At 55.5% G+C, this 113095-nt stretch carries 118 protein-coding genes, 1 pseudogene and 1 riboswitch (2 of these 120 only partly in view); of the genes and pseudogenes, 69 read left to right on the top strand and 50 right to left on the bottom strand.

Annotated elements, in window-relative coordinates:
* The 3 genes in view from DS901_RS16310 to DS901_RS16300 are tightly spaced (at most 15 nt apart) and all read left to right on the top strand, a layout consistent with a single transcriptional unit that may run on beyond the window.
* A protein-coding gene (locus tag DS901_RS16310) for a beta-mannosidase (RefSeq protein WP_258546759.1) crosses the window boundary here: on the top strand, nt 1–1076 show its 3' end. Its footprint begins 1297 nt before the window's first position; 1076 of the gene's 2373 nt are visible here — the last part of the coding sequence; the start codon falls outside the window, past its left edge; it ends in the stop codon at nt 1074–1076.
* Between the two features lie 15 nt (nt 1077–1091).
* Nucleotides 1092–1838, top strand: a complete 747-nt coding sequence (locus DS901_RS16305; protein WP_113777948.1) for a sugar phosphate isomerase/epimerase family protein — start codon at nt 1092–1094, stop codon at nt 1836–1838.
* 11 nt (nt 1839–1849) lie between these two features.
* Nucleotides 1850–2971: a Gfo/Idh/MocA family protein gene (locus tag DS901_RS16300; RefSeq protein WP_113777947.1), complete on the top strand. Its 1122-nt coding sequence runs from the start codon at nt 1850–1852 to the stop codon at nt 2969–2971.
* 39 nt (nt 2972–3010) lie between these two features.
* Here the strand turns inward: DS901_RS16300 and DS901_RS18835 are convergent, their stop codons facing one another.
* From DS901_RS18835 to DS901_RS16290, 3 genes are all read right to left on the bottom strand, one after another.
* The gene (locus tag DS901_RS18835; RefSeq protein WP_181820899.1) at nt 3011–3187 is read right to left on the bottom strand and encodes a hypothetical protein; all 177 of its coding nucleotides are present in this window, start codon (nt 3185–3187) and stop codon (nt 3011–3013) included.
* 34 nt (nt 3188–3221) lie between these two features.
* The gene (gene rlmN / locus DS901_RS16295) at nt 3222–4400 is read right to left on the bottom strand and encodes a 23S rRNA (adenine(2503)-C(2))-methyltransferase RlmN (protein ID WP_113777946.1); all 1179 of its coding nucleotides are present in this window, start codon (nt 4398–4400) and stop codon (nt 3222–3224) included.
* 108 nt (nt 4401–4508) lie between these two features.
* The gene (locus DS901_RS16290; protein ID WP_113777945.1) at nt 4509–5039 is read right to left on the bottom strand and encodes an invasion associated locus B family protein; all 531 of its coding nucleotides are present in this window, start codon (nt 5037–5039) and stop codon (nt 4509–4511) included.
* A gap of 197 nt (nt 5040–5236) precedes the next feature.
* Between DS901_RS16290 and DS901_RS16285 the strand changes: the two genes are divergently transcribed.
* Complete coding sequence (locus DS901_RS16285; protein WP_113778081.1) at nt 5237–6229, top strand: asparaginase; 993 nt, start codon at nt 5237–5239, stop codon at nt 6227–6229.
* Nucleotides 6230–6301: 72 nt separating this feature from the next.
* Entirely contained in the window at nt 6302–7090 is a 789-nt protein-coding gene (locus DS901_RS16280; RefSeq protein ID WP_113777944.1) for an exodeoxyribonuclease III, read from the top strand.
* A gap of 44 nt (nt 7091–7134) precedes the next feature.
* Here the strand turns inward: DS901_RS16280 and DS901_RS16275 are convergent, their stop codons facing one another.
* Nucleotides 7135–8064, bottom strand: coding sequence for a type IV pili methyl-accepting chemotaxis transducer N-terminal domain-containing protein (locus DS901_RS16275; RefSeq protein WP_113777943.1), 930 nt, complete (start codon nt 8062–8064; stop codon nt 7135–7137).
* Between the two features lie 60 nt (nt 8065–8124).
* A complete protein-coding gene (locus DS901_RS16270) occupies nt 8125–9054 on the bottom strand; it encodes a type IV pili methyl-accepting chemotaxis transducer N-terminal domain-containing protein (protein WP_113777942.1) in 930 nt (309 codons plus the stop codon).
* Between the two features lie 390 nt (nt 9055–9444).
* Between DS901_RS16270 and rsfS the strand changes: the two genes are divergently transcribed.
* The 7 genes from rsfS to DS901_RS16235 all read left to right on the top strand — a co-directional run bounded on the left by rsfS (nt 9445) and on the right by DS901_RS16235 (nt 16077).
* On the top strand, nt 9445–9801 hold the full coding sequence (gene rsfS, locus DS901_RS16265; RefSeq protein ID WP_404932354.1) for a ribosome silencing factor: 357 nt from the start codon (nt 9445–9447) through the stop codon (nt 9799–9801).
* Complete coding sequence (gene rlmH / locus DS901_RS16260) at nt 9801–10271, top strand: 23S rRNA (pseudouridine(1915)-N(3))-methyltransferase RlmH (protein ID WP_113778080.1); 471 nt, start codon at nt 9801–9803, stop codon at nt 10269–10271. Before rsfS ends, rlmH begins: the two co-directional genes overlap by 1 nt.
* A 120-nt stretch (nt 10272–10391) precedes the next feature.
* Complete coding sequence (locus DS901_RS16255; RefSeq protein ID WP_113777940.1) at nt 10392–10661, top strand: hypothetical protein; 270 nt, start codon at nt 10392–10394, stop codon at nt 10659–10661.
* Between the two features lie 169 nt (nt 10662–10830).
* Nucleotides 10831–12345, top strand: a complete 1515-nt coding sequence (gene gpmI, locus DS901_RS16250) for a 2,3-bisphosphoglycerate-independent phosphoglycerate mutase (RefSeq protein WP_113777939.1) — start codon at nt 10831–10833, stop codon at nt 12343–12345.
* Nucleotides 12342–13418, top strand: coding sequence for a murein hydrolase activator EnvC family protein (locus DS901_RS16245; RefSeq protein WP_113777938.1), 1077 nt, complete (start codon nt 12342–12344; stop codon nt 13416–13418). The genes gpmI and DS901_RS16245 overlap by 4 nt, the downstream gene beginning before the upstream one ends.
* Before the next feature lie 14 nt (nt 13419–13432).
* Complete coding sequence (locus tag DS901_RS16240; RefSeq protein ID WP_113777937.1) at nt 13433–14773, top strand: S41 family peptidase; 1341 nt, start codon at nt 13433–13435, stop codon at nt 14771–14773.
* A gap of 140 nt (nt 14774–14913) precedes the next feature.
* The gene (locus tag DS901_RS16235) at nt 14914–16077 is read left to right on the top strand and encodes an aminotransferase-like domain-containing protein (protein ID WP_220150246.1); all 1164 of its coding nucleotides are present in this window, start codon (nt 14914–14916) and stop codon (nt 16075–16077) included.
* On the opposite strand, the gene DS901_RS16230 is transcribed toward DS901_RS16235, so the two are convergent.
* The 3 genes from DS901_RS16230 to DS901_RS16220 all read right to left on the bottom strand — a co-directional run bounded on the left by DS901_RS16230 (nt 16074) and on the right by DS901_RS16220 (nt 19684).
* The gene (locus DS901_RS16230) at nt 16074–18518 is read right to left on the bottom strand and encodes a GcvT family protein (protein WP_113777935.1); all 2445 of its coding nucleotides are present in this window, start codon (nt 18516–18518) and stop codon (nt 16074–16076) included. The genes DS901_RS16235 and DS901_RS16230 overlap by 4 nt on opposite strands.
* Nucleotides 18519–18610: 92 nt before the next feature.
* Nucleotides 18611–19168, bottom strand: a complete 558-nt coding sequence (locus DS901_RS16225) for a helix-turn-helix domain-containing protein (protein WP_113777934.1) — start codon at nt 19166–19168, stop codon at nt 18611–18613.
* 60 nt (nt 19169–19228) lie between these two features.
* Nucleotides 19229–19684: a GAF domain-containing protein gene (locus tag DS901_RS16220; RefSeq protein ID WP_113778079.1), complete on the bottom strand. Its 456-nt coding sequence runs from the start codon at nt 19682–19684 to the stop codon at nt 19229–19231.
* A 119-nt stretch (nt 19685–19803) separates the two neighbouring features.
* Here DS901_RS16220 and DS901_RS16215 point away from each other — a divergent pair, with 119 nt between their 5' ends.
* The gene (locus DS901_RS16215; protein ID WP_113777933.1) at nt 19804–21378 is read left to right on the top strand and encodes a gamma-glutamyltransferase family protein; all 1575 of its coding nucleotides are present in this window, start codon (nt 19804–19806) and stop codon (nt 21376–21378) included.
* A gap of 109 nt (nt 21379–21487) precedes the next feature.
* Nucleotides 21488–22384 (top strand): hypothetical protein, encoded by an 897-nt coding sequence (locus DS901_RS16210; protein ID WP_113777932.1) that lies wholly within the window; start codon nt 21488–21490, stop codon nt 22382–22384.
* Here DS901_RS16210 and DS901_RS16205 read toward each other — a convergent pair.
* The 8 genes from DS901_RS16205 to cobN form a co-directional block, all read right to left on the bottom strand.
* Nucleotides 22381–22797, bottom strand: coding sequence for a hypothetical protein (locus DS901_RS16205; RefSeq protein WP_258546758.1), 417 nt, complete (start codon nt 22795–22797; stop codon nt 22381–22383). The two genes, DS901_RS16210 and DS901_RS16205, sit on opposite strands and share 4 nt — an antisense overlap.
* A 68-nt stretch (nt 22798–22865) precedes the next feature.
* Nucleotides 22866–23489 carry a 5,6-dimethylbenzimidazole synthase gene (bluB, locus tag DS901_RS16200; protein ID WP_113778078.1) on the bottom strand — a complete coding sequence of 208 codons (624 nt, stop codon included), beginning with the start codon at nt 23487–23489 and terminating at the stop codon, nt 22866–22868.
* On the bottom strand, nt 23489–23851 hold the full coding sequence (locus DS901_RS16195) for a Lin0512 family protein (RefSeq protein ID WP_113777930.1): 363 nt from the start codon (nt 23849–23851) through the stop codon (nt 23489–23491). The genes bluB and DS901_RS16195 overlap by 1 nt, the downstream gene beginning before the upstream one ends.
* Complete coding sequence (locus DS901_RS16190; RefSeq protein WP_113777929.1) at nt 23848–24192, bottom strand: Lin0512 family protein; 345 nt, start codon at nt 24190–24192, stop codon at nt 23848–23850. Before DS901_RS16190 ends, DS901_RS16195 begins: the two co-directional genes overlap by 4 nt.
* Before the next feature lie 50 nt (nt 24193–24242).
* Nucleotides 24243–24911 carry a YrbL family protein gene (locus DS901_RS16185; RefSeq protein WP_113777928.1) on the bottom strand — a complete coding sequence of 223 codons (669 nt, stop codon included), beginning with the start codon at nt 24909–24911 and terminating at the stop codon, nt 24243–24245.
* A gap of 76 nt (nt 24912–24987) precedes the next feature.
* Nucleotides 24988–25596, bottom strand: a complete 609-nt coding sequence (gene cobO, locus DS901_RS16180; RefSeq protein ID WP_113777927.1) for a cob(I)yrinic acid a,c-diamide adenosyltransferase — start codon at nt 25594–25596, stop codon at nt 24988–24990.
* 74 nt (nt 25597–25670) lie between these two features.
* Entirely contained in the window at nt 25671–26885 is a 1215-nt protein-coding gene (locus tag DS901_RS16175; RefSeq protein ID WP_113777926.1) for a TsoY family (seleno)protein, read from the bottom strand.
* Nucleotides 26886–26968: 83 nt separating this feature from the next.
* Nucleotides 26969–30679, bottom strand: coding sequence for a cobaltochelatase subunit CobN (gene cobN / locus DS901_RS16170; protein WP_113777925.1), 3711 nt, complete (start codon nt 30677–30679; stop codon nt 26969–26971).
* Between the two features lie 47 nt (nt 30680–30726).
* On the opposite strand from cobN, the gene DS901_RS18830 reads away from it, so the two are divergent.
* Nucleotides 30727–30882, top strand: a complete 156-nt coding sequence (locus DS901_RS18830) for a hypothetical protein (protein WP_181820898.1) — start codon at nt 30727–30729, stop codon at nt 30880–30882.
* Between the two features lie 2 nt (nt 30883–30884).
* Here the strand turns inward: DS901_RS18830 and DS901_RS16165 are convergent, their stop codons facing one another.
* The 3 genes from DS901_RS16165 to DS901_RS16155 form a co-directional block, all read right to left on the bottom strand.
* Complete coding sequence (locus DS901_RS16165) at nt 30885–31334, bottom strand: GNAT family N-acetyltransferase (RefSeq protein WP_113777924.1); 450 nt, start codon at nt 31332–31334, stop codon at nt 30885–30887.
* Nucleotides 31331–32404: a cobalamin biosynthesis protein CobW gene (gene cobW, locus DS901_RS16160; RefSeq protein WP_113777923.1), complete on the bottom strand. Its 1074-nt coding sequence runs from the start codon at nt 32402–32404 to the stop codon at nt 31331–31333. The genes DS901_RS16165 and cobW overlap by 4 nt, the downstream gene beginning before the upstream one ends.
* A gap of 80 nt (nt 32405–32484) precedes the next feature.
* Entirely contained in the window at nt 32485–33159 is a 675-nt protein-coding gene (locus tag DS901_RS16155) for an energy-coupling factor ABC transporter permease (RefSeq protein ID WP_113777922.1), read from the bottom strand.
* Between the two features lie 36 nt (nt 33160–33195).
* A riboswitch (cobalamin riboswitch) is annotated at nt 33196–33412 on the bottom strand.
* A gap of 198 nt (nt 33413–33610) precedes the next feature.
* Here DS901_RS16155 and smc point away from each other — a divergent pair.
* Both smc and DS901_RS16145 read left to right on the top strand, forming a co-directional pair.
* The gene (gene smc, locus DS901_RS16150) at nt 33611–37066 is read left to right on the top strand and encodes a chromosome segregation protein SMC (RefSeq protein ID WP_113777921.1); all 3456 of its coding nucleotides are present in this window, start codon (nt 33611–33613) and stop codon (nt 37064–37066) included.
* 101 nt (nt 37067–37167) lie between these two features.
* Entirely contained in the window at nt 37168–37569 is a 402-nt protein-coding gene (locus DS901_RS16145; RefSeq protein WP_113777920.1) for a hypothetical protein, read from the top strand.
* Here DS901_RS16145 and DS901_RS16140 read toward each other — a convergent pair.
* Genes DS901_RS16140 through DS901_RS16110 form a run of 7 tightly spaced genes read right to left on the bottom strand, consistent with a single transcriptional unit; the run spans nt 37563 to nt 43153 of the window.
* Nucleotides 37563–38729 (bottom strand): dipeptidase, encoded by a 1167-nt coding sequence (locus tag DS901_RS16140; protein WP_113777919.1) that lies wholly within the window; start codon nt 38727–38729, stop codon nt 37563–37565. The two genes, DS901_RS16145 and DS901_RS16140, sit on opposite strands and share 7 nt — an antisense overlap.
* Nucleotides 38730–38738: 9 nt before the next feature.
* A complete protein-coding gene (locus tag DS901_RS16135; protein WP_113777918.1) occupies nt 38739–39902 on the bottom strand; it encodes a lytic murein transglycosylase in 1164 nt (387 codons plus the stop codon).
* Between the two features lie 57 nt (nt 39903–39959).
* Nucleotides 39960–40550 carry a DedA family protein gene (locus tag DS901_RS16130; protein ID WP_113777917.1) on the bottom strand — a complete coding sequence of 197 codons (591 nt, stop codon included), beginning with the start codon at nt 40548–40550 and terminating at the stop codon, nt 39960–39962.
* Nucleotides 40543–40908 carry a hypothetical protein gene (locus DS901_RS16125; RefSeq protein WP_113777916.1) on the bottom strand — a complete coding sequence of 122 codons (366 nt, stop codon included), beginning with the start codon at nt 40906–40908 and terminating at the stop codon, nt 40543–40545. The genes DS901_RS16130 and DS901_RS16125 overlap by 8 nt, the downstream gene beginning before the upstream one ends.
* 48 nt (nt 40909–40956) lie before the next feature.
* Nucleotides 40957–41835 (bottom strand): adenosylcobinamide-phosphate synthase CbiB, encoded by an 879-nt coding sequence (gene cbiB / locus DS901_RS16120; protein WP_258546773.1) that lies wholly within the window; start codon nt 41833–41835, stop codon nt 40957–40959.
* A gap of 14 nt (nt 41836–41849) precedes the next feature.
* Nucleotides 41850–42782 carry a threonine-phosphate decarboxylase gene (locus DS901_RS16115; RefSeq protein WP_113777914.1) on the bottom strand — a complete coding sequence of 311 codons (933 nt, stop codon included), beginning with the start codon at nt 42780–42782 and terminating at the stop codon, nt 41850–41852.
* On the bottom strand, nt 42779–43153 hold the full coding sequence (locus DS901_RS16110; RefSeq protein WP_113777913.1) for a DUF1636 family protein: 375 nt from the start codon (nt 43151–43153) through the stop codon (nt 42779–42781). Before DS901_RS16110 ends, DS901_RS16115 begins: the two co-directional genes overlap by 4 nt.
* Nucleotides 43154–43358: 205 nt before the next feature.
* Between DS901_RS16110 and DS901_RS16105 the strand changes: the two genes are divergently transcribed.
* Entirely contained in the window at nt 43359–43739 is a 381-nt protein-coding gene (locus DS901_RS16105) for a response regulator (RefSeq protein ID WP_113778077.1), read from the top strand.
* On the opposite strand, the gene DS901_RS16100 is transcribed toward DS901_RS16105, so the two are convergent.
* The gene (locus DS901_RS16100) at nt 43714–44688 is read right to left on the bottom strand and encodes a glutathione S-transferase family protein (RefSeq protein ID WP_113777912.1); all 975 of its coding nucleotides are present in this window, start codon (nt 44686–44688) and stop codon (nt 43714–43716) included. The two genes, DS901_RS16105 and DS901_RS16100, sit on opposite strands and share 26 nt — an antisense overlap.
* A gap of 101 nt (nt 44689–44789) precedes the next feature.
* Between DS901_RS16100 and DS901_RS16095 the strand changes: the two genes are divergently transcribed.
* From DS901_RS16095 to DS901_RS16050, 10 genes are all read left to right on the top strand, one after another.
* On the top strand, nt 44790–45656 hold the full coding sequence (locus DS901_RS16095; RefSeq protein ID WP_309472536.1) for an HAD-IIB family hydrolase: 867 nt from the start codon (nt 44790–44792) through the stop codon (nt 45654–45656).
* Nucleotides 45649–46869: a glycosyl transferase gene (locus DS901_RS16090; RefSeq protein ID WP_113777911.1), complete on the top strand. Its 1221-nt coding sequence runs from the start codon at nt 45649–45651 to the stop codon at nt 46867–46869. Before DS901_RS16095 ends, DS901_RS16090 begins: the two co-directional genes overlap by 8 nt.
* Nucleotides 46870–47072: 203 nt before the next feature.
* Nucleotides 47073–47288 (top strand): DUF6732 family protein, encoded by a 216-nt coding sequence (locus DS901_RS16085; RefSeq protein WP_113777910.1) that lies wholly within the window; start codon nt 47073–47075, stop codon nt 47286–47288.
* Nucleotides 47285–48529, top strand: coding sequence for a sirohydrochlorin chelatase (locus DS901_RS16080; protein WP_113777909.1), 1245 nt, complete (start codon nt 47285–47287; stop codon nt 48527–48529). Before DS901_RS16085 ends, DS901_RS16080 begins: the two co-directional genes overlap by 4 nt.
* A 2-nt stretch (nt 48530–48531) precedes the next feature.
* Nucleotides 48532–49167: a precorrin-8X methylmutase gene (locus DS901_RS16075; protein ID WP_181820897.1), complete on the top strand. Its 636-nt coding sequence runs from the start codon at nt 48532–48534 to the stop codon at nt 49165–49167.
* Entirely contained in the window at nt 49160–50362 is a 1203-nt protein-coding gene (cbiE, locus tag DS901_RS16070; protein WP_113777907.1) for a precorrin-6y C5,15-methyltransferase (decarboxylating) subunit CbiE, read from the top strand. Before DS901_RS16075 ends, cbiE begins: the two co-directional genes overlap by 8 nt.
* Nucleotides 50359–51060, top strand: coding sequence for a precorrin-2 C(20)-methyltransferase (gene cobI, locus DS901_RS16065; RefSeq protein WP_113777906.1), 702 nt, complete (start codon nt 50359–50361; stop codon nt 51058–51060). The genes cbiE and cobI overlap by 4 nt, the downstream gene beginning before the upstream one ends.
* Entirely contained in the window at nt 51051–52856 is a 1806-nt protein-coding gene (cobJ, locus tag DS901_RS16060) for a precorrin-3B C(17)-methyltransferase (RefSeq protein WP_113777905.1), read from the top strand. The genes cobI and cobJ overlap by 10 nt, the downstream gene beginning before the upstream one ends.
* A gap of 52 nt (nt 52857–52908) precedes the next feature.
* The gene (cobM, locus tag DS901_RS16055) at nt 52909–53676 is read left to right on the top strand and encodes a precorrin-4 C(11)-methyltransferase (protein ID WP_113778075.1); all 768 of its coding nucleotides are present in this window, start codon (nt 52909–52911) and stop codon (nt 53674–53676) included.
* Between the two features lie 83 nt (nt 53677–53759).
* A complete protein-coding gene (locus tag DS901_RS16050; protein ID WP_113777904.1) occupies nt 53760–54107 on the top strand; it encodes a hypothetical protein in 348 nt (115 codons plus the stop codon).
* 9 nt (nt 54108–54116) lie between these two features.
* Here DS901_RS16050 and DS901_RS16045 read toward each other — a convergent pair whose 3' ends face one another.
* A complete protein-coding gene (locus tag DS901_RS16045) occupies nt 54117–55286 on the bottom strand; it encodes a MalY/PatB family protein (protein ID WP_113778074.1) in 1170 nt (389 codons plus the stop codon).
* A 110-nt stretch (nt 55287–55396) separates the two neighbouring features.
* On the opposite strand from DS901_RS16045, the gene def (DS901_RS16040) reads away from it, so the two are divergent.
* The 6 genes from def (DS901_RS16040) (at nt 55397) to DS901_RS16015 (ending at nt 59237) form a co-directional block, all read left to right on the top strand.
* Complete coding sequence (gene def, locus DS901_RS16040) at nt 55397–55918, top strand: peptide deformylase (protein WP_113777903.1); 522 nt, start codon at nt 55397–55399, stop codon at nt 55916–55918.
* 4 nt (nt 55919–55922) lie between these two features.
* Nucleotides 55923–56384 (top strand): peptide deformylase, encoded by a 462-nt coding sequence (gene def / locus DS901_RS16035; RefSeq protein ID WP_113777902.1) that lies wholly within the window; start codon nt 55923–55925, stop codon nt 56382–56384.
* On the top strand, nt 56381–56881 hold the full coding sequence (gene def / locus DS901_RS16030; RefSeq protein WP_113777901.1) for a peptide deformylase: 501 nt from the start codon (nt 56381–56383) through the stop codon (nt 56879–56881). The genes def (DS901_RS16035) and def (DS901_RS16030) overlap by 4 nt, the downstream gene beginning before the upstream one ends.
* A 127-nt stretch (nt 56882–57008) precedes the next feature.
* Nucleotides 57009–57770 (top strand): hypothetical protein, encoded by a 762-nt coding sequence (locus DS901_RS16025; RefSeq protein WP_113777900.1) that lies wholly within the window; start codon nt 57009–57011, stop codon nt 57768–57770.
* A 70-nt stretch (nt 57771–57840) separates the two neighbouring features.
* The gene (gene fmt / locus DS901_RS16020) at nt 57841–58740 is read left to right on the top strand and encodes a methionyl-tRNA formyltransferase (protein WP_113777899.1); all 900 of its coding nucleotides are present in this window, start codon (nt 57841–57843) and stop codon (nt 58738–58740) included.
* A 68-nt stretch (nt 58741–58808) separates the two neighbouring features.
* On the top strand, nt 58809–59237 hold the full coding sequence (locus tag DS901_RS16015; protein ID WP_113777898.1) for a VOC family protein: 429 nt from the start codon (nt 58809–58811) through the stop codon (nt 59235–59237).
* Nucleotides 59238–59298: 61 nt separating this feature from the next.
* Here the strand turns inward: DS901_RS16015 and DS901_RS16010 are convergent, their stop codons facing one another.
* Entirely contained in the window at nt 59299–60462 is a 1164-nt protein-coding gene (locus DS901_RS16010; protein ID WP_258546757.1) for a C4-dicarboxylate ABC transporter substrate-binding protein, read from the bottom strand.
* A 327-nt stretch (nt 60463–60789) separates the two neighbouring features.
* On the opposite strand from DS901_RS16010, the gene DS901_RS16005 reads away from it, so the two are divergent.
* From DS901_RS16005 to DS901_RS15960, 10 genes are all read left to right on the top strand, one after another.
* Complete coding sequence (locus DS901_RS16005; protein ID WP_113777896.1) at nt 60790–61995, top strand: M24 family metallopeptidase; 1206 nt, start codon at nt 60790–60792, stop codon at nt 61993–61995.
* A gap of 244 nt (nt 61996–62239) precedes the next feature.
* A complete protein-coding gene (locus tag DS901_RS16000) occupies nt 62240–63031 on the top strand; it encodes a L,D-transpeptidase (protein WP_258546756.1) in 792 nt (263 codons plus the stop codon).
* A gap of 129 nt (nt 63032–63160) precedes the next feature.
* Nucleotides 63161–64240: a hypothetical protein gene (locus DS901_RS15995; RefSeq protein WP_181820896.1), complete on the top strand. Its 1080-nt coding sequence runs from the start codon at nt 63161–63163 to the stop codon at nt 64238–64240.
* Between the two features lie 3 nt (nt 64241–64243).
* Nucleotides 64244–64579 (top strand): hypothetical protein, encoded by a 336-nt coding sequence (locus DS901_RS15990; RefSeq protein WP_147249955.1) that lies wholly within the window; start codon nt 64244–64246, stop codon nt 64577–64579.
* Nucleotides 64576–65694 (top strand): hypothetical protein, encoded by a 1119-nt coding sequence (locus DS901_RS15985; RefSeq protein WP_113777893.1) that lies wholly within the window; start codon nt 64576–64578, stop codon nt 65692–65694. Before DS901_RS15990 ends, DS901_RS15985 begins: the two co-directional genes overlap by 4 nt.
* A 32-nt stretch (nt 65695–65726) precedes the next feature.
* Nucleotides 65727–67667, top strand: coding sequence for an ATP-binding protein (locus DS901_RS15980; protein WP_113777892.1), 1941 nt, complete (start codon nt 65727–65729; stop codon nt 67665–67667).
* A gap of 15 nt (nt 67668–67682) precedes the next feature.
* The gene (locus DS901_RS15975; RefSeq protein WP_113777891.1) at nt 67683–68027 is read left to right on the top strand and encodes a hypothetical protein; all 345 of its coding nucleotides are present in this window, start codon (nt 67683–67685) and stop codon (nt 68025–68027) included.
* Between the two features lie 13 nt (nt 68028–68040).
* Nucleotides 68041–69390: a DUF6638 family protein gene (locus tag DS901_RS15970; protein WP_113777890.1), complete on the top strand. Its 1350-nt coding sequence runs from the start codon at nt 68041–68043 to the stop codon at nt 69388–69390.
* Nucleotides 69390–69665, top strand: a complete 276-nt coding sequence (locus tag DS901_RS15965; protein WP_113777889.1) for a hypothetical protein — start codon at nt 69390–69392, stop codon at nt 69663–69665. The genes DS901_RS15970 and DS901_RS15965 overlap by 1 nt, the downstream gene beginning before the upstream one ends.
* Before the next feature lie 9 nt (nt 69666–69674).
* The gene (locus DS901_RS15960) at nt 69675–70346 is read left to right on the top strand and encodes a DUF1523 family protein (RefSeq protein ID WP_113777888.1); all 672 of its coding nucleotides are present in this window, start codon (nt 69675–69677) and stop codon (nt 70344–70346) included.
* Between the two features lie 15 nt (nt 70347–70361).
* On the opposite strand, the gene DS901_RS15955 is transcribed toward DS901_RS15960, so the two are convergent.
* The 4 genes from DS901_RS15955 to DS901_RS15940 form a co-directional block, all read right to left on the bottom strand.
* Nucleotides 70362–72677 (bottom strand): aldehyde dehydrogenase family protein, encoded by a 2316-nt coding sequence (locus tag DS901_RS15955; protein ID WP_113777887.1) that lies wholly within the window; start codon nt 72675–72677, stop codon nt 70362–70364.
* Nucleotides 72674–72991, bottom strand: coding sequence for a hypothetical protein (locus DS901_RS15950; RefSeq protein WP_113777886.1), 318 nt, complete (start codon nt 72989–72991; stop codon nt 72674–72676). The genes DS901_RS15955 and DS901_RS15950 overlap by 4 nt, the downstream gene beginning before the upstream one ends.
* A 4-nt stretch (nt 72992–72995) precedes the next feature.
* Nucleotides 72996–74000 carry a deoxyribose-phosphate aldolase gene (gene deoC / locus DS901_RS15945; protein ID WP_113778072.1) on the bottom strand — a complete coding sequence of 335 codons (1005 nt, stop codon included), beginning with the start codon at nt 73998–74000 and terminating at the stop codon, nt 72996–72998.
* Between the two features lie 73 nt (nt 74001–74073).
* Nucleotides 74074–74910: a helix-turn-helix transcriptional regulator gene (locus DS901_RS15940; RefSeq protein ID WP_113777885.1), complete on the bottom strand. Its 837-nt coding sequence runs from the start codon at nt 74908–74910 to the stop codon at nt 74074–74076.
* A 108-nt stretch (nt 74911–75018) separates the two neighbouring features.
* Here DS901_RS15940 and rpe point away from each other — a divergent pair, with 108 nt between their 5' ends.
* From rpe to DS901_RS15925, 3 genes are all read left to right on the top strand, one after another.
* Entirely contained in the window at nt 75019–75702 is a 684-nt protein-coding gene (gene rpe, locus DS901_RS15935) for a ribulose-phosphate 3-epimerase (RefSeq protein WP_113777884.1), read from the top strand.
* Nucleotides 75703–75905: 203 nt separating this feature from the next.
* Nucleotides 75906–76586 (top strand): response regulator transcription factor, encoded by a 681-nt coding sequence (locus DS901_RS15930; protein ID WP_113777883.1) that lies wholly within the window; start codon nt 75906–75908, stop codon nt 76584–76586.
* Nucleotides 76571–77494 carry an ATP-binding protein gene (locus DS901_RS15925; RefSeq protein WP_113777882.1) on the top strand — a complete coding sequence of 308 codons (924 nt, stop codon included), beginning with the start codon at nt 76571–76573 and terminating at the stop codon, nt 77492–77494. The genes DS901_RS15930 and DS901_RS15925 overlap by 16 nt, the downstream gene beginning before the upstream one ends.
* 24 nt (nt 77495–77518) lie before the next feature.
* Here the strand turns inward: DS901_RS15925 and DS901_RS15920 are convergent, their stop codons facing one another.
* Nucleotides 77519–78739 (bottom strand): urate hydroxylase PuuD, encoded by a 1221-nt coding sequence (locus DS901_RS15920; RefSeq protein ID WP_113777881.1) that lies wholly within the window; start codon nt 78737–78739, stop codon nt 77519–77521.
* A gap of 91 nt (nt 78740–78830) precedes the next feature.
* Between DS901_RS15920 and DS901_RS15915 the strand changes: the two genes are divergently transcribed.
* From DS901_RS15915 to DS901_RS15860, 12 genes and pseudogenes are all read left to right on the top strand, one after another.
* Nucleotides 78831–79751, top strand: coding sequence for a LysR family transcriptional regulator (locus tag DS901_RS15915; protein ID WP_113777880.1), 921 nt, complete (start codon nt 78831–78833; stop codon nt 79749–79751).
* A gap of 60 nt (nt 79752–79811) precedes the next feature.
* A complete protein-coding gene (gene puuE, locus DS901_RS15910; RefSeq protein WP_368506479.1) occupies nt 79812–81212 on the top strand; it encodes an allantoinase PuuE in 1401 nt (466 codons plus the stop codon).
* Nucleotides 81209–81688 (top strand): ureidoglycolate lyase, encoded by a 480-nt coding sequence (locus DS901_RS15905; protein WP_113777878.1) that lies wholly within the window; start codon nt 81209–81211, stop codon nt 81686–81688. The genes puuE and DS901_RS15905 overlap by 4 nt, the downstream gene beginning before the upstream one ends.
* A 38-nt stretch (nt 81689–81726) precedes the next feature.
* Nucleotides 81727–83031, top strand: a pseudogene (locus DS901_RS15900) (uracil-xanthine permease family protein).
* A gap of 96 nt (nt 83032–83127) precedes the next feature.
* Nucleotides 83128–83511, top strand: coding sequence for a VOC family protein (locus DS901_RS15895; RefSeq protein WP_113777877.1), 384 nt, complete (start codon nt 83128–83130; stop codon nt 83509–83511).
* A 64-nt stretch (nt 83512–83575) separates the two neighbouring features.
* Complete coding sequence (locus tag DS901_RS15890) at nt 83576–84199, top strand: hypothetical protein (protein ID WP_147249954.1); 624 nt, start codon at nt 83576–83578, stop codon at nt 84197–84199.
* Between the two features lie 106 nt (nt 84200–84305).
* Nucleotides 84306–85127 (top strand): phosphonate ABC transporter ATP-binding protein, encoded by an 822-nt coding sequence (gene phnC, locus DS901_RS15885; RefSeq protein WP_113777875.1) that lies wholly within the window; start codon nt 84306–84308, stop codon nt 85125–85127.
* A gap of 62 nt (nt 85128–85189) precedes the next feature.
* Nucleotides 85190–86095, top strand: coding sequence for a phosphonate ABC transporter substrate-binding protein (gene phnD / locus DS901_RS15880; protein WP_113777874.1), 906 nt, complete (start codon nt 85190–85192; stop codon nt 86093–86095).
* A 73-nt stretch (nt 86096–86168) separates the two neighbouring features.
* Entirely contained in the window at nt 86169–87038 is an 870-nt protein-coding gene (phnE, locus tag DS901_RS15875; protein WP_113777873.1) for a phosphonate ABC transporter, permease protein PhnE, read from the top strand.
* Complete coding sequence (gene phnE / locus DS901_RS15870) at nt 87035–88336, top strand: phosphonate ABC transporter, permease protein PhnE (protein ID WP_113777872.1); 1302 nt, start codon at nt 87035–87037, stop codon at nt 88334–88336. Before phnE (DS901_RS15875) ends, phnE (DS901_RS15870) begins: the two co-directional genes overlap by 4 nt.
* Nucleotides 88333–88977: an SDR family NAD(P)-dependent oxidoreductase gene (locus DS901_RS15865; RefSeq protein ID WP_113777871.1), complete on the top strand. Its 645-nt coding sequence runs from the start codon at nt 88333–88335 to the stop codon at nt 88975–88977. The genes phnE (DS901_RS15870) and DS901_RS15865 overlap by 4 nt, the downstream gene beginning before the upstream one ends.
* A 1-nt stretch (nt 88978) precedes the next feature.
* Nucleotides 88979–89593 carry a chloramphenicol acetyltransferase gene (locus tag DS901_RS15860; protein ID WP_113777870.1) on the top strand — a complete coding sequence of 205 codons (615 nt, stop codon included), beginning with the start codon at nt 88979–88981 and terminating at the stop codon, nt 89591–89593.
* On the opposite strand, the gene DS901_RS15855 is transcribed toward DS901_RS15860, so the two are convergent.
* The gene (locus tag DS901_RS15855; RefSeq protein WP_113777869.1) at nt 89594–90784 is read right to left on the bottom strand and encodes an alpha-D-ribose 1-methylphosphonate 5-triphosphate diphosphatase; all 1191 of its coding nucleotides are present in this window, start codon (nt 90782–90784) and stop codon (nt 89594–89596) included.
* 71 nt (nt 90785–90855) lie between these two features.
* Nucleotides 90856–91566: a phosphonate metabolism transcriptional regulator PhnF gene (phnF, locus tag DS901_RS15850; protein WP_113777868.1), complete on the bottom strand. Its 711-nt coding sequence runs from the start codon at nt 91564–91566 to the stop codon at nt 90856–90858.
* A 105-nt stretch (nt 91567–91671) separates the two neighbouring features.
* On the opposite strand from phnF, the gene phnG reads away from it, so the two are divergent.
* The 7 genes from phnG to phnN all read left to right on the top strand — a co-directional run bounded on the left by phnG (nt 91672) and on the right by phnN (nt 96716).
* Entirely contained in the window at nt 91672–92127 is a 456-nt protein-coding gene (gene phnG / locus DS901_RS15845; RefSeq protein WP_113777867.1) for a phosphonate C-P lyase system protein PhnG, read from the top strand.
* Nucleotides 92127–92687, top strand: a complete 561-nt coding sequence (gene phnH, locus DS901_RS15840; protein ID WP_113777866.1) for a phosphonate C-P lyase system protein PhnH — start codon at nt 92127–92129, stop codon at nt 92685–92687. The genes phnG and phnH overlap by 1 nt, the downstream gene beginning before the upstream one ends.
* The gene (locus tag DS901_RS15835; protein ID WP_113777865.1) at nt 92688–93770 is read left to right on the top strand and encodes a carbon-phosphorus lyase complex subunit PhnI; all 1083 of its coding nucleotides are present in this window, start codon (nt 92688–92690) and stop codon (nt 93768–93770) included.
* 72 nt (nt 93771–93842) lie between these two features.
* On the top strand, nt 93843–94712 hold the full coding sequence (locus tag DS901_RS15830) for an alpha-D-ribose 1-methylphosphonate 5-phosphate C-P-lyase PhnJ (RefSeq protein WP_113777864.1): 870 nt from the start codon (nt 93843–93845) through the stop codon (nt 94710–94712).
* Nucleotides 94709–95479 carry a phosphonate C-P lyase system protein PhnK gene (gene phnK / locus DS901_RS15825; protein WP_113777863.1) on the top strand — a complete coding sequence of 257 codons (771 nt, stop codon included), beginning with the start codon at nt 94709–94711 and terminating at the stop codon, nt 95477–95479. Before DS901_RS15830 ends, phnK begins: the two co-directional genes overlap by 4 nt.
* Before the next feature lie 14 nt (nt 95480–95493).
* Nucleotides 95494–96177, top strand: coding sequence for a phosphonate C-P lyase system protein PhnL (phnL, locus tag DS901_RS15820; RefSeq protein WP_113777862.1), 684 nt, complete (start codon nt 95494–95496; stop codon nt 96175–96177).
* Nucleotides 96174–96716, top strand: a complete 543-nt coding sequence (phnN, locus tag DS901_RS15815) for a phosphonate metabolism protein/1,5-bisphosphokinase (PRPP-forming) PhnN (RefSeq protein ID WP_113777861.1) — start codon at nt 96174–96176, stop codon at nt 96714–96716. The genes phnL and phnN overlap by 4 nt, the downstream gene beginning before the upstream one ends.
* Here phnN and DS901_RS15810 read toward each other — a convergent pair.
* On the bottom strand, nt 96698–97375 hold the full coding sequence (locus tag DS901_RS15810) for a DUF1045 domain-containing protein (RefSeq protein ID WP_113778071.1): 678 nt from the start codon (nt 97373–97375) through the stop codon (nt 96698–96700). The two genes, phnN and DS901_RS15810, sit on opposite strands and share 19 nt — an antisense overlap.
* 34 nt (nt 97376–97409) lie before the next feature.
* Here DS901_RS15810 and DS901_RS15805 point away from each other — a divergent pair, with 34 nt between their 5' ends.
* Nucleotides 97410–98555 carry an alpha-D-ribose 1-methylphosphonate 5-triphosphate diphosphatase gene (locus DS901_RS15805; RefSeq protein ID WP_113777860.1) on the top strand — a complete coding sequence of 382 codons (1146 nt, stop codon included), beginning with the start codon at nt 97410–97412 and terminating at the stop codon, nt 98553–98555.
* A 59-nt stretch (nt 98556–98614) separates the two neighbouring features.
* On the opposite strand, the gene DS901_RS15800 is transcribed toward DS901_RS15805, so the two are convergent.
* Complete coding sequence (locus tag DS901_RS15800; protein ID WP_113778070.1) at nt 98615–98824, bottom strand: cold-shock protein; 210 nt, start codon at nt 98822–98824, stop codon at nt 98615–98617.
* A 244-nt stretch (nt 98825–99068) separates the two neighbouring features.
* On the bottom strand, nt 99069–99275 hold the full coding sequence (locus DS901_RS15795) for a cold-shock protein (protein WP_106357803.1): 207 nt from the start codon (nt 99273–99275) through the stop codon (nt 99069–99071).
* 274 nt (nt 99276–99549) lie between these two features.
* Between DS901_RS15795 and DS901_RS15790 the strand changes: the two genes are divergently transcribed.
* Both DS901_RS15790 and DS901_RS15785 read left to right on the top strand, forming a co-directional pair.
* Nucleotides 99550–99963, top strand: coding sequence for a BrnA antitoxin family protein (locus DS901_RS15790; RefSeq protein WP_113777859.1), 414 nt, complete (start codon nt 99550–99552; stop codon nt 99961–99963).
* Between the two features lie 365 nt (nt 99964–100328).
* Nucleotides 100329–100988 carry a hypothetical protein gene (locus DS901_RS15785; RefSeq protein WP_113777858.1) on the top strand — a complete coding sequence of 220 codons (660 nt, stop codon included), beginning with the start codon at nt 100329–100331 and terminating at the stop codon, nt 100986–100988.
* Between the two features lie 237 nt (nt 100989–101225).
* Here DS901_RS15785 and ettA read toward each other — a convergent pair whose 3' ends face one another.
* The 11 genes from ettA to xdhB form a co-directional block, all read right to left on the bottom strand.
* The gene (gene ettA, locus DS901_RS15780; RefSeq protein WP_113777857.1) at nt 101226–102881 is read right to left on the bottom strand and encodes an energy-dependent translational throttle protein EttA; all 1656 of its coding nucleotides are present in this window, start codon (nt 102879–102881) and stop codon (nt 101226–101228) included.
* A 35-nt stretch (nt 102882–102916) separates the two neighbouring features.
* Nucleotides 102917–103579, bottom strand: a complete 663-nt coding sequence (locus tag DS901_RS15775; protein WP_113777856.1) for a hypothetical protein — start codon at nt 103577–103579, stop codon at nt 102917–102919.
* Between the two features lie 58 nt (nt 103580–103637).
* On the bottom strand, nt 103638–105059 hold the full coding sequence (locus DS901_RS15770; protein ID WP_113777855.1) for a type IV pili methyl-accepting chemotaxis transducer N-terminal domain-containing protein: 1422 nt from the start codon (nt 105057–105059) through the stop codon (nt 103638–103640).
* A gap of 199 nt (nt 105060–105258) precedes the next feature.
* Nucleotides 105259–106851 carry a phosphate ABC transporter substrate-binding/OmpA family protein gene (locus DS901_RS15765; RefSeq protein ID WP_113777854.1) on the bottom strand — a complete coding sequence of 531 codons (1593 nt, stop codon included), beginning with the start codon at nt 106849–106851 and terminating at the stop codon, nt 105259–105261.
* Nucleotides 106852–106979: 128 nt separating this feature from the next.
* Nucleotides 106980–107144, bottom strand: a complete 165-nt coding sequence (locus DS901_RS18825) for a hypothetical protein (RefSeq protein ID WP_181820894.1) — start codon at nt 107142–107144, stop codon at nt 106980–106982.
* A gap of 277 nt (nt 107145–107421) precedes the next feature.
* Nucleotides 107422–108495, bottom strand: coding sequence for a BMP family ABC transporter substrate-binding protein (locus DS901_RS15760; RefSeq protein ID WP_113777853.1), 1074 nt, complete (start codon nt 108493–108495; stop codon nt 107422–107424).
* Nucleotides 108496–108518: 23 nt separating this feature from the next.
* On the bottom strand, nt 108519–109433 hold the full coding sequence (locus DS901_RS15755; RefSeq protein ID WP_113777852.1) for an ABC transporter permease: 915 nt from the start codon (nt 109431–109433) through the stop codon (nt 108519–108521).
* Entirely contained in the window at nt 109433–110512 is a 1080-nt protein-coding gene (locus DS901_RS15750) for an ABC transporter permease (RefSeq protein WP_113777851.1), read from the bottom strand. The genes DS901_RS15755 and DS901_RS15750 overlap by 1 nt, the downstream gene beginning before the upstream one ends.
* Entirely contained in the window at nt 110499–112022 is a 1524-nt protein-coding gene (locus DS901_RS15745; protein ID WP_113777850.1) for an ABC transporter ATP-binding protein, read from the bottom strand. The genes DS901_RS15750 and DS901_RS15745 overlap by 14 nt, the downstream gene beginning before the upstream one ends.
* On the bottom strand, nt 112019–112759 hold the full coding sequence (xdhC, locus tag DS901_RS15740) for a xanthine dehydrogenase accessory protein XdhC (protein ID WP_113777849.1): 741 nt from the start codon (nt 112757–112759) through the stop codon (nt 112019–112021). The genes DS901_RS15745 and xdhC overlap by 4 nt, the downstream gene beginning before the upstream one ends.
* Nucleotides 112756–113095: the 3' portion of a xanthine dehydrogenase molybdopterin binding subunit gene (gene xdhB, locus DS901_RS15735; RefSeq protein WP_113777848.1), read on the bottom strand. The gene runs 1961 nt beyond the window's last position; the window shows 340 of its 2301 coding nt (coding positions 1962–2301); the start codon falls outside the window, past its right edge — the gene reads right to left on this strand; it ends in the stop codon at nt 112756–112758. Before xdhB ends, xdhC begins: the two co-directional genes overlap by 4 nt.

The following is a 113095-nucleotide window of genomic DNA, read 5'->3' as shown; positions in this document are numbered from 1 at the left end:
GGGCGATTGAAACGCAACTGCTTGAAGTCGATCCAACGGCGATCTGGTGGCCGTCTTCGCCGTCTCCGGGGCCTATGAATTTTGGCGATGCGTGGCATGACGATGGATCGGGCGATATGCATTTCTGGTCGGTCTGGCACGAAGGCCGCGACTTTGACCACTACCGCGATGTCGGCCCACGTTTCTGTTCCGAATTCGGATTCCAAAGCTACCCGTCGATGAATGCCGTGCGCAAATTCGCAGGCGTGGCAGATCAAAACATCGCCGCCCCCGTGCTGGAAAGCCATCAAAAGAACGCAGGCGGCAATGCGCGGATCGCAGAAACCATGTTCCGTTATTTCCGTTGGCCGAAGCACTTTGACGATTTTGTTTATATGTCCCAAGTCCAACAGGGCCTTGCGATCAAAACCGCTGTCACCCATTGGCGCAGTCTTAAACCGCGCTGTATGGGCACGTTAATTTGGCAGCTCAATGATACGTGGCCGGTCTGTTCGTGGGCCTCGCTTGATCATGGCGGTGATTGGAAGTTGCTGCACCATATGGCGCGCGAATTCTATGCGCCTGTCTTGGTCACGGCTGTGCCTGTTAATGGGGATTATGTGATCCGTGCGGTCAATGATGCGCCGGCCGCCAGCGATGTATCTGTCACCGTTTCGGCAGTGGACATGACGGGCAAATTGCGTGCGCTGTGCGTGGGTGGCGCATCCGTCGAAACAACAGCAGTGGACGTGCTGACAATCGCGAGCGCAGACCTGAAGCCTGATGAAATGTTGCATTATGCGTGGGAAACCGCGGATGGCGTGGCAGGCAGCGATACATTCGCGCCTAAACCTTACAAAGACTACAATCTGCAGGCACCAAACCTGACCCAACTTGTTTCTGGCAATACACTCACACTTACTGCGCAGACGCTGGCATTGTTCGTCGCGATCGAGGCCGATGTGCCCGGGCGATTTGACGACAATGCCTTCACGCTTTTGCCCGGACAAACAAAGGTTGTGCATTTTGCGCCAGCCAATCCTGCAGACAAACCAAACTTCACGCTGCGCGATCTGCACAGCGCGACATACGCCTGATCGAGGAGAGAAAACATGACCAAGATTTCCTACCAACTCTACTGCTCACGGAACTTTCCACCGTTGGAGGATACACTGCAAATGCTCTCTGAGACCGGGTTCAAAGAGGTCGAAGGTTTCGGGGGCCTTTTTGATGATCTCGATGGGCTAAAGGCGGGGCTTGACGCGACAGGCCTGAAAATGACCAGCAGTCACTTTGGGCTGGATATGGTCGAGGGTAACGCATCAAAAGCGATTGCCATCGCAAAGGAATTGGGGATTCAAGAGGTTATCGTACCTTTTGTGATGCCTGATGATCGCCCGGTGGATGCCGCCGGTTGGGCCGCGTTTGGGACACGTTTGGCCGAGGCTGGTAAGCCGTTTCAAGACGCAGGTCTGGTCTTTGGTTGGCACAATCATGACTTTGAATTTGTGGCGACAGAAACGGGTGAGTTACCGCTTGATCTTATCGCGGCGGCGTCAGACGCATTGATGTTTGAACTCGACCTTGGTTGGGTCGCGCGCGCGAGGCTTGATCCGGTCGCGTGGATTCAGAAATACGCGGGCCGCATCGCGGCGGCGCATATCAAAGACATTGCACGGGCTGGTGAAAACGCAGACGAAGATGGCTGGGCGGATGTTGGCCACGGTACTCAAGATTGGGCCGCGATCCATGCTGCGCTGCAAGAGGCGGGCGTAGATCACTATGTGGTCGAACACGATAACCCCAAAGACCACGCCCGGTTTGCAAGCCGCAGCTTGGCTGCGATCCAGAAATTCTAGGAGGTTCTATCATGACTAAACTTGGTGTTGGCATCATCGGATGCGGTAATATTTCGACCTCTTATCTTAAGCTGGCTCCGCTATTTAAGTCGCTGGATGTTAAGGCGGTCGCGGATATCAACATGGACGCGGCCAAGGCACGGGCCGCTGAATTTGGCGTGCGTGCTGAAACTGTCGCGGATTTGCTTGCGGCGCAGGATATCGATGTGGTCGTGAACCTGACGATCCCTGATGTGCATTTTGCAGTGACGAAACAGATCATCGAAGCAGGCAAACACGCCTATTCCGAAAAACCATTGGTGTTGACCTTGGAAGAAGGCAAAGAACTGCGCGATCTGGCAACGTCAAAAGGCCTACGTATTGGGTCGGCGCCGGACACGTTCCTTGGTGGATCGCATCAATTAGCGCGTGCGCAAATTGATGCCGGTAAAGTCGGGCGTATCATCGGTGGCACATGCCACGTGATGGGGCATGGCATGGAAGCATGGCACCCGAACCCCGACTTTTTCTTTAAGCCAGGCGGTGGCCCGGTTTTGGATATGGGGCCGTATTACATCACCAACCTGATCCAGTTGATCGGGCCGGTGAAATCGGTCACGGCGCTTGCGAAATCAGCCTTTGCGACGCGCACCATCAGCAACGGGGCCCGCAATGGCGAGGTCCTGAAGGTGGAAACACCGACAGATATTCAAGCCTTGCTTGAATTCGAGAACGGTGCCGCCGTGACCCTAAGCGCAAGCTGGGATGTCTGGTCGCATCGCCATGACCACATGGAGCTTTACGGTGAAAACGGGTCTATCTTCCTTCCGGATCCGAACTTTTTTGGTGGTGACGTTGAAATCAGCGGTGAAGACAAAGACATCCACACCGTTGCACCATGGGATCATCCGTTCGGCGTGGTGAACTACGAAGACATCCGCGCGAATTATCGCTGTGCCGGGCTTGCTGATATGGCCACGGCCATCGCCGAAGATCGCCCTCATCGCTGTAATATCGACGTCGCGCTCCATGCGGTTGACGTGATGACCAGCATCTTAAAGGCGGGCGAGGAACGCCGGTTTGTCGATATGACGACCACCTGCGAACGCCCTGCGGCCTTGTCACCTGACGAGGCACGCGCGTTGCTGGCATAAGGATATACGCCTGCGCTATTTTTTGCGCAGGCGCATCGACTAGCTGGATAATTGCGCCGTTTGATGCGCCCGTTCCGTCAGGATCGCCGCGCGCTGGCGTAAATCATTGCGCAGCGCGTCACGAACAATATTTCCAATAACAGTTTCATTGCGACCGGTCATATGTTCGAGCGCATCATGAAGTTCCGGCGGTAAATCGATAACAAGATGTTTCATGCGTTATGCTTAACGAAACAAGATGAAAAATTCGTTAAACGCCGGCTTCTTTTGCGATTTCTGCACGGCTTTTTCGCGCCCGCTCTGTGGCTGATTTTAACTGACCACAAGCAGCCATGATGTCTTCGCCGCGCGGTTTGCGTACGGGCGATGAATAGCCTGCGTTATAGACGATGTCGGAAAACGCACGGATACGGTTATTTGACGACCGTTTATAGGGCGCGCCGGGCCATTCGTTGAATGGGATTAGGTTGATCTTGGCCGGAATGCCTTTGATCAGTTCGACCAGCCGGTGCGCGTCTTCGTCGGAATCATTTACACCATCCAGCATCACATATTCAAATGTGATCCGTTCTGAATTCGACGCTTTGGGATAGACCCGCAGCGCATCGAGCAAATCCGCAATTGGCCAGCGTTTATTAATCGGGACCAGTTTATCGCGCACTTCATCCGTGGTGGCATGGAAAGATACTGCAAGCTGGCAACCGATCTCTTCGGCGGTACGGGCAATTTCGGGAACGACGCCGGATGTTGAAAGGGTAATGCGACGACGGGACAGGGCGATCCCTTCGGGATCAAGCGCGATCTTCATCGCGTCACGTACGTTTTCAAAATTATAGAGCGGCTCACCCATGCCCATCAGAACGATGTTCGACAAAAGACGTGGCGCGGCTTCGTTACGGGCACCTTGTTCGGGCCATTCGCCCAGATCATCGCGCGCCAACATGACTTGGCCAATAATCTCGCCTGCGGTCAGATTACGGACAAGTTTTTGCGTGCCTGTGTGGCAGAACGAACAGGTCAACGTGCAGCCGACTTGGCTGGAAATACACAGGGTTCCACGGTCAGTTTCGGGGATATAGACGACTTCGACTTCGTGGCCACCTGCGATGCGGACCAGATACTTGCGCGTGCCATCCTCAGATATTTGCCGGGTTACGACCTCGGGTAATTGAATGACGAAATTCTCGGCAAGCATCGCGCGATAGTCTTTGGATAGATTGGTCATCTGATCAAAGTCGCGAATGCCCCAGTGGTACAGCCATTGCCATATTTGGCCCGCGCGCATCTTGGCTTGCTTTTCCTTCGTGCCGACGGCGATCAATGCATCACGCAGCGCTGGGCGCGTCAGACCGATCAGGTTCGGTAGACTATCAGGCAGTTTGCGTGGGATCGTCATCACGTCCTGAGTAATAGGGGCCTTGGCGTCCATGGGGTGCTCCGACATTAGGATAAGCGCTGCCTATAAAAGAAACGGGCCGCTTTCACAAGAAAAGCAGCCCGCAGGAAATATACTGTCACCGCAAGGGCAACATATGGGTTAGCCCGCACATTGCGAGGCGGCTTCGTCAACGGCGGCGGTAAAGCCCAGCAAACTAAAAGTGTCTTGGGTCTGCGTGCCGCGGCCGGAACGGCCTGTGACAACCGCATCAGCGCCGCGTTTCATGGCGGCGACAAATTTCGCATCATCTTCGGCGCTGGCGGGCCATGCAAATTCACCTTCGGTAAACATTTCAAGTGTCGTGTCGCCGACTTGCACCGAAACGGTTGACCCACTTGCAAACGGATAACCGCCTGCAAACATCACTTGGCCGGTCACGCTCTCAGATGGGCGGTAGAATACGATCATCTGGATTTCGCCACGGCGCACGGTGACAGGTTGTCCATCACGTGTGTTGTTGGATCCCACCGGCGCAGAAACCGCCCAGCACTCTTTAGGGTCAGCTTCGACGTAGACGGCCCAATCTGTATTGGCCGCAACGCGGTTTTCACTAGAGTCTTGTGCGGTCGCCGTGGTGGCGCAAACCAACGCCGCAACAACGCCAAACACGCGTGCAATATTTAAATTCATTTCGCAGCCTCCAAGCTGTCTTTGCCTCTTGTTGGTCCGCTGTTTCTTGTGCCGCAAAGATGTATCTTTTTGGCTGGTAGGACCTGTCGTTACCCGATAGCGTTAGCTTTAACAAAAAAACCCGCCGAGGGGAAAGCCCCCAAAACGGCAATGCGCGCGCAATCGCGCTTACAGTGACAATCCAAAAAGGCAAAAAAATGGCAAATCCTGTTGATCTGGTTGAAGTTTGGCGCGGTGAGTTGCTTGAATGTGTGCATCAGGGGCATGCGGTGGTTTGCGATGAAGCTGGCGAAATTGTGAACGCTTGGGGGGATCCAAGCGCGCAAATTTTTCCAAGATCGTCGTGTAAGATGATCCAGGCCCTGCCCCTGCTGGAAAGTGGCGCAGGTGCGCATCTGACGCAAGAGCAGCTTGCGCTGTCGTGCGCTTCGCACCAAGGGGCCGCAATTCACACTGATCGGGTCGGCGCGTGGCTGGATGATTTGGGGTTCAGTGATGCTGATTTTCGCTGTGGGCCACAGACGCCCGCCGATAAGGATGCCCGCTACGCGCTGATCCGCGCCCATTCAGAGCCCTGCCAAATCCACAATAATTGTTCGGGTAAACACGCTGGCTTCTTGACGTTGAACAAGCACCTCGGCGGGGGCGCTGATTATGAAAAGGTTGATCACCCTGTGCAACAGGCCGGCAAAGCTGCGTTTGAAGAAACTACCGAAGAAACCAGCCCAACCTATGGCATCGACGGGTGTTCTGCGCCGAATCATGCTTGCACAGTGCACGGGCTTGCACGTGCGATGGCGTTTTTTGCGAGCGCTCATGAACGGTCGGACTTGCGCAGCACGGCCGCAGTGAAATTGCGCGAAGCGATGATGACCTATCCCGAACTGGTCGCGGGTGAAACGCGGGCCTGCACGGACTTGATGCGCGCAATGAATGGGCGCGCTGCGATTAAAACAGGGGCGGACGGCGTGTTTGTGGCGATCATCCCCGAAAAACGGATCGGTGTGGCGTTGAAAATTCGTGACGGGGCGACGCGCGCCAGCGAATGCGTGATCGCGGCGATCTTGGTGTCGCTTGGTGTACTGGATCCCAAACACCCAGCAGCCATTGCGCGGATGACGCCGACACTGAAAAATTGGCGCGGGATCACGGTTGGACGGGTGCAGCCTGTTGCGGCACTTGGGGTCTAGCTCAATAGGGTTGATCACCTCAAGAATGCGCGCCACAAATGGCGTGCAACACTATATTGAAAGCGAAACAGCATGGCCTTTACTTTGGCGACTTGGAACATCAACTCGGTGCGTTTGCGCGAAGACATCGTCGCAAAGCTGATGGGCGAAGAAGCGCCCGACGTACTGTGCTTGCAGGAATGCAAAAGCCCGGTTGATAAGATCCCGTTGGCGCAGTTTCAGGCGCTTGGATATACGCATATGGTTGCGCGTGGCCAAAAGGGTTACAACGGTGTCGCGATTTTTTCCAAAATTCCGATGGTTGAGGCCGGTGCAGAGGATTTTGCCCAGCTTGGCCATGCTCGCCACATTGCAGGACGGCTGGAAAACGGTGTGACGATCCATAACCATTATGTCCCTGCGGGCGGTGACGTCGCGGACCGTGAGGTGAACGAAAAGTTCGGTCAAAAACTGGATTACCTGACGGACATGCGCGACACGTTTAACGCAGCCAAGCCCGAGAAATCTATCCTCGTGGGTGATCTAAACATCGCGCCGCGCGAAGACGATGTTTGGGATCACAAAAAACTATTGAAGGTCGTGAGCCACACGCCGATCGAGGTCGAACATTTCGCCGATGTGATGGCTGCAGGTGACTGGGCCGATGTGACCCGGAACGATATCCCGGATGGTAAGCTGTACAGTTGGTGGTCGTACCGTGCCAAGGATTGGGATGCGGCTGACAAGGGCCGGCGCCTTGATCACATTTGGGCCACGGCTGATATCCAAAATGCCGCGCATTCCAGCCGTGTGATGCGCGATGCGCGTGGATGGGACCGCCCAAGCGACCACGCCCCAGTCTTTGCGACGTTTGATTTGTAAATGAGCGGCCCCGCGTATTAACGGGGCCGTATTTTTCTTCGCGACTAGCGTTTGTGGGTGCGCTCAGCGTATGCTTTATAGTCATCAAGAAGGTGGTCTAGCTCAGCCAGTTCGACTTCGAGGTCATGAAAGACGGCCGCCTTTTGATCGTCGGTCAGTGTGCCGCCATCGATCAACGTCTGTTCGTTGACCTTAATCGTTTCCCAACGCGCGATCAGCTGATCAAGATCATCACGAATTTTGTCGTTTGGCGCTTCTTGAAGACCCGCCGCAGGAAGCCCATACCGCAGCGCGTTCAACGAGTTTTCAAAAACCTCAACAGTCTGTGCAAGATCTTCGCGGGCAGCGTCTGCATGGTAGCCCGCCCAGATTTCGCAGGCATCTTTGGCCATTTTTTGGGTTAGCATGCGTTGGCGACCAGCGATTTCAATCATCATCGCGTCAGCCGCAGTGATCTCATAGGGGTGGCTGTATTGGCCTGTGATATCTGACGCAAGAACGGTTGTAAGCTCTAAAAGTTCAAGGTTGTGGTCATCAATGAGATGCGCGCTTTCCGTATCATGCCCATCAAGCAAAATGGAATCTACCGCGCCGTGGATGGTGTCCCATTCCGCAGCAACATGTGCGATGTCTTCTAACGTGCGGCGGCGGGTTTCTGGATGCAGAATGTGCAGGGTGTCGTCGCCGTCGCGCAGCGCAACGATATATTGATCGAACTGTTGGGTCGCATGTTCAAGCACGTCATGCGCCTCGTCGATGCTGATATCTGTCGACAAAGCACAGGACGCTGCGGCGACTTGTTGGGTGAGCGTCCGTAACTGGCCTGCAACACGAATGCGATCCGCGCCGTCAGATTCAATTTCATATTGTGCCTCGATGAGTGCGGCATCGGCAGCGTCGTCTGCGTGTACGGTAAGGGGGGTTGTGCAAATCGCAACCGTCAGCGTTGTTCCACTGCATAGTCGTCTTAACATGGTCGTACCTTTCAATGAGGTGCTGGTCGCCCACAATCCGCGTGAACGGCCGAGCGTAGATTAGTGGGCGCGTTCAGCGTATTCTTTGTAGTCAAGAAGAAGGTGGTCGAGATCAGCCAACTCAACCTCGAGGTCGTGGAACACTTCGGTCTTTTGCTCCTCGTTCAGCGTTCCGCCATCAACGAGCGTTTGGGCATTGACCTTTATGATGTCCCAACGCGCCAAAAGTTCGTCCAAATCGTTTCGAATTGCGTCGTTCGGGGCGGCTTGGATGCCCGCTTCAGGCAAGCCGAATCTTAACGCATTTAGAGAAGCTTCAAAGATTGTCATCGTTTGCGCGAGGTCTTCTTTGGCTTCTTCGGCGTGATAGCCGGTCCAGACTTCACAAGCGTCTTTTGCCATTTTTTGGGTCAGCATGCGCTGACGTCCCGCGATTTCAATCGTCATCGCGTCTGCGGCGCTGATCTCAAACGGATGCGCGTATTGGCTCGCGATGTCGGACGCCAAGATCGTCGTCAGCTCAAGAAGCTTGAGGTTGTGATCGTCGATGATATGCGCGCTTTCAACATCGTGACCGTCTTCAAGGACGGAATCGATTGCCCCGTGGATAGCGTCCCATTCTTCGCGGACATGATCGATATCTGCGATTGTGAGGCGACGGGTTTCAGGGTGCAAAATGTGCAACCCTTCGTCGCCTTCTTTCAGTGCGACGATATAGCGGTCAAACTGAGCCGTCGCCAGTTCAAGAACGTCATGCGCTTCGTCGACTGCGATATCGGATGTGAGTGCGCAGGACGCAGCCGCAACCTGTTGCGTGAGGGTGCGTAACTGGCCAGCAATATGAATGCGGTCAGCGCCATCTGATTCAACGTCATATTGCACATCAAGAATTTCGGCCTGTCCGGTCGCTTCTTCAGCATTGGCGGTAGCGGCAAAGGAGAGCGCGGCAATAGAGAGTGGAACGATCACACAGCGAGGAGTACGAAACATAATTACTGTCCAGTTAATACTATAGGGTTTACATCACGATTTCTGTCGCAAGACATTGCGCGCAAAGTGGGGCAAAATAGTGAATTTTCTATCCCATTTCTTGCGTTTTGCGCAGGATATCGTGCTAGCGTTGCAAGGTCTTTCGAGGTTGCTGTCTTAAGGTGCGCGAGGCTGTTCTGGTTTACGAGAGATTGCGTTCTGCCATTGCATGTCTTGGACAAATCCGCGACATGGGCGTTCGCCCTGCTGAGTTTTGTTGAAAAATGCGCTGTGCGTTGCTAGTTTTAAAGCATGCCCGGTGCCGGGGCCATGACGGCACATATAAAGGAGGACAATGTTCTGTCTCTTTCCACATCGGCAGCAGATGCTGTCAACGCCGGGGGCCCGTCTATGACTGGGACTAAAACTGCGACCAGCGACGCGCTTTTGGCGGCTGTTCTGCAATCACTGAACGATGATAAAGCCGAAGACGTCGTGCAGATCAATCTGCGCGGTAAATCCGAAATGGGTGACCATATGGTGATCGCCTCTGGGCGCTCGACCCGTCAGGTGATTGCGATGGCTGAAAAGCTGTCTGAGCGGCTCAAGCATGACTTCAACGTGTTTTCAAAGCTCGAAGGTAAAGACAGCGGCGATTGGGTGCTGATCGATACGGGCGATATCATTGTGCATATCTTCCGCCCCGAAGTGCGCGACTTCTATCAGATCGAAAAGATGTGGCAGCCCGGGTCCGCCGCAGCGACCTGATGCGTGTGCATATTTGCGCAGTGGGCCGACTGCGACGCGGCCCAGAGCGCGATCTTTACGACGATTATTTGACCCGGTTCGACCGGACGGGGCGCGCGCTTGCGCTTGGCCCTGCCCAACTGATCGAGGTCGAAGATAAAAAAGGCGGCGGCATGCCTGCCGAGGCCGGATTGCTACAAAAATCCATTCCTTCGGGCGCGTTGATCTGCACGATGGATGAGCGCGGCAAGGTCATGTCATCACCGGATTTTGCAAAGATGCTTGGCGATTGGCGCGACCAAGGCCGCCAAGACGTCGCCTTTGTCATCGGCGGCGCGGATGGCATCGACCCAAGCCTGCGCGCGCGCGCGGATGCATCCTTAAGTTTTGGCAAAATGGTCTGGCCACATATGCTGGTGCGGGTGATGCTCGCCGAACAGCTGTACCGCGCCGCGTCGATCTTGTCGGGCGGGCCGTATCATCGCGCGTGATTTTGCCCGGTGCTATGAATGGCGGTCTAAGTCTACAAAGCGAACAAACGGGTGGCACGAAGTCGTCAATGGAGAGCGTGTCTTATTGCTTCGCGTGTTAGGAACTGCCATCACTTTATCATGACAGGTTCAAATCGAAAAATCGCAATTGGCTATCTTGACGCAGAAGTCGTGGGCGCTGCCGGACTTTTCCTGAAACGTGTAAAAAAAGCTTTAGAAAATGACGCGACTGCGGAGCTTAAATTCAATACATTTGCACTAGTGGTCGACCCTAGCGCGCAGACAGTCACTTTGCATCAAGACTGGTTTGCATGTCAGCCCGAAGTTTTCAACGAGCCGGAACTTATCGAGTTAATCGAAACCGCACGAGAACGAATTCGAAATCACTAGAGGCAGTGCGCTCATAGTAACCTTGGGGCCGATTTTCGCGCTGTCTATTGACGGGCTGTTCCAATCCCATTCCGTTGGGGTATAGTAAAACGGGCCAATTTTCAATTCGTGTTTCGTTCGTCTGCGACCTGCGCTAAACCTGCCGTAACATCAAATCGGAGATTACCCCATGTCTGCACCCAAACCCGTTGTCTTGTGTATTCTTGATGGTTGGGGGCTGCGTGATGATTCAGTTGGGAATGCGCCTAAGCTGGCCGATACCCCCAATTTCGACGCGATCATGCAAGGGCCGCATGCGCAGCTGTTGACGCATGGTCGTGATGCTGGGTTGCCCGGCGGGCAGATGGGCAATTCAGAGGTCGGCCACACGAATATCGGCGCGGGCCGTGTTGTGGCGATGGATTTAGGCCAGATCGAACTGGCGATTGAAGACGGCACATTCGCGCAGGCCGAGGCTTTGCAAGCCTTTATCGCCAAGATGAAAGCATCCGGAGGACGCGCGCATTTGATGGGCGTTGTGTCAGATGGCGGCGTGCATGGCCACGTAGACCATATTATCGCAGCCGCCAAAGCATTAGATGATGCAGGCGTTCCGACGGTGATCCATGCGATTACAGATGGGCGCGATGTGGCGCCATCTTCGGCGACAGAATTCATGCAGGTTTTGCAAGCAGCTTTGCCGAAGGCCGTGCAAATTGCCACGGTCATTGGCCGCTATTTTGCGATGGACCGCGACAATCGCTGGGACCGGGTGCAAACGGCCTATGACGCGATGGTGAACGGGCAGGGCGCGCAGGCGGAAACACCACAAGCGGCGATTGACGCGGCTTACGCGAATGGCAAAACGGATGAGTTTATCCCTGCTACCGTGATCAGTGATTACGCCGGGTTTGCGGCGGGCGACGGGCTGTTTTGTTTGAACTTCCGATCCGACCGGGCGCGCGAAATCTTGGCCGCTATTGCGGATCCGGCATTTGATGCGTTTGACCGGGTACAGCCTGATCTGTGCGCGTTGCTGGGTATGGTCAGCTATTCAGATCGCCATGATGATTGGTTCGAAACCGTATTCCCGAAACGCGATATTCAAAACACACTGGGCGCTTGGGTGGCCAAACACGGCCTGCGTCAGTTCCGGCTGGCCGAAACCGAGAAATATCCGCATGTGACGTTTTTCTTAAATGGTGGGATCGAAGAACCTGCTGCGGGCGAAGACCGCTTTATGCCGAAATCACCCAAGGTTGCGACCTATGATCTGCAACCCGAAATGTCCTCAGGCGAAGTGACTACGGCTTTTGTGAAGGCAATCGGCGACGGCTACGATATGATCGTTACGAACTATGCCAACCCTGATATGGTTGGCCATACAGGTGATCTGGATGCAGGGATCAAGGCATGTGAATCTGTGGATAGCGGTTTGGGGCAGGTGTTGGCTGCACTTAAGGCCGCGGGTGGTGCAATGATCGTGACCGCTGATCACGGCAATTGCGAAACGATGATCGACCCTGAAACAGGCGGTCCGCATACCGCGCATACGCTGAACCCGGTGCCTGTCGCGTTGGTTGGTGGGCCTGAAGGGGCCACATTGCGTGAAGGGCGTTTGGCCGATTTGGCGCCGACGATCCTTGATCTGATGGGGCTAGAGCTGCCACCTGAAATGACCGGACGCACATTGATTCAAAAATGAGGTTCGCGGTATTCCTGATCTGTCTGGCAGCACCTGTGTTCGGCCAATCGGCGGACACGGCCGCGCGCGACGCAATGGCACAATTGCAAGCCGCACAAGCGCGGTTGGAAACTGCAGGAGATGCGCGTGACCAGATTGCGGCCTTGACCCAAACGGTGCAAGCCTATGAGGCTGGGCTGGCCGCCGCGCGTTCTGGACTGCGGCAGCTACAGGCGCAAGAAACCGCGCTGACCGCCGATTTGGACGCACGCCGTGCGGAATTGGGTGTCTTGATCGGGGCCCTTGCCACTATGTCGAAAACGCCGCGGCCTGTGTCGCGTAGCCAACCGCAATCACCCATTGATACGGTGCGCGCTGGGATGTTGGCTGCAGATGTGACGCAATCGCTTAAGGGTGCGGCAGATGATCTGCGGGCCCAGATCGGACAGGTACATGACCTGCGCGTGTTGCGGCAGGAAACCACGGATACGCTCACGGCGGGGATGCAAGGCGCGCAATCTGCACGGTCTTCATTGGGCCATGCGATTTCGGCGCGCACAGACTTACCCATTCGGTTCGAAGATGACCCAGTGCAAACCGCATTACTGATGTCGGGGTCTGAAACGCTTGATGCATTTGCCGATGCGCTTGCGACGCATCTGCCCGATAGTGAGGCCGATCTGACCAAGCAGGGAAACTTGCCTTTACCCGTTTCGGGCATCGTACAACCGCAAAGTGGCGACGACGCAGGCATCTATATTGCGACTGCGCCGCAGGCGTTGGTCACGGCACCTGTTGATGCAACGATCCTTTATGTCGGACCTCTTTTGGGGGATTTGAATGTAATCATTTTAGAACCCGCACCTGATGTTGTATTCATCTTTGCGGGGCTTGAGACGCTTTATGGCAGCGCTGGGCAAATCGTGCCTGCGGGAACGCCGCTTGGGACGATGGGCCGTAATGCGACAGAAGTTAACGGTATTTTGACCGAAAATGTGGGCGATGACGGCGAAGCAGGCGCACTACCCCTTTATCTTGAGGTCAGGGACGGGCAGAGTTCAGTGAGCCCAGATGCATGGTTCGCGCTGGAATAGACATAGGACGTGGAATGAAAAAACTAGTATTAGCCGCCCTTGGGGGCGCTGCCCTTGGTCTGGTCACGACTGTTCAAGTCGCAGGGCCGCTTGTCGCGCAAGATGCTCAAACATCTGGCAGCGTTTACGAACAGCTTGATTTATTTGGCGATATCTTTGAACGGATTCGCACTGATTATGTCCAAGATGTCGACGACAAAGAACTGATCGAAGCAGCGATCAACGGGATGCTGACATCGCTTGACCCGCATTCCAGCTATATGTCTGCCGAAGCTGCTGCCGACATGCGGGTGAGCACGCGTGGCGAATTTGGCGGGCTGGGGATCGAAGTGACCCAAGAAGACGGCTGGGTCAAAGTCGTGTCGCCTATGGATGGCACCCCTGCTGATGCGGCTGGAATGCTGGCCGGTGATTTCATCACGGCCGTTGACGGCGAAAGCGTGATGGGGCTGACCCTGAACGACGCGGTCGATTTGATGCGGGGACCCGTCGGGGCCGAAATCATCATCACTGTCGTACGCGAAGGCGAAGTTGAACCGTTCGACGTTTCGATTATTCGCGATACCATCAAAATGACTGCCGTGCGCAGCCGGACAGAGGGCAAGGCCGTGGTCTTGCGGATCACGACCTTCAACGAACAGACCTACCCAAACCTGAGCGAAGGGATCGAAGAACAGATATCCGAGGCTGGTGGTATCGACAATGTTGACGGATTTATCTTGGATTTGCGCAACAACCCCGGCGGGTTGCTGAACCAAGCGATCTACGTTTCAGACGCGTTTCTGAATGCTGGCGAAATCGTTTCTACGCGCGGACGTGAGACCGAAGACGGTGATCGTTTCAACGCGACAGAAGGCGATTTGGCCCAAGGAAAACCGATTGTGGTCTTGGTGAACGGGGGCTCTGCTTCGGCCTCTGAAATTGTGGCCGGTGCGTTGCAAGATCACCGTCGGGCCATCGTGGTGGGGACCAATTCGTTTGGGAAAGGTTCTGTACAGACCGTGATTCCGCTGAGTAGCGATGGCGCGATGCGTCTGACTACGGCACGCTATTATACACCCTCCGGCCGTTCTATTCAGGCCTTAGGAATTTCCCCTGACATTATCGTCGAACAGCCGCGCCCGCAGCCATCTGACGAGGAAGAGGAAGAAACGCGCAACCAGCGCACCGAGGCATCTTTGCGCGGTGCCTTGGATAACGACAGTCTGACCGAAGACGAAATTCGCCAGATTGAAGAGGACCGCGCGCGCGCCGAAGCCGCCGCGCAGTTGCGTGAAGACGATTATCAAATGGCTTACGCAATCGACATCCTCAAAGGGCTTAGTGCGCTGGGCCCGGTTGTTCAAGCGGACTAAAAAATTGCCTCCCGCGCGTAATACTGCGCGGGAGGTAGGTCAGCTTTGTTGACTTAAATTTTTCTTGTGCCAATATGCCGCTCTGTCACAGGGAGAATCGATATATGTGGGACCAAATATTCGCATCGCGCATGGCACGCATGACGGCGTCGGAAATACGCGAACTGCTTAAATTGTTGGATCAACCAGGTATCATTTCCTTTGCGGGGGGCATTCCTGATCCAAAGCTGTTTCCCACCACTGCGTTCCAAGACGCATTCGCAGATGCGCTTGGTCCAGACATGCAATCCGAGGCGCTACAGTATTCTGCCAGCGAAGGCTATCCGCCGCTGCGCGACTGGATTGCAGAGCAAATGCAAAAACTGGGTATGCCATGCACACGCGACAATATCCTGATCACATCGGGGTCGCAGCAAGCGTTGGATTATCTTGGCAAATTGTTTTTGTCGCCGGGAGATACGGCGCTGGTGACTTGGCCAACCTATTTGGGTGCGCTTGGCGCGTTTAATGCTTATGAACCACAGTATGATAGGCTCAACCTGAACAGCAATCGCCCTGCCACTGACTACGCGCAGCGCGCAGCGGGCCACGGAGGGCGGGTCAAATTTGCCTATGCATCGGTTGATTTTGCGAATCCAACCGGGGAAACCATCGACCGGGCTGGGCGCGAAGCCCTGCTGGATTTGGGTGATGATCTGGACATCGCGTTGATCGAAGACGCGGCTTATCAATCGTTGCGTTATGATGGTGATCCGATCCCTCCTGTGCTTGCGCTTGAGATTGCGCGCAAAGGCGATATCAATGATTGCCGCACGATTTATTGTGGCAGTTTCTCAAAAACATTGGCGCCGGGCTTGCGGGTCGGGTGGGTTTGCGCCGCGCAGCCTGTCATTGCGCAATTGGTGCTGATGAAACAGGCGTCAGATTTGCATTCACCGACGATCAATCAGATCGCGATCAATGGTGTAGCGCGGCAGGTTTTTGATGATCATGTGGTTAAGCTGCGGAATACATATAAAGAACGCCGCGATTGTATGTTAAATGCACTTACGCAGCATATGCCCGAAGGCGTGCGCTGGACCAAACCCGAAGGCGGCATGTTCATTTGGTTGACCCTGCCAGACCATATCGATGGCGCGGCGTTACTTGCCAAATCGCTTGAAACACACCGTGTCGCCTTTGTGCCGGGCCGTGCATTTCACGCCGATGGGTCGGGTGGTAACACTATCCGTCTGAATTTCTCCCTACCAGATGAAGCCACGATAAACGAAGGCATCAAACGGTTGGGCGCTTTGCTGAGTTAAGCCTTCGTGCGTTCGCCCTTGGGGTCGTAGAACGGGCGCAACTGTGCCTCGGCATTGACCCGTGTGCCCATGACGTCAATTTCAAAGGAACTGCCCAGCATCTCTGCGGCGGTTTCGCCCCTGCATGGCACATAGCCCATACCTATTGCGGCCCCTAGATGATGCCCGTATCCGCCCGACGACAGATAGCCGACGGTTTCGCCATCGCGCAGGATTGGTTCATTATGGTAAAGCAGCGGTTCTGGATCGGTCAGTTTGAACTGTACCAAACGGGTCAGTAGCCCGGATTCACGCTTTTGCAGCACCGCGTCACGGCCGATGAAATCCGGCTTGTCTGTCTTCACTGCAAAGCCCAAGCCAGCCTCAAGCACGTGATCCTCGCAGGTGATGTCATGGCCAAAATGCCGAAACCCTTTTTCAAGGCGCGCGGCGTCCATCATATGTAGACCGCAAAGCTTTGCCCCAATATCCTGTCCGGCAGCGTGGAGTGTTTCAAACACATGTGCTGCCATATCCGTTGAAACGTAGACCTCCCAGCCGAGTTCGCCAACATAGGTCACCCGGTGGACCCGTGCGAGCCCCATGCCGATCTCAACTTCTTGGGCGGTGCCAAACGGGTTCGCATCGTTCGAGAAATCGTTGGGCGAAACGGCTTGCAAGAGTTTGCGTGCGTTCGGCCCCATGACTGCGACCACGGCCTCTGATGCTGTGACATCGGTGATTACCGCGCTAAATGCGCCCAAGTTGCGTTGTATCCAAACCTGATCAGCCAGACGCGTCGCCGCTGGGGTGACGACCAGATAGGCGGTTTCTGACAGGCGGGTAACAGTGACGTCGGCTTCGACCCCGCCGGTATGGTTTAGAAATTGCGTATAGGTAATTTTGCCGACCGGGACGTCCATTTGCCCGCCGCAGACATGGTTCAGGAATGCGGTGGCATCGGGGCCTTCGACGCGGATTTTGCCGAATGAAGACATATCGTACATGCCAACATTTGTACGGACCGCAGCGACTTCAGCGGCGACATTGTCAAAGAAGTTCTGCCGTTTCCATGAATATTCATACGCAGGTTCTTGGCCGGGGTTTGCGAACCAATTTGCGCGTTCCCATCCGGCAAGTTCGCCCATGACCGCGCCTTGGTCCAACAGATGTTGGTGCAACGGGCTGCGCCGAACCCCGCGGGCTGTGGCCTTTTGACGGAACGGGTAGTGATCTGCATAAAGCAGCCCCAGCGTTTCTTTAGAGCGTTCAAACAGGTAGGTTTTATTGCCCTGAAACGGCTGCATCCGCGCGATGTCAACGTCGCCTAAATCAAATGGTTTTGCGCCCGTATCCATCCATTGTGCCAGCGCCATACCGGCGCCACCGGCAGATTGGATCCCGATCGAGTTGAAGCCTGCAGCCACCCAAACATTGTCCATCTCTGGCGCTTGGCCAAGATGGTAAGCATCGTCGGGGGTAAAGCTTTCGGGGCCATTAAAGAACGTGTGAATGCCAGCCTCTGCCAAGAGCGGAAGACGGTTTACCGCTGATTCCAAGATCGGCTCAAAGTGATCGAAATCTTCAGGCAGTTGGTCAAATTCGAAATCGTCCGCGATCCCATCCATACCCCATGGTTTCGCATTCGGCTCAAACGCACCTAGCAATATTTTTCCTGCGTCTTCTTTATAGTAGGCGCATTCATCAGGGACGCGCAGAACAGGAAGCTGGGTGAGGTTTGGAATGTTTTCTGTGACGATGTAAAAATGTTCGCAGGCATGCAAAGGCACATTGCTGCCCATCATTTTGCCGACCTCATGCCCCCACATGCCCGCACAGTTGACCACCATATCGCAGGCGATAGAGCCGCTGGCATTAGCCGTTTCCCAATCCACCGATGTGACCTTGCGGCCAGTGCGGTTGACCTTCGTGACTTTGGTGTGTTCAGCGATGGTCGCGCCGTTCATCCGCGCGCCTTTCGCCAGCGCGAGCGCGATATTGCCCGGATCACCTTGCCCATCTAGCGGCAGGTAAACCCCGGCCTTCACATCGTCGATATTCAGGTGGTCGTAACGGTTTTTGACCTCTTCGGGGCTGATTTCTTCAACTTCGACGCCAAAGGCACGTGCCATTGCGGCTTGACGGAAAATCTCTTCACGGCGGGCTTCGGTCAATGCGACGGTAATCGATCCATTGCGTTTGAACCCTGTCGCGACGCCAGTTTCGGTCTCTAGGTTGCCGTAAAGCTCTTGGGAATATTTCGCGAGCTTCGTCATATTCGCCGTCGCGCGCAATTGTGCGATCAGGCCAGCCGCGTGCCATGTGGTGCCTGACGTAAGCTGCTTGCGTTCGAGCAGCAAAATGTCTTTCCAGCCAAGTTTGGCCAAGTGGTAAGCAACAGAACAGCCGATAACGCCGCCGCCGACGATAACAACGCGCGCTGATTTGGGGAGGTGAGACATTGCGGTGACCTTGATGTGAAATTTTATTCAATATTTTCACGAACGGATGATTCGGTCACGCAAAATCGTTTCGGGTTTTGGAAATTGTTAGATCAATAAACCGGAGGCGAGATCACCCAGATCATTTCACAAGGGGTCTTGCCTTGGTTTTCCCAGCGGTACATTTCACCGCGCAGTCGAAAACTATCACCCGCGGACAATGTGTAATGCACATCATTCACCCAAATATTCAGCTGCCCGCTGATGACGTAGCCAATCTCTTGGGTATCGCGCTGCAAAGGGGTCGCTAGCTGTGATCCGGGTTCAAAGCGGGAATGGATCACTTCAAAACTATCGGTAAGGTCGGGTGACAGCAGGCCTTCGGTCAGTCCTTTGGTGCCGTTGCGCATGGGACGCCGCGCGTTTGCACGCACGATGATCCCATCGTCGGCAGGGTCAGCATCGGTTTGGACCAAGCTTGCGAGCGTAGTGTCCAGAATCGTCGCCATCGTGTTTAAGTCGGCGATTGAGGGGACCGAGATGTCACGCTCAACCTGGCTCAGCCATCCGACAGATCTGTCGAGCGCGGCCGCAAGATCAATGAGAGTTATGCCGCGCGCCTTGCGTAATGCGCGCAGATCAGCGCCCAGCGTTTTGGGTGTCGTTTTCATGGGGTTCCCTCAGCGGCAGTCAGGTCGTCATGCTAGCCGCGCGCACGAAAAAGGCAATGTCTAGCTGGTGGCGAATGCTTGCTCTATGATCGCAGTCAATGCTGTCGCGTCTTCTGTATCGAAAGCATCGGGTTGATTGCTGTCGATGTCGAATACCGCGACGAGGTTTTGCGCGCCGTCAAACACCGGAATAACCAATTCCGACCGGGTGCTGCTGGCGCAAGCAATATGATCTGCAAATGCGTCGACATCCGGCACAAGCTGAGTCTGCCCGCTACGGGCTGCCGCCCCGCATACGCCGCGCGCAAAGGGAATTGTCAAACAGCCGTGGCCACCTTGGTAGGGGCCGATCTTTAGCAGCTCTGGCGCGGTGACGCGGTAAAATCCGGTCCAATCAAAACGGGCGTCGCTGTGATGAACTTCGCAGGCGATTGTGGCCATCAATGCGACGTGATCTGTTTCACCTTCTGTCAGAGCGGCAATTGTTTTTGCAAGTAAATCATAATCAACGCGCATCAGTGATATTCCATTGTCCGGGCTTCCACGCGGACCTAGCGCGATGCGCATTATGGGGCAAGACCCGTTGCACATGCCGCAATTCTGCGTAACCTATGCGGGTACATCTAGGGGGAACTATGCGCGATTTTCACTTACCCGGCCGGTCGGCTGTTTATGCGACCAATGGTATGGCTGCGACATCGCACCCATTGGCGGCGAAAGTCGCGATCCAGATGCTTGAAGCCGGGGGAAATGCGGTGGATGCTGCGATTGCTGGCGCCGTATTACTGGGAATCTGTGAACCGCAGATGACAGGGATTGGCGGCGATTGTTTCGTGCTGTTGACACCGCCGGGAGAAGACCGCGTTGTTGCGTTAAACGGATCAGGCCGTGCGCCAGCCGGGATTGACGCTGACGCTTTGCGCGCCAAAGGCCCCGTAGTTGCGCCATACAGTGTCGACGCGGTGACCATCCCCGGTGCGGTGGACGCATTTTGCCGACTGTCCAAAGATTTCGGAAAGCTGGGCCTCAAAGCCGTGCTTGCCCCTGCGATCCATTATGCCGAGAACGGTGTGCCTGTTGCACCACGCGTGGCATTTGATTGGGCGCTTGGGGCCGGAAACCTCTCAGGGCGCGCGCGCGATCAGTTTTTGCTCAACGGCGATGTGCCACAGCCCGGACAGATTTTCCGCGCGCCCGGCCAAGCCAAGGTTTTGCGCGAAATCGCTATGGAAGGCCGCGCTGGTTTTTACGAAGGTGCGGTAGCCGAAGATATGGTCAAGAGCCTGAACGCGCTAGGCGGCACCCATACCTTGGATGATTTCGCGAATGTTGCCTGTGAATACACCGACCCGATTTCTGGGGGTTACGGCGGGTTGGAACTGTGCGAACATCCGCCCAACGGGCAGGGGGCGACAGCGATTTTGTTGCTCAACATTCTGAAACACTTTGACATCGCGCAGATGGACCCATGGGGGGCAGAGCGCGCGCATATCGAGGCCGAAGCGACCAAGCTTGCCTATGACGCGCGCAATCGGTTTATTGCGGATCCCGATCATACCACGCGCACCGATTATATGATGGCACCAGAAACAGCGGAAGCGCTTGCCGCATTGATCGATCCGACTAAGGCGATGCCTGCCGCCGCCCCGCTGACGGAATCTGTGCATAAAGACACGATCTATATCACTGTGGTCGACAAGGACCGCATGTGCGTGTCGCTGATCTATTCGGTGTTCCATTCCTTTGGGTCTGGCATTGCGTCGGATGAATACGGGGTGCTGTTTCAAAACCGCGGTGCGGGGTTCACGCTCGAACAGGGGCACCCCAACGAGGTGGGCGGGGGCAAGCGCCCCATGCACACGATCATTCCGGGGCTACTGAAGAAAGACGGAAAACCCTATATGCCGTTTGGTGTGATGGGCGGTGCCTATCAATCAACAGGGCATGCGCGATTCGTCAGCAACGTCACTGACTTTGGCTTATCCCCGCAAGGGGCGATGGATGCACCACGTTGTTTTGCTGACGGGGGCGCGCTGAATGTTGAAAACGGATACACTGACGCTGTCAAAGCAGAATTACGCGACATGGGGCACAATGTACAAACACCTGAAACCGCGATTGGTGGCTCGCAAGCGATCATGATCCATGACGATGGTGTGCTAGAGGCGGGCAGTGATCCGCGTAAAGATGGCTGTGCATTGGGGTACTAAGCCGACGTCATTGGGTTGAATTGGCCGTACATCGTTATTACTTTATTTGTAAATATCCTGCCTCGTTGGTGGGGCCTTTTTTTTGAATTTATAAAATTTTGGTGATATTATGCTGGTCGCGCGCTCATTCCTTTTTTCGTTTTCGATCTTGTGGCGCTTATGTCTGGTCGCGCCGTTTTTGCTCATTTTGCTGGCGTTTTTCGGCATTGTCGGACTATTTGTGTTGACAATTGCAGCGGCGGTTTCGCCGCTTTTGGCGATCCTGTGTGTCGCGGCCGCTAGCTTTGCGATTTCATCCAGTTTCCCCATTATCGTTGCGTCACGGTTAGGGTTTCAGGCCCGAGGCGAACAATCGAGCTACGGGTATGGGCGTATGTTCATGTACTCCTTGATCTACGGATTAGTCGAGGCATTCATACTGGTGTTGATTATCGGTATTGCGATTGTCGTCGGTGTGGTCGTAACGGGCAGTGGGTTTTCGATGGCGCAGCTGGAAACTTCACTGACGGGCGCAACGGAGCTGTATGTATCAGGTGGGACGTTCGTCATTGTCGGTTTCATACGGGCCGGTATGTTGGTGCCAATGGCGGGGGCGGCCATCGGGCGTGATGGCAATAATCAACCGCATACGCCGTTTTATGATTTCGGGACACGGTGGCGCTCGCTTTGGATGACAAATATGCTTGCGATGATCGTGGGGCCGCTTGCAATTGTCGCATTGGCAATAGTTTGGGTCCAATATGGTGGCTCGGCTGTTGATGATTTTGCCGCCGCTTATGAAAGCGATAACCTTTCGGGGGTCGATATCGGCTGGGAGCTGATCATTTTCTTTGTTGCCGTTTACGCCCTGTCGCTGTGGACCATCAGCTGGCAGGCGGCTGCGGGCGTTTTAGCCTATATGGAAAAGCGCGATGCGCAACACATAGAAGAGGTCGTTCATAGCGACGATGACCGTGCCGCGGCACAGAACCTGTGGAAAGACCGGATGCCACCCGGGCGGCGTTAACCCGCCCTTAGCGACCGCAAAAACAACCCGATCCCGCCGACAAGCAGTACGAGAATGACGATCAGATCAAAGGCACTCATGCGTTCGAGCTGCAGTGTCATATTTGCGATGACGCCAAAGATGAGCGCAATCATCGATCCACCTGCAAGGATCCAGCCGATCCAGTTTTTAGCGTTATAAAACACCATACCGATGCCAAACATAAAAGGGATAAAAACCATTCCCGACGTGATTGGTACGCCGCCAATGCCAAATACACGTGAGCCAAAGCCGAAATTGGGCCGTACCACGATACCGCTAAGCAACAGATAGCCGCCCCCGATGATCATAATCACACCGATCAAGAAGCTGCCGGTTCCACCGTCTGATCCACCTGCGCCGCGCTGTGCCATATCATATACTTTCTGAGCCAAAGTTGACCCGTGTCTAAGCGAGGCTAGCTTTGATTGCTAGCGCAACAGGTTTTGAATTGCGGGAGTGGCTATACTTCTTGCCAATTTGTCGGCGTATTTTTTTGCCAGTCATTGTCATGTAGCAAGGGGGTGTCGGTATCTAAGGTGGCTTTACCAAGGCATAAATATCCGGTCAATTGCCAGTGATCAGGCGCGCCCAACGTCTCCGCAACTGCCACAGGGTCAAGGATCGATACCCAGCCAAGCCCAAGGTTTTCGGCCCGTGCGGCCAGCCACAGCGTGTAGATCGCAGTGACGCTGGAATAGCACAGCATTTCAGGCATGGTTTGACGTCCCAACCCGCGCCCTTCATCAGGTTGGTTTTCGGTAAACACGGCCAGGTGCACGGGCGCGTCGCGCAAACCCGCGAGTTTTAGGCTGGCATATGTTTCGCGCGTGTTTTCATCATAGATCGCACCCGCTTTTTCGTTTTCAGCTTCAAAATTAGCGATGATCTGGTCACGAAGCGCAGGTGTCTTCACCTGTAACACGCGCCACGGACGGGCATTCCCCACAGACGGGGCCAAATCCATCGCTGTGCGAAGCCGGGCCAGCACATCATCAGGGACTGGGTCGGTGCTGAAATGCCGGACGTCGCGCCGCCACAACAGCACATCATGAAGCGCATCGCGGTGGGCTTGGGTCAGCTGCATCAGCCCTGCACCCATTTGCTGGCTTGGCTAGGCAGAAATGCTTCGACGGCGGCGGTCGCGACGACGGCTGTATCGCCGGTTTCAGGATTAGGGACATTCATGCCGCCAAGGACCGCTGTGACAGTCGCGCGCCCACGCGGGAGCTTTGATGTCAGTGCAGCCGCGTCGATCTTGTCAGGGTCTTGTACGCCGACGGTGACTTGCACCCGCATTGCGTCCGTTTCCAGACCAATGCTTTGAAAGATCGGCAATGTAGAATGGCGGATCGCGTCTTCGATCGCGCGCGCCGCCGCCTTTTGATAATCCATCCCGTGCAGGTCGTTGCCCATACCCATTTCGATAATCACACGTTGATCTGTCATGCCGGCACCATATCAAAGCTGACGTTAATCGCGACATTTGCGATCACAGTTGGTTTGCCATCTGGACGCGGAATATCAAGTCCGCCTTTGACGGCCTTGATGGTCGGTTGTCCATAAGGAAATATATCTAACAACGCATCCGTATCTACCCGGTCTGGATGCTGCACGGCGATTTGGACGTCGATCAACATCGCTTCTTTGGGAAAGCCAAACAGTTCAGCCATGTTGATTGAGTTGTGCCAAAGCGCATCTTGCATACCGCGTCGTGCCGCTTGGGTATAGTCTTGTCGGCGCAGGCTCGTGCCCATACCGAATTCAGTTAGCACGCGGTGGATTGGCATTTTGATGGGCCTCTTTGGATCAGTTGCCGCAACCTAGCGCAAGGTGATCCTCAACGCGAGAACCGCAACGTATTTTTATGCCAAGTCAGTTTGGTATTACGGGCAAGCCGTTCGCAACTATCGTTTAGGCCGATCCGATTTGACCATTTCGCCATTGAGCGGACCGGAATGGCGTGGATATCGCCGAAACCGTCAACAAGAACACATTCTTCTTGTCCCGGCCCGTCGCCGTTATCGCGGTGGCCAAAGACAAAATTATTTGGGTTCATATCGCTGGCGCGAATGTCATTGGCAAAGATGCGGGCGATTGTATCGTTCAGCAAATCAATGTCGTGATCCGTAAGCGATTTTGTTTTCGCTTTTGCGCCAAGGGTTTGGCCAAGCGTGCCGTCCGCGTTCAGCACGCTTTCAGTCAGGCAACCGAGACCGACATTTGTGCTGACAAACCCAAACATATGCGACATCGGGGCGCGAAAGTCAGGCTCTGGGTGGCCGAGCATGATCCGTAAATATTCGCTGTATTCTTTTCGAATTTGGCGCAGCCGTGTGCTTGGAAACCAACGATCGACCATGCCGTTGAAATTATTGCGACGCGGCATCTTTGTACTTGGTTTTAGCACTTTGATCAGTTTGGTCCGATCGGTTGGATGAAAATAGACAGCACGCTGCACGCCGCTCGCGACGAGGTTTGTTGGTGAAAGGTTCAGCGCGCTTGTCATACTACCGTTACATAAGCGCTAAACCCTTTGGATCAAGTCAATTTTATGTGCAGCGCGACGCTGATGGCCGTTTGGTTTAGAACTCCACGCCGATTTGCGCCTTAATCCCCGAACGGAACGGGTGTTTGACCAGTTCCATTTCTGTCACCAAATCCGCCAATTCGATCAGGTCTGCGTGGGCATTACGGCCTGTCAGCACGACGTGGGTCATTGGTGGCTTGTGATCACGCAGGAAGGATACAACCTCTTCGGCGCTGACATAATCATAGCGGATTGCGATGTTGATTTCATCCAAGAGCACCATGTGATTGGTTTCGTCCAAGATTAGCTCTTTGGCCTTGGCCCAAGCAGCCTGCGCCATTTCGGTATCGCGTGATTTATCTTGGGTTTCCCAAGTAAACCCTTCGCCCATCGTGTGGAACGCGCAGGTTTCGGTGAATTTTGCGAGGATCAAATCGCGTTCGCCGGTGGACATCCCGCCCTTGATGAACTGCACGACCGCGCATTTCATATCATGTGCGATGCAGCGGAAAATCATGCCAAACGCGGCAGAAGATTTGCCTTTACCCTTGCCCGTGTGCACGATGACCAAACCCTTTTGGTCGGTCTTTGTGGCCATGATTTTGTCGCGGGCGACTTTTTTCTTGGCCATTTTCATCGCGTGGCGGTCGGTGTCTTCGGTCATTGCGGGCTCCTCTTTTGAAAAGACAGTACCCGGATGACGACGGGCGGTACAGAGCGTACCGCCCGGTTTCGATTTTATTCAGCCGGAACCATTGGCCGGCTTTCGGCCCGGCCAAAGTGCCGACGGTTTAGGTATAGTACCAGTCCGACCATCGCGAATTGGAACATCAGTGCTGCCGCACTAAGTACCCAGAAAGCTGCGCCAAACTTTACGATCAAACCAGTAGCGACAAGCCCCTTGTTGATCCAAAAATGCATCATCACAGAGAGCGCAACGCCGGGACAGACCAGCGCGTAAGAGCCCGGTGAATTGCCTTCTCCACGCAAGAACGCGTCAGCGTAACCCTGGCGGCGCATAACAATCAGCCCCATCAATGCAAAGGCAAATTGCACGGCGAGGATTTTTGTCAGCAGTACCAGCGTTTCGGCGTTCGCGATATGCACGTCAAATGTTGTGTGCAGCCCGTGATTTTGGCGCAGCATCATAATGCCAAGCACAGTCAACAACGGTACGACAACCATCAATGTTGGTCCGCTTTCTTTGGCGGTGCCAAAATGCAGCATTGAATTGAACGCGGTGATTGCGGCGATTGCAGCATAAAGTGCTGCAACCGTGCCCATAGCGGTTGAAAGAACAAGGCTTGTCCCGACGGTTAGGGGAACCTGGCTCATCGCCGCGGGTGAAGACAGGCCAACGGCGACCATCGCAAGCGCAAAGGCAGGCAAAAGTTGTGCAAAAGAGTTATGCGCAGTGACGTCAAAAATGCCGCCTTCGGACAAGATACGTCCCAAGAAGCGACCGATCTGCGCCAGCGCTAAGGCGCCGATAGCTGTAAAGGCCAGCAGTGCAATGGGGAACATATACTCAACCGCACCCCATAGGGACGGAACAAAGACGAGGCCCAGGATGAAGCCAACGTTTACGGTCATCGCCAAGGCCAGTGGCATGGCGAGAAGCTGGGTTTCGCCATTTGTTTGGCGCAGCTTTGCGTAGCTTTCGGTCTTTTTGAACTGTGACAGTTGGGACAGGTTCCAGATCAACGATTTGATGTTCAAAAATGCGAAACCCGCAATCCCGGTTACGGCCACGACAATCGCGACCTTCATGCCGACGTCGCCAGCAGACCAAGCGCGCAAGATGTCTTCAAAGACGGGTACGGGTTGGCCGGGGTGCGGCACCCAGAACATCAAGTACATAAAAAACGTGACGGCCAGCCCACCCGCGCCGAGCGAGGCCAGAAAGTAAAGCGGCGAATAGCTGTCCGCCGGACGTGCATTGTGATGTGCCATTTTGAGTCTCCGTATCATACATTTAATATATGGAATGTATTGGAGGTGACTCATGTTGAGATACATGTCAAGTATGAAATGTATTAGGGGGCCTCATCTATAACCGCAGCAATCCGCGCGCGCGCTGAATTGGACTTGGGGTGCCAAAGCTCACGGTCGATGGCCTCTTGCAGCCGCTGCGCAATTTCGCGCAGGGCCGGGGCGTTGGCATCGGCAATAAACATTCGCGTATCGTCATCATTGATGAATGCGTCCTCGACCAGATCAAAATGGTGGTTTTGAACGGCCCCTGTGGTCGCGGCAAAGGCAAACAGATAATCCACTGTGGCCGCGATCTCGAATGCGCCTTTGTAGCCGTGGCGTTTGACCCCGTCGATCCATTTAGGGTTTACTACGCGACTGCGCACAACCCGCCCGATTTCATCATCGAGCGTCCGAATCACAGGGCGTTCTGGGCGCGAATGGTCGTTGTGATAGATCGGGCGGTCGTGCCCTTGCAATGTGCTGATCGCGGCGGCGGCCCCGCCTTCGAATTGATAATAATCGTCACTGTCCAAGATGTCATGTTCGCGGTTGTCTTGGTTTTGAACAGTGGCTTCGACCTGTGATAGCCGCGTTTCAAAGGCGGCACGGTCTTTGCGCCCGTCTTCGCCTGCGCCGTAGGCATAGCTGCCCCATTCGAGATAGGCCTCGGCAAAGTCGGATTTATCGGCCCAGATACGTTCGTCAATCAAAGCCTGTAGCCCAGCCCCATATGCACCGGGTTTTGATCCAAAAACGCGGGCTTGGGTGTCGCCTGCTTTGGTGCGCGCCGCTGCGGGGTTGACGTCGGCGGGCTCATCAAGATTTTGAACGGCCCGCGCAGCGCTGTCGACAAGCGCGATCAATTGCGGGAAGGCGTCGCGAAAAAAACCAGAGATGCGCAACGTGACATCGACACGGGGACGCCCGAGGATGGATTGGGGCAGGATTTCAAACCCTGTGACACGGCGGTTGGCGCTGTCCCATTTGGGTTTTACCCCCATAAGCGCCAAGGCCTGCGCGATATCATCGCCGCCGGTCCGCATATTGGCCGTGCCCCATGCCGTCACAAGTAGGCTGCGTGGCCAATCGCCGTGGTCTTGGAGGTGTTTTTCAATCAACAGGCTTGCAGATTTCCAGCCAAGTGCCCAGGCCGTTGGTGTGGGAACGGCCCGGCTATCGACGCTGTAGAAATTGCGCCCTGTTGGCAGCACATCCAACCGGCCACGGGTTGGCGCACCCGACGGGCCCGGGGCGACGAAGTGCCCCGAGAGGGCGCTGAGGAGCCCCGCCCCTTCGGCGTGCCCACAGGCCTGAATAGTCGGTAAGATCGTGGTGAAGATTTCATCAAGAACGGCCTGTGCCGCTCGCGGGGTGAACCCCGCATCGCCCCACCCGCCGTCCCGCAACCCGCGTTGGCATAATACTTCGAGCCGTTCTACCGTGTCGCCATGTGTCCGCCAGATGTCATCATTGACGAGTGCAGGCGGTCTGATCGTCGCCGGAGCGCCTAAGTCGCAATCAAGCGGGTCGATCCCGAGGCCAAGATCATCGGCAAGCGCGCGCAAGAGTGAGGCGTTCTTGCCTGCCCCATCGCCGCGTGGCACCCGCGCCAGTGCAATCGCAAGATCGCGTTCTTGTTGTCCCGCGGGTGATTGCCCAAAGATGTGCAGCCCATCACGGATCTGCGCTTCTTTGAGCTCGCACAGGTAGGCATCCAGTTTGCCCAGATCACCGTCGCTGTCACCCGTAAACCCAGCATCTTTTGACAGGCCTGTGACTTCGGAAAGTGACAGGATCTCTGTGCGCAGGTGCGTGATGCGGCGCGGATCGACGCCTGCGGCCTCGTAGTATTCATCGACGAGTGCTTCGAGGTCACGCATCGGCCCATAGCTTTCTGCGCGTGTCAGTGGCGGGGTCAGATGGTCGATAATGGCGGCGGAGCTGCGCCGCTTGGCCTGCGTGCCTTCGCCCGGATCGTTGACGATAAACGGGTAGATGTGTGAGGTGGCGCCAAAGACGGCTTCGGGCCAGCAGGTTTCTGATAGGGCCACGGCCTTGCCGGGGAGCCATTCGAGATTTCCGTGTTTCCCCATATGCACGATGGCATCGGCACACCAATGGTGGCGTAGCCAGAAGTAAAAGGCGAGGTAGTTATGTGGCGGCACCAGATCGGGAGAATGGTAGGTTTCGGTTGGGTCGATATTGTACCCCCGCGCCGGTTGTAGCCCAACGACGGCATTGCCATAGCGATGGATTGAAAGGGCAAAGCCCTTTTGCGCCTCCGGCGGGAGTATTTTTCGCGATGTGATGAACGGGTCGTCTGCGGGCTGCCCCCAACGCGATGTGATTTGCTCTTTGATTGCCCAGGGCAGTGCATCAAAATGCTGTTGGTAGGTCTCAAGAGAGAGGAACTCTCCGCCGGTTTTATCGGCTCGGTCAGTTAGCCAATTGGTCGGCCCAGCCATGAGCTGCTCCATCATTGCAGCACTATCGGTCGGTGGCGTGACTTGATGCCCAACAGATTTAAGCAGGTTCAGCACATGTACCGTTGCCGCGGGCGTATCAAGGCCCACCCCATTGGCCAATCGTCCGTCCTTGTTTGGGTAGTTGGCGAGGATCAATGCCGTTTTTTTGTCTGCAGGTTTTGTGCGGCGCAGCTTGGCCCAATTGCGGGCAAGTTGGGTGGTGAAATCAATGCGGTCGCCAACGGCTTGGTAGGTGGCGATCGGGCATTCAGTGGCCTCATCAAAGAAGGCTTTGCCTTTGAAGCTGACTGCGCGCGAGAGGATGCGTCCATCGACTTCGGGTAGGGCGACGTTCATGGCGATGTCGCGAGCAGTTAGCCCGTGCAACCCATCGCGCCATGAGGCTTCGTCCGCGCCAGAAAGGATCACTTGAAAGATGGGTGCATTGTTCGCCAAAAGCGGGTTGGTCGGGCTATCGTCGCCGTCATGCGGGCTACCCACGGCGAAGGCCGTGCAGTTCAGGATAACGTCAGGGGGGTGCGCCGTGAACAGTTGGTCCAATGTGGCGCGGCTGATTGGATCTTTGAGCGAGGCCACGAAGATGGGCAGAGGGTTGAGCCCCGCGCGCATCAAACTACGGGTGAGGCGGTTAATCGGGTTTAAGCCGCCGCCTTGGACCAAGGCGCGGTAAAAGATGATCGGAACGATGGGCGCGCCTGCCGTCCAATCAGCCACCGCTGCGGCGCTATCTGCGATCCCTGCTCCGGGCCAATAGACCCCTGAGCGCAAGAGGGGCGCAGCGGCGGCGGGCTTGTCGGATCCGTTCAGCATCGCGTGGGCATAGCGCAGTAGGTTGCCGCTGTTTTGTGGGCCACCTTCGACGAAATAGGACCATAGCGCGTCGTAATCGGTGTCCGAGACCGTCGAGAGTTCGCGTAGCTCTTGATCGGGTTTATCGTCGCCGGGCAGGGCGACAAAGGGAATACCTGCATCATGCAGACGTGCCGCGTATTGCGTTAGCCCGTATTTCCAATAGCCTACGCCACCTAAAATGCGCGCGATCACGAGCCGTGATTTTGTCGCGCAATCATCTAGATGCATGTCCACAGACATCGGATGTTGCAGGTGCATCATATTGGCCAACCGCAAGCCCGGGGGATTGTCCATCTGTGCGCGCGCTTCGGATAGCGCCGCTAGTTCAGTGTCTGCGGCTGAGATGATCACCACATCGGCAGGGGTTTGGCCAAGATCGACAGGTTCAGATCCGTCAGAGATTGCGCCCGGTGTCGCAGCTAGCAGGTGCATTTACAAAACCCTCGTGTTAGTGCCTGCCCAAACAAGAGGTCAGAACCATGGATTACAAAGCCGCAGGCGCGCCAAAACTGGGCAAAAACGCCCCAAAACACGCAGAGCATAACGCCCATGGATCGCGTAAGAAGCCGTTTGGCGCGCGCAATGATAAGGCCGCTTTGCTGGCTCGGATGAAAAAAGCCGCTGAGAAAAAGTAGCGTCACAGCCGCTTTTCCATGAAGATTGAACTATTGGCGGTCGCGTAGTCGCCAAACGGGCCGCAAACGGCAAAGCCGTGCCGCGCATAGAGCTTGTGTGCGGCGTGCAGCAGGTCGCCCGTTTCAAGCTTAATAACGGGTAGTTTTAGTTCAATCGCTTGGTCTTCTATTTGTCGCATCAACGCGTCAGCAATCCCTTTGCCGCGCGCGTCTGGGTCCACGAACATGGATTTGACCTCGCCATAATCCGGGTAGGCCTTGAGCGCCCCTGTGCCCAAAATCTGATCACCGATCCGGGCGGTAAAAAAGTGAACATCATCTGCAACCAGATCGTCGATTTCGAGATAGTAATTATCTTCGGGCGGAAACAGGGATGCCATCAAGGCGTGGCTTTGCCGGAGCAAAGCCGTCGCCTGTGGGTGATGCGGATCTGTTCGCGCGATGATGATCATGCTTGCAGGGCTGCCGTGATGGCAACTTGGTCCAGACCAGATTCGCCAATGACAACGAGCCGGGTTTCGCGCGGTGCATCCCCAAAAGGTTGATCAAAATAGGTGTCGACGCGTGGGCCAACCGCTTGCAAAGTCTGGCGCATCGGTTTGTCCGCGACTGCGACAAAGCCTTTGAGACGCAAGATGTTATTGGCGCGGATGACATCGGCAACTTGGGCGGCGAATGCGGGTGCATCTGCGATCTCGCCACGTGTGACGATGAAACTTTCGAATTCATCATGGCCGTGGCTGTGTTCATGATCGTGGTGGTGATCATCATCGTGGTCATCGTCATGGTGATGATGATGGTGATGAATTTCATGACGCGCGGAGAGGTCAGATTCCGCACCGATGCCTTGGCCCAACAGAACATCGACGGGCAGGGCACCCATCGCGGCTTTGATCACCTGCACGCCATCCCGGCTTTCGGATTTGAGTTTGCCGGTTAATGTCTCGGCCTCTGTTTCGGACAAAAGGTCAGCCTTGTTGACGACGATCATATCCGCGCAGGCGATTTGATCTTCAAAAAGCTCTGACAATGGGGTTTCGTGGTCGAGATTTTCATCTTGGGCGCGCAGTGCGTCAACGGCGGCAACGTTATGGGCAAACTGGCCATCTTGGACAGCGCGGCCATCAACAACGGTGACAACGCCATCGACTGTCACACGCGTTGAAATATCGGGCCAGTTGAACGCGCGGATCAGCGGTTGTGGCAGTGCCAGCCCAGAGGTTTCAATTACGATATGATCAGGTTTTTCGTCGCGCGCGAGCAGCGCTTCCATTGTTGGGATGAAATCATCGGCGACGGTGCAGCAGATGCAGCCGTTCGAGAGTTCAACGATGTCATCTTCGGTGCAGGTCTCGATGCCACATCCTTTGAGGATGTCGCCATCGACGCCCAAATCGCCAAATTCATTGATAATCAACGCGATGCGTTTGCCTTGGGCATTTTGCAGCATGTGGCGGATCAGGGTGGTTTTACCAGCGCCAAGAAAACCGGTGACAACGGTTGCGGGGATTTTTGCGGGCATCGGGTTGCTCCTGCTCGGGTGTTTCCAAACGGAATGACGGCCCCGGAGGACCGTCATACGATATATTTTGTTGGGCGCGCTTAAGCGGCGTAAAGGCGTGGCGTGACCAGGCCGCTTTTTTCGAGGCTACGCAGGCCTTTTGCACCGGCGAGAACAGCCAGATCGACAAGCGGTTCCAGCAAGACAACGGTCATATACGCGGCGCCAAATGTGCCGACAGCGGCGAGGTTATCTGCGCCGAAACCTTGGCCGTAGAAGGCCCAGAATGCGACCCATGCGACGATCCCACCTTGATACGTCGCAGACATTGCCAGCGCTTGTTTGTAAGTCAGGTCAACATAGGCAGTGCCTTTGGCGATGACGTTTTTGGTCAACACGTGCAGGCCAAACAGTGGCACCAACAGGGTTGTCAGGTTCATACCGTATTGCGGTAGATCGAACGGTGACATCAACGTGCCTTGGATGAGCAGGCCAGCGGCCAAACCAACAGCGGCTGGGGCCGTTCCCAGCATCAGCAATAGGGTTGAACCCATGATCAGGTGAACTTCGGAAACGCCGACAGCCATGTGCGGCAAGATTTCAAAGAAGATGATAACCGCGACAGTGGCGATGGCCGCACGCGCGATCAATGAGACGGCGCCGCGATCACGCAGGCTTTCCCACACGAGCTTCGCAGAATAGGCGGTTGCGCCCGCAGCAGTGGCGTAAGAAAGCGCGAGTTTAGCGCCCGTGACAATTCCAGGTTCGATATGCATAGTTCTATCCTTGTTTTGCCGTCATCCCCGACGGCCGTTACGATATGATGCAAGGCTGGTCTCCTGGCTTGCGGGTCGATGCGTCTTGCTGCCTTCCCGGTTTTTCCCAGTGGCGTCGTAACAAGACACTCTCCGCATACAGTCGCGGGGGCGGCTGTGGCATGGGGCCTCCGGTTCGGATCGGCCTTTCCACATTCCCATTTCATCCCCAGATGCTTGGCATCAACGGGGAACCGTGCCTTTTGTATGTGCGCCGGGGAAACAGGCTGCGTCAAGGCGGAATGCGACATTTGGCGGTTGTTGTGCGTCTCCTGCGGCGTTGCATACCTTCTGTGACGCAATATCTTGTGGATAACTGTGCTGTTTGTCGCACATCCTGCGTCTGTCCCGTTGACAGGTCGCGTGCCCGGCGCACATGGTTTTGATATAAAGGAATCACAGGGATTGCCCCTTGCGCTTTAGTAAACTGCGTCTGAACGGCTTTAAAAGCTTTGTAGACCCCACCGATTTGATCATCGCGGATGGTTTGACGGGTGTTGTGGGGCCAAACGGCTGTGGCAAATCGAACCTGCTTGAGGCGCTGCGCTGGGTCATGGGAGAAAACCGCGCGAAATCCATGCGTGGTAGCGGGATGGAAGACGTAATTTTTGCTGGGGCGTCATCGCGTCCGGCCCGTAATTTTGCCGAAGTGTCCTTGGTCATCGACAATGGTGAACGGCTCGCGCCGGCGTCGTTTAACGATAATGACCAGCTCGAAGTTATTCGCCGGATTACCCGTGATGCGGGCTCTGCCTATAAGGTGGGCGCAAAAGATGTGCGGGCACGCGACGTGCAGATGCTCTTTGCTGACGCATCCACTGGGGCGCATTCACCGGCGCTAGTCCGCCAAGGGATGATTTCAGAGCTGATCAACGCCAAACCCAAGGCCCGCCGCCGGATTTTGGAGGAAGCTGCCGGGATTTCGGGTCTCTATCAGCGCCGCCATGAGGCCGAGCTGAAACTGAAGGGCGCTGAAACAAATCTGACTCGCGTTGATGATGTGATCGAACAATTGGCGGCGCAATTGGGGCAACTGGCCCGACAGGCCCGACAGGCTGCGCGGTACCGCGAAATTGGCGATAATCTGCGCCGCGCCGAAGGCATGCTGCTGTTTCGCCGTTGGAACGAGTCGGATGAGGCGATGCTGGCTGCATCCGCGCAATTGCGCGAACGGACAACTGCGGCGGCCCAAGCTGAAAAAGCCGCCCGCGAGGCAGCTAAATCGCGTGGCGCTTGCGAGGATGCGTTGCCGCCGCTGCGCGAGGAAGAAGCCATCGCCGGTGTTGTGTTGCAGCGTTTACAGGTCCAACGTGACACGCTTAAGGCGCAAGAAGACCGCGCGCTTGAGACGATTGAAACACTGCGCGCCCGGATTGATCAATTGGGCCGCGACATGGAACGCGAAAGCGGGCTGAACAAAGACGCTGGCGAAACCATTGAGCGGCTGGAATGGGAAGCCCGCGAAATCGCCAAGGCAGGTGATGGGCATGATGCGCGCCTGCAAGAGGCGCAAGCCGCCGCCAGTGATGCAGCAAATGTGCTCGAAACACGCGAGACTGATTTATCCCAGCTGACCGAAGATGTCGCACGGCTGGCAGCGCGGCACCAGTCGGCGCAACGGTTGGTCGCAGATAACCGCACGACGATGGAAAAGAACGAGGCCGAAGCCACGCGCGCAAAGGCTGCGATGCAAGAAGCGGCGGATGCTTTGATCAAGGCAGAGGCGGATTTCGCAGCGGCAGGTGACGCCGAAAAAACCGCGGTGCGCGCCGCTGAAGCGGCTGACATCGCCCTAACAGAGGCCGAAGCCGCCCGCGCTGCAACCCAAACCCGCGAAAGCGAAGCACGCGCGATGCGCTCTGCGGCAGAAGGCGAAGCAAACGCGCTGCGTGCCGAAGTCGGCGCATTGGCGAAACTGGTGGAACGAGACACGGCCGAAGGTGGGCATGTGCTGGATCTTTTGCAAGTTCAGGGCGGTTACGAGAAGGCGCTTGGCGCTGCGCTTGCGGATGATTTGCGCGCGCCAGAAATTGAGGCAGAAGCGAAATCTGGTTGGGCGCTCTTGCCCAGCTATGCGGTGCCGCAGCTTTTGCCCGAAGGGGTGAGCGCGCTGACAAACTATGTCAGTGTTCCCGAAGTCTTGGCCCGCCGTATGGCGCAGGTGGGGCTGGTAGATGCCGCCGATGGGCCGCATTTGCAGGCAAACCTGAAACCTGGTCAGCGGTTGGTTTCGGTCGAAGGTGATTTGTGGCGTTGGGATGGGTTCCGCGCGGGGGCCGAAGATGCGCCATCGGCTGCGGCATTACGGTTGCAACAGTTGAACCGTCTTACCGATCTGAAGCGTGATCTGGAAGAAGCATCGGGTACGGCAATGGGCGCGGCGCAAGCGCATGAGACGCTCACTGCGTTGTTGAAACAACAGACAGAGGACGATCAGGCCGCGCGCGCCGCGCGCCGCGATGCAGACCGGATGGTTGCCGATGCAAACCGCGCCGCAAGCCGCGCAGAGGCCGACCGCAACCTGAGCCAAGGCAAGCAAGAAAGCCTTGGCCTTGCTCTGGCCCGGCACGAAGAAGAAGCGCTGAACGCGCGCAAAGCGCTGACCGAGGCCGAAGCGGCGGCGGCGGCCTTGGGCAATTTGGATGATGCGCGCGGGGCGGTCGAAGATGTCAAAATGACTGTCGAAGCTGCGCGGATCACGATGATGTCGCACCGTTCTGCGCATGATGAGGTACGCCGCGAAGGCGAGGCACGGCTGAAACGGTCGCAGCAGATCACCAAAGATGTGAGCGGCTGGAAATACCGGCTGGAGACCGCCAATAAACGCAGCGCTGAATTGGCCGAACGCAAGGCGACATCCGAGACCGAACTTGCCGAAGCAACGACCGCACCCGCAGAAATCGCCGCAAAGCGTTCTGAGCTCGCCGATGCAATTGACGAGGCTGAAACGCGCCGCAAAGCGGCGGCGGATAAGCTGGTGGCAGCGGATACCGCCCTGCGAGACGCGGGCCATCTTGAGCGCGATGCAGAGCGATTGGCGTCTGAGGCCCGCGAAGCGCGTGCGCGCTCAGAGGCACGGGCAGATGCGGCGCGTGAAACCGTGGCTTATGCCGCCGAACGGATCATGGAAGCGCAAGAGGTCACACCCCAAAAGCTGCTTGAGAGCCTTGAAGTTTCAGTCGAAGGCATGCCCGCATCCGACGCCGTCGAGGCGCAGGTGAATGCGTTGAAACGCCAGCGCGATAGTCTGGGGGCTGTGAATTTACGTGCCGAAGAAGACGCCAAAGAGGTGCAGGTTGAGCATGATGAATTGGTCTCTGAAAAGGCGGACCTTGAAGCGGCGATTGCGGCGTTGCGGTCTGGCATTGCAAGCCTGAACAAAGAAGGGCGCGAACGGCTGTTGACGGCGTTTGAACAGGTGAACGACAATTTTGGGCTGCTGTTTACGCATTTGTTCGGCGGGGGTGAGGCCAAGCTGGTACTGGTGGAATCGGATGATCCGCTTGAAGCTGGGCTAGAGATCATGTGCCAGCCTCCTGGCAAAAAGCTGAGCACCCTATCACTGCTATCGGGTGGTGAGCAAACGCTGACTGCGCTTGCGTTGATTTTTGCGGTGTTCCTAGCGAACCCGGCCCCGATTTGTGTGCTTGATGAGGTCGACGCACCATTGGACGATGCCAATGTGACCCGGTTCTGTGACCTACTGGATGAAATGTGTCGCCGCACAGACACGCGGTTTTTGATCATTACGCACCACGCAGTGACCATGAGTAGGATGGACCGGCTGTTTGGTGTCACGATGGGCGAACAGGGTGTGTCGCAACTGGTTTCGGTTGATCTGAAAAAGGCCGCCGCGATGGTTGCCTGATGGCACACAGCGCTGTTGCTGCGCAATGCGCCCCGCCCGCCATCCCACATATACGGAGTTAGATTTTGGTGAAACAGCAAGGGGCAGTCTTTGGCTTTTGGATGCCAGTCATAGACGAGGAATCCGCTGCCTATGCGGTGAAAATGTCTGGCTTGCCGCTCTTTTTAGTAGGGCTTAATACCTTTGCATTGCTTTTCGTCATTGATCAGCACTGGGCGCAGGTGATTGCCGTCGTTTTCGCGGTTTTGTTTGTGTCGCTCGCGTTTCGTATCCGTGCCGCATGCACGGCATGGGCCCCGATTGCCGCGTTCCTAAGTGTGACCTTTTTTCTGTTGCAGGTCATGTGGCGGTTTTTGACTGCCATCTTACTTGGGTTTCATTGGCAGGTTATGCTGGCCGAAGCTGCGCGTTTGATTGTTCCAACACTTGCGGTGATCCTTGCGATGGGGGGCTTGCGCGGGTGGAAATGGCTGCGGCGCAATGGGGTGACACAGCGCTATTGAGGTAGCCGTTCACGCAGCACGCGCACCATATTTCCGCCCATGACTTTGCTAATCTGTGCGTAGCTGAGCCCCGCGTCGATCAATGCTTGGGTCAGGGCTGCAAGTTCAGAGACGTCAAATGTGGTTGCAACAGAGCCGTCAAAATCAGACCCAAGAGATACGTGATCTTCGCCAAGTACTGCGATTGCCGCTGTAATCGCAGTGGCAATGCCTGCGGGGCTGGGGTCGCAGACGGCATTGGCCCAATATCCAATCGCGATCACCCCACCTGTTGCGGCAATGTCTTGCATGAGGTCATTTGGATAGTTGCGTTTGACTGCGCAGACTGAATGGATACCTGTATGGCTGACCACTAGCGGCATATCGGTCATTGCGATCACGTCGCGCACGACTTGCGGAGATGAATGCGAAAGATCTAGGATGAGATCGCGGGCTTCGACTTCGGCGACGACCTGTCGTCCAAAATCAGTCAGCCCGTGATTCCCAACGCCATGCAATGATCCGCCAAGCGCGTTATCAAAAAAGTGTTGCAACGCGATCATGCGGTGCCCGGCGGCCTCGAGCCTGTCGAGGTTGTTCACATTACCGAGCAGCGGATGCGCGCCTTCGATGCCCAACAGACCGCCGACGACCTGTTGTCCATTGGCCCGATCTGCAAGCAGCTGGTCAAGGTCGGCGCGGGTTTTGATAACCCGTAGCTGGCCGTTTGATGCAGCGGCGTAGCGGTGCAGACGTTCTGCCTGATAAAGAGCCCGTTCTAGCAGGCTGTTCCATGTACGGGGCGGCCACATCTGCCCGATGACAAGCGGTGTGATATTGTCGAACGCATCTGCTTCATTGGAATGAATGTTTTGGCCTGCCGGACTTTTGGTGACAGCGGTGAACATTTGAATTGTGACATTCCCATCCAGCAGGCGGGGAAGATCAACCTGACCGCGATCGGCACGATCAAGCAAGCTACGTTTCCATAGCAAGCTATCCGCATGCCAATCGCCAATGATCAGACTGTCATGTAGGTCTTGGGCGCGTGTGGTAATCACATAGGGCGCATGATTGGTGACAGCATTGCGCTCTTTTTCCACGTACCCCGGCGCAAAGGTCAAAAACGCCCCAACCCCAATGATAATCAGCAGGGTTAGGAATTTGACAAATCGGCGCATGGGTTTTCCCTAGAGTTGGTTCAAAAGCTCAAGCGTTGGCCATGCATCCGCAGGCAGGCCAAGCCGTTGTTGTTCTGACTGTACCGCAGCGCGTGTCATTGCGCCAAGGATTCCATCAATGCCGCCAACATCGTGGCCGCGTGCGGATAGTCTTTCTTGCAAGCGCTGCATTTGTGGCCCGGTTAGAGGGTTTGATGGGTTGCCCACGTCATAAACAGAAGCCCCTGAAAGCCGCGTTGCGAAGTAGGCTGCAGTGGTCACATAGACAAAGCTCTTGTTCCACTCAAAATAGACGTCAAAATTTGGATAGGCGAGGAACGCGGGCCCGTCGCGCCCCATTGGCAAAAGCACCGAAGCTTGCAGAGTTGAAGCTTCAAGCGCCCCCTCGCGCGCGGTGATGCCGGCCGCTTCCCAGTCGCTGACCCGCGACTTGTGGTTCAACCCGGTTTGTGACCAATCAAGGTCGTCGGGTACGATGATTTCTTGCAGCCACGGCTCATTGGCACGCCAGCCAAGCGCCGAGAGCACGTTTGCACCGGACATGAGCGCATCAGGCGCCGAGGTCTTGAGCGTCACCACCCCATCACCGTCGCCGTCTATGCCGCGTTCAATAATATCAAGCGGCAGCATTTGCACCTGCCCAATTTCACCCGCCCATGCGCCGGTGGTGTTGGCCGGATCCATCCCGCCACGTTGGTACAATTCAAGCGCGGCTAGCAGTTGCGGGCGGAACAGTTCTGGGCGCCGGCAATCATGCGCGAGTGTTAGCAAAGCGTTGCGGGTGTTGAAGTTCCCTTGGACTTGACCGTAATCGGTCTCAAAGGCCCAAAACGCGAGAAGCACGCCGCGCGGGACGCCAAAACGCGATTCAATTTCAGTGAAAGTGGCATCGTAACGTTCGGAATTGGCGCGGCCGTTGTCGATCCGGTTTTGTGAGATCAAAGAGCGTGAAAAGCTGACGAAGTCTTTTTGAAATACACCTTGGGACCGATCCGCGTTGAGAACGGATTGTTCGATCTGCGCGCCTTGAAAAAAGCTGTCCGCATTGGCAGCAGTGACGCCGTTGGCGATGGTTTCCGACTTAATTTCGGCGATAAAGTTTTCGATTGGCCCACCGCAGGTCTGGGCGGTGGCGGTGCTGGCCATGAGGGACAGGGCGATTGCAAGGCGCATTGGGCATTCTCCTATATGTTGCGCGCAGGTTAGCAGCGCGTAACATAGGTGCAATCGCTATCCTTGTTTCGATTGGCGCAATAGGAAGAAACTTGCCGCAATTACAAGGCTTATCGCGGTGAGTAACCATGCCCAATCGTTGACTAAAGTGGTCAATGCATCAAGGTTTGCTGCAAAGTAGTAGCCCAACATCACATATCCGGTGACCCAGATTGCCTCTCCGAGTGTGTCCCAGATGAGAAATTTCCATGGGTTGAAGCGTGCAGCCCCCGCTGCAAAATTCACCCACGGCCCAAGTGGCGCTGCGGCCCAAGTGCTAAAGAAGACACCGATACTGCCCCAACGGTCAACGATTTGTTGCGCGCGCGCAAAAAGCGCGGCCCGGTTTGGTCGCGAGGTCAGACGCGCATCAAGCCAGCGACCGCCAAGCCGCCCGAGTTGGAACCCAGTCTGATCGCCGCAGATGGCCGCGATATAGGCGACCGTCAATACCTGCCATAAGACCAAATCCCCTGCCGCAGCAAAGGCCCCGCCTGACAACATCACTGCAAAGGTCGGCACTGGTACCGCGAGGCATGAAAAGTAGGCCGATGCCCCAATGACCACGAGCCCCCAAGTCGCGACCAGCCCAAAGAAGAAATCAATCACCTTGGCTGTCCTTGAAATCTTGGATCGCAGCTTCGAGACGGGCGATCAGTTGGGCGGTATCTAGGCCTTGATTCAACGCGATATCTTCAAGGGTGATTTTGTGTCGTGCTACGTCACCGTCCAAGGCAATGACGCCTTCGATCACGTGGCGTGGCACATGTTGTGATAGAACAACATAGCGCGGGGTCATCCAGCCTGCGATGTCTTCGGGCGGGGCATTGTGCCATGCCCGTGATGAATTTGCAGCGCGGACCCCAAAGATCAATATGCCAATGACTGCGATCACAATGATCCCAAGCAGCGCACGCCGTAACAGCTGTTTATGGCGATCGGATATTTTGGGTTTGCGGTCTGGCATATGTGATGGTCCCGAGGAACGGGGTGGATCAAGATCCACCCTACGGTGTTAGAATATCGTTGTTATTGCTGCGCACAAGAGCGCAAGCCCCCATGTTCGCCACAGTACAGTAACCGCGCGGTCGATGTCGCGGGGTGTTAGGTCGCGTGCCCCGTCGCCGTTGACATATGGGAAATCTTGCATCTGCCCCTCATAGCTGCGCGGCCCGCTCAGCGCGATGTTTAATCCATGCGCCATTGCGGCTTCTGGCCAACCGGCGTTGGGGGACCGATGCCGGGGTGCTTCTTGAAAGATCGCGTATGCGTGCGGTCGGTTGGTGACGGCCCAGATCATCAGCGCTGTAAGCCGCGCGGGGATGAGGTTTAACAAATCGTCAAACCGCGCCGCAGCCCAGCCAAATTCGGCATGGCGCGGTGTGCGGTAGCCGATCATACTATCCGCCGTATTGGTAATTTTATAGATCAACAGGCCGGGTAACCCGCCTACTGCGAACCAGAAGGCAGGCGCGATGACCCCGTCTGACAGGTTTTCGGATGCGCTCTCAATTGCTGATCGCGCAACGGCACTTTGGTTCATTTGCGCTGTGTCGCGCCCGACAATCATTGCGACGGCCATGCGCCCATCACCGACGGAAAGCCGAAGCGCGTCGGCCACAGCGCGTACATGTTGGACCAGTGATTTTTGTGCCAAAAGCACGGCGATGATCAGCATGTCGACGATGGCGGTTGGAACCGCTGCGATCCCTTTTCCAAGAAGAAAGGCCGCGATACAAAGAACGGCCATGACGATGGCGCCTTTAGCGCGGCGATTGCCGCCCGCATTAAACGTCTTGTCGCACCACCCAATCACCCGCCCCATCACGATTGCGGGATGCGTGATACGTGACCAAATCACGCGTGGTTCACCCAAAATGGCATCCAAGATCATACCGCCAACAAGGATCAAAACGCGGCTTCCAATTGCGCCCAGCGATTGGGTGCAGGTAACCCAAGGCGCAGCCAATCGGGCGCATAGGGGAATGTGCGTGACCAGACATGATGCTGCGCAAGCTGACGTTGCGCGGCGCGGGCATCTTTGACTTTGTAGAGCCGAAACAGCGTGGTGCCACCCATAACCTCTGCGCCGTTTCGGATCAGTAATTGATCAAGCCTATCTGCATCCCCTGCAAGCCGTGCGCGTGTTTCATCTGCCCACGCGGGGTCTGCAAGTGCTTCGGCCCCAATGGCCAATGCAGGGCCAGAGATTTGCCATGGTCCCAAGAGATCGGTCAGTTTCGCAATAACCGTAGGGTCTCCAATCGCAAAACCGAGCCGTAGTCCAGCTAGGCCCCAAAACTTGCCAAAGCTTTTTAGCACAACAGTGCCGGGGCGGGTTGCCAGATGGATGAGCGTTTTGTCAGGCGCGACATCACCGAAGCTTTCGTCGATGATTGTGATCGGGGCGTTCAAGTCGGTCTCGGGCCATTCGTGCCCATCGGGGTTATTCGGGTGCACCGCGACCATCGCGTCATGCGGCGGATCCATTATCCAACCAGCGGCTTGAAATGCCGCGCCGTGTTCATTGTAGGTGGGGCCAGGGATATGGACGTTCTGACCGCTAAGCGCGTGGGGCAGGGCCGCAATAATCGCCGATGCGCCCGTTGCGCCGATCATCGCGGCGTCTTTTGGAATGTTCCAATAGCTGCGCGCAAGGGCATAGAGCCGCGCAAACGCGGCCTGATCCGGCAATGCCGTCCAAACATCATCTGGAAGCCGCGGAAGCGGATAGGGCACGGGGTTTATTCCGGTTGATAGGTCAAGCCATTCGGCACGTGCCCCGCCATAGGTCGCGATCGCTGCATCAATGCCACCGCCGTGGTCGCGCTTTTTGGTCATTCTGTATCCGGAAGCGGTGGGTGACGGGTCACAAAATGCCCTTTGATTGATTGCGGCCAGTCGCGGTAAGGTACTTGTCCCGTCTCGCTGGCACTATGCGATAGCGCATAAGCGACAATCCCAGAGGCCGCTTCTGCGTTGGGTTCGAATTCACCAAGGGTGTAATTCAGCTTTCCATCTGCCTGGATCGCGATGTTGCACCCACGCTTGCATCCCATCAAACACGAAACTCGCCGGGTTTTAACTTCAGTTAACCCTGTTGCCGTCGCTTCGACCAATGTCGCGAGCAGCTCGCCGTCGGTATGTTCCTGTGCACTGGCGTCCCAGCCGTCGCGCTTGCAGGTGTCGCAGATCGTGATCCAAGTTGTCATTCGTTTTGCCTGTTTGTTGTCGACTGTACTTCAAGCGGAAATTCGCTTGCAGCACAAGGTTTTGTAAAAATGACTGTCTTTTGGTATAGGTTCTTAACAGCTGTTAACCATTCGTTAGGGAATTAAGACGACTTCTCCTCAGGCGCAGCTCAAACTTATTTTGAACACGCTGAAACGACTTAAAAACTTGATGACCGGAGATTTCATGCACGTCCTAATAGCGCAAAGTGATATCAATTTAGGGCGGCTGTGGAAACGGCACCTTGAGCGTCTGCGCGCGCAAGTAACACTGGTACAATCTGGCGACGCTGCGATTTCTGCGTTGGAAGACCAAGTGTTCGACGTGATCGTGCTTGACCTCGTGTTGCGTGAAGGCAGCGCGTTGGCTGTTGCGGATGTCGCAAGCTACCGTCAGCCAAAGGCAAACGTTGTATTCGTGACTAACACGTCCTTCTTTTCAGATGGCTCTATTTTTAACCACAGCCCTAACGCCCGCGCCTTTATCGAAAGCACGACATCGCCCAATGATCTTGCCGCGATCGTTGATCATTATGGCCAACCTAACCCCGGCAATGCGGCGCATTAAAGTCGATCACGGGGTTGATTGGGATAATGCGGTTAGGGTTAATCGTGTCGTGGCTGTAATGATAATGCCGGACGATGTGGTCCATATTGACGGTCGCTGCGACACCGTTCCATTGATATAATTCGCGAGTGAACCCCATCAAATTTGGATAGTCGATGATCCGCTTGCGGTTACATTTAAAGTGCAAATGGTAAACTGCGTCGAAACGGATAAGCGTCGTCCAAAGCCGCCAATCGGCCTCTGTCAGGCGGTCCCCCATCAGATAGCGCTGCGATGAAAGGCGTTGTTCCGCCCACTCTAAACTATCGAAAAGCGGACCAACCGCCGCATCATAGGCCGATTGGGTGGTCGCGAACCCGGCTTTATATACCCCGTTGTTCACCGTGTCATAGATTCGGGCATTCACCATTTGGATGGCATCACGCAGATCGCTGGGCCAATAATCATCCGCGTTGCCGGTAATGTCGTTAAAGGCGCTGTTGAACATGCGGATGATTTCTTCGGATTCGTTCGACACGATTGTACCGCGTTGTTTGTCCCATAAGATTGGCACAGTGACGCGCCCTGAAATGGTTGGGTCTGCCTTTAGGTAAATGTCACGGGCGAAGGGGAAATCGAACAGCGTATCGCCTGTCGCCCCGTTGAAATCAGTGTCAAAGGTCCAGCCGTCCGACAGCATATCGGGATGCACGACAGACACGGATATATGGTCTGTCAGCCCTTTGATTGCGCGAAAGACCATTGTGCGGTGCGCCCATGGACAAGCATGAGAAACATACAGGTGATAGCGCCCGCTTTGTGCCGGAAATCCCGCCGCCCCAGATGGCCCAGCACTGCCGTCACGAGTGATCCAATTGCGAAATGCCGTAGTTGAGCGCACAAATGCGCCACCTGATGCTTTGGTGTCATACCAAGTGTCTTGCCAAACGCCGTCAATCAACTGACCCATTTTAACCGTCCTTATGTTTTCTTGACGTGTTGGTAGTCCAAATCGACGGGCGAACCTATGCTACTGGCGGCGCAATGAGGGTGCGCATATGCACAGGTAAAATGCTGCACTTGCAAAATAACCTTGCGCGCGGGGTTGCATCCCGGCGCGTCAACGATGAAGCTAAAGGCATGAAGGCAGCTACTTCACTGGTCGTTTTTTCCGATCTCGACGGGACATTGTTGGATCATGATACCTATGCATGGTCTGCGGCTGCACCAGCATTGGCCGCGCTTCGCCGGATTAATGCACCGCTGATTTTATCAAGCAGCAAGACAGCGGTCGAGATCGCAAAAATTCAAAGGGATTTGGATATTGTCGGGACGCCTGCGATTGTTGAAAATGGCGCGGGCCTGTTGGGAATGGACCACGCCGCCGATGATTACGCACGCTTGCGCGGAATTTTGAACGGTTTTCCCGCGCAATTGCGCGCCCCATTCGAAGGGTTCGGCGATATGGATGCGGCACGTATTGCGCAGGTCACGGGCCTAAGCCTTGACGGTGCCGCAGACGCAAAATCGCGCGCCTATTCGGAACCGGGCCTTTGGTCTGGTGATAGCGCAAGCCGCACCGCATTTATCACCGCGCTCTCAGATCATGGCGTTTTCGCCCGCGAAGGTGGTCGTTTCTTAACTCTGTCATTCGGTGCGACCAAGGCCGACGGCATGACGCAGGTCATAGACACCTATAAACCGCAGCACACAATCGCGCTGGGCGACGCACCTAATGACATCGAAATGCTGGGTGCTGTCGAATATGGGGTTGTGATCGCCAACCCGTCGCGCGCGCCCTTGCCGCCCTTGCCCGGTGAGCCATCACCACACATCATCCGCACAGAACAGCCCGGCCCCACAGGTTGGAACGCCGCCGTGCTGACCCTTCTTCAACGACTTAACTTAGACTCAGAAAGAGAACTCCCGCATGGTTGATTTTCATCAAAACGGAAACATTGCAACGCTGCACAACCTGCGGACACGCTCCAATGCGGATATGACCTATGCGCTCGAAACATTTGCGCAGACGCGTAAGATGTCTTTGATCTTGCCCTGCCTCTATTCAGAGCTGGAAACAGACGCAATGCCAAACATCTTAGAGGAACTGTCAAAGGTCACCTATCTGCACCGCATCATCATTGGGCTTGATCGTGCGACCGAAGATCAGTTTCGCCATGCAAAAAAATTCTTTGAAGGGTTGAACCAAAATCATGTGGTGATTTGGAACGACAGCCCGCGAATGAAAGCGCTTGAAACGCGGCTCGCGGATCTGGGTCTTGCGCCGACAGAACAGGGAAAGGGTAAGAACGTTTGGGCATCGTTGGGCTATTTGATTGGGTGTCAGGATAGCGCGGTGATGGCGATTCATGACTGCGATATCTTAACCTACACCAATGACATGCTCGCGCGGTTGGTTTACCCGGTCGCGAACCCTACATTTCCTTATCAAGTTGCCAAAGGGTATTATGCCCGCATCGGCAACGATAAACTAAACGGGCGGGTGACACGTCTGTTGGTTAGCCCTTTGTTGATCGCGTTAAAGCGCGTGGTCGGGGATCGCGATTATATCGATTACCTGCGCAGCTTTCGCTATCCTCTGTCGGGTGAATTTGCGATGCGCACGAATATCTTACCTGATTTGCGCATCCCGTCTGATTGGGGTTTGGAAATCGGGGTCTTGTCAGAGGCATGGCGCAACCTCGCGCCGAAAGCGGTCTGCCAAGTCGAAATCGCCGATGCTTATGATCACAAACACCAAGATCTGAGCCCCGAAGATGCGGCCGCCGGTTTGAACCGCATGTCGACGGATATTTGCAAGGCAATCTTCCGCAAACTGGCAGCCGATGGCACGGTTTTCACCGCCAATGTGTTTCGGACGTTGAAAGCGACATACTACCGCAGCGCGCTTGATCTGCTTGAGGCATATTACAATGACGCAGAGATGAACGGTCTGACAATTGATCGCCATGCCGAGGAACGGTCCATCGAATTATTTGCGGAAAACATCATGCGCGCCGGGCAGTTTTTCTTAGAAAACCCGCATGAAACACCGTTTATCCCCACATGGAATCGGGTGCATTCGGCGGACCCAGATTTCTTGCGCGAGATGCAAGATGCGGTTGCGGCAGACACAGCGGAATATTCCTGACGCCGCTCACAGACACCTAAACGCCGCTTATCTGATTGATCCGCCGTGGCGTGGGCCTTATACGACTCTCTAGACGAAGCCCTTTCAGGGCCAGAACGGTTGGAGGCGCCGCGGTTGACCCAAAAAGGGAACCAAAGCACCACGTCGTCAAATCCTGCAATTTTGCGGGACCTCTGGTCATGAACCCATAACGGAGAGATCAGATGCGCCTATTGTTAACGTCAATCCTAGTCATGACCGGCTCTGCCGCAGCGGCACACCCCGGCCATTGGGCCGAAGCTGCTGGCCACGATCATTGGGCGGCAGGCATCGCAATTGGGTTGGCTGGTTTGGCCGCGCTTTGGGGTGCTGCGAAGGGCAAGAAAGAAAAAGAAAACGTCGACGAGGGTGACGAAGAGCCCGACGGCGAAGCCGCATGAAAACCGGTGTGATGATTTGCGGCCACGGGTCGCGCAGCCAATCCGCCGTTGATGAATTCGCGACGCTTGCCGAAAAACTACCTGCCTATCTGCCCGACGATTGGTTGACAGACTACGGCTATCTCGAATTTGCGAACCCGGTGATCCGCGACGGGCTGGACCGTTTGCGCGACGCCGGTTGTGAACAGATCTTGGCGGTTCCCGGTATGCTTTTCGCGGCGATGCACGCGAAAAATGATATCCCCACTGTACTGAATACCTATGCGACCAAACACGGCGTCAAGGTCAGCTATGGTCGTGAATTGGGTGTTGATCCCAAGATGATCGCTGCCGCCGCTGGCCGTATCCAAGAGGCCGTTGATCAGGCCAACGCTGATCATGGTGCATTGCCGCTTGTTGAGACTTGTTTGGTGGTCATTGGGCGCGGTGCGTCTGATCCGGATGCCAATGGTAATGTGTCCAAGGTCGCGCGCATGCTTCAAGAGGGAATGGGTTTTGGCTGGTGCGAAGTCGGCTATTCTGGTGTGACCTTCCCGTTGGTCGAACCTTGCCTGCAACATGTGGCGATGCTGCCGTACAAGCGCGTCATCGTGTTTCCGTATTTCTTATTTTCTGGCATTTTGATCGACCGGATTTACGGGTTCACAGATCAAGTCGCCGCCGAGTATCCGGGAATTGACTTCGTCAAAGCAGGTTACTTGGGTGATCACCCGAAGGTGTTAGAGACCTTTGCAGAACGCATCATGGAGCAAAACAGCGATACGCCGCCGCCAAACTGCGGGATTTGTGGCTATCGTAGTCAGGTGCTGGCGCTCGAAGATGGGAAAACCCACAGCATTGCCGTCGAAGACCGCAGTCACCCCGCCTTTGGTGCCGTGCCGCCGCCGACCTGCGTGTTGTGCAAATACCGGACCCAAGTGCTTGGCTTCGAGGCAGAGGTAGGTGCTGTCCAAGAAAGCCATCATCATCACGTTGAAGGCCAAGGCGCGAATGCACCGGGTTCAAACGTGTCTGATTGCCAAATGTGTGATCTATTCTGCACAGGAATGTGCCGATTAGAGTCTGCGCATGACCATCACCATCATGATCATCACGGCGACGATCATGATCATGACCACGGGCATCATCACGACCATGGACACCACCATCATCATGACCATGATCACCAACACGCGGTTTACCCGCATGCCGATCACCCCCATGGTCCCGAAAGTGCGCGTAAAACGCAGGCGAAAACCTGACCATGCGCCCTTATGAAAAAGACCCCACCGCGATCTACGCGCAAAGCTTTGCGACCGTGCGCGCAGAGGCAAGGTTGGAGCGTTTTGCGCCTGATATGCGCCCTTTAATCACGCGGGTCATTCATGCCTGCGGCATGATCGAGGTCGCGGATCGTTTGGCGTTTTCAGTGGATGCTTATGCGGCCGGTCACGCTGCTTTGCAGGCGGGTGCGCCGATCCTTTGCGATTGCGAAATGGTTGGGGCCGGAATTATCCGTCGCTATCTGCCTGCGGATAATCAGGTCATCGTGACCCTGAATAATGACGGCGTGCCTGGGCATGCTGCGGAAATCGGCAACACCCGATCCGCCGCTGCGGTAGAACTATGGAAAGACCATATTGAAGGCGCAGTTGTGGCGATCGGAAATGCACCAACGGCGCTGTTTCATTTGATGGAACTGCTGGATGCAGGTTGGCCAAAACCAGCTGTGATCCTTGGGTTTCCAGTTGGGTTTGTCGGAGCCGCCGAAAGCAAGGCTGAATTGGCCGCAAACCCACGTGGCTGTGATTTTGTTGCGCTGCGCGGGCGGCGCGGCGGGTCTGCGATTGCATCTGCTGCGGTGAACGCGCTCGCGGCAGGGTTGCCCGAAGATGGCTGATCCTTGGCTGCATATTGTTGGTATCGGCGAAGACGGGTTCGACGGGCTGACCTCGGCCACCCGCGCGGTGGTCGCGGCTGCACAGGTGATTGTCGGCGGAAAACGCCATCATGCGCTTGCTGCGAACAAAAATGCTGAACGGCTTGCGTGGCCTTCGCCTTTTGACGCGATGATAGACACGATAAACGGATTGCGCGGGCGTCGGGTGGTGATCTTGGTCACGGGCGACCCGCTGTGGTTTTCTGTTGGGGCGCGTATTGGCCGGGTGATTGATCCCTCAGAAATCATCTACCACCCGCAATTGTCTGCGTTTCAATTGGCCGCTGCCCGCGTGGGCTGGTCATTGCCTGATGTTGAAACGCTGACCGTCCACGGGCGCCCAGTTGAACAAATGATCGCCTTTATCCAACCCGACGCACGTCTTTTGGTGCTGACCACGGGGGCAGAGACGCCCGCGCAAATCGCCGCGTTCTTGACCGAACGGGGCTTTGGTAAATCACGTATGTCGGTTCTGGCCGCGATGGGCGGTAAGGATGAGGCGCGCTTTGACGGTGTCGCCGAAAACTGGGATCACGACGTGCCTGCGTTCAACACATTGGCCGTTGAATGTATCGCAGCCCCTGATGCTGCACTTTTGCCGCGTGTACCGGGGCTTGCGGATAATTTGTTCCAATCTGACGGCACGATGACCAAACAAGAGGTCCGCGCTGCCACTGTCGCCAAGCTGATGCCAATGCGCGGTGCGCTTTTGTGGGATATCGGTTGCGGCTGCGGGTCCGTGGCGATCGAATGGATGCGCGCGGCGCGCTATGCGCGGGCGATCGGAATTGAACCGCGCGCTGATCGGCGCAGCATGGCGGCAGCGAATGCGCTGGCGCTTGGCGCACCAAAGCTGACGTTGGTTGATGGCACCGTGCCAGAGGCACTGGTTGGACTTGATGCCCCAGATGCGATCTTTATCGGCGGTGGTCTTAGCGTAGAAACCTTCACAGCGGCTTGGGCCGCGCTGCGCCCGCTGGGTCGTTTGGTGGTAAATGCCGTCACGCTTGAAAGCGAAGCAGTGTTGATTGCGCTCCACAAAGAATACGGTGGTGATTTGGTGAAAATAGCAACGCATCGGGCAGAGCCTATCGGGCGGCTGACTGGCTGGCGTCCCGCAATGACCGTCACGCAATGGAGCCTCGTAAAACGATGACAGGGACCTTGTATGGCGTCGGGCTTGGCCCCGGCGCAGCAGATTTGATGACATTGCGCGCCGCGCGGCTGATCGAAAACGCGGGCGTGATTGCATACCCGTCGCTGGCGGGGGGCGATAGTTTTGCCCGTGCAATCGCCGCTGACCTGATCGCACCTGACGCGCAAGAGATCGTCATGGATGTGCCAATGACGGTTGAACGCGCCCCCGCGCAAGCGGCCTATGATCAAGGGGCGGCACAGATCGCGGCTGCACTTGATGCTGGCCATGATGTCGTCTGCCTATGCGAGGGCGACCCGTTTTTTTACGGCTCTTTTATGTACCTTTATGCTCGCCTGTCGAACCGGTATCAGGTCGAAGTCGTGCCGGGCGTGACCTCTATCACCGCATGTGCCGCGCGTGCGGGCATGCCATTGGCTGCGCGCAATGAGCGCCTGACTGTGTTGCCCGGCCCGTTGCCATCTGATGAATTGCGCAGCCGTATCGCGGGCGCCGAAAGTGTCGTGATCATGAAAGTCGGGCGGCATTTGACCAAAATTCGCGATGTGATTGATGATCTTGGGCTGACCGATCATGCCGTTTATGTGGAACGCGCGACATTGCCGCAAGAAATTGTGCTGCCATTGGCACAGGCCCCAGAAAAGGCCCCGTATTTTTCTATGATTTTGCTTACAAAAGGGGCCGATCCATGGCTTTGAAACCTGTCGTTTTAGCCTTATCCCAATCCGGCGAAGCCACCGCGCACCGCGTGGCCGCCGCCATCGGCGCGCAAGTTCACGGGCGCGCGGACCGTGTCGCAAAGGCCGATGCATTTTTCCCGAATGCATTGGATCACGCACGTGATTTATTTGCGGCAGGTGTGCCGATCATTGGCGTCTGCGCGTCTGGCATTTTGATCCGTGCTGTGGCCCCGTTGCTCGCCGATAAAACCACCGAACCAGCTGTCGTTTCCGTGTCGGATGATGGGGGCGTTGTTGTGCCTTTGTTAGGTGGGCACCGCGGCGCAAACCGTTTGGCGCGCCAAATTGCTAATGCTTTGGGCGGCGAGGCTGCTGTAACGACCGCCGGGGATGTCGCGCTTGGCGTGGCGTTGGATGAGCCGCCCGCAGGCTACCGTTTGCATAACCCGCAAGATGCGAAATCTGTGATGACGTCATTGCTTGGCGGTGGTGGTGTGACCTTTACTGACGAAGAGCTGTTTGATGTCACGCTTCCCGAAGGCAGCGATGTCGAAATTCTTGTGACTGAAGCGGCCAGCGCAGGAGGCCCGGCAAAGCTGGTCTATCACCCACAGCGGTTTGCGCTAGGGCTTGGCTGTGCGCGTAATGCGGACCCACAAGAAATGTGGGACCATGTTTTAGGGGCGCTTGACGCGGCAGATGTTGCCCCTGATGCGATTGCCTGTGTGGCGTCGATTGATCTGAAGGCAGATGAGCCCGCGATCATCGAGGTGGCCGCGCGTTTGGGCGTGCCGTTGCGCGTGTTCACAGCGGCAGAGTTAGAGGTTGCAACCCCCCGCCTTGCAAACCCATCTGATGTGGTATTTGCCGAGGTCGGCTGTCACGGCGTATCAGAAGGCGCAGCACTTGTTGCGGCGGGTGATGAGGCCGAACTGTCCGTCGCAAAAAGCAAAACGGCGAACACGACATGCGCCGTTGCGCGGGCGGATGATCCGATTACACAGATGCGCGGTCGCGCGCGTGGCAAACTGTCGATCGTGGGCATCGGGCCGGGGCAGGCAACATGGCGCACACCAGAGGTTTCTAAATTGGTGTCTGATGCTGAAGAGCTGGTCGGATACGGGCTTTATATCGATCTGCTTGGGCCATTAGCGATTGGTAAGGAGCGCTCAGATTTTCCGCTGGGCGGTGAAGAAGACCGCTGCCGTTATGCGCTTGAGCAGGCCGGCAAAGGCAAGAACGTTGCGCTTGTTTGTTCTGGAGATGCTGGGATCTATGCGATGGGCGCATTGGTGTTTGAACTTTTGGACCGCAGCCCCGATCAGATGGGTGTGTCCGACGCGGCCCACCGGGTTGAGGTGCAGTGTTCGCCTGGTGTGAGTGCCTTGCAAGGGGCCGCTGCGCGCGCGGGCGCGCCGCTTGGGCATGATTTTTGTGCGATTTCATTGTCAGATTTGCTGACCCCGCGTGAAGACATCATCAAACGTCTAAATGCTGCGGCCCTGGGCGATTTTGTGATCGCGTTTTATAATCCGGTGTCGATGCGCAGACGTACGTTGCTGGCCGAGGCACGTGACATTCTATTGCAACATCGCCCAGCGGATACCCCCGTTATGCTGGCGTCATCGCTTGGTCGCCCCGAAGAACATGTGCGCTATCGACGGTTGAATCAGTTGCAGGTCGATGAGGTTGATATGTTGACCGTCGTTTTGATCGGATCGTCACATTCCAAGCTGGCGCAGATGGGCACTGGCCCACGTATGTACACCCCGCGTGGTTATGCCCGCAAAATTGATGGTGATCTGGCAGAGTGACGCTTTTTCGCGATTGCGAAATGCGCCCCACCCGCCATCCCAAGGAGACAAAATGACAGTTTATTTTATTGGTGCAGGTCCGGGTGATCCTGAGCTTCTCACGCTTAAGGCCGCGCGGTTAATTGGCGAATGCCCGGTTTGCCTGTATGCGGGGTCTTTGGTCCCTGAGGCCGTTGTTGCTTGTGCACCTGCAGGTGCGCTGGTCATGGATACGGCGCCGATGAATTTGGACGAAACCCATGCGCAGATTGTTGCTGCACATGCCCAAGGGCAAAACGTGGCGCGCGTGCATTCGGGTGATCCGTCGCTTTATGGGGCGATTGCAGAACAGATTCGTCGTCTGAAGGCCGAGAGCATCGACTATCAAATCATTCCGGGCGTGCCCGCATACGCCGCGGCGGCTGCCGCATTGGGCACAGAACTGACTGTCCCAGAAGTCGCCCAATCAATCATCCTGACCCGTATGTCGATGAAATCTACGGGCATGCCTACGGGCGAGACGCTTGAGAATTTCGCGAAAACGGGCGCGACATTGGCGATCCATTTGGGTATCCGGGCCCTGCGTGAGATTGAACGTCAGTTGGCACCTTACTATGGCGAGGATTGCCCCGTTGCTGTGGTCTACCGTGTCGGCTGGCCTGATCAGATGATTATCCGTGGCACATTGATGGATGTGCGTGAGAAAGTGCGCGCCGCAAAGATCACGCGCACTGCGTTGATTATGGTTGGTCGCGCCTTGTCCGATTCGAACGGTTTCCCTGACTCTGCATTGTACGACGCGGCCAAACCGCATGTGCTGCGCCCGAAACGCAAAGTTTGATCGCGCAAAATATCGATTTAATAAATCGTCACTTGATGTTTACTATTCTCTGGGCATGCTAGGCTCAGAGGTGGAGGACGACTATGTACGAGTTTTTGCCCGAGGCAGTGCGCCAAGGTCTTGAGGAAGCACGCAAAGCGGCGTTGAAACGTAAGGATCGCTTGTCGGTTCATGACGGTGACGATACCTACCGTATTCGCCGGTTTTGGGACGGGGGGTTTGCGTTGGATTTGACCGGGTCAGGTCGGCTGCGTGGGCATGTTGATATCTATGACGGCCCAAAACATCTGTACCAATGTCTGGTTGTGTCTTCGGTGGCCGAGGACAATGAACGCGTGTTTGAATTCAAATGGTTGCGACCTGTCACCGATGGGCCAGCAGCAGACTACGTGATGCCGGAATTCGCTCCAGCAGGTCTGCTGGAGCGCTAGTCTTCCTCTCTATTGCAGGTCTTCAAAGGCCTTTTGCATCCGCGCGACAGCTTCCTCGATTTGCGCGCGCGGCGCGCCGATGTTGAAGCGCAAGAAATTGTCGCCACCTTTCCCAAAGCTGGGCCCATGGTTTGCGGCAATCTTGGCAATTTTTTCAACGCGAGTCGTAAATTCTTCGGCGTTCATCCCCGTGTCGGAACAGTTGACCCAAGAAAGGTAGGTCGATTCGAGCGTCATCGAACGCAAACCCGGGATCGCATTGATGCCAGCATCAAAGATTTTACGGTTTTCGTTCAGGTAATCCCGCAGGGCGTCGACCCAAGCGGCACCTTCGGGCGAATAGGCGGCGGTGGCCATGTGCAGGCCAAAGCTGTTGGGTGAGATCCCAAGCGCAGCCATACGGCCCGCGAATTTTTCGCGCAAATCAGGATCGGAAATGATCACATTGCCAGAATGGCTACCTGCGATGTTAAAGGTCTTTGTGGTTGCAGTCATCATCACCAAGCGTTCTGCAATCCCATCAATATGCGGCATTGGAATATGGGTTTGACCTGGCATAGTGAGGTCGTGATGAATTTCATCTGAAACAAGGATGAGATCGTGACGTTTGGCAAATGCGGCGACGCCCTCTAACTCGGTTTTGGTCCAGACGCGCCCGCCGGGATTGTGCGGAGAACATAGGATCAACAAGCGTTCATTGCCCAACATTTGGGCGTCATAGGCGTCGAAATCCATCTCGTAGCGGCCGTCGTTATTGACCAACGCGCATTCAACGACCTGGCGATTAGCAGCATGAATGACGCGGGCAAAGGCATGATAAACGGGGGTAAAAAGGACAACGCCATCGCCGGGCTGCGTAAAGGCGTCGATGCAAAGGCCGGTGCCGTTCACAAGACCATGCGTCGTGAAAATCCAGCTAGGGTCAATCGCCCAGCCGTGACGTTCTTGCATCCACCATTGAATGGCGCTGCGATACTTGCTTTCGTCGCCGAAGTAGCCATAGATTCCGTGATCGACCATGTCTTGTAAGGCCTTTTGGATCGGGTCGGCGGCGCGAAATTCCATGTCAGCAACCCACATCGCAATCCCTTCGTCTGGGGAAACCCCATAGATGCTTTCCATCGCATCCCATTTGACACAATGGGTGTTGCGGCGATCAATGGGCGTGTCGAATGTCATGGGCTTTCCTTTTGCTTTTGATGCAAGTTGGCGCAGATGAACGACCTGTTGCAAGGGCGATATTGTACCCTTTGCTTGCGATACAACGGCAGACAGATTAGATCACCGACATGACAGTTAGAAATATCCTTATTCACCCTGATCCGCGACTCAAGAAGGTGACAGATCCCGTCGCTTCGGTATCCGATGACATTCGGCGATTGGCTGATGACATGTTGGAAACTATGTATGACGCGCCCGGTATCGGTTTGGCCGCGCCGCAGGTCGCCAAGATGCTGCGTATGATCGTGATGGATTGCGAAAAAGAAGAAGATGCGACACCCGCGCCGATGGTTTTGATCAATCCGCAGGTGGTTTGGTCGTCTGATGAACGCAGTGTCTATGACGAAGGCTGCCTGTCGATCCCCGATCAATATGCTGAGGTCGAACGCCCGGCTGAGGTCGAAGTCGAATGGATGTCCCTTGATGGGAAAACCCAACGTGAAAAGTTTGACGGGCTCTGGGCGACATGCGTGCAACATGAGATCGACCATTTGGACGGCAAGCTGTTTATTGATTATCTCAAACCGCTCAAACGCCAGATGATCACCCGTAAGATGCAAAAGCTGAAACGCGAAATGGCGCGGGGCTAGGGTAATGGCCGTGCTAGACCTGCGGTTTTTGGGCGATGAAATCTTATCCGCAACGGCCGCGCCCGTTGCGGATTTTGATGCAGCGCTGGCAAGTCTTGCCGATGATATGTTGGACACGATGTATGCGGCGACTGGGCGAGGATTGGCCGCCCCGCAAGTGGGGATCAGCCAGCGCATATTTGTAACAGATGTGACCTGGAAAGAGACAGAGCCGACCCCGTTGGTGTTCGTGAACCCGCAGATCACGGCGCAATCAGACGAGACCAAGATCGGTCCGGAAGGGTGTCTTTCCATCCCAGATCGTAGTTTTGATGTCCCGCGCCCTGTGTGGATTGACATGAAATGGCAAGATATTGATGGCGCTGAAAACACAGCAAGATTTGATGGCATGCAGGCGATTTGTGCCTGTCACGAGCTGGACCATCTTAACGGCGTGCTGATCACGCAATCGGGGCTAGAAACATGATACACCGCCCTTATGTAGCTTGGCCAAATGTCGCTTTGCGCACGACGGCCCAGCCAGTGACTGAGATCACAGATGAAACCCGTGCGATCTGGGATGAGATGATTTTGGCAATGGACACGATGCCCGGCGTCGGGTTGGCAGCACCACAGCTTGGCATCGGACAAGCGCTGGCTGTCGTCGATGCGTCAGAGACACGCGGGCAGGCCGTGCGCATGGCGAACCCAGAGATATTACATGCGAGCGTCGCGCTGCGAGATCACGAAGAAGGCTCGCCCAATTTACCCGGGGTCTGGGCTAAAATTTCGCGCCCGCGTGCCGTCACAGTGCGGTTCTTGAATGAACATGGCGTGTCTGAAGACCGTGATTTTGTCGGGCTGTGGGCGACCTCTGTACAGCACCAAATCGATCATTTGGCGGGCAAGATGTTTTTTGATCATCTGACAAAGATGAAGCGCGATATGTTGGTAAAGAAGGCGCGCAAACTGAACCGGCAATAGATGGGCGATTTAACTTCAAGATTGAATTCTTAGATCTATTGGTTAACGTGGCGTCAGCGGTGTTTCCGCCTGGCGCGCCCAGAAAGAGCGCGACTCCATTGGAACAGTAGTGTTGGGATTTAATGCGATGCGATTTTTACGTTTATCAGTGGCGGCTGGCCTGTGTGCTGCCAGCCTTAGTGCATGTAGCACCACAACCGGCACACCGGCGGAACAAGAGGTCGGAAGCGTAACAATGCGCACCGGGGATGCTGCGAATTACGAATACATTTACCAGCCGACCTCAGGCTCGCCTGACCGAGTTCTGCGCTTGCTACCAAATGCTGGGTGGTATTATTACCCCGATACGCTTGCTGGTGTTCCCGCTGAGTTCAGCGTGTATTTGCAGTCTTCACAAGGGTATCTGTTGCGCGGCACGGTTGACGGCGGCGAGGTGATCATCGTCGATAATGGTGCCCAATTGACACGCACGGGGACAACCATTTTGCCTGCCGCACTTAACACCGGTGGGGTCACATATGGTGGAACCTACGGTGGCATCGTTGTCGACGGGACAGGTGATATGAGTCCGAGTACGATCTCTGGCATTGTCGAAATTGAGGTTGATTTTCACGATTACGCGGTCTCGGGCTCTATTTCAAACAGGGTATTAGATGAAACGATTGCCGCGAATGATATTACGCTGGACTTAACCGATTTGATCGATGGTGCCTTTGAAGGAACCACGACCGGAGGCGATTTGAATACCGGCGGCTTGGTGGCGAGTGCAGGTACCTATACAGGCCTGATCGTTGGACCAAACGGTGAGCACATCATTGGCGCGGTGACGATAACACATACGGGTGTCGATGGTGTGGTTGAGCAAGGCGGAATGATCCTATCCCAATAAGATCGCTTTGCTATTTGCAGCTGATCATGAAGTGGCGTAGCTCTGGCATAAAGACAGACAGGGCTACGTGATGAAAATTATCTTTATGGGAACGCCGGACTTTTCCGTGCCGGTGCTGGATGCTTTGGTCGCGGCTGGTCATGAAATCGCTGCCGTCTATTGCCAACCTCCGCGCCCAGCGGGGCGCGGGAAAAAGGATCGACCAAGTCCTGTGCAAAACAAGGCAGAGGCACTGGGGCTTGAGGTGCGGTACCCTGTCTCGCTCAAATCTACGGAAGAACAGGCTGCCTTTGCGGCGTTGAACGCTGATATTGCTGTCGTTGTGGCCTACGGGCTAATCCTGCCGCAATCCATCTTGGATGCGCCGGACCGTGGGTGTTTGAATATCCATGCCTCGCTTTTGCCGCGTTGGCGTGGGGCCGCACCGATACATCGTGCGATCATGGCGGGGGACGCGCAGACAGGCGTTTGTATTATGCAGATGGAAGCCGGGTTGGATACCGGCCCCGTCTTGCTTCGCGAAACGATTGATATCGGTACGCACGAAACCACCGGGGCATTGCATGACCGTCTGTCGGAACTGGGGGCTGCGTCAATTGTTGCAGCGCTTGATCAATTGGACCAGCTTACCCCGCAAATTCAACCCGACGAAGGCGTGACCTATGCCGCCAAGATCGACAAGACCGAAGCGCGTGTCGACTGGACAAAACCCGCCGTGGATATTGACCGTTTGATCCGTGGCTTGTCGCCATTTCCCGGCGCGTGGTGTGATGTTGCGGGTGAACGGGTTAAGCTACTCGCCAGCACTTGCTCGGATGGCGATGCTGCCCCTGGTTCTGTTATTAGCGGGTTTACCATTGCTTGCGGGACAGGTGCAGTCACCGTGATCCGCGCCCAACGCCAAGGGAAAAAGCCGATGTCTGCGCAAGACGTGCTGCGGGGTCTTGATTTGGGTGCGCGCTTGGGCTGATCGCCATTTCAAGACTTGGATTGTACTTCGTAATCGATATAGTTTCGCGATGAGCGGGAGGATATCACATGAGTACGCCACCATTTTCACTGGTCGGGATCGACCATGTTGTTTTTATTGTTGATGATATGCCTAAGGCGCTCGCGTTTTATCACGACGTGCTGGGCTGTGTGCCTGGCTATTCCTATCCAGCGATGGGGGTGGAACAGGTCTGGGCAGGTGCCGCGTTGATTGTTTTGTGGGATGTGACGCATCCAGGCGCGTCAAGCGCGGTGCCACCAGTGACCGGAGGCCGCAATGTGGATCATGTGTGTATCGCGACTTCGCCATTTGCCCCGGCTGAAATGCGTGCGCATTTAGCAGCACATGCGGTCACGATTGACCGAGAAGCCCAGCATGGTGGCGCGCGCGGCGTGGGCCATTCATTCTATATATTTGACCCGTTCGGTAATAAGCTTGAGATAAAAGGGCCCGCTGAATATCCAGACGGGCGGTAGGTTGCAGTCCTAAAAGCGGTCTGCGGGGAAACCATTTGCCCCCGCAGGCCATTAATCTTAGTTAGTTTGCGGCAATCGTGTCTTGCACCAGATCGTAGATCTCTTGTGCAGGCAGACCTGCGGCAGTGCTATCCGCGATCCATTTGGCCGCAGTGGGTTCAGCAACATTCGCAATGATCGACGACATGATTTCTTGGTTAATGGTCAGTTCCATAATCCCGCGTTCACGCAATGCGGGTAACCAAGCGTCCATCGTCCGACCGTTATAGCTGGCAAGGTAGTGATCGATGGCGCCATCAACAGACGACAGCAGTGCGTCACGGAATTCAGGGCTGAGGCTGTTTAGCGCATCTGTGTTGACAACAACTGGGCAGTTAACGGTGCCGGGGTTCAGGTTTGTTGTCCACCAAGTGGCGTTATCGACGGTGCCAAATGCCATGTGCGCGTGAGGTGCAAAGCTCACGGCGTCGACGTAGCCGGTTTCCATTGCGCGCGCGACTTCGGGCGCTGGAATGTTTGCAACGATACCACCCAGAGACGCGATCGTGTCACCGATACCACCTGTCGCACGGATATTCATACCTTCGAAGCTGGCAAGCGATGTTGGTGGAAAGCCTGCGCCGATCAAGTTCTGCTGTGGCAACGGTGTCGGCATGAGAATAGTGGCGTTCCACCGCGCGAGATCTTCCTTTACGGCGGGATGGTCGTAAACTGCCAACGAAACAGCAACCTCTTGCTCAAGCGTTTCTACGCCAAGAAATGGCAATTCGAGCACCATAAGGGATGGGTTCTTTTCGGGGTGATAACCCGCGCAAAACTGCGCCATTTCAAAGTCGCCAGCGGCGATCCCATCAAGGTTACGGTTACTTTGGGCCAGCCCGCCGTAATCGACGTTCAATGTGAATTCGCCGCCCGTTTTTTCAGAAACCAGTTCTGCGAGCTTTTCGACGTTTTCAGTGAAGGCGCGGCGGCGTCCCCAAACCGAAACGTCCCATGTTACGGGGCCAACTTCAGCACCTGGGCAGGCGTCGCCGATGCAATCTACTTGATCGGCAGCGACTCGGATTGGACCGAAGCCTGATTCAATGACGTAGTTTCCGTCTTGGAAATCGAGCAGTTCGCCGGTGATATTGATGGCGCCGTCGCGCGACGTCAGTGTGACGTCTTCTGCGATGGCCAATGTTGGGGCCGCCAGAGTGGCGATTGCGAGGATGGATGATGCCATCAGACGCTGTGTGCATGTGGATAAATAGTTCATGAAACTAACTTCTACCTTCTGTCTTTGTTCTTGCTCCTGCATCTCAAGCCCGAGCGCCGCGAGATACCGACAATCTACCAATGATGCTTAAGTTGTAGTCGATACGGTGACAATTTGACAAAAAAAAGACCGTAACAAAGTTTTTAATTACGTAATTTGCGCTGAATATGCCCCTGATAACGATATTTATTGATTTGTTAGGGCTGCATCCCTACCGATTCATAGGCAACGATGGCGTCGTTGTGATTCTATTTTGATGTCCTGAACGCCGGGACCTTTTCACGAGGGTCTGACATGACGACACGTCCCCAATTTTACCGTTTCCACCAAGGCACCGAAGTGTTGCCTTTTGCTTCTGCCGAGTATGAGGCGCGCCTTGCAGCTTTGCGTCAAACGATGAACTCACTTGGCGTCGAAGCCGCCGTTTTCACCTCAATGCACAATATCGCCTACTATTCGGGTTTTCTTTATTGTGCCTTTGGCCGCCCCTACGGCTTGGTCGTAACCTCAACTGATTGCGTCACAATCAGCGCTGGGATCGATGCAGCGCAGCCATGGCGGCGCTGCTATGGCGACAACATCACCTATACCGATTGGGAACGTGACAATTATTGGCGCGCTATTCTTTCGGTCACGGGCTCTGGTTGCCACGTTGGCTATGAGGCAGATCACCTAAGCATGTTCCAACATGGCAAGCTGACTGCGTTTCTTGCGCCATCCGCTCAAACCGACCTTGCGCCCCCAACGATGTTGCAACGGATGCATAAATCGCAGGCCGAGCTGGATTTGATCCGCGCGGGTGCCGCAGTCGCGGATGTTGGCGGCTTTGCGATCCGCGATGCGATCAAGCCGGGCATCCGCGAAATTGATGTCGCGATGGCGGGCCGTGACGCGATGGAGATGGAAATCGCCAAACAATTCCCGGACGCAGAATACCGCGACACTTGGGTTTGGTTTCAATCGGGGATCAACACTGACGGCGCACATAACCCGGTCACTTCACGGGTGTTACAGCGCGGGGATATTCTATCGCTGAACACATTCCCGATGATTTCGGGCTACTATACCGCGCTTGAACGGACCTTGTTCGTGGGCGAAGTCGATGACGCCAGCCGCGCCATCTGGGAGGCCAATGTCGCCGCCCATGAATACGGGATGTCATTGCTGGTTCCCGGTGCCTCTTGCGCGGAGGTGACGCGTAAGATTAACGCCTTTTTTGAAGACCGGGATCTGCTGCAATACCGCACTTTTGGCTATGGGCATTCGTTTGGGGTGCTATCGCATTATTACGGGCGCGAAGCGGGGCTTGAGCTGCGCGAAGATATCGACACGGTTCTCGAACCCGGTATGGTTATTTCTATGGAGCCGATGTTGACCATTCCCGAAGGTGCACCTGGCGCAGGCGGCTACCGTGAGCATGATATCTTATTCATCACCGATCAAGGGAACGAAGACATCACGCAATATCCGTTTGGCCCGGATTTTAACGTTGTTGGATAGCGCCGTTCAGTGACCGGATTAAAGTATCGGCAGGGTATGTATCATATACTGCCGGTACTTATTCTTTCGGTGGTAGCTTTGGCAACGTCCGGACATCAACGCCTCATGCGCTGGGCGCAGCGCTTTGCCCAGACATTGCGCGATTGTCACGTTTTATCATCCTATCACGAGAATTTGCTTGCAGCTATTTTGTCTTCCTCGGGCAGAGTGTTAAGACGGGCGAAGCGAAATACTAGGTGATTACATGCAACCATTGACGATTCTTTCACGCCGCGCATTTGGTGCGATGATGCTGGCCAGCACTGCCGCGGCCTGCTCACCGCAATTATCTGAAGAAGATATGGTACCCCAGCCCGAAGACTTCGTCGACGGTTACGGTCCTATCGACGACGCCGGATACCGCTTGCCGGGCATCCCGTCAGAGTATCTGCAAGGGGTGAACCGCCGCGTGTCAGGGACCTATAACGGCGAACAGCCTGGCAATACGCTCGACGTGGATCCTTATGCGAAATTTTTGTACCACGTGCGCGAAGACGGCACGACGACACGCTACCCTGTCGGCGTAGGTCGCGCCGGCAAATCGATCCGCGGGAATGCGACCATTCGGATTAAGCGGCAGTGGCCCGGCTGGACACCAACCGCGAACATGCTGCGCACCGAACCCGAAGTATATGGCGATCTGGCTGCAGGCATTCCGGGTGGCCTGCGCAGCCCGCTAGGTGCGCGCGCACTTTATTTGTTCCGGGGGTCGCGCGACACCTATTACCGCATCCACGGGACGAACGACCTTGAATCCATTGGGAATTCCGGGTCTGCGGGTTGTATTCGGATGTTTAATCAAGATGTTATCCATCTTTTTAATCAGATCGAAGTGCCGATGAAAGTCCATATTCGCGGTCCTGAGGAATCGATGCGGGTTGACCCAGAGAATTATGAGCGTGGCATTGAATTGCCGCCTAAGATTATCGCGGCTGAGGAATTGCTTGGTGAAGAAGCCGAAGCGCGAGATCATGCGCCGATTTTTGACGACGCATAAGTACTTTATTTTACGCGCGGGTCTTGTAAGAATTGACATTGAACAGATGCGCGCCGCCGGTGCGCATTTGAAAATTGACGTTGGCGTACATATGTAACTGTTAACGCATAATAAACGAGGGATATTTTAATGGCCGATTTCCAAACCCAAATTCAAGATTCGCAAGCGCAGGTAGCTGCCGCGCAAAGCAAGATTTCAGAATTAACCAGCCGGATTGAAACAGCACGTACCAAGATGGCCGAGGGGACGGATATCGCTGTTGATATCGAAAATGCGAGCCTCGAAGACGTGCACGCGCATACCGACCTGATGAACGCGAATATCGCGGAACTGATCATGGGGCTGGATGATGTCACATCCGCGTTTTCCAAAGACTTTGAGGAAATGCGCAATAAAACCGGCATGGAATCGTTCATTGGCATTTTCAGCAAAGGCAAGTCTGAAAGCATGCGCCAGGAACGGATGCGCACCGCGTCCATCGACGACAAATTGCAGGACCTAATCAGCAAATCTGACGTCATCATGAAGCTGCTTGAAGGGCAGCTGACAGTGTTGAACGAACAAAAGGTCAGCGTTGAACGCAACCTTGCTGGCACGTTGGATGAGCGCGAAGCGGTCGTGGGTGAATTGGAAGCTGTCCGTGCCGATATTTTGGCGATTGATCCACAGATCATTACGCTCGAAGGTAAGATTTCTGTTGAACAAGATGCAGCTGCGCGGACCAAGTTGGAAACCGAACTGGCGGGGCTCAACTCAAAATACAACGAAATGGTGCAGGCCGAGCAAGTGAAACTGGCCAAGTCCCAGACGCTTGAGCGTTACATCGAAAAGGGCAAGACTTGGATCGACAGTTTGCAGAACCAAGCGGCGACGCAGATGGTGCTGATCAACAAGCTGCAAACAGACACCAAACAACGTGTTGTGCTGTATGATGCCCTGTCCAAATCGTTGAAAACCGCGCAGCAACAAGATGTGGCGCATAAGATCAACGAAATCGGCGTGAAAACCGACCAAGAAGCCCAAACCGCGATGGCCGCCATCGGTGCAGCCACCACAGGCCGCATGGCCGACATGATGGAAGCCCACGAAGACCACATGGTATTCGCGCGCGAAGTGCTAGAACAAAAAGCGAAAGCCGACGAGCGTTTCATGCGCCGTTTCCAAACCATCGTCGAAAAGCATGATAGCAATCAGTATGGGGCTGAATAGGGAGTGACCTTACTAGAAAGTCGGGTGTTCGGAGTGTTTTGGATATCGATGATCGCCTTCGGTTTTTTTGCGACTCTGTTTTCTGGCGGCTATGTGTTGGATGCGCAGATCGTTGACGGACTCCCTCAGTTGGAATTTCGAGATGATCGCACATATCACCCGGGGCGTTTCGGCTGGGTGGGCGTTAGCTGGTTTGAATACTATGTTCACGTGATATCGAAGCTTTGGTTTCATGTCGCTTTTGTATTGTTTGTGGTGTTGATGCTGATTGAAGGCCTGAAAATTAAGCTGCCTCAGTGGTTAGCCGCATTTAAGCAAGGAATGGAGGAAGCGCGATGACAACGAACCTCCAAGCCGATCACATCAAGCTCGAAGATACCCGCGTTACGCGCCGGTATTTTGGCAAGTTTCAGCGGATCACCGGCTACCTCACCAAGGTCGCCGCGACGATGGAGGCCGAAGGCCGATTTTCGCGGCTCGATATCGAAGCTTTGGCGCATTATCTTGTGGGGCTGAACTGGACCTTCACGGCGCTCGCGCATAAATATCATTTCTCGGGGCGGTTCGCCCATGCAGGCAAGCTGACGTTTGACCGGGTTGATAGCGGGTTTCCAGTCTATCAAGAGCTGTTAGAAATGGCGAATGACGCGCTTCAGGCGGAACGCCATTTGGCGTCGATGCCAAGCACCGATGATCTGAAAGATCAGATGGTGCGGGTGATCTTGGGCGAACAAGAAATCCCGACAAAGCTGCAATATGCGCTGTCGCAGCGGCTCTATTATGATGAATTGGCACGCGGCGATCAGTTCTGGGCGCGCAATGATCCGCAGGCCGTCTGGGTGAAAAACAAGGGCGACCGCCGCGTATTTCAGGTGCATTGGGCCGTCTATGACAGCCAGATCAACCTGCCAACGATTTATCTGATGGACCTAGAGGACACGGGCCGCACGGGCCTGCCCAAGGATGAACGCCGTTGGCCAGAGGCCCAAGCGCATCTGATGGCGCAGTCGGTGGCCGGGCTAAAACTGCTGACAATTGCCAAAGGTTTTGACGAAGATTTCGATGATCTGCACCCGACACGACTGCGCCGTTTCCACATAGGCCCGATGTATAGCAACGCCTTTACCCGTCAGTCAGGGCCATTGCGCGAGGTGCTCGAGGCCGCGAATGCGCCCGTGGGCGAAGATTGGGCGCTTGTCTGGACCGAAGAAGAACTTGTCGCCGAACGCGTTGAGCACGTGAAATCCGGGTGGTTCGGATCGGTAGAGCGCCAGATTTTCGCGCGCGATGTGTTTGAACAGGGCGGGTCCAACCTTGGCGCAACAAATATGGAACGGTCCCTGATCATGCCCGAACGCCCCTATCAGGCATTGGCCGAACGCAACCCGCCGGGTTTTCACGACGTGCGCAAGTTCGTCGTCAGCGATAATGGCCGCGTGTTAAGCTATCGGTAAGTTTTTGAACGAAACGAATTGGAATTAGAATTATGAGCCAGCCAAGCGATCAGATGGAACTGCGCGAGGACGATATTCGCAAACACTATATGCCTGTGGCCGAAATGCTGATGCATTTGGACCATAGCCCGCGCTTGGCCAAGGCGCGGCTGTCGCTTGAAGCGCCTGAAAAATCACCTGATGTTGCCGCGACCCGGCGACGGTTTCGGTCAACCACGCCCGGTCTTTTGTCGCGCACATCTGCGCCTTCGGGTGGGGTGCGGCTGCTCGACCGTTTGGCGGAAACCGATGATGATGATCCGCTGACATCACCTGCGCAGGCTTCGGTCGCGCATGCGCTGCGTCGCGCTATGTCGATTGCCTTGACCGTTGCGGATGCCTATTCCGATCAAACCCCGCTGACGGAACTGAAACGCATCAATCTTGAGGGGCGTTTGCCCGCGGAACGCTCAGTAGAATTCACAGAGTATTTGGCTTCTGAGAGCCTGATCGCGCTGTATACATTTGCCAATGCGACCTCGTTCCTTTTGGCCAGCCACGGCACGGAGGCCAGCGTTGATGTGGGCGCCGTTGATGAGGTTTTGACCGACAACGCGCCCTTGGCGCTGCACGGTGCGATTTGGGAACTTGATCAAAAGCTGGGCCAATTCGCCAAGGACGAGCCCACGATGATCGCTACGATGCTTGCCTATTGCGAACAGTTGATGGACCGGGTGGCGCAGCGTGCGAGCACCGCCGCGCATATGGCGTCGTTCAATGCTGCCAGTTGGCGCGTCGAAGCGGATGATTTCACGATCCAAGGGTTTACCCCGGCCCGCAAGGCCAAAGGGTCGGCCTTGACCATGACCTTCAAAAAACCGAACGAGGTCGTCGGTAACCACATCGCGAAATATCAGGCGATGAAACTGGCCAAGATGGTCATGGCCTATGATTTTGATCGCAAACTAAACCCGTTTGCGGAACTCGGTGGGTTTATCTTTACCTTTATGGGCGATGGGAAACCGGGGACCGGTAAGACGACCTTGATCCAAATGATGGCCGGTTTGGTCAATGATTACTGTCAGGTCGCGGGCTACCCGTTCCGCTATCAAAACCTGTCGACCGATAATATCGACAGCTATCAGGGTAAATCAGGTCAAAATGCGAAAGCGTTCATCAACAACGTGCTTGATCCGCATGTGATTGGCTTTGGCACGATTGACGACATCGATCAGCTTGCTGGCAAACGGGGCGATCGTCAATCATCCGCCGGGCAGTTGGAAATTACGGCTGTGCTGATGGAAAGCTTCGCGGGCGCGAATACTGTTGTGCGTGGGAATTGTACGTTTGGGATGTTTTCAAACTATCCTGAAAACGTCGACGACGCGCTGCGCCAACGTGCCGGTGCGCGCTTCCTTGTGGATGGGCCGCAAACACGCGATGACTATATCGACATCCTGTATCTGTTGATGGGTAAAAACCACGATATCCCCGTCGGCGCGCATGAGGTCTTTAGCGCGCAAGAGATTAAGAAAGCAGTCGCGGCCTCGTTTGAAGGCCACGCGCGGCCCAAAGAAATTGGGTTGCTCAACGTCTACGACAAAGTGTCGTCTGAGATCGGTGACCTAGATACAATCGCCAAAATGGGCACCTACCTGAAAGCCATCCAAGAAGCCGATCCACGCTTTACCGGCCGGGCGATCAAGAACATCACCGACGCGGTGAAGGTGCGCGCGATGGACTTTGAATTGCCGGACGAATGGATGGAAGATCCCGATCTGTTCATGTTCAAAGACTACGACGCCAAGAAAGCAATGATTTCAGACCTGCGCGTGCCAATCACGGTCGACATGGTCGTGCAAGAAATCAACCGCTACGCCGACAGCGAATTCCGCTATGCCGATAAATCCGACGAGGTCGCAATCGAAAACATGGTCCGCGACTTTGGTCGCCAAGAAGAGGCAAAAAAACGCTATCTAGGGGGTAAATCGTGACTTGGACCCGTGACCATGGGTGATATTCTCGCCGATAGCTTATTGCTTCCGGCACTGCTGATTGCCGTGATGGGGTTTGCCGTGCCGCGCCTATTGGCGCAACTGCTACCCGAAGGTGTTATGCCATTGCTGTTCAACGCGTTTTTGTCGTCGGTTTTGCTGTTCGTGATTGCGGGATGTTTCTTTGTTGGGCTCTACATCTGGCAGGGCGCGCCATTTGCAGAGGTCATGTCGGAAGGCTGGACAAAAAACGTCACCTTCTTTGGACGGCTGGGGCTGATGTCGGTGATCATCTGGGGTCCGATTATGGTGCTTTCGGTGGCGGCACTTCCGCGCAGATGGGTAAATAAAACATGGTAGGTAAGGCGCTGATATGCATCGTTTGATCGAAAAGGGCCTGATGTTTGGGAACCTGATCCGGGTGGATAGCCCGGTATTGGTTGAGCGCTACAATCGTGCGCTAAAACACCTTACGGGTAAAGAAACGCAGCAAAATGTGTTTCATATTGATATTTCTGGTTACAGTCCCGAGATTGGCGATGAACTGGGCGACCCGCTTTACCTGAACCATGCAGGTGTGAACAGGCAGTTTATTCTCCTGACGACGGAACAGGCTGGGGCTCCTTTGCTGAACGCAAAGTTTTCGACCGCGCGCGGCATCCTCAAGCAATTCATCACTGAAAACCGTGCAGAGCTATTTGCGCTGACAACGCGCGATGCCGTCGCGGGTGAATTGGTAAATTCGGTCTATTTAGCCGACAATCCTGCCCGGCTGTTCGATATCCGGAAAGTCAAGATCGAGGCCGACACGACCACGGGCACCGTTGCGATGGCTGATAAGCTGGGGCGGAAAATTGACCAGTTTAAAACAGAACAAGACGCATGGTTTGATGATGTCCTGATTGCCGAGATGATCGGTATGGCCAAACAAACTGGGGATGTCATGCGCAACCCGGTGCGTTTGCAGCAGATGGAATTCGACCAAGACAATTTTTGGACCGATCTGTTTGGTGGTATCTACTTGTTTCGCGGTGTTGAACACCCGGCGGCGATTGCGGCGTCCGATAAGGATGATCTGAGGAAGCTGCCAATCAATTTTACCTTTGACCTGAACGACCGCTCGGCAATTGCAAAGTTTCTGAGCCTGAACAATCTGGTCGAACCGATCATTGATGCGCGTGGTGTCGATGCAGCAGCGATCTTGCATCAAAAGATGGATTTCATCGTGATGGAAGTCGCGGCAACCATGGGTGAGAACCTCACGGGGGCGACCCGGCGCGACCTGCGCAGGCTTGGGCGTCAATATGCGGCGCTGTTGCCAGAAGCGTGGCAGGGGTTGGCGGCACTTGTCCGCTGGGCCGAAGAAGACGGGCCGTGGCCAAAGATTACATCAGAACATCCCGCCTATTTTTACACCCTGCGCGCCAAACCACACGCGGATGCGGATCTGGTCAATATGCTTTTGGCAGAGCTCACCCCGCTGGACATTCGCCAGCTATTTATCTGCCACAAGGAGGTGTTTTATCGCGCCTACGCCACATGGGCCGATGAAAAGCGCGCCTATGTCGCTGATTTCCTTGATCGCGAATACCAAGTCGATAAAGCTGGCACCCGAGAAGCATTGTTTGGTCACGAGGCCCCGATGGAGGAGCCGCGTGCCAAACGGCAACCTGATTTGATTACCCGTGTCGGTCCCTGGGGCGCTGTCGGAAGGAGAAGCTAATGGCTTTTGTCAGATTGATCGTATTTGGCCTTTTTGCCATGACGGTGCTGTATTGGATGATTGCGATTTATTCGCGGTCTGTGCGACGCGAACGGCTTGAGAAAGAATATATTGCGGAAAACCCAGGTAATATTGATCAAGATGCACATGATGCCTATGTCGAGGCTGGCATGACCGCCTATAATAACTCACTGCGGCCCAAATTAATTGGGCTGGTCTATGTCGTGCCAACGATCGTGATAATCACGATCGTCTATGTCATGAACGCGAACTAAGGAAATATCATGCACCGTATTAAGATCGCCTTTCGCGTCGCCGTATTCTTGGTCTTTGGGGCAATATTTCACTATGTTCTGCCGCAGCATGATGTGGTGCAGGTCACCTCGACCGAAGTTATTCGGACCGATTTCAGCTCTTACAATCGTCTGTTTTATGCGCAGGCTGATTCAGGCTCCGTTGAACAACCAACCCGCGATTTGCGCCTCATCAACACCAATAAGAAAAAGACGTTTCTGTTGGGATTTATTCCGCGCGACACGACCGGTGTGATGGTCTACCGGAATGAGGACACAGGCTGGATTTGGCCTCCATATTTCAAATTTGACAGCTCCGATTTGCAGGCCGAGGCCGCGAATACCGCACGCGGCGATGAATGGGCCGTGGTCACCCATTATGGTTGGCGTATTCGCTGGGCATCTGTCTACCCCAATGCCGTGGGCGTGCGCACGGTCGCTGGCCCGGATGTGACGATCATCCCTTGGTTCAACATCGTGTTCTTTCTCTTCTTGATCGTCGGTCTCGCGTTCATCCGCGCCATGTGGCGCCAGTTCCGTGAACGTACGGTTGACCCGCTGATGGATAGCGCGGGCCACCGCGTTGACGAAGTCCAAGCAGGTGTTGCAGCCCGCAAAGGCCGCATTTCGCGCTGGCTGGATACGTGGCGCAGCAAGAAATAGCAGGTCCTTACGGCGCTATTCGCCGTAAGGGATCCAGATATTTTTTACTTCTGTTGCAGCCTGAAGATAGTCTTGCGTGCGCGGGCTAATGGTGAGTCCGTTGTTCACCCAAGTCCGCTTCAGATTTCCCGCACTCGCGCGCTCAATTGCGCCGCTCACATCACTGCTTGAGAATGACCAGACGGCGTCTAAGTCCATGTGACCCGCCAACGTTGGTGCCAGTTCCGCGTGATCGCCTGTGATAATGTTCACCACGCCCGCTGGCACGTCGGATGTTTCCAACACTTGATAGAAATCAGTCGCCGCCAGTGGGTAGGCGACGCTTGGGATCAGAACCGTGCGGTTCCCCATTGCAATGGCCGGGGCCAGCGCGCTGATTAGTCCCGTCAGGGGGGTATCATCGCATAAGATGCCGATGTTGCCGACGCATTCTTTCATCGCCAGTGCGACCCCACGGATCGGCACACCATGCGCCTGACCGTCATATTTGTCGGCCCATGCCGCATAGGTAAACAGGGTCTGAATGGCGGTCTCTACCTCTGCCGCGCCGGATTTTCCGCCAGTTAACGCGTTGATCCGCGCGGTGAATTCATCACCTCGTGCCGATAGGTTTTCGGCAATATAATAAAGGATTTGTGCACGCAGGTGGCCGGTTGTTTTGGACCAGCCTTTGGCAGCGTTACAAGCTTCAACCGCGTTGCGAATATCCTTGCGGTTGCCGATCCCGACATGGCCAAGCAATGCGCCTTTGGCCCCGTAGATGGGTTTTGAGTAACCGCCGTCGGGGCGCGCTTGTTTGCCGCCGATGTAGAATTTTGCGGTGCGGTCCAATGGGTCCGCCGTTGCGCTGTCCGCGCCTGCAAAAGGTGTCGCGGGTTTGACCGGTTTGGCCGTCGCTTTGGGTTTTGTATATCCTGCCAAGCCTTCCCAACCGCCTTCGCGACCAAAGCCGCTTTCGCGCACCCCGCCGAACCCGGCCGCCGCATCCATCATGTTGGTGCCATTGATCCAGACGATGCCCGAAACCAGTTTTGGCGCGATATCAAGCGCGAGGTTGATGTTTTCGGACCAGACTGACGCCGCCAAGCCATAGCGCGTATTATTGGCGATTTCGACAGCCTCGGCAGGCGTGCGGAATGTGGTCGCCGCCAGCACGGGGCCAAAGATTTCTTCTTGCATCAGCGTGGATGCCGACGACAATCCGGTGATCAAAGTTGGCGGATAAAAACAGCCTTCGGGGGCCGCGATCTGGTAGGTTTCGCCTTCGGTATTTGAGTCGACCATCGCGCTGATTTGCGCATGTTGGACGGGGTCCACAATCGCGCCGACGTCGATGCACTTGTCCAATGGGTTGCCGATGCGTAGTCCGTCCATGCGGGACTTAAGCTTGGCATAGAACCTGTCCGCGATCCCTTCTTGCACCAAAAGCCGCGACCCGGCGCAGCAAACTTGGCCTTGGTTAAACCAAATGGCGTCGACCAGCCCTTCGACGGCGCTGTCGATATCGGAGTCATCAAAGACGATGTATGGGGATTTTCCCCCAAGTTCCAAGGATAGGGCCTTACCTGATCCAGCCGTCGCTTCGCGGATTTTCCGCCCGACTTCGGTTGATCCAGTGAAGGCGATTTTATCGACAGCGGCATTAACCAATGAGGCACCTGTGTCGCCATCGCCCGTCACGATGTTCACGACGCCCGGCGGCACGCCTGCTTGGGTACAGATATCCGCGAACACCATCGCCGACAGCGATGTGTATTCAGCAGGTTTCAATACTACCGTATTGCCCATCGCCAGCGCAGGCGCGATTTTCCACGCGAGCATGAGCAGCGGGAAGTTCCATGGGATAATCTGACCACACACACCCAATGCTTCGCGGTCAGGCAATTCATCGTCCATCAGCTGGGCAAAACCGGCGTGATGATAAAAATGCCGGATCGCCAAGGGCACATCAATATCGCGGCTTTCGCGGATCGGTTTGCCGTTATCAAGCGTCTCCATCACAGCCAGCAGACGGCTGTGTTTCTGCAAAAGCCGGGCAATCGCATAGAGCACACGCGCACGTTTATGGCCTGACTTGGCCCAAGCAGGCTGCGCCTTACGCGCTGCTTTGACAGCGGCGTCGACCTCATCAGCCGTGCCTTTGGTCACGTCTGCCAACTTTTCGCCAGTGGCAGGGTTGTTGGACGCAAAATCATCGCGCAACGCGCCCCATTTGCCGTCAATATAGTGGCCGGCAATGCCGTCACGATCCGCAATCCATTGCAGGGCTTCTGATGCGCTTTCAGGAGCAGGGCCGTAATCCATAGTGTCGAAGATTTCTTTGATGGTCATTGGAATGCATACCGATCGTAGAGGGAATAAAGTAGCGGAAGTAGGGCCAAGAATTGAATTGGCAGTCCGATGGAAATGATGCGCTTCATTCGATCCGAAGAATTTGCGTATCCCTCCAGCGTTTTGGGCATTGCGTCGCGCTCACGCCGGATCGTGTAGAGCTTGTGAAAAACCTCACGTTCGTCGTCTGTCAGCTGTTCGCTGGCAATACTATGAGATTTGATTTGTCGCACGATCAAAACGGAAACGAAGACGGTAACCGTGAAAAAGAGGAGGAATTCAGCGCTCGTAAGGATTTCGATCCAATCGTTCATGACATCACCCAATCGCGTGCCGCCAAGATGCGGAGTATGCACCCGTGACGTGATGTTCGAGTTGCCGTTCAATGTCGCCCAGCAGGGACGAGGCACCGAAACGGAACAGATCGGGTTGCAACCAACGGTCGCCCAGCTCGTCCTTCATCATCGACAGATAGACAAGCGCGTCTTTGGCTTTGGAAATGCCGCCCGCAGGTTTGTAGCCAACTTTGATTCCAGTACGGTCCTGATAATCGCGGATCGCGCGGATCATGGTCAGGGTGACGGGCAGGGTGGCGTTGACGGGTTCTTTGCCCGTCGAGGTCTTAATGAAATCGGCTCCGGCCATCATGCAGACCAATGATGCACGGGCGACGTTGCGCAATGTGCCCAACTCGCCCGTAGCAAGGATGGCTTTGACATGGGCGTCGCCGCAGGCTTCGCGCATCGCTTTCATCTCGTCATAAAGTGCCTGCCAGTTTCCTGTCAGCACATGTCGGCGTGAAATCACGATGTCGATCTCTGCTGCGCCCGCTTTGACGCTTTCGCCGATTTCGGCAATGCGCAAATGAAACGGTGACAAGCCCGCAGGAAACCCGGTGGAGACAGCGGCAACCGGAATGCCGGACCCATCCAGCGCCGCAACAGCCGTTTCGACCATATCGTGGTAAACGCAAACTGCGCCAGTGGTCAGCCCGGTCATACCCAACTGATCCAAAATATCCGCGCGCACAGGTTGGCGGGCCTTGGCGCAAAGTCTGCGCACGCGTCCTTCGCTATCGTCACCCGATAGGGTGGTCAGATCAATCAGGCTGATTGCTTTGCACAGCCATGCCGCTTGGTAATCCTTTTTGACGCTGCGCCGCCCCGGAAGGGTCTTGGCGCGCCGTTCAATCGCGGATGTGTTTGCCTGCACAGCCATGACCCAATCAAGGTCAAGTGGCATGCCGTCGTTACGTTGTTCTTGCACCTGTGGAAGTTTGTGCAAGGTATTGGAATAGGTAGATTGCAAGGGGGCCTCCTGCATTGCCATGTAAGACTGACAGTTCGTCCCCTAAATGGCAAGTTTTGATCAACTGGTCAAAACGATTTATCAGCAGCTAGGTTTGCGGCTGCACCAACTGGCGCTGAAAGCTTTGACGGTATTGTAATGGGGTAAGCCTATGGGTCGCCCGAAACAATTTATGAAAATGCGACATATTCGGAATACCGACATCTGCGGCAATCACGCTGATCGGGTCGCTATCGGTGATCAATGCGCGCGCAGCATGTGCCATGCGCAAGCTGTTCACGAAATCCGATGGGGTCTGACCGTAGTATTTGCGCATCGTGCGGCTGACATGCGGGTGCGCCTTGCCGGTTAAGGCGACGAACCCGGCTGCACCTTGGCGAAATACGTCGGGATCTTTGGCGGCATGGCTGGCATCATTGAGCCATGCGGGCGCGGATTTTTGCCCCCGATCCGCCGTTAGGTCCGCGCAAAGCGGCAGCAAAAATGCTTCGGCCTGCAAGGCGCTGCGGTCACTGCGTTCCAGCGCTACCGCTGCGTGGTTGAGCGTTGCCAATTGCCGGATATCGCGGTGATGTTGGACCAGCGGCGTATCTGCCCAAAAAAGATGACCGTTCAGGTCTGGGTGGCGGTCCGCTAGTGCGGTGATTGTGGCCGGATGAATGCAAAGCGACACGACTAGCGCATGTTCGCCGCGACCTTGTAGCGCATGGGTTTGACCGGGCTGCAAACAGCAAAGATCACCTTCGTGCAGGGTTGTGATTCTATCGGGCGTATGGTGGCGTACTTGGCCGTTTTGCACCCAGAAGGCTTCAAAAAAATCGTGCGAATGTAAGGCTTTGGGGCGTTGAGACGTCAATGTCGCGCGCGTCAGGTGAATTTGCGCCCCATCGTGGAGTATATCTTTGTACCGCAAAATATTGGCCATACCTCCGGATAGCACAGGTTTTTCTGCGTTGCAGCATATATCTTCATAACGTGACAATTGGTGCGGCGCGCGCTATCTGCTTGCAAATCATCAACACGAGGTAGCCATATGTCCTTTGATCGCTCTTTGAAAATCGCCCCGTCAATCTTGTCTGCTGATTTTGCGAATTTTGGCATGGAGTGTGCCGCAATCGAAGCGCAGGGCGCAGATTGGGTGCATGTGGACGTAATGGACGGGCATTTTGTGCCCAATATTACCTTTGGTCCGGCGACCTGCGCCGCGATTCGCCCGCATATTAAGGGTGTTATGGATGTGCATCTGATGATCGCGCCCGTTGATCCCTATATCGAGGCTTTTGCGCAGGCTGGTGCTGATGTGATCACCGCCCATGTTGAGGCTGGCCCGCATATTCACCGCACGTTGCAAGCGATCCGCGCGGCGGGCGCCAAGGCGGGTATCGCGCTCAATCCCGGCACACCGGCAAGCGCTGTGGAATACCTGCTCGATATGGTTGATCTGATCTGTGTGATGACTGTGAACCCCGGTTTTGGCGGACAGAAATTCATTCATTCGCAAGTCGATAAGGTGCGTGAATTGCGCGCAATGATCGGCGACCGTCCGATCCACATTGAAATCGACGGCGGCGTTGATCCGACAACTGCACCGCTTGTTGCCGCTGCGGGCGCAGATGTGCTGGTTGCGGGTTCTGCCGTGTTCCGAGGCGGAAGCGTCGCTAACCCAGCGCCATATGGCGAAAATATTCGCGCCATTCGGGATGCTTGCGCGGGCTAGCCTCTGCACAATTCCTGCACAAACGATCCAGACAACATGCACCCTGCCTTTTTAGACCTGTCGCAAAGCGGTAAAAAAGAGGCAGGACATGATTATTCGCGGCATCCCTAGAAAGCTTTCCAAAGACGCGTGGTGGCTTGACGATGAATAGCCTATCGCAAATCGCGCGCATTGCGTAGTTTGGGGCGCAAGGAGAGCTTAGAATGATCTTGATCGCAGATGATGACGCGCAAATTCGTGATGTTTTGCGCATTGCATTGGGGCAGGCGGGCTTTGCCGTGGCAGAAGCTGCCGATGGCCGCGCCGCGTTAGAAGCAGCCCGTAGCCTGAAACCGGATTTGATCGTGCTTGATATTGGTATGCCGGAAATGGACGGGCTGTCGGTGTGTCGCGAATTGCGCAAGGACTCACAAGTGCCGGTGTTGTTTTTGACCGCCCAAGCGGATGAGATTGACCGGGTCGTGGGGCTTGAATTGGGCGCGGACGACTATGTGTCAAAGCCGTTTTCACCACGTGAATTGGTGGCCCGGGTCCGGGCCATCGTCAAGCGCAGCGGTGTGAGCGCGCCAGAGCAAGCTGTTATGCGGCGTGGATTGCTGAGCCTCGATCCTGAACGTCATCTTTGCCATGTCAATGACGCACCCGTGACATTGACTGCGCGCGAGATGGAACTGGCCTTGCACCTGATGCGTCGCCCTGACAACGTGCTGTCGCGCCCGCAATTGGTGGATCAGATTTACGGGACCAATGTGCATGTCTCAGACCGTACGATGGATAGTCATTTGCGAAACTTGCGCGCCAAGCTGACTGCGGCGGGGTGCGCAGATGCGATTGAAACGGTGCATGGCGTTGGTATTCGGATGGGCGCATGTCGCGGCGGGTAATTGCAAAATGGCGTCCGCCGCTTGGCCTGGTGCTTGGCGGGACATTGGCCGCCGTGTTCTTTTTGCCGTTGATTGGGATCGGCTATTTTCGGGTCGCGGGCGGGGTCCTTGGCTGGGCCGAAACGGCGTGGATGATCGGCTGGATGGCCTTTGCCGCGGCGGCAATTCTAGGGTTCCTTCTGTGGCGGCTGGTGCTACGCCCTGTGCGCGCGATCACCGATTACGCGCAGGCTGAAGGGCGAGCAGATGTCCCCGTACATTTTGGCACGCCTGAGTTCTCTCAATTGGGGCAATCCGTCATTGCAATGACTCAGACCTTACAAGGGCGCGAGGCGGTGTTGCGATCTTATGCAGATCACGTCACGCATGAATTCAAGTCGCCGTTGACGGTGGTGCGCGGCGCGGCGGAACTGCTGGACGATCCGGCCCTTGCCCCCGCCGACCGGGCGAAGATGCTTGGGAATATTATGGCAGCGGTCGACCGGATGCAGGCTTTGCTTGATGGGCAACGCGCGCTTGCCCAAGCGCAAGACCCGATGCCGCGTGGCACCTGCCGCCTGTCTGATGTGGTCGCGGGGCGCGGTGTGGTCATCACCCAAGATGCACAGGTTCCCTTCTCAGAAGAGCTGCTCGCAGTGGTGATGACCCATCTCATCGGTAACGCCCATGCACATGGCGCGACGCAGGTAGATATTGCTGCTGGCGCTGATCAAATCAGGGTAAGCGACAATGGGCCAGGTATTTCGCAAGGCAATCGGAGCCGCATATTTGACCCGTTTTTTACCACGCGTCGCGATGATGGCGGGACAGGCATGGGGCTCGCGATTGTGCGGCGGATGCTGGAAACGCAGGGGGCTGAAATTACGCTATGCGCGGGGCCCGGAGCGGTGTTTGAGATCGCCTATTGAGGGGCAGGTGGATCGAGATCCACCCTACGATCCGGCCCGGTACCAAGCGACTAGCGCTTCGCGGTCCTCGATCGGGATTTGCGTGATATTGGCTGGCGGCATTGCGTGGCTTACCCCGGCTTGCAGATAGATTTGGCGCGCATGTTTCGTGATGTCGCCCGTGGTTTCCAAAAACACCCCCTTGGGCGCGGTTTGCATGTTGCCCCAGAAGGGTTCGCGGGCGTGACACATTGAACAACGGCCAAGCACGATGTCATGGACCTCTGCATAGCCCGCGGCGTTTGCGAACTGTTGCTCATAAGGTGTCAGATCGCGCGCTTCTGCTTCTTCATAGGTTTCATGACCGCGCTGGGTCGATAGCCACGCGATGATGATGAACAAAATCACAGTGACCGCCCACGTCCAGCTTGGCTTGCCTTTGCGCGCATGCATGGAGTTGAAATAATGGCGGATCGTAACCCCCATCAAAAATACCAATGCAGCGATGATCCATGCGTATTGCGTGCCAAAGGCCAGCGGGTAATGGTTGGAAAGCATCAAGAATATAACGGGCAACGTCAGATAGTTGTTATGCGTAGACCGCAGTTTCGCGATCTTCCCGTATTTCGGATCAGGTGTGCGCCCGGCCTTTAGGTCAGCCACAACGATCCGCTGGTTGGGCATGATGATCACAAACACATTGGCGGTCATGATCGTCGCGGTGAATGCCCCCAAATGCAGCAGTGCCGCGCGGCCCGTAAAGATTTGATTATACCCCCATGACATCGCCACCAGCAGCACAAACAGCAGCACCATCAGCACGGTCGGCGTGTTCCCAAGCGGCGATTTGCACAGGTAATCATAAATCACCCACCCCGCGGCTAGGGACGCGGCCGAGATAAACACAGCCTGCCAGACGGCAAGGTCAGCCTTGGCCGGATCGATGAGGTAAAGTTCGGCCCCGACCCAATAGACGACGGCCAGCATTGCAGCCCCGGACAGCCAAGTCGCGTAGCTTTCCCATTTGAACCAGGTCAGGTGTTCGGGCATCTCGGCGGGCGCGACGAGGTATTTCTGGATGTGATAAAAACCGCCGCCATGGACTTGCCATTCTTCGCCGTCGGCAGGGCCGTCGATGTCGCGGTTTAGCGACAGATCGAGTGCGATAAAGTAGAAACTGGACCCGATCCACGCAATTGCTGTGATCACGTGAAGCCAGCGCACAGCAAAGGCCAGCCAGTCCCAAAGAATTGCGATATCGTACATGCGTGTTTCCTCTTTTTTCCCTAGTCTAGCCAGCGGGCTGCTTTTCTTGTATTCCCTGATACTGCCAAGCTCTATCAAAAATAGCAGAATAATGTCCTATCTTGAGAATATCCGAACTTTTGTGCGTGTCTATGAATTGGGGTCGATGTCGGCCGCGGGGCGTGATTTGCGGATATCGCCTGCTGTGACCTCTGCGCGGATTTCGCAGCTAGAGGATCACCTATCTGTCCGCCTGTTTCAGCGAACCACCCGCAGCCTAACCCCGACAGCACAGGGCAAGGCGTTTTACGGTGGCGCCTGTTCGGTGCTGGATGCGGTTGCCTATGCCGAAGGGCAAGTGTCTGATTTGACCGAAAACCCAAAAGGATTGTTGCATGTTGCCGCACCTTTGGGCGTCGGACGCCGTTTGATTGCGCCACATGTGCCGGAATTCACCGCGCAGTATCCGCTGATTGACGTGCGGTTGCGGATGACAGACCGCACTGTTGATATGACTGCCGAAGGGTTGGACCTTGCGTTTCATCTGGGCCAAGCAGCCGATAGCAATCTGCGGCAGCGCAAGATTGCGGATGTCGCGCGGGTTTTGGTGGCGTCGCCCGCCTATATCGCGGCGCGCGGTCATCCTGCCGAGGGCGCGGCTTTAGTGAATGACAAACATGACTGTCTAAATCTGCGGTTCCCCGGCGCGCCTGAATTCCAATGGCGATTGCAGACAGAAAACGGGCCAGAACGGTTTCGGATCAGCGGCCGGCTTGAAAGCGACGATGGCGATGTGCTGACCGATTGGGCGTTGGCCGGGCAGGGGGTGGCGATGAAGCCGCTGTTCGAAGTGGCGGAACATCTGGCCTCTGGCGCTTTGGTTCAGGTCGCGCAGAGCACGCCCCCAGTTCCCGTGCAGATGTCGTGCCACTACACGCATCGCCGCCACCAAGACCCAAAGACCCGCCTATTCATGGAGTTTATGACCGACCGGATCGGAGATGCTATTCGAACCGCCGAAACTCTTTCATGAATAATTTGATAAATTTCTGAATTATATCAGATAAACATAGAAACGAAGTAGGAGACATCGGTGCAAAGATATCCGCGTGACATGATTGGCTATGGGGCGCACCCACCGGCGGCAAACTGGCCGAACGGTGCGCGTATCGCTGTGCAAATTGTTTTAAATTACGAAGAGGGCGGCGAAAACAACGTGCTGCACGGCGATGCCGCTTCAGAGGCGTTTTTGTCTGAAATCGTCGGGGCCGCGCAATGGCCGGGCCAACGCCATTGGAATATGGAAAGCATCTATGAATACGGCAGTCGCGCCGGGTTCTGGCGTTTGCACCGTTTGATGGGGGATTTGCCCGTGACGGTCTACGGCGTGGCCACCGCGCTCGCCCGCAGTCCTGAACAGGTCGCGGCGATGAAAGATGCTGATTGGGAAATCGCCAGTCATGGGCTCAAATGGATCGAGTATAAAGACGCCCCTGAAGATGTTGAGCGCGCCGATATGGCTGAAGCGATCCGCCTGCATACCGAAGTCGTTGGCGAACCACCGCGCGGGTGGTACACGGGGCGCTGTTCCGAAAACACCGTGCGCTTGGCTGCGGAAACCGGGCAATTCGCCTATGTGGCGGATACCTATGCCGATGACCTGCCCTATTGGTCAGAGTTTGGCAAAACCGACCAATTGATCGTGCCCTATACGCTTGATGCGAATGATATGCGGTTTGCGACGCCACAAGGCTTTAACAGTGGAACGCAGTTTTTTGACTACCTAAAATCCAGCTTTGACGCGCTTTACCGTGAAGGTGGGCGGATGTTGTCGGTTGGCTTGCATTGCCGCCTGATTGGGCGGCCTGGCCGGGTCGAGGCACTACGCCAATTTATCGAATATGTGCAAGGCCATGATGATGTCTGGTTCGCCACCCGCGAGCAGATCGCTGATCATTGGGCAGCACAGCACCCGCATCAACGGTTTGCGCGCCCCTCGCAGATGGGCCGCGATGAATTTGTGCAGACCTATGGCAGCGTCTTTGAACATTCGCCTTGGATCGCAGAGCAGGCGTTTGATCTGGAACTTGGACCCGCGCACGACACCGCCGTAGGGCTGCAAAACGCAATGGCGCGTATGTTCCGATCCGCAAGCCAAGATGAACGGCTGGGCGTGCTCACTGCGCACCCAGATTTGGCAGGTAAGTTGGCTGCGGCCAAACGGCTGACGGCAGAAAGCACCGCCGAGCAAGCCAGCGCAGGGCTGGACGCACTTACCGACGCAGAGCGTGCATCCTTTGAGACTGGCAACGCGGCCTATACCAAAAAATTCGGATTTCCCTTCATCATCGCTGTTCGTGATCATGATAAAGCGTCCATTACCGCGGCGATGCAGGACCGGCTGCACAATGATGAAGAAACTGAATTTGCGCAGGCCTGCTATCAAGTTGAGCGGATTGCCCTACACCGGTTGACGGATATGCTGCCCAGATGACGCGCGACATCTTCATAGCCCCGCTAACACAGGCTGCGTTTGCGCCTTATGGGGATGTGCTGAACTGCGATGGCGACCCAGATAAAATGATTAACGCAGGGCTTTGCGGCCGTTTTCATGACCGCGCGCTTGTGGATGCAGGCGACGGGCGGGTTGGTATCAGCTTGTTCCGGTCTGACCTACGCGCACTGCCCTATCAGTTGGACCTGATCGAACGTCACCCAGAAGGATCACAGGCGTTTATCCCGATGAGCATGGACCCGTTTTTGGTCATCGTCGCGGACGCGGATTTGCAGCCACACGCCTTTGTCACAACGCCCGGAGAGGGCATCAATTTTCATCGTGGGACGTGGCATGGGGTGCTGACCCCGTTGTCAGGCCCGGGCCTTTTTGCCGTCATCGACCGGATCGGTGATGGCACGAACCTAGAGGAGCATGAATTCGACACGCCTTATTGCGTGAATTTTAACGATTGACCGGCGCTAAGATCGGCAATTCATCAGGGACATAAACTATGACAGATACAAACTATTCAGATCCAAATGTGACGCGCCACTGGCGCAGGCGATCCCGCTTGGATTTCAACATGTCTTGGCGATGTTCGCCTCGAATGTAACCCGTTCGATTATTGTTGGTGGCGCTGCCGGGATGACCTTTGGGTCGCCTGACCTTGTCTATCTTGTACAAATGGCGATGCTGTTCGCCGGGATTGCGACGCTGTTCCAAACTGTTGGCATGGGCCCAATCGGGTCACGGCTGCCGATCATGCAAGGCACCAGCTTTGCTTTTGTTTGCGTGCTGGCCGGGATTGCAGCCACCATGGGTATGAGCGTCGCGCTTACTGCCTGTTATCATCGGTGGCGCGATTCACTTCTGCCTTGGCGCATTTATTCAAAAACTGCGTTGGTTGTTTTCGCCGCTGATCACGGGTTTGGTGATCTTGGCCATCGGTCTGTATCTGATCCCTGTCGCGATCAAATACGCCGCTGGCGGTGCCGCGACATTCCAAATGGAAGCGGAAAGCTTTGGTTCGCTCAAACACTGGTCAGTTGCACTGACAGTAATCGCCGTTTCATTGGCGCTCAAATTTTTCACCAAAGGCGGGCTGTCTAACGCGGCGATCCTAATCGGGCTGTTGGCCGGCTATGTACTCGCGTTTGTGCTGGGCATGGTGAACTTTGACGCCGTTGGAAATGCGGGTTGGATTACACCAATCAAGCCGTTGCCATATGGGTTTGAATTTAACCTTGGTGCTGTTGTTGCAGTGACCCTTGTGTCAATCGTCTCTGCGATTGAAACCGTGGGTGACGCCTCTGCCACAGCAGGTGCAGGCCGCCATGCCACAGATGCCGAAATCGCGGGCGCCACTTACGCTGATGGTTTGGGTGCGGAGGTTGCTGGAATCTTTGGGGGTCTGCCAAACACCTCCTTTAGCCAAAATGTCGGCATCGTCGGGATGACCGGGGTTATGTCCCGCCATGTTGTGACAATCGGTGGTTTGGTACTGATCCTGTGTGGGCTGGTTCCCAAAGTCGGCGCGCTCATCGCGTCTATGCCTCTGCCAGTCCTTGGGGGCGGCGTGATCGTGATGTTTGGCATGGTTGCCGCTGCGGGTCTGAACGTGTTGGCAGAAGAAACGATGAACCGGCGCACGATGATCATCATCGCGGTATCTTTGACCTTTGGCTTGGGCCTGAACCTAGTGCCAACAGCAGTGCAATACCTGCCTGATACGCTGCGTGTCTTGGCAACGTCGGCAGTGGCACCCGTTGCGCTTTTGTCGATCTTGCTGAACCTCATCCTGCCAGAAGAGGTCTAATCGACACTTCCTGAGCATTGGGTTCTGGCCTCGCGCGTTGCGCGGGGCCTTTTTGTTTGCCACGCTACAAGTGTTATCCCAAAGCAAGGCAAGTAGATGATCGACCATTCAGGTATCAGCGTTTCGAACTACGAAAAGGCCATTGTATTTTATGAGCGCGCCCTGGCGCCGCTAGGTGCATCGCTACTGTATACGGTTCCACTGGAACATACAGGCGGGGTCAAAGTTGGCGGGTTCGGTAAAGAGCGCCCCTGTTTCTGGCTAAGCGAAGGCGCGGCACAAACCCCAACGCTGCATTTTGCCTTTACTGCCGAAACCCGCGCCGAGGTCGACGTCTTCTATGGTGCCGCAATCGCAGCTGGCGGCAAAGACAACGGAAAACCGGGACTACGCCCGCATTATCACGACAACTATTATGGTGCCTTTGTCTTGGACTTGGACGGCAATAACATTGAAGCGGTGTGTCACAGGGCTGCGTAACTGTTGCTCACTGATTGTTGGTTTCATCTGTTTTCTTTGGCTAAGGATTCGATAAAAGCAACCCATGCGAGATATATCCGTTGAAGTCATGAACAAGCCAGAGCTTGACGAGGTTCTGATGAAGAACGAGCACTTACTCTGGTCCGGGCATCCAGATTATGGGCGTAGATTTTTTCAGGCTGTTGGGGCTGAACGGAAAATTCACCTAGGCTTTCTCGCGATGGCTGTTGCAGTTTGGGCTTCTTTTCCTTTCGTTGACGAAAGCGCGCTTGGCGGAGGTGCAGCGGTATGGGTCTTTGGTGCCCTTACGGTTGGTCTTGTTGCGGGGTCATTTTTTCTTGCAAGCCAACGACAGTATGTCTTGTCGAGTTTCGTTTACCTTGTGACTGACAAGCGCGCGATCGTGTGCCGTCGAGGTAGGAACTGGCGCTTTGCAACGCGCCTCTATGTTATTTCTTGTCCGTATTCGAATACCTATCCATACGTGATAATCCCGGACCGCCCATTCCCATCCCTTCAGATTGGAACGTTGCTCTCAGAAAACGTGGTGCAGCCTTTTGGGGTAGGTCTTCCACAACCCGGTCATCCCGCGCTGCTGTCTCAAATTACGGCACCTGTCCGTTTTGACTACGTGCAAAATGCGTCTGAACTTCTGGACATCATTTTTGAGCATACGCCTACAGACTAGTCCAGTTTGGTAGCGTAACAGCACGCCCCGTTACAAAACTTTCACTAATTCTTAACAAATCTGCAAAGAGGCAGGTTCAGACAGCGCAAGACTTTGGAGAGCCTTGATGCTGCAAATTGAAAACCTGACGAAGGCCTTTGGCCAAAATAAAGCCGTGGATGCGGCTAATATAGTCGTCGATAAGCCCGCAATGATCGGAATTATCGGGCGATCCGGCGCTGGGAAATCAACCCTTTTGCGCATGTTGAACCGTCTGACAGACGCAACATCTGGCGCCATTATGTTTGATGGTCAGGACGTGACGCAGTTGCGTGGTTCCGCCAAGCGCAATTGGCAATCACAATGCGCGATGATCTTTCAGCAGTTCAATCTGGTGCCGCGTATGGATGTTGTATCCAACGTATTGCACGGCACGTTGAACCGGCGCTCCACGTTTACCACGATGTTTAACCTTTACCCGACCGAAGATATCCATCGCGCGATTGAAATCCTTGATCGGCTTGGCATTGCCGAACACGCGCCCAAGCGCGCAGAGGCCCTATCGGGTGGCCAGCAGCAGCGCGTCGCCATTGCGCGTGCCCTGATGCAGGACCCCAAAATCATTCTGGCGGATGAGCCCATTGCCTCGCTTGACCCGATGAACGCGCAGGTGGTGATGCAATCGTTGCGTGACATTCATGAACAAGACGGCCGCATGGTCATCGCCAACTTGCACACGCTAGATACCGCGCGCCGTTATTGCGACCGGGTGATCGGGATGCATGCGGGCCGGATCGTGTTTGATGGGACGCCAGATCAGCTCACCACCGGTGCCGCCCGCGATATTTACGGCGCGGATGAAACATTCTCGGAAGCTGCGACATCAACGCAGATCGAGACCCTAAACGAAGAAGTCGTCAAGCTCGCGGATATCGCTGAAAGCGTCTGATCGTAACCGTTAACCCCCCAAAGCCCCGGCTGTTCGGGGCGTTTCACGAAGAGAGAAGACCAATGAAAAAACTGATTGCTGCCGCGCTTGCGACAACATCTTTGACTGGTGCTGCATTTGCGCAAGACACTATTAGCGAATTCCGTATCGGTATCTTGGGCGGCGAAAACGCACAAGACCGTATGAACTCATACGAGTGTCTGCGCGCTTACACCGAAGAAGAGCTGGGCGTCGAGACAAAACTGTTCGCACCTGCGGATTATAACGGCGTTATCCAAGGCCTGCTGGGCGGCACATTGGACATGGCATGGATGGGCGCGTCTTCATACGCTGCGATCTATATCCAAGACGAAAACGCTGTTGAGCCTGTATTGGTCAAGATCAACCTTGATGGGTCTTACGGCTACCACTCAATCGGTTTCGCACGCGCAGATAGCGGCATCACATCGCTTGAAGACATGCAGGGCCGCACATTTGGCTTTGGTGATCCAAACTCAACTTCTGGCTACCTGATCCCATCCATTGAGATTCCGCAGCAAACTGGCGCGACAATGGAATCCGGCGATTACTTTGGTGAAGTGAAATTCACTGGTGGTCACGAGCAAACAATCGTTGCTGTGAACAACGGTGACGTTGACGGTGGTGTGACTTGGGCAGACGGCCAAGGCGAATGGGAAGACGGCTACAACTCTGGCGCGCTGCGCAAAGCGGTTGATGCTGGCCTGATCGACATGAACGATCTGGTTGAAATCTGGCGTTCAGCGCCGATCCCTGAAGGTCCGATTGTTCTGCGTTCTGAACTGCCACAGGACGTCAAAGACAAGATGACTGCGCTCGTTGATGCGCTGCATGATGTTGACCCAGATTGTGCATATGGCGTTGCAGCCGGCGAAAGCCTTGGCTTCGACCCAATTACGCATGACGCATACACGTCGATCGTCGCAGCCCGTCTTGCGAAATCGAACTAAGCGCATTTCATGAAGATCTGCAGGCCCCGGCATCTTGCTGGGGCCTGTAATTTTATCAGCAAGGTCCCCCCTCATGGCAGAGCTTTCGACATCGGCAATCCAGACCGATTATATGGCGCAGGTCCGACAAAAACGGATCATGAACACGATCCTATTGGTCGTTTTTATCGCATTGATGCTAGGTGGCTTTGCCACGGCAAACGATCGCAATGCGGGCGGGTTCTGGAACGGGCTGCCGATGCTGTTGGATTTTCCCGCTGATGTGATCAGTGAAGCCTATTCGCGGGCCGAATTACTGCCGGGATATTTTGTAAAATATTTCCCTTCACTCATTGAAACAATCAATATCGCGGCGGCCTCGACGCTTTTGGGTGGCCTGCTGGGGCTTGTGATGTCCCTGCTGGTGACACGCGGTCTTGCGCCGGTGCCATGGTTGATTGGTCCGCTACGCCGCGTCTTGGACGTGCTGCGTGCGGTGCCCGAAATTGTCATCGCGCTTGTGCTGATCTTTTTGCTGGGCGGTGGGCCTGTGCCCGCGATGATTGCGATTGCGCTGCACACGGTTGGCGCATTGGGCAAATTGTTTTCCGAAGTTAATGAAAATGCCTCTCTCAAACCTGTTGAAGGGCTCGAGTCTGTCGGTGCAGGCTGGACACAGCGTATGTGGCTGGGTGTGATCCCGCAGGTGGCCCCGAACTATCTGAGCTACGGCCTGCTACGCTTTGAAATTAACATCCGCGCCTCTGCGATCCTTGGGTTCGTGGGCGCGGGTGGTATCGGCTACGATCTACGTAACACCATGAGCTGGGGACAGGGCAAATTCGATGAGGCAGCTGCCATCTTCTTGCTGTTGTTCTTTACAATTGTCGTTGTCGACCAGTCATCAAGCTATCTGCGTAACCGCCTGACCCACGGGTCCGCAAAAGGGAAGATCCACGCATGAGCATGGCATCGCTTCAGGCCTCTACGGCCACAAATTTCCAACGTAAACGCCTGATGGGTTTCGCTGTCCCCGCAGTTATTCTTGCCTATTTTGCATATATCTTTGTGGCCTTTGATATGGGTGGGCTTGCTGAACGGGTCAGCCTAGAGAACACGCGCACGTTGGTATCTGACGCCTATAGCTACAAAACCCATGTAACCCGCGATAACCGCGATGGTGGTGTCAGCATCGCGATTGAGGGCGAACGCAAGGGCCGCTACGCCGAAGGCACAGCCCCAGAATGGGTTGCCTTGGGTACCGAAACTCTGGTCGATTTGGGTGATGATCACATCGTGACCTTTGGCGAAACCCTCGTTACCTACGACATCCCCGGCTATGGGATGATCGTCACCGAACCGGGCCGCACGGGCGTCAACGCGACTTTCCCGACAGATGAGATCCCCGAATGGATTAACGCGTCAAAGAACCGCGTGTCGATCACGACGGATGCTGGGCGTCTGACCGTGACGCGCAACCGTTCCGAGGTTTTCCGCTACGCGATGGGCTGGGAGCTGTTCTTCTTCACGCTCGACAGCCCGTACCACGGCATGGGGTTTGGCACTTTGCTGAGCCACGCTGCGAATGGCGAGGCGGGGGCAATCTGGTCTGATTTTTGGGCGAACAAAATGTGGCGTCACGCAGATGTCGCTTGGGCGTTATTTGAAACGATCTTGATGGCCTTCTTGGGCACCTTTGGGGCCGCGATCATCGCGCTGCCGCTTGGTTTCCTCGCAGCTAAAAACTTTACCCCATTGGGTGGGGTACGGTTTGCAGCGCGGCGCGTGTTTGATTTCTTGCGCGGTGTGGACGGGTTGATCTGGACGATTGTACTGTCACGCGCCTTTGGGCCGGGGCCAATGACGGGGTCGCTGGCGATTTTGCTCACAGACACCGGATCATTCGGCAAAATGTTCTCAGAGGCGTTGGAAAACGTCGATGGCAAGCAAATCGAAGGTATCACATCCACGGGGGCAAAACCCCTGCAACGCTACCGTTTCGGGGTGATCCCACAGATCACACCTGTCTTGCTCAGCCAAGTTTTGTATTACCTCGAATCCAACACGCGGTCCGCAACGATCATCGGGGCGATTACCGGTGGTGGTATTGGGTTGCTTTTGACCCAAGCCATCAGCACCCAAAAAGACTGGGAAGAGGTGACATATTACATCGTGCTGATTATTCTCATGGTCATGATGATGGATACATTCTCGGGCTGGTTGCGCCGTAAACTGATCAAAGGTGACGAGGCCGGTCATTGACGCGCGTTCTGGTTACGGGTGCAAACCGCGGCATAGGGGCGGCGCTTTGCGTGGTCGCGGCAAAGGCCGGTGCGGATGTGATCCGCGCCACACGCCCGGGGCGCGGAGGTGACATTGTTTTTGATGTAACCGATCCCGAAGCTGTGACCGAAGCGGTCAGGCAGGTCGCTGGCCCAATCGATATTGTTATCAATAATGCAGGGATCATCGGGCCAGACAGACAATCGACAACGGATATGGATTTTGGCGGGATGGCCGAAACATTTGCCGTGAATGTTGTCGGGCCACTTGCCGTCAGCAACGCCTGTCTTGCACAGCTCGGCCAAAGCAGCGCGCCCCGTATTCTGACGGTCTCAAGCCAAATGGCATGGATGGGATATGCAAAGTCGGACCGCATCGCTTACCGCGCCTCAAAGGCTGCGGTGAATAAGGTGATGCAGGGGCTTGCTACCGATTTACAGCCGCGCGGTATTGCCGTGGCGCTTGTTGATCCGGGCTGGGTGCGGACCGATATGGGGGGCGCAGATGCTGACCTTGACCCGACTGAGGTCGCAAACGGTATGTGGGCGTTGGCCACGCGGTTAACGTTGGCAGACACCGGCAAATTCTTCAAATGGAACGGCACAGAGCGAGATTTTTGACATGGCGCGGCTAACGGCGGACACGCCATTCATTCACCCAGATTGCGACATCAACGACACCACCTTTGGCCGCTATACCGAGATTGGATGCGGCACCCGAATGGCGCATAGCCATATGGGCGACTATTCTTATTGTGACCGTTTTGCCGATATCGCAAACGCTGAAATTGGGATGTTCGCGAACATCGCCAGCTACGTGCGCATCGGGGCGACGGACCACCCGATGGATAAAGCAAGCCAGCACCATTTCCATTATCGGTCTGCCGATTATTTTGATGATGCCGGGCATGACAACGACTGGTTTGCGCACCGCAAGTCACGGCGCGCGGTGATTGGCCATGACACATGGATCGGACACGGCGCACAGATTCGGCCAGAGGTCACGCTTGGGCACGGCTGCGTTGTCGCGGGTGGTGCCATCGTGACCAAAGATGTGCCGCCCTATATGATCGTCGCAGGAATTCCTGCGGTACCGTTACGCGCGCGATTCACGGATGATATCGCCGACAGGATGATGGCGCTTGCATGGTGGGACTGGCCGCATGACCGGCTGCGTGCAGCGCTGGATGATTTTCGGGGGCTCAAGGCCGAAGCCTTTCTTGAACAGTACGCCTGACTATTCGGCAGCGACCCGCAACCTAGGGGCCGCTTGGGTCAATCGATGTGCAAGGCCCGCTGAAAGATGTGACCAACGGCCCGCCGACATTGTGCCCTCTACTTGACGGGTCGTCGCGTTTATAATTGTCAGATCAGCACGCTTCCCGTCAGCAATAACACCGCGATCCCCAAGACCCATAATGCGGGCTGGGCGGGTTGAAATCATCGCCCATGCTTTGGCCAAATCGAGGATGCCTGCGTCGTCAAGCGCAAAGGCGGATTGTGCTAAAGTTGGGTAGTGATAATCAGACACGAGCGCGTCACAAAGCCCATCGCGGATCAATGTGACGGCGGCAATATTCCCTGATTGGGACCCGCCGCGCACCACATTCGGTGCGCCCATGATGACAGGGTCAGCCCAAGTGTTCGCCAGTGCGGCAGCGGCACGCTGGGTCGGGAATTCGCAGATTTTCGCCCCGATCATAGAGTAATATTCGCGGGTGCGCCCGTCGGGGTCATCATGGCTACCATAGCGAACAGTGAGCCGGTCAAAGGCCGCTGCAAGATTACACAGGTAGCGTGGAACCTGTTCGCTTTGATCGCGGGTTGCTTCAACCAATGCGACATGTTCGGCTGCTGTGCGTCCGGCGCGGGCCGCCCATGCTGCAATCCGGTCAGGGTGGGTTTTCGCGATTTCAAGCGCTTCATCGAGGTGATTGTTAAAGATCACGTAGTCAATGCCATAGTTTTCAATCGCGGCAATCAGCCGGTCTTGGGTGTTGACCGTGTGGGTTTCGCAGCGGATTTGAATACGCAGATCAGTCAACATCTGATCGCGGTAATCTGCGTGCGCCTGCATAAAGTCTTCGGCAAAGTCAGGACCACGCCCGCCGCCTTCCCATGACCAGCTTTGCGCCATCCAAGCCGTGGTGACACCATTCGCTGCGGCGTCGCGATCTGTGCCCGCAAGCCCAAATGCCATCGGAAACGGTGCTGTTGGGCGCGGGGCAAGATGGTGTTCAAACGCATCGCCATGTAGGTCAATAATGCCGGGAAGGATGTAATAGCCCGCGAGATTGATGCTCGGGCCGCCACCGATTGGGTCATCGCGCATGAAACCTTCACGCACCGATATATTGCCGGTTTCAATGCGACCACCGCGCAAAATCTGCGCGCCAGTCATAGACAGAAATGCAATCGGGGGGGTCATCGTATTCGTCGCCTGTAGGTTTATTTCAGGTGTTATGACTGCGCGATGTATCGCGCGTATGACAGTTTTGTTTAGGAATTGTTAACAGTCAACGTGACCCTGTCGCCAGCAAACCATGTGTGACCAAATTCGATTGGGGTATCATCAGTGTCGACGTTTATGCCGACTGAGCGCAGGATCGGTGCACCCTCTGTTACACGCAGGTGAAGGGCTTGGGTCGCGTTTGCCTGTTTTGCGGTCAACCGGGTCGTGGCGCGGGTGTAGTCAGAGATGCCTTGCCGTTTAAGCGCGGCGGTCACAGAGTTGGTCTCGGCGATGTGGTCACATAGGTCTGGAAATCGCACCGCCGGAAAAATGCTGCGAAACAGTGCGATAGGTTGATCGTCGGCCAAGGATAACCCGTCATAGACATGCACCGGGTCGCCCGCTTGGATCGCGAGCGCGTCTGCCTCGCGCGCGTCTGCCGCACGGGTTTCAAGCGCAAGGATTTGCTTCGCAGGCGCGCGGCCCGCCGCAGTCAGGTTTTGGTGAAATCGGACACGTCGGCCAATCGGGTAATCTGTTGGCGTCAGCGCCACAAATACCCCGGCGCCGCGCCTCGCGTGGACCAACCCACCCTCGGCCATTGCCGCAAGCGCGCGCCGTACCGTATGGCGGTTCACCCCAAAGCGCGCCGATAGTGCAGCTTCGGTCGGGAGTTTGTCACCGGGGGCATAGCGCCCTTCGGCAATATCATTTGTCAGCGCGGTGCTGATCGAGGTCCAGATAGCGGTACGGGCCATGGCGTCACAAAAGTTTCACATCATAAGGGATTGCCAGTCGCGAACGACATGGCCTAATATTTGTCTAGTTGTATATTAATTTAGACAAACACACAAGGTGTCTAGATGACAAGAGAGAACGATCCAAACGCTGCTCGCAAAACGTGGATGAGCCTTCTGGCGAAATCCGATGCGGGTGTTTTGTCTCAGATTTGGGATAAGGCTGATATCGCGCCAGACTTCCGGTTTCTGCGCGCCCCTGAGATTGGTGGCGTGATGGTGCGCGGGCGGGCGGGTGCCGTTGGTGCTGCATTTAACTTAGGCGAAATGACGGTGACGCGCTGTTCCGTGACGCTTAGCGGCGGGGCCGTTGGCCACGCCTATGTGCAGGGTCGCGATAAGAAAAAGGCCGAAGTTGCGGCGCAGATTGATGCGTTGATGCAAACCGATTTGGCCGCACAAGTGGAGGCTGCCGTTTTGGCACCGCTGCGCAAGATCGCCGAAACGGCCAAGCGAACCCGCGCTGCTAAAGCTGCTGCAACAAAGGTTGATTTCTTTACCATGGTCCGAGGAGAAGATTGATGCAGGCCGCAATTCTAGAGGGCGGGTTCGTCGAGGCCCCCATCGATTCAGCCCGCGCGTTTCGCCAGATTATGACTGCCATGGCGCAGCCCGGCACAATCAATGAAGTTACTGGTGCGCTGCCGCCCGCACCGCTTTCCATCGCGGCGGGGGTCGTCTTGCTTACAATGTGCGACCCCGAAACGCCCGTGTTTCTGACGCCTAAATTTGACACAGACGAAGTGCGCGCGTGGATCACATTCCATACCGGTGCACCATTTACGGCGGCCAATAACGCCGCTTTTGCTGTGGGTGCATGGGGTGATCTGCCGCTGAACGAATTTTCCATTGGCTCGTCTGAATACCCGGATCGGTCGGCGACATTGATTGTAGAAACGGATCACTTGAGTGTCACAGGTGCAACGTTACGCGGGCCGGGGATCAAAGACACAGCGACGCTTTCATTGCCCGATGCACAGGCATTTCAAAACAATGCGCTGCTGTTTCCATTGGGGCTCGATTTTATATTCACCTGCCAAAGCGATCTTGCCGCTTTGCCACGGACGACAAAGGTTTCTTAGATGTATGTTGCAGTAAAGGGCGGCGAAAAGGCGATTGATAACGCCCATGCGTGGCTTGCCGAAGAACGACGTGGGGGTACATCCGTCACTGAATTATCGGTCGCCCAAATTCGCGAACAATTGGCTTTGGCCGTGAACCGGGTGATGGCGGAGGGGTCGCTTTTTGATCCTGATTTGGCGGCACTTGCGATCAAGCAGTCGCGCGGCGATCTGATCGAAGCGATCTTTTTGATCCGCGCCTACCGCACGACGTTGCCGCGGTTTGGTGGGTCGGAACCCGTCGATACCGAAAAAATGGCCTGCGATCGGCGCGTTTCTGCGACGTTTAAGGACGCACCGGGCGGGCAGGTGCTTGGGCCGACGTTTGACTACACGCACCGCCTGCTTGATTTCAAGCTCGCCGCCGATGGTGAGGCCCCGCAAGCGCCAATGACAGATGCGCCACCCGCTGAGACGCCACATATCATGTCGTTCTTGGATCGTGAAAACCTGATCCAAAATGAGCCCGCTGGCCCTGAAGTGCCTGACGATTTGACCCGCGCCCCGCTTGAACTGCCCGCGAGCCGTGCGCTGCGTTTGCAAGCGCTGACCCGTGGCGACGAAGGGTTCATCCTTGGCATGGCCTATTCGACGCAACGCGGCTACGCGCGCAACCACGCCTTTGTCGCGGAATTGCGGATCGGTGCTGTCCCCGTTGAAATGGATATCCCTGAGCTTGGGTTTGCCGTTGATATCGGCGAGGTCACATTGACCGAATGTGAAACCGTTAACCAATTCCAAGGCTCTAAGACCGAGCCGCCGCAATTCACCCGTGGTTACGGGCTGGTGTTCGGCATGACGGAGCGTAAGGCGATTTCGATGGCTTTGGTTGACCGCGCGTTGCGCTGGAAAGAGCTGGGCGAAGACAATGTCGGCGCGCCGGCGCAAGACGAGGAATTTGTGCTTTATCACGCGGACAACATCCAAGCGACCGGGTTTTTAGAGCATATCAAACTGCCGCATTACGTCGATTTCCAATCAGAACTAGAGCTGATCCGGAAATTGCGCCGCGAAGCGCAAGCAATGCAGGAGGCGGCAGAGTGAGTATTTGTTTTGGCGCAAGCGCCAACGCCTTCGGCGAGAGTATTTTGAGCAAGATGATATGGGGTGCTGCGCATGTCTGACTATAACTTTGCGTATCTGGACGAACAAACGAAACGGATGATCCGCCGCGCAATCCTTAAGGGGTTGGCGATTCCGGGGTATCAGGTCCCATTTGCGAGCCGCGAAATGCCGATGCCTTATGGTTGGGGCACGGGTGGCGTGCAGGTGTCAGCGGCTGTTTTGACGCCCGAAGATACCTTTAAGGTGATTGACCAAGGGGCCGATGATACGACGAACGCCGTGTCGATCCGCCGGTTTTTTGAAAAGACCGCAGATGTTGCCGTGACAGAAGCCACGGCTGAGGCCAGCGTGATCCAGACCCGCCACCGTATCCCAGAGCAAGACCTGCGCGCCGATCAGATTTTGGTCTATCAGGTGCCCATTCCTGAGCCTCTTCGCTTTTTGGAACCGTCCGAGGTTGAGACCCGCAAGATGCACGCGCTTGAAGAATACGGGTTGATGCATGTGAAACTGTATGAGGATATTTCGCAGCACGGCGCGATTGCGACGTCCTATGCGTACCCGGTGAAGGTTGAAGGCCGTTATGTCATGGACCCTTCGCCAATTCCGAAGTTTGACAACCCGAAACTCAATATGGCGGGCATCCAGCTGTTTGGCGCGGGCCGCGAACAACGCATTTATGCGGTGCCGCCCTATACGGATGTTGTCAGTCTTGATTTCGAAGACTACCCGTTTGAAGCCAGCAAAGCAGATCACGCCTGTGATCTATGCGGTGCCACTGACAGCTATCTTGATGAGTTGATCGTCGACGATTCAGGCAAACGGATGTTTATGTGTTCAGACACAGATTACTGCTGTTCGCGGCGTAAGGCTGGCCATATCGGTGCGCAAGGTGTCCCTTATGCGGAGGATGCGGCATGAACCCGCTGTTGAATGTTGGTGGAATTTCAAAGTTCTACGGCCACCGGATTGGCTGCAAGGATGTATCGTTTGATCTGTATCCCGGTGAAGTTATGGGTATCGTTGGCGAAAGCGGTTCAGGTAAATCGACCCTATTGAATTGTCTCGCGGGGCATCTCGCGCCGGACACTGGCGCGGTGAATTTTGACACGCGCGTGGATGGCATGCGTGACACGGTCACGATGTCTGAACCAGAACGGCGGATGCTGTCGCGCACGGATTGGGCATTTGTGCATCAACATGCGCGCGATGGGCTGCGCATGAATGTAAGTGCTGGTGGCAACGTCGGCGAACGGTTGATGGCTGTAGGCGCGCGCCATTATGGTGAAATCCGCGATCAGGCGACAGATTGGCTTGGCCGGGTTGAGATTAACGCGGACCGCGTTGATGACCGCCCCACCGCGTTTTCGGGTGGTATGCAGCAACGCTTGCAAATCGCGCGAAACTTGGTGACCGGACCGCGCTTGGTGTTCATGGATGAACCGACGGGTGGCTTGGACGTGTCTGTGCAGGCCCGTCTGTTAGACCTGTTGCGCGGCTTGGTACGCGAAATGAACCTCAGCGCAATTATCGTGACCCATGATTTGGCTGTTGTCCGCCTGCTTGCCGATCGATTGATGGTGATGAAAGACGGGCATGTGGTTGAAACCGGGCTAACCGATCAGGTGCTTGATGATCCACAGCACGGCTATACCCAGCTGTTGGTGTCGTCGGTGTTGCAGGTTTGAATAAGGATTATACGATGATCAGTATCGAAAACGTATCAAAGTCGTTCACCCTGCATAACCAAGGTGCCGCGACGATCCCCGTCATGGATGGCGCGTCATTACAGGTTGCACCGGGCGAATGCGTGGCCCTTGTCGGGCAATCTGGTTCTGGCAAATCGACGCTCATGCGGATGATTTACGGAAACTATTTGGCTGCTGCTGGTCGGATCATGATCGATGATGTGGATGTCGCCTCTGCCGCACCACGCGAAATATTGCAGTTGCGCCGCTATACATTGGGTTATGTCAGTCAGTTTTTGCGCGTTGTCCCGCGTGTTCCCACGGTCGAAGTTGTGGCTGATCCATTGCTGGCAACCGGGGCTGAACGCGGTGCCGCGCTTGCGCGTGCACAGGTCTTGCTTGAAAACTTGAACATCCCGGAACGGCTTTGGGCGCTTAGCCCGACGACGTTTTCTGGCGGCGAACAGCAGCGCGTGAATATTGCACGTGGGTTTGCCTATAATTATCCAGCCTTGTTGCTGGATGAGCCGACCGCGAGCCTTGACGGCAAAAACCGTGAAGTCGTGATGGCGATGATCGAAGAGGCCAAGGCGCGCGGCGCTGCAATTATCGGGATTTTCCACGACGAAGCTGCCCGTGACCGTGTGTGTGACCGCGAGATTGATGTGACCGGCTTTACCCCAAAGGCGGCGGCGTGACCGGGCGTTTCATCTGTGTTGTTGGCCCATCGGGGGTTGGCAAAGATAGCGTTATGCACGCTATGGCCGCGGCTGAACCCCGGCTTGTACCGGTGCGCCGTGTGATTACCCGGCCCAGTGATGCAGGTGGCGAAGACTTTGACGGTGTGACCGAGACGCAGTTTTCGGCAATGGAAGCCGCAGGTAAATTTGCCCTGTCATGGCCGGCACATGGGCTGCGCTATGGCATCCCTTTGGGGGTAGGTGGTGTGCTCGCGTCCGGGCACGATGTGTTGGCGAACCTGTCACGTGCTCAGTTGATTACTGCACGGGGACGGTTCGCGCATACCGAATTTATTGCGCTGACCGCATCGCGCGACGTGTTAGAAAAGCGGCTTTTGGTACGTGGCCGCGAGACGGTAGAACAAGTCGCGGGGCGATTGGATCGCGCGAGCTTTGCGCTGCCCGACGGGATACACGCGCATGAGATCGACAATAGTGGGACGCTTGATGTCACGGTCAACGCGGTCTTGGACCTGCTTTACCCAGATAGGTCGTAGCGATGGATTTCATGAAACATACCAGCTGCGTCCTCACCCATCAGCGAAATCTGATTGATCGGAAATGGACGCGGCACAAGCGGCAGCAGATGCGGCGCCAGCGCGTCGGTCACATCTGCGCCAAGGCCAGGGTCAATGCGCCCAGACAGGGTCAGATGGAAATGGAAATCGGCGTCAACATAAGGGTAGCCCCAAGCCATCAAATTGGCTTCTTGTCGTTCAGTCAGGTTCGCCTTGCGACGACGGGCCAGCTCTTCGGGTGGCGCAGGGGCGCGGAACGGATCGAGGGTCTCAACGATAGCTTGGGTGAATGCGTTCAGCACGGTGACGTCGCCGCGCGGGCGCAGCGCCAAGAAACCACGATGATGCTTCAGTGCAAGACCTGCCAAGTTGAAGGCGGGCAGGGTCGCAGCCAAGGCCCCAGTCGCATCTGCCAGATCGTCTGGGCTGCAACCTTTCGCCAGCCGAAATGGCGCTTTCAGCGTTGCATGAATGCCGTATTTGCGCGGCGTTTGCGTCAGCGCGGTCACATCAAAATCAGCGATTTGCGGATGAGGGCAAGCGCGCCCCGTCCGATTATCCCAACCCAGCCAGGCAGAACAGAAATCAGCGAATGGGCCGGGCGGTGGGGTGTAGAAAATTGCGTATCGTTCAAACATATTCCACTCTTTGCCAAGGTAGCGTGACAGATCCATGACAGATGAAACAATACTCGCCAATGCCCAGATCATTCTTGCCGATGAGGTGATCACCGGCTGCCTGAAAATGCAGGGCGATACCATCACGGATATTGCGCAGGGTGCACAGGTTCCCAAGGGGGCGATCGACTGCGGCGGCGATTTTGTTAGCCCCGGTATGATTGAACTGCATACGGATAATCTCGAACGCCACATCAGTCCTAGGCCTAAGGTCGACTGGCCACACCGCGCCGCCATTGTGGCGCATGATCGTGAATTGGCAGGCTGCGGGATTACCACTGTGTTTGACGCGATCCGCGTTGGATCTATCTTGTCGGGGAACGGCAAACGCTACGGAAAATACGCGCGACAGATGGCCGATGAAATCCTACAAATGCGCGACCTTGGGGCGCTAAAAATTAGCCACCATATTCACCTGCGCGCCGAAGTTTGTTCTGAAACGCTTGTTGATGAACTGGCCGAATTTGGCGAGGCTGACCGGATCGGGATTGTGTCTTTGATGGATCACACCCCCGGACAGCGCCAATTCAGCGACATCCAAAAATACGAAGATTATGTGTGTGGTAAGCATGGCATGGACCGGGCCGAGTTTCCGGCCTATGTGGAATTTTTGACGGCCTTACAAGCACGGCTGGGGGCAGGTCATGAAGAAGCCGCAGTCTCCGCTGCACAGCGCTATGGTGCGACCTTGGCCAGCCACGATGATACAACAGCAACACAGGTGGCCACCAGCCACGCGCATGGCATCACACTGGCGGAATTTCCAACGACTGTTGAGGCCGCAAATGCCTGCTATGATGCTGGGATTGCCACAATCATGGGGGCGCCGAACCTAGTACGGGGCGGGTCACACTCTGGCAATGTGGCGGCGCATGAACTAGCCCGATTGGACCGGTTGGACATTCTTTCGTCGGATTACGTCCCGGCGGCACTACTACAGGGTGCCGTGCAAGTCGCGCAAATTTGGGGGGATTGGGCGCGGGGGATGGCTACCGTGACATTCGCGCCTGCGCAAAAGGTACATCTCGATGATCGCGGCGTGCTTGCTATTGGTAAGCGCGCGGATGTCATGCGCTTTGCCGTTGTGAATAACCTGCCGCTTGTACAATCGGTTTGGACCGCTGGACGTGGTGTGGCTTAACAAACGGAAAAGGGCGCCACAGAAATTGCGGCGCCCTGACCGATTGTTATCTGTGACGCTTAGTCAGCGACTGTGAGATTGATCGCGCTTTCGCGCCCATCCCGGCCAGCTTCAATATCAAAATTAACTTTTTGATCGTCGCGCAGACCCGTAAGGCCCGACCGCTCGACCGCAGAAATGTGAACAAATACGTCCTTAGCGCCGCCATCGGGTGCGATAAAGCCGTAGCCTTTTGTGGTGTTGAACCATTTGACAGTGCCTGAAGCCATGTCTTTGTCTTCCTTCAATATCATCCGCTCGCGGAACTGCAGCGGTTTGGCGCAGTCAAAGTTAGATCGATGGACTGGGCCGAAAAAGCAGACAGCGGTCGATAATTTAACGTCGCGCGGCAATCATGGCAGACTGCGCGACAAAATCAACAATTTTGGGAAAACGGGTATTGTGCAGCGAAAAATCGCACGCAGGGGCTGTGGCACGCGTAAGATCGCGTGCCACATAATTCTTAATAATCGCTTATGCGAGCGCGAGGTTAATCGCAGATTCGCGACCGTCGCGGCCAGCTTCGATGTCGAAAGTAACTTTCTGATCGTCGCGCAGACCTGTCAGGCCTGAACGCTCAACAGCGGAGATGTGAACGAATACGTCCTTAGAACCACCATCAGGAGCGATAAAGCCGAAGCCTTTAGTTGTGTTGAACCATTTCACGGTGCCAGTAGCCATCGTGTTTTCCTTTATTTATCAATGCCATCCGCAGAATTGCGACGGCTTGGCTTAGTCAGTGCAAGATCGATAGACTGTAGCCGGATAGGAAAACAGTGGTCGAGTTGGATAACGTCTGCCAATCCCATGTGGGACCTTAGGGCCAATAAATCAAGTAAAATATTTGCGTCAGTTGTGTATCGGCATGTTGTCGGCATCGCGTCGGACCCCGGCGTACGGTTGTTTTGGGGGTATTTAACTCGCCCACACAATACTTGCGGGGCAGGAGATACCAATGCCACGCATGACCAAAGCCGAACGGATCGCCCGTCAAAAGATGATGCGTTACCTGTACGAGGAGAGCATCGATCAGACCGACCTGTCGCTGGAATTGCGCGATAAGGTGCCGCTGGCGTGGCACACGTTAGAGCATGATCTGGACGTGGAAGAACCCAAAATGAAGATCACGCTGCGGTTGGACGAAAGCGTTGCGAAATTCTACCGGGCGATGGGGCCGGGGTATCAGGCGCGGATCAGCCGGATATTGGGGCTATGGGCCAATATGAAAATTGGCGAAGCCTTGCGGGTGGAAGAGGCGATCTATGCCCAGATGAAAATACTGAACAGATTAGACCGAGAGGCCGAGGCGCGGGGTGAACAGCCCAAGAGTTTTGGGGCGGATGTGAAACAAGATGTCTTGCCCGACTGATAAGTCGGGCAGCCCCCGGTCCGGGGCTTCGCCCGTTTTCGGTCAAAAAGGTCCACCGGACCTTTTCCTACCCTCAAACCCCTCCCCACGGGAGGGGGCTTCACCGCCACCCGGTGAAACCGCCCGCCCCTTGGAAACATGCGAGGTGGGCGTCAACGAGGATTATGTGTGAACATGTCGATTGCGTCGGCAGCATTGGTCGGTCTTCAGCTGAGAAACTTTCGTAGCTGGTTGTCACCGCTTTCAGATGATGCGAAACAGGACAAAATTTATGCCGATAGCGACTTAGCCAACGCTGGGCGGATCTAGGGAAATCGCACCAAGCGAAAGTGCTTGCTCCGCAATTAAGGTTAAGAGAATTTATCATGCTATCTAAAACGAAGCTTATTGGGGTTTGTGCCGTCGCGCCGTGGATGGTTTCAACAGCTGCAGTCGCGCAAGATGCGATCTACCCTGCGCCGGGAACGGTGTTTACCTATGACATGACCGAAACGATAGGCGACGCAGACGGCGATCACATGGTCAACTCTTGGCGGGAGAGTACTGAAATTCTTATGGTGGAAAACGGTGTTATCTTGCACCAACGATGCCGCGAAGGCAGGCCGGCTTGCAATAATTTCGTAAGCGATGGTGCCGCTGTGAAATATGTCGGGGCCCAAGAAAATGGTTCTCCCTCAGATGACACTATTTCACCGCAAGATGTTGCAAAACTCGCCGATGTGATCGCTGACGACCAACCTGCCTTTTTTCCCCTAGAGGATGGGAAAACGATTGCTTGGGTCGACCCGGAGTATGGTTTTGAGATCAATCTGCGCATGGCCTGCTGTGAGGCCGATGAAAACGGTGACAGCCGCTTATGGGCGTTTTCTATCACACGCCCCTCAGATGCGGACAATGACACTGCGGTCGTGCAATTTTTCGATCCGGATTTGGGGTGGTATGTCGGCAGCCGCAGTGTGAACGCAATGCCCCGCTTTCCAAGACGGGTCACCGTTGAGACCTTGATCGAAATCGAACATCCATAGTCGCGCGCGGTTCATGGACCGTCGCGCAGGATACTGGGAGGATTGGGGGTATTCCGCAAACCGCTCTGTGCATCGCTGGTATCAAGAAACTTACCTGCTTTGAGTGTCGCAAGGTGAGCCGTGTAAGGCACTGATCCAATAAGTAAAGGGCGGCCCGAAAGCCGCCCTCATTATCTCACGCTGTGCGCCCGCAATTGCTGCGCAATCGCTTTCGCGCACCCGTTGATTGCTTTGCAATCAACGTACGAACTTCTTATGTTTCATCCGCTTTGGCTCTAACGCATCTGCGCCAAGCCGGGCTTTTTTGTCTTCTTCGTAGTCGGAAAACGCGCCTTGGAACCATTCGACGTGGGCGTCGCCCTCGAATGCGAGGATGTGTGTGCAAATCCGGTCGAGGAAGAAGCGGTCGTGGGAAATAACCACGGCGCAGCCTGCGAAATCGACCAATGCGTCTTCGAGTGCGCGCAGTGTTTCGACGTCCAAATCGTTGGTTGGCTCATCGAGCAGCAGCACGTTGCCGCCGGATTTGAGCAGTTTCGCCATGTGTACGCGGTTACGTTCACCACCTGACAGCAGGCTGACTTTCTTCTGCTGATCGCCGCCTTTGAAGTTGAACGCGGAACAATACGCGCGGCTGTTCATAGAGGCATCGCCAAGTTCGATAATTTCAGCGCCGCCACTGATTTCTTCCCAAACGGTGGTTTCATCTGACAGCGCATCGCGTGACTGATCCACGTAAGAAAGCTTCACGGTATCGCCGAATGTCACGGACCCTTCGTCAGGTTCGATCTGCCCGGTGAGCATCCCAAAGAGCGTGGATTTACCCGCGCCGTTGGGCCCGATCACGCCGACAATGCCGCCCGGAGGCAGATCAAACGACAGGTCTTCGACCAACAGCTTGTCACCCATCGCTTTTTTCAGGCTTTCTACCTCGATCACCTTATTGCCCAAACGTGGTCCGTTGGGGATGATGATCTGGGCGCGGCCCACTTTTTCTTTTTCCGATTGGTTCGCCATTTCGTTATAGGACGCGATCCGCGCCTTGGATTTGGCTTGGCGGGCTTTGGCGCCCTGCCGCATCCATTCAAGTTCACGCGCAAGCGTGCGTTGCTTGGACTTGTCGTCTTTTGCTTCGCGTTCCATCCGTTTTGCTTTGGCTTCGAGCCAGCTGGAATAGTTGCCTTCGTGCGGGATGCCAGACCCGCGGTCCAGCTCCAAAATCCAGCCTGTGATCGCATCAAGGAAATACCGGTCGTGGGTGACGATCAGGATGGTGCCTTTATAATCGATCAGGTGCTGTTGCAGCCATGCGATTGTTTCGGCGTCCAAGTGGTTGGTCGGCTCATCGAGCAGCAGCATGTCTGGCGCGTCAAGCAGCAGCTGGCACAGGGCCACGCGGCGTTTTTCACCGCCAGAGAGCGTGGTCACATCGGCATCGTCGGCTGGGCAGCGCAGGGCCTCCATCGAGATGTCGATTTGCGCGTCGAGGTCCCAGAGGTTCTGCGCGTCGATCTGGTCTTGTAGTTCGGCCATTTCGTCGGCGGTTTCTTCGGAATAGTTCATCGCGACTTCGTTGTAGCGGTCAAGGATCGCCTTTTTGGCGGCAACGCCCAGCATGACGTTTTCACGCACGGTCAGGTTCGCATCAAGGACGGGTTCCTGCGGCAGGTAGCCCACGCGCGCGCCTTCGGCCGCCCATGCTTCACCGACGAAATCTTTGTCTTGGCCCGCCATGATCCGCATCAGGGTCGATTTACCGGTGCCGTTCACACCGACCACACCGATTTTTACACCGGGGAGAAAGTTTAGACGGATGTTTTCAAAGACCTTTTTCCCACCGGGATAGGTTTTGGACACGCCGTCCATGAAATAGACAAATTGATTGCTGGCCATATGGGCGGTTCCTTTTGATCAAGCTTGTTCCCCACTTAAAAGGTGCGCGCGGCGTAGGCAAGGGGAGGTGGTGTTGGGCGCTTAAACCATGTGCGGCGCCGTGCGTTGAATGATGACCAGACCAGCAGCCCACAAAGAACAACAACAGCGAGAAAGCTGAGAAGCGATGTAAAGGCGGTAACTAGATTGATGGATGCCAAGAAGTCGGGGTAATCAATGTAGTGGCGTGGGTGCGGAAAAATGTTGAACATGAAACTTGGAAGAAAGTTCGTACATAAGAGAGAGATGTGTAGGAACCAAAATAGCAACACAGTTGTTCTGGGATAGATAAGAGCGCCATATCGGGAGAGCATCCATGTAGCGGTTGCGAAAAAGGCCATCGGAAATGCGTTGCCTAGCGCGGCGTTGGAGAGACCAACGATGTAGTAGGTATCTACGTTTGCAGGTTGATCGGATGTCATTGCGTTGCGGGTCAGGCTCAGGACAACAAAATCGGCGCAGCTTAAGGCAATGTATAGCATCATCGCGATGGTAAAAAGAGCGACGACGGATCGATTTCGTATCTGCGCCCATAGCGGGAGGCAAATCTGGCAAATCAGGAACACTACTGCATAGGTCAATTGGGGATCCACCTTTGGTTGCAAGGCGAAAAGCACCATTCGCCTTTGGTGTGCCAACAAACCTAATTCTTCAAGCATACAAAAAAGGCGCGTGCATTGCTGCGCGCGCCTTGGTTCGTGAGCGGTATTTCGTGTGTTACATCAGACTTTGGACATTGATCCCGAATGTCATTGCGCCGATGGCTTCGCCGGTGTCTGGGTCAACGACGGTCAGTGATGCTTGGGCTTGGTAGAAGCCGGTGCTGTCATCAAATTCGATGTCGCTGATGTGCAGCGCATCCGGCCCAACGCTATAGGTCTGCTGGTGCTTGGCTTCGTCGCCTTGCCAGAAGTCAGAGGTTGCCACGCTTTGTGCGACGTTCAAGCCGAGGTAGTCCATGATGAACACTTCAGTCACGAAGCCAGCGGTTTCTTCTTGGTGCATGCGCAGCCATGCGGACACATCGTTTTCCAAAGCCGTTGTCATCAGTGGTCCACCATCGCCAGAGGCTTCTGCCCGCCACTGCTGGTCAAGCGCGATCACGGCATCTTCGGCCATTCCAGCGTTGGTGATGTTTTGTGCTTTGACCGCATCGATCACGCGCGGGTCCGCAGCCCAAGTCCGCAGTTCTGCATCAACATATGCCTCGAGAGGGACCCGGAAGGTGCCTTTTTTGCCCGGTGCGGCGATCAGGTACAGCGTGATGATGTTGTTCATCTCAAGCACGAGTTCAGTCGTGAGCGCATTTGAGGCGCTGACGTCCTCGGGTGTTGCCGCGTGTACTTCCCCCAGGATTTCGTCGTAGATCACGCGGTTTTCTTGCCAAGCGGCATGGGCCTTGTCCAGTTCCGCTTGAACCATCTCATTTGGCGGTGGATTGATCCCTGCGGCAGGCATCCCGTCACGCAATGCGTTCAAAGTCAGATCGAACGTTTCGACCGTTTCTGCCAGTTCACGTCGTGCTTCTTCGAGGTGAACCCCATGCGCCAGTTCGCAGGTCGCGCGTGTCATCCGGTGTGCCAACATACGTTGACGCCCCGCAAAGTTCAGCACAGTTGCATCGCTTTGCAGCAATTCTTGTGGGTTGGTGTATTCGCCGGAAATGTCGGCGGCCATGATGTCGGTTTGCTCAAACAGCGCGTGATACCCTTCGGTAATGATCGCGACTTCTTCGTCTGTCGCGGTCCCTTCAAGCATATGAAGCGAAGCGGCTTCCATCGGGTCCCAAAGTTCATGCGTTTTTGCAATTGCTTGCAAAATGCGCGGTGTGGTTTCTTCGCCGGGCATGCCGAGCGCGCGGTCGCCATGTTCCAGCCCGTGCAAGATCGCGTCAAAATAATCGTGAACGTGCTGAAGATCGACGCGAGCGGTTTCTAGGTCATATGCGCCGTCATAGCGGCAGCTCGCAGAGGCAAGGGCTTCGGTCATGCCGCGCAACGCAAACGCGCGGTTCACACGGGCCTTGCCGCCATCATAAAGCGCGGGGTCAAGCGATTGCGCGTGTGGGGCAGTCGCACCAAGCGTCATCAGCGCAATACAAGCTGTGCCCAACAGTTTGGTGGTTTTAAAAGGTGTCATCGTAAACTCCTATGCGTCGCCAGATTTGCATGCCACAGGCTGCGTCTGGCAGTCGTGTTTGAGGATCTGCGTTCCGGTCGCCGTAGGCATCCAAAAGATGCGGCATCAAAGCAGCGCGCGCATGGCGTGCACTAATCGGGAATTAACAGAGAGAATAGGGGAAATGGTGGCGGGCGCTGGTGTGCGCCCGCCCGATGGTTTAGCCGTTCGCGGCTTCGATCCATACTTCAACGCGGCGGTTGATTTGGCGTTCGTTTTCGGAGTTGTTACACGCTGATGGTGAAACTTCACCGTAACCAGCTGTGTCCATTTCAAGTCCTGCCAAGCGGTCGCCTGCGAGGTTTTGCAGTTCTGCCCGGACTTGAGCTGCACGAGATTGCGACAAATCACGGTTGCTGTCGAATGCGCCTACATCGTCTGTGAAGCCAACGAACAGAACCTTTGTGCCTTCTGGCTGCGTTTCGAGATAGTCGGTCAAACGCTCAAGGTTCAAGAGGCCACGTTCATCAAGGTTTTGCGAGCCGGTGCGGAAGCGGAATGTTGTTGACAGGCGGTCATAGTCAACCATCTGAGACAGCATTTCGCGCATAACACCACCTTCGTAGGCGTCAACATTGGGGTCGAGCAACGTACGCGCGCGGCCACTATCAAGTGATTGTTCGCGACGATCAACGCCGAGGTCAATAAACCCGGCTTTTGCGATGACTTCGTCTGCCGCTTCGGATTCAGCGTAGTGGATGAAGTCCATTGTTGCGGCGTCTGCGGTGTCGTCACGTGTATAGAGGTACAAGAGACGCTGTAGCGCGTATTCTTGGGTCCGGGCTGAGAACGCGTCAGGTGTCATTGTGATCCCGCAATCGTTCACCAATGTCAGCGCGCTTGCGCCACGTTGGAACGCGTAACCGACAAAGCCGATCGCTGTTTCATCTGCGTTGACTTGCGCAGCCATTTCGTTGTTCCCAGGAACGACGATTGTGTCGGACAAAGGTGCTGGCGCTTGATCGCCAAATACACGGCTCATAAAGACTTCACGGGTACCAGAATCTGTTGCGCGATCAACCAAAGTGATTGTTGCATTGTCGCCGCCCAGTTCGGACCAATTCGAGATGCTGCCGTTATAGATGCCGCGGAGCTGCTCCATAGTCACAGTTTTCACAGGGTTGTCTGGGTGGGTGATCACAACCAAGCTATCGACCGCAATGATGTGTTCGCTATCGATGCTGACCATGTTGCCTGCGCCGTCAGCGCGGAGCGCACGTGCCTCACCCGGGGTGATGCGGCGTGATGCCATGCCAACCTGTGCAGAACGATCAAGCAAAGTGGCAAATGCGTCGTTAGAGCCTGCTGACGTGACCAAGTAAGAACCAAGCGGATCACCAAAGCCTTCGTCGCCAACCATTTCGGTAATGAACTGGCCGTCTGTGCCGGTACCTGTTTGTGTTGCGTCGGCGTTTAGGTTCGCAGCGTAACCAGACAGCAGCAGCGGCATCACACCAAGACCAATCGCGTCGGAACCAACGATGGTGATGTCGGCGTCAGCGACGCCAAAGGTTGGGCAGTCAGCACCTTCACAGCTTACACGGGATGCAGCGATACGCAGTTCACCAAGAGCTGTGCGGATGACGTAGTTGTTATCTGTGAACGAAACAAACTCACCCACGAGGTTCACTGTGCCATCAGCAGACTTTAGCGAAACTTCGCCAGCCATCGTTGCCGCAGGTGCAACAAGCGCTGTCGTCAGCGCGACTGTCGAAATTATATTTTTGTAAGACTTAAAGACGCTAAGACCCATGATTGTTCTCCATAACTCGTTGTTCAAATTGTAAAAGCTGTGAGCATATTTCCGCCCAATGGTGATTAGAAACAACCTATACTTTTGTATAAGCAGACTGCCGCAATTCAGTTTGCAACTTTTGATTGTTATTTTACCGTGTAATCGAAATAGATTCGTAATCGTTCTAGATTTTGGGCGTGCGTTTCTTCCGGTGGAACGGCTAAAGCCAAGCAAAAAAATCCAAGTACTTCTTTTTTAACGTGTTGATTTAAAAAATAATTATTTTCATCATAGCGGCGCTCAATACTCATCAGTAATAGTCTACTTATTTTAGTGTGTCTTTCCTGACGTGTTGGTGGAAATAATGCGGAATGCAACCTTTGGCTGAGTATGTGTCACTAATGTGTCCGTAGGTGGTGTGATGGGAGTGTGAATGAAGGCAAATAAGGCGAGCCACTGCAATCAGAGCGAGGTGGGTGATGCCTTTGAGGCGAAGAATCGTATCAGCGTATGTGCCAAGGGTAGTGTAAATACCAAAAAAGGCCCCACCTTTCGGTGAGGCCAATTCTAAAACGGTCTTATCGGGGTTTATTGTGGAATATCGCCTGTCAGACCTTCAACGTAGAAGCTCATGCCGGCCAATGTGCCGTCGTCAGCGGTTTCGCCATCAGCCAACCATGCTGAACCGTCTTGTTTGTTCAGCGGGCCAGTGAAAGCATGGTATTCGCCAGATGCGAGGCTATCACGCAGGGCTTCTGCCGATGCTTTTACGTCAGCAGGTACCGCATCAGAGATTTCACCGATGCCAACCATGCCAGCTCCGATACCATCCCAAGTGTTTGTGCTTTCCCATGTGCCATCGATCACAGCTTGTGTGCGGGCGATATAGTAGGGTCCCCAGTTGTCGATGATAGAAGACACGCGTGGGAATGGACCGAATTCAGCCATGTCAGACGCCTGACCAAATGTCACAACGTTGCCAGCTGCCTGTGCTGCTGCCTGCGGTGCAGTTGAATCTGTGTGCTGCAAGATCACGTCAGCGCCTTGTTCGATCAGAACACTTGCGGCTTCGGCTTCTTTTGCCGGATCAAACCATGTGTAGGCCCAAACTATTTTGAATTCGACGTCAGGGTTCACGGCTTTGGCTTGGATGTAGGCCGCGTTGATGCCACGGATGACTTCGGGGATCGGGAATGACCCGATATAACCGATGACGTTGCTTTCGGTCATTTGACCCGCAATGTGCCCTTGAACGGCGCGGCCTTCGTAAAAGCGCGCTGAATAAACAGATACGTTGTCGGCTTGCTTATAGCCTGTCGCGTGCTCAAACATCACGTCAGGGAATTTTTCGGCCACGTTGATGGTTGGGTCCATGTACCCAAACGATGTGGTAAAGATCAGGTCAGCACCGCCAAGTGCCATCTGCTGCATAACGCGCTCTGCGTCTGCACCTTCTGGAACGCTTTCAACGAACACAGTTTCAACCGCTTCGCCGAATTCTTCTTCAACAGCCAAGCGGCCTTGGTTGTGTTCATATGTCCAGCCGCCGTCGCCGACGGGGCCAACATAGATAAAGCCAACCTTGGTTGGATCGTCAGCAAAAGCTGTGGTTGAAAGGCTCGCGGCAAGTGTTGCCCCTGCCAAAATAGTTTTCATCGTCATAGATTTCCCCTTGGTGGTGTGCCTCAACGTGAGGCGTGAAATGATTGGCCCAGTGAACCTGGCGCGCGTCCAGACCGCATAATAACAAGAACGGCGATGGTTGCCAGATAGGGCGACATGGAAAGATATTCGACAGGGATCGCCATCCCCGCCGCTTGTAAGTTTAGCTGTAAAACAGTCACGCCGCCAAATAAATAGGCACCCAGCAAAAGCCGCATGGGTTTCCAGCTAGCAAAAACCACAATCGCCAGTGCGATCCAGCCAGCACCCGCGGTCATACCTTCCGTCCATTGTGGCACCCGGACCAGCGACAGGTACGCGCCGCCAAGTCCCGCACAGGCCCCGCCGAACATAATCGCCAGCATCCGCACCCGCACAACATGATAGCCCAGCGCGTGGGCCGCCTCGTGGTTTTCGCCGACCGCACGCAGAACCAGACCCGCACGGCTGAATTTCAGGAACGCCCAAACGGCCACGACAATGGCCAACCCGACATAGACCATAGGGTCATGCTGGAACACGATGGGACCGATGACGGGAATATCGCCGAGCAGTGGAATATGCCAATCGGGGAATTCTGGTGCTTTGATCCCGATATAGTTTTGGCCCATCAGTGCCGATAGCCCTAACCCGAATAGCGTTAGCGCAAGCCCTGTGGCGACTTGGTTCGCAAGCAAAAACTGTGTCAGGAACCCGAATAACAACGACAGGACCGCGCCGCCAATGGCTGCGCCGATAAACCCAAGAAATGGCGATCCGGTATTCACCGCCACGATAAACCCGCAGACAGCACCGGTGATCATCATGCCTTCAACACCAAGGTTCAAAACCCCCGCACGTTCGACGATCAATTCACCGACTGCCGCCAAGATAATCGGAGTTGCCGCCACCATAAGCGAGGCAAGTAAGAGAATGGGATTGATTGCTGAGAGGTCCATTAGGTTGTTGCCCCTTTGCCAAATCGCACGCGGTAGTTTGTTAAGACATCTACCATCAGTAAGAAAAACAGCAGCATCCCTTGCATCAGTTGGATTGCAGCGCCCGGAAGCCCGAGGTTAGATTGCGCGATTTCGCCGCCGATGTAGGTCAGCGCCATGAGCCCGGCGGCCAAAAGAATACCGATGGGGTGGAGCCGCCCGAGGAAGGCCACGATAATTGCGGTGAAGCCGTAGCCCACGTTGAAATCAATGCTGATTTGACCTGCTGGGCCTGCGACCTCGAATAGGCCAGCGGCCCCGGCAAGCCCGCCTGAAATGCCCATGCAGACCAGCACCAGTAGTTTCGGGTTCACGCCCGCGAACCGTGCCGCCCGCGGACTTTGACCAGCAAGGCGCACGTTAAATCCAAATTGGTGCCGCGATAGGGTCACATAGGCAAAGATCACCGCGATGAACGCCGCGACGACACCCCAATGCATGCCTGCGTTTTCCGAAATCCAACTGCTTGCGCTGTCATATTTGGCCAAGTTGCGCGATCCGGGGAACCCCATGCCTTCGGGGTTGCGCAATGTGCTCAGCGCCATGGACGCGAGTAACTGTTCAGCCACATAGACCAACATCAAGGACACAAGGATTTCGTTGGTGTCGAATTTGACCTTTAATATTCCGGGTATCAGCGCCCAAAGCATCCCACCCAACACGCCTGCGATGACCATCAGCGGAAAGATAAAGATCGATTCAGTTGGGTAGACGGCCAACCCAACAGCCGCGCCGCAAATGGCGCCTACTATATACTGGCCCTCGGCCCCGATATTCCAGATCCCAGCGCGAAACCCAAACGACAACCCAATCGCGATTAAGGCAAGCGGTGCGCCTTTGATCAGCAGTTGCGGGCGGTAGAACCATGCGAATTCAGAAAACAGCGGATCAAGGAAAATGGTGCGGATCGTTTCCAGCGGGGCCTTGCCCAATGCCGCGAACAGCAATCCGCCGCAGATCATTGTCAGGATCACCGCGAGGATCGGGGCCGCCAATGTCCACGTCTTTGATGGCTGGGGGCGTTTTTCAAGCATCAACATGGGCGACCTCCATATCATGCGCGCCACCAAGCAAGAGGCCGATTTCCTCGACGGTCAAACCCTGCGCTGGGCGTGGGGCGGACAGCCTGCCTTCGTTCAACGCAGCAAAGCGGTCCGAAATTTCCATCAGCTCGTCCAAATCCTGCGAAATACAAATCACGGCGGCACCATTGGCAGCCAAATCAAGCAGGGCCTGACGGATCGCGGCGGCGGCAGAGGCATCGACCCCCCATGTTGGCTGGTTCACGACCAAGACAACGGGGTCTTGCATAATCTCGCGCCCGATGACGAATTTTTGCAGGTTCCCACCCGAGAGCGACCGTGCGGTGTTGTTGGAACCCGGCGTGCGCACATCAAATGTGGTGATCACGTCCTCGGCAAAACTGCGGGCCTTGCGCCAGTTCAGGAAACCTTTAGTGGCCAATTCTTTGCGCGTGGTCGCGGTTAGCGCGGCATTTTCAATCAGCGACATATCGGGGGCGGCGGCATGACCCATTCGTTCTTCGGGCGCGGTGAGTAGACCGCCCTTACGGCGTTGATTTGGTCCCAAGTGACCGATGTTTTTACCTTGATAGCTGATCATGCCATCTGCGGTGCGCATTTCACCGGACAGGGCCGCGACCAATTCGTCTTGGCCGTTACCTGCCACACCGCCGATGCCCAGCACTTCGCCCTTTTTCACGTCGATTGTGATGTCCTGCAAGGCGGTGCCAAATTGATGTGGGGCATTGGCGGAGAGTCCTTTGAGCGCAAGAATGGTATCGCCTGCCGCACGTGCGGCGCGTTCAGGCACATGTAGCGCAGAGCCCACCATGAGTTCGGCCATATCGCGCGCACTTGTCGTCCGTGGGTCGCAGGTGCCGACCACTTGGCCTAACCGCAATACGGTCGCATTCTTACACAAGGCGCGAATTTCTTCGAGTTTATGTGAGATATAAAGGATCGCGGTGCCTTCCGCGCTCAGCTTGCGCAGGGTTTTGAATAGGATTTCGACTTCTTGTGGGGTCAGCACCGATGTCGGTTCATCCATGATTAGCAATTTGGGATCTTGAAGAAGGCAGCGAATGATTTCGACCCGCTGGCGTTCTCCCGCCGACAATTCGCCCACGATCCGTGTTGGGTCCAACGGTAGCCCGTATTGATCCGATACCGCGCGGACCTGTGCCGCGATTTCGCGCTGCGGCGGCGGGTTTTCCATGCCGAGCGCGATATTTTCTGCGACGTTCATCGCGTCAAACAGCGAAAAATGCTGAAACACCATCGCCACGCCCGATGCGCGCGCAGCGCGGGGTTCGGTTGGCGTGAATGGCGCACCATTTAGCATCATCGTGCCACTGTCGGGTTTGACCAACCCGTAGATCGTTTTCACCAAGGTGGATTTTCCCGCGCCGTTTTCACCCAAAAGCGCATGGACCTCGCCGGGCAGAATGTTGAACGATACATCTTTGTTGGCGACGACACCGGGGTAGGCTTTGGTCAACCCGGACAGGGCAAGTAACGGTTGTGTCATGCGGTACGGTCCTTGGTCCGGTGTTTCTGGTCGGCGATCATCGCGGTCGCCACGCCAAGCGCAAGGGCCGCCGGGTGTTTGCCAAGTGATGGATCCCCGATTGGACACGCGATACGTGCAATTTGTGCGCGCGTGTGCCCCAATGCCGCGAGACGTGACTGAAAACGCGCCCATTTTGTCGCAGAACCGATCAGGCCGACGCTGTGAAAATCGCGCGATAGAATCGCGTGGCACAGCGCAAGGTCCATATCGTGGCTATAGGTCAGGATCAGGTGATCTGCATTTGCGGGCGCATGTTTGACGGCTGCGGCAGGGTCTGTTGCGATCAATGTGGTGATGTCGGTCTGTGGAAACCTGTCGGCGGATGTGTCGATCCAAGTGATTGTGAAATCGGGCAACGGGGCCATAACGTTGACGATAGCCCGCCCGACATGGCCCGCACCATAAATCCACAAAGGCCGGGTTTGCGGTGCAGTCATTGCACCGGCCTGTTCCCACAATAATGAAACGGACCCGCCGCAACATTGCCCAAGGCGCGGTCCAAGCGGGATCGTTTGCTGCTGCGGTGCAGAACCATTTTTCAACATGGTGCGCGCTCGTGCGATTGCATCAAATTCAAGCCGCCCACCGCCGATTGTCCCATCGGTGCGGTCTGCCCAGACCATCATTTGTGTGGCCGCATCGCGCGGGGTTGATCCGGCGGTCTTTGTGATTGTGATGCGGATGCTGTCTGTCATGCGCGGGTGCGTCCGACGGCGCGCAAGATTTCTTCGGCGGTGGCCGGGGCTTGCAGGTCACCGTAGTGTGGCCCGCAGGCGCGGACTGCATCTGCCAGCGCAAGGAATGCAGATATACCCAACATGAACGGCGGCTCACCCACGGCTTTGGACCGATAGATGGTTTGCGCAGGGTTCGGCGCGTCCCAAAGCGCCACATTGAAAATATCGGGTCGGTCAGAACAGGCCGGGATTTTATAGGTTGATGGCGCGTGGGTGCGCAGCCGCCCTTTGTCGTCCCAGATCAGTTCCTCGGTGGTTAGCCAACCAGCACCTTGGACATAACCGCCTTCGACC

The sequence above is a fragment of the Loktanella sp. D2R18 genome (genome assembly GCF_003318235.1).
Taxonomy (GTDB): Bacteria; Pseudomonadota; Alphaproteobacteria; order Rhodobacterales; family Rhodobacteraceae; genus Yoonia.
Note: the sequence above shows the minus strand (reverse complement) of the source record. Positions and strands in the feature narration are given on the sequence as shown.

Bases quoted from the DNA above. Each gene is read 5' to 3' on its own strand.
- DS901_RS16305 (WP_113777948.1), top strand. From the start codon at position 1,092: ATGACCAAGATTTCCTACCAACTCTACTGCTCACGGAACTTTCCACCG.
- DS901_RS16300 (WP_113777947.1), top strand. From the start codon at position 1,850: ATGACTAAACTTGGTGTTGGCATCATCGGATGCGGTAATATTTCGACC.
- DS901_RS18835 (WP_181820899.1), bottom strand. From the start codon at position 3,187: ATGAAACATCTTGTTATCGATTTACCGCCGGAACTTCATGATGCGCTC.
- rlmN (WP_113777946.1), bottom strand. From the start codon at position 4,400: ATGGACGCCAAGGCCCCTATTACTCAGGACGTGATGACGATCCCACGC.
- DS901_RS16290 (WP_113777945.1), bottom strand. From the start codon at position 5,039: ATGAATTTAAATATTGCACGCGTGTTTGGCGTTGTTGCGGCGTTGGTT.
- DS901_RS16285 (WP_113778081.1), top strand. From the start codon at position 5,237: ATGGCAAATCCTGTTGATCTGGTTGAAGTTTGGCGCGGTGAGTTGCTT.
- DS901_RS16280 (WP_113777944.1), top strand. From the start codon at position 6,302: ATGGCCTTTACTTTGGCGACTTGGAACATCAACTCGGTGCGTTTGCGC.
- DS901_RS16275 (WP_113777943.1), bottom strand. From the start codon at position 8,064: ATGTTAAGACGACTATGCAGTGGAACAACGCTGACGGTTGCGATTTGC.
- DS901_RS16270 (WP_113777942.1), bottom strand. From the start codon at position 9,054: ATGTTTCGTACTCCTCGCTGTGTGATCGTTCCACTCTCTATTGCCGCG.
- rsfS (WP_404932354.1), top strand. From the start codon at position 9,445: ATGACTGGGACTAAAACTGCGACCAGCGACGCGCTTTTGGCGGCTGTT.
- rlmH (WP_113778080.1), top strand. From the start codon at position 9,801: ATGCGTGTGCATATTTGCGCAGTGGGCCGACTGCGACGCGGCCCAGAG.
- DS901_RS16255 (WP_113777940.1), top strand. From the start codon at position 10,392: ATGACAGGTTCAAATCGAAAAATCGCAATTGGCTATCTTGACGCAGAA.
- gpmI (WP_113777939.1), top strand. From the start codon at position 10,831: ATGTCTGCACCCAAACCCGTTGTCTTGTGTATTCTTGATGGTTGGGGG.
- DS901_RS16245 (WP_113777938.1), top strand. From the start codon at position 12,342: ATGAGGTTCGCGGTATTCCTGATCTGTCTGGCAGCACCTGTGTTCGGC.
- DS901_RS16240 (WP_113777937.1), top strand. From the start codon at position 13,433: ATGAAAAAACTAGTATTAGCCGCCCTTGGGGGCGCTGCCCTTGGTCTG.
- DS901_RS16235 (WP_220150246.1), top strand. From the start codon at position 14,914: ATGACGGCGTCGGAAATACGCGAACTGCTTAAATTGTTGGATCAACCA.
- DS901_RS16230 (WP_113777935.1), bottom strand. From the start codon at position 18,518: ATGTCTCACCTCCCCAAATCAGCGCGCGTTGTTATCGTCGGCGGCGGC.
- DS901_RS16225 (WP_113777934.1), bottom strand. From the start codon at position 19,168: ATGAAAACGACACCCAAAACGCTGGGCGCTGATCTGCGCGCATTACGC.
- DS901_RS16220 (WP_113778079.1), bottom strand. From the start codon at position 19,684: ATGCGCGTTGATTATGATTTACTTGCAAAAACAATTGCCGCTCTGACA.
- DS901_RS16215 (WP_113777933.1), top strand. From the start codon at position 19,804: ATGCGCGATTTTCACTTACCCGGCCGGTCGGCTGTTTATGCGACCAAT.
- DS901_RS16210 (WP_113777932.1), top strand. From the start codon at position 21,488: ATGCTGGTCGCGCGCTCATTCCTTTTTTCGTTTTCGATCTTGTGGCGC.
- bluB (WP_113778078.1), bottom strand. From the start codon at position 23,489: ATGCAGCTGACCCAAGCCCACCGCGATGCGCTTCATGATGTGCTGTTG.
- DS901_RS16195 (WP_113777930.1), bottom strand. From the start codon at position 23,851: ATGACAGATCAACGTGTGATTATCGAAATGGGTATGGGCAACGACCTG.
- DS901_RS16190 (WP_113777929.1), bottom strand. From the start codon at position 24,192: ATGCCAATCCACCGCGTGCTAACTGAATTCGGTATGGGCACGAGCCTG.
- DS901_RS16185 (WP_113777928.1), bottom strand. From the start codon at position 24,911: ATGACAAGCGCGCTGAACCTTTCACCAACAAACCTCGTCGCGAGCGGC.
- cobO (WP_113777927.1), bottom strand. From the start codon at position 25,596: ATGACCGAAGACACCGACCGCCACGCGATGAAAATGGCCAAGAAAAAA.
- DS901_RS16175 (WP_113777926.1), bottom strand. From the start codon at position 26,885: ATGGCACATCACAATGCACGTCCGGCGGACAGCTATTCGCCGCTTTAC.
- cobN (WP_113777925.1), bottom strand. From the start codon at position 30,679: ATGCACCTGCTAGCTGCGACACCGGGCGCAATCTCTGACGGATCTGAA.
- DS901_RS18830 (WP_181820898.1), top strand. From the start codon at position 30,727: ATGGATTACAAAGCCGCAGGCGCGCCAAAACTGGGCAAAAACGCCCCA.
- DS901_RS16165 (WP_113777924.1), bottom strand. From the start codon at position 31,334: ATGATCATCATCGCGCGAACAGATCCGCATCACCCACAGGCGACGGCT.
- cobW (WP_113777923.1), bottom strand. From the start codon at position 32,404: ATGCCCGCAAAAATCCCCGCAACCGTTGTCACCGGTTTTCTTGGCGCT.
- DS901_RS16155 (WP_113777922.1), bottom strand. From the start codon at position 33,159: ATGCATATCGAACCTGGAATTGTCACGGGCGCTAAACTCGCGCTTTCT.
- DS901_RS16145 (WP_113777920.1), top strand. From the start codon at position 37,168: ATGCCAGTCATAGACGAGGAATCCGCTGCCTATGCGGTGAAAATGTCT.
- DS901_RS16140 (WP_113777919.1), bottom strand. From the start codon at position 38,729: ATGCGCCGATTTGTCAAATTCCTAACCCTGCTGATTATCATTGGGGTT.
- DS901_RS16135 (WP_113777918.1), bottom strand. From the start codon at position 39,902: ATGCGCCTTGCAATCGCCCTGTCCCTCATGGCCAGCACCGCCACCGCC.
- DS901_RS16125 (WP_113777916.1), bottom strand. From the start codon at position 40,908: ATGCCAGACCGCAAACCCAAAATATCCGATCGCCATAAACAGCTGTTA.
- cbiB (WP_258546773.1), bottom strand. From the start codon at position 41,835: ATGATCTTGGATGCCATTTTGGGTGAACCACGCGTGATTTGGTCACGT.
- DS901_RS16115 (WP_113777914.1), bottom strand. From the start codon at position 42,782: ATGACCAAAAAGCGCGACCACGGCGGTGGCATTGATGCAGCGATCGCG.
- DS901_RS16110 (WP_113777913.1), bottom strand. From the start codon at position 43,153: ATGACAACTTGGATCACGATCTGCGACACCTGCAAGCGCGACGGCTGG.
- DS901_RS16105 (WP_113778077.1), top strand. From the start codon at position 43,359: ATGCACGTCCTAATAGCGCAAAGTGATATCAATTTAGGGCGGCTGTGG.
- DS901_RS16100 (WP_113777912.1), bottom strand. From the start codon at position 44,688: ATGGGTCAGTTGATTGACGGCGTTTGGCAAGACACTTGGTATGACACC.
- DS901_RS16095 (WP_309472536.1), top strand. From the start codon at position 44,790: ATGCTGCACTTGCAAAATAACCTTGCGCGCGGGGTTGCATCCCGGCGC.
- DS901_RS16090 (WP_113777911.1), top strand. From the start codon at position 45,649: ATGGTTGATTTTCATCAAAACGGAAACATTGCAACGCTGCACAACCTG.
- DS901_RS16085 (WP_113777910.1), top strand. From the start codon at position 47,073: ATGCGCCTATTGTTAACGTCAATCCTAGTCATGACCGGCTCTGCCGCA.
- DS901_RS16080 (WP_113777909.1), top strand. From the start codon at position 47,285: ATGAAAACCGGTGTGATGATTTGCGGCCACGGGTCGCGCAGCCAATCC.
- DS901_RS16075 (WP_181820897.1), top strand. From the start codon at position 48,532: ATGCGCCCTTATGAAAAAGACCCCACCGCGATCTACGCGCAAAGCTTT.
- cbiE (WP_113777907.1), top strand. From the start codon at position 49,160: ATGGCTGATCCTTGGCTGCATATTGTTGGTATCGGCGAAGACGGGTTC.
- cobI (WP_113777906.1), top strand. From the start codon at position 50,359: ATGACAGGGACCTTGTATGGCGTCGGGCTTGGCCCCGGCGCAGCAGAT.
- cobJ (WP_113777905.1), top strand. From the start codon at position 51,051: ATGGCTTTGAAACCTGTCGTTTTAGCCTTATCCCAATCCGGCGAAGCC.
- cobM (WP_113778075.1), top strand. From the start codon at position 52,909: ATGACAGTTTATTTTATTGGTGCAGGTCCGGGTGATCCTGAGCTTCTC.
- DS901_RS16050 (WP_113777904.1), top strand. From the start codon at position 53,760: ATGTACGAGTTTTTGCCCGAGGCAGTGCGCCAAGGTCTTGAGGAAGCA.
- DS901_RS16045 (WP_113778074.1), bottom strand. From the start codon at position 55,286: ATGACATTCGACACGCCCATTGATCGCCGCAACACCCATTGTGTCAAA.
- def (WP_113777903.1), top strand. From the start codon at position 55,397: ATGACAGTTAGAAATATCCTTATTCACCCTGATCCGCGACTCAAGAAG.
- def (WP_113777902.1), top strand. From the start codon at position 55,923: ATGGCCGTGCTAGACCTGCGGTTTTTGGGCGATGAAATCTTATCCGCA.
- def (WP_113777901.1), top strand. From the start codon at position 56,381: ATGATACACCGCCCTTATGTAGCTTGGCCAAATGTCGCTTTGCGCACG.
- DS901_RS16025 (WP_113777900.1), top strand. From the start codon at position 57,009: ATGCGATTTTTACGTTTATCAGTGGCGGCTGGCCTGTGTGCTGCCAGC.
- fmt (WP_113777899.1), top strand. From the start codon at position 57,841: ATGAAAATTATCTTTATGGGAACGCCGGACTTTTCCGTGCCGGTGCTG.
- DS901_RS16015 (WP_113777898.1), top strand. From the start codon at position 58,809: ATGAGTACGCCACCATTTTCACTGGTCGGGATCGACCATGTTGTTTTT.
- DS901_RS16010 (WP_258546757.1), bottom strand. From the start codon at position 60,462: ATGGCATCATCCATCCTCGCAATCGCCACTCTGGCGGCCCCAACATTG.
- DS901_RS16005 (WP_113777896.1), top strand. From the start codon at position 60,790: ATGACGACACGTCCCCAATTTTACCGTTTCCACCAAGGCACCGAAGTG.
- DS901_RS16000 (WP_258546756.1), top strand. From the start codon at position 62,240: ATGCAACCATTGACGATTCTTTCACGCCGCGCATTTGGTGCGATGATG.
- DS901_RS15995 (WP_181820896.1), top strand. From the start codon at position 63,161: ATGGCCGATTTCCAAACCCAAATTCAAGATTCGCAAGCGCAGGTAGCT.
- DS901_RS15985 (WP_113777893.1), top strand. From the start codon at position 64,576: ATGACAACGAACCTCCAAGCCGATCACATCAAGCTCGAAGATACCCGC.
- DS901_RS15980 (WP_113777892.1), top strand. From the start codon at position 65,727: ATGAGCCAGCCAAGCGATCAGATGGAACTGCGCGAGGACGATATTCGC.
- DS901_RS15975 (WP_113777891.1), top strand. From the start codon at position 67,683: ATGGGTGATATTCTCGCCGATAGCTTATTGCTTCCGGCACTGCTGATT.
- DS901_RS15970 (WP_113777890.1), top strand. From the start codon at position 68,041: ATGCATCGTTTGATCGAAAAGGGCCTGATGTTTGGGAACCTGATCCGG.
- DS901_RS15965 (WP_113777889.1), top strand. From the start codon at position 69,390: ATGGCTTTTGTCAGATTGATCGTATTTGGCCTTTTTGCCATGACGGTG.
- DS901_RS15960 (WP_113777888.1), top strand. From the start codon at position 69,675: ATGCACCGTATTAAGATCGCCTTTCGCGTCGCCGTATTCTTGGTCTTT.
- DS901_RS15955 (WP_113777887.1), bottom strand. From the start codon at position 72,677: ATGACCATCAAAGAAATCTTCGACACTATGGATTACGGCCCTGCTCCT.
- DS901_RS15950 (WP_113777886.1), bottom strand. From the start codon at position 72,991: ATGAACGATTGGATCGAAATCCTTACGAGCGCTGAATTCCTCCTCTTT.
- deoC (WP_113778072.1), bottom strand. From the start codon at position 74,000: ATGCAGGAGGCCCCCTTGCAATCTACCTATTCCAATACCTTGCACAAA.
- DS901_RS15940 (WP_113777885.1), bottom strand. From the start codon at position 74,910: ATGGCCAATATTTTGCGGTACAAAGATATACTCCACGATGGGGCGCAA.
- rpe (WP_113777884.1), top strand. From the start codon at position 75,019: ATGTCCTTTGATCGCTCTTTGAAAATCGCCCCGTCAATCTTGTCTGCT.
- DS901_RS15930 (WP_113777883.1), top strand. From the start codon at position 75,906: ATGATCTTGATCGCAGATGATGACGCGCAAATTCGTGATGTTTTGCGC.
- DS901_RS15925 (WP_113777882.1), top strand. From the start codon at position 76,571: ATGTCGCGGCGGGTAATTGCAAAATGGCGTCCGCCGCTTGGCCTGGTG.
- DS901_RS15920 (WP_113777881.1), bottom strand. From the start codon at position 78,739: ATGTACGATATCGCAATTCTTTGGGACTGGCTGGCCTTTGCTGTGCGC.
- DS901_RS15915 (WP_113777880.1), top strand. From the start codon at position 78,831: ATGTCCTATCTTGAGAATATCCGAACTTTTGTGCGTGTCTATGAATTG.
- DS901_RS15905 (WP_113777878.1), top strand. From the start codon at position 81,209: ATGACGCGCGACATCTTCATAGCCCCGCTAACACAGGCTGCGTTTGCG.
- DS901_RS15895 (WP_113777877.1), top strand. From the start codon at position 83,128: ATGATCGACCATTCAGGTATCAGCGTTTCGAACTACGAAAAGGCCATT.
- DS901_RS15890 (WP_147249954.1), top strand. From the start codon at position 83,576: ATGCGAGATATATCCGTTGAAGTCATGAACAAGCCAGAGCTTGACGAG.
- phnC (WP_113777875.1), top strand. From the start codon at position 84,306: ATGCTGCAAATTGAAAACCTGACGAAGGCCTTTGGCCAAAATAAAGCC.
- phnD (WP_113777874.1), top strand. From the start codon at position 85,190: ATGAAAAAACTGATTGCTGCCGCGCTTGCGACAACATCTTTGACTGGT.
- phnE (WP_113777873.1), top strand. From the start codon at position 86,169: ATGGCAGAGCTTTCGACATCGGCAATCCAGACCGATTATATGGCGCAG.
- phnE (WP_113777872.1), top strand. From the start codon at position 87,035: ATGAGCATGGCATCGCTTCAGGCCTCTACGGCCACAAATTTCCAACGT.
- DS901_RS15860 (WP_113777870.1), top strand. From the start codon at position 88,979: ATGGCGCGGCTAACGGCGGACACGCCATTCATTCACCCAGATTGCGAC.
- DS901_RS15855 (WP_113777869.1), bottom strand. From the start codon at position 90,784: ATGACCCCCCCGATTGCATTTCTGTCTATGACTGGCGCGCAGATTTTG.
- phnF (WP_113777868.1), bottom strand. From the start codon at position 91,566: ATGGCCCGTACCGCTATCTGGACCTCGATCAGCACCGCGCTGACAAAT.
- phnG (WP_113777867.1), top strand. From the start codon at position 91,672: ATGACAAGAGAGAACGATCCAAACGCTGCTCGCAAAACGTGGATGAGC.
- phnH (WP_113777866.1), top strand. From the start codon at position 92,127: ATGCAGGCCGCAATTCTAGAGGGCGGGTTCGTCGAGGCCCCCATCGAT.
- DS901_RS15835 (WP_113777865.1), top strand. From the start codon at position 92,688: ATGTATGTTGCAGTAAAGGGCGGCGAAAAGGCGATTGATAACGCCCAT.
- DS901_RS15830 (WP_113777864.1), top strand. From the start codon at position 93,843: ATGTCTGACTATAACTTTGCGTATCTGGACGAACAAACGAAACGGATG.
- phnK (WP_113777863.1), top strand. From the start codon at position 94,709: ATGAACCCGCTGTTGAATGTTGGTGGAATTTCAAAGTTCTACGGCCAC.
- phnL (WP_113777862.1), top strand. From the start codon at position 95,494: ATGATCAGTATCGAAAACGTATCAAAGTCGTTCACCCTGCATAACCAA.
- DS901_RS15810 (WP_113778071.1), bottom strand. From the start codon at position 97,375: ATGTTTGAACGATACGCAATTTTCTACACCCCACCGCCCGGCCCATTC.
- DS901_RS15805 (WP_113777860.1), top strand. From the start codon at position 97,410: ATGACAGATGAAACAATACTCGCCAATGCCCAGATCATTCTTGCCGAT.
- DS901_RS15800 (WP_113778070.1), bottom strand. From the start codon at position 98,824: ATGGCTTCAGGCACTGTCAAATGGTTCAACACCACAAAAGGCTACGGC.
- DS901_RS15795 (WP_106357803.1), bottom strand. From the start codon at position 99,275: ATGGCTACTGGCACCGTGAAATGGTTCAACACAACTAAAGGCTTCGGC.
- DS901_RS15790 (WP_113777859.1), top strand. From the start codon at position 99,550: ATGCCACGCATGACCAAAGCCGAACGGATCGCCCGTCAAAAGATGATG.
- DS901_RS15785 (WP_113777858.1), top strand. From the start codon at position 100,329: ATGCTATCTAAAACGAAGCTTATTGGGGTTTGTGCCGTCGCGCCGTGG.
- ettA (WP_113777857.1), bottom strand. From the start codon at position 102,881: ATGGCCAGCAATCAATTTGTCTATTTCATGGACGGCGTGTCCAAAACC.
- DS901_RS15775 (WP_113777856.1), bottom strand. From the start codon at position 103,579: ATGCTTGAAGAATTAGGTTTGTTGGCACACCAAAGGCGAATGGTGCTT.
- DS901_RS15770 (WP_113777855.1), bottom strand. From the start codon at position 105,059: ATGACACCTTTTAAAACCACCAAACTGTTGGGCACAGCTTGTATTGCG.
- DS901_RS15765 (WP_113777854.1), bottom strand. From the start codon at position 106,851: ATGGGTCTTAGCGTCTTTAAGTCTTACAAAAATATAATTTCGACAGTC.
- DS901_RS18825 (WP_181820894.1), bottom strand. From the start codon at position 107,144: ATGAGTATTGAGCGCCGCTATGATGAAAATAATTATTTTTTAAATCAA.
- DS901_RS15760 (WP_113777853.1), bottom strand. From the start codon at position 108,495: ATGACGATGAAAACTATTTTGGCAGGGGCAACACTTGCCGCGAGCCTT.
- DS901_RS15755 (WP_113777852.1), bottom strand. From the start codon at position 109,433: ATGGACCTCTCAGCAATCAATCCCATTCTCTTACTTGCCTCGCTTATG.
- DS901_RS15750 (WP_113777851.1), bottom strand. From the start codon at position 110,512: ATGTTGATGCTTGAAAAACGCCCCCAGCCATCAAAGACGTGGACATTG.
- DS901_RS15745 (WP_113777850.1), bottom strand. From the start codon at position 112,022: ATGACACAACCGTTACTTGCCCTGTCCGGGTTGACCAAAGCCTACCCC.
- xdhC (WP_113777849.1), bottom strand. From the start codon at position 112,759: ATGACAGACAGCATCCGCATCACAATCACAAAGACCGCCGGATCAACC.